107 protein-coding genes, 1 tRNA gene and 2 riboswitches (1 of these 110 only partly in view) are annotated in these 114,114 nt (G+C 70.1%); of the genes, 59 read left to right on the top strand and 49 right to left on the bottom strand.

Going from position 1 to position 114,114, the window contains the following annotated elements:
* Positions 1–184, top strand: the final stretch of a protein-coding gene (locus tag J2Y42_RS17900) for a hypothetical protein (RefSeq protein ID WP_309861331.1). 1,847 nt of this gene lie to the left of the window's left edge; only the last 184 of its 2,031 coding nucleotides appear in the window; its start codon lies beyond the left edge, outside the window; the stop codon is at positions 182–184.
* Positions 185–285: 101 nt separating this feature from the next.
* On the opposite strand, the gene J2Y42_RS17895 is transcribed toward J2Y42_RS17900, so the two are convergent.
* Positions 286–359, bottom strand: a tRNA-Leu gene (locus J2Y42_RS17895).
* Positions 360–724: 365 nt separating this feature from the next.
* Here J2Y42_RS17895 and J2Y42_RS17890 point away from each other — a divergent pair.
* Positions 725–1,102, top strand: coding sequence for a YchJ family protein (locus J2Y42_RS17890; RefSeq protein ID WP_309861328.1), 378 nt, complete (start codon positions 725–727; stop codon positions 1,100–1,102).
* A 6-nt stretch (positions 1,103–1,108) separates the two neighbouring features.
* Here the strand turns inward: J2Y42_RS17890 and J2Y42_RS17885 are convergent, their stop codons facing one another.
* A complete protein-coding gene (locus J2Y42_RS17885; protein WP_309861326.1) occupies positions 1,109–3,433 on the bottom strand; it encodes an Ig-like domain-containing protein in 2,325 nt (774 codons plus the stop codon).
* Between the two features lie 192 nt (positions 3,434–3,625).
* Between J2Y42_RS17885 and J2Y42_RS17880 the strand changes: the two genes are divergently transcribed.
* The 4 genes from J2Y42_RS17880 to J2Y42_RS17865 are packed head-to-tail and all read left to right on the top strand — an operon-like array spanning position 3,626 to position 8,149.
* Positions 3,626–4,294, top strand: a complete 669-nt coding sequence (locus tag J2Y42_RS17880; RefSeq protein WP_309861324.1) for a TetR family transcriptional regulator C-terminal domain-containing protein — start codon at positions 3,626–3,628, stop codon at positions 4,292–4,294.
* Complete coding sequence (locus J2Y42_RS17875) at positions 4,291–5,547, top strand: MFS transporter (RefSeq protein ID WP_309861321.1); 1,257 nt, start codon at positions 4,291–4,293, stop codon at positions 5,545–5,547. Before J2Y42_RS17880 ends, J2Y42_RS17875 begins: the two co-directional genes overlap by 4 nt.
* On the top strand, positions 5,547–6,839 hold the full coding sequence (locus tag J2Y42_RS17870) for an amino acid deaminase/aldolase (RefSeq protein WP_309861318.1): 1,293 nt from the start codon (positions 5,547–5,549) through the stop codon (positions 6,837–6,839). The genes J2Y42_RS17875 and J2Y42_RS17870 overlap by 1 nt, the downstream gene beginning before the upstream one ends.
* Positions 6,836–8,149 carry a D-arabinono-1,4-lactone oxidase gene (locus J2Y42_RS17865; protein ID WP_309861315.1) on the top strand — a complete coding sequence of 438 codons (1,314 nt, stop codon included), beginning with the start codon at positions 6,836–6,838 and terminating at the stop codon, positions 8,147–8,149. The genes J2Y42_RS17870 and J2Y42_RS17865 overlap by 4 nt, the downstream gene beginning before the upstream one ends.
* A 66-nt stretch (positions 8,150–8,215) precedes the next feature.
* Here the strand turns inward: J2Y42_RS17865 and J2Y42_RS17860 are convergent, their stop codons facing one another.
* Positions 8,216–9,100, bottom strand: a complete 885-nt coding sequence (locus J2Y42_RS17860; protein ID WP_020077218.1) for a M48 family metalloprotease — start codon at positions 9,098–9,100, stop codon at positions 8,216–8,218.
* 7 nt (positions 9,101–9,107) lie between these two features.
* Positions 9,108–9,674 (bottom strand): LemA family protein, encoded by a 567-nt coding sequence (locus tag J2Y42_RS17855; protein WP_018191575.1) that lies wholly within the window; start codon positions 9,672–9,674, stop codon positions 9,108–9,110.
* Positions 9,675–9,838: 164 nt separating this feature from the next.
* On the opposite strand from J2Y42_RS17855, the gene J2Y42_RS17850 reads away from it, so the two are divergent.
* The 3 genes from J2Y42_RS17850 to J2Y42_RS17840 are packed head-to-tail and all read left to right on the top strand — an operon-like array spanning position 9,839 to position 12,050.
* Entirely contained in the window at positions 9,839–10,486 is a 648-nt protein-coding gene (locus J2Y42_RS17850; protein WP_309861309.1) for a TetR family transcriptional regulator, read from the top strand.
* Positions 10,487–10,494: 8 nt separating this feature from the next.
* On the top strand, positions 10,495–11,319 hold the full coding sequence (locus tag J2Y42_RS17845) for an ABC transporter ATP-binding protein (protein ID WP_309861304.1): 825 nt from the start codon (positions 10,495–10,497) through the stop codon (positions 11,317–11,319).
* Entirely contained in the window at positions 11,316–12,050 is a 735-nt protein-coding gene (locus tag J2Y42_RS17840) for an ABC transporter permease (protein ID WP_018191572.1), read from the top strand. The genes J2Y42_RS17845 and J2Y42_RS17840 overlap by 4 nt, the downstream gene beginning before the upstream one ends.
* 144 nt (positions 12,051–12,194) lie before the next feature.
* Here the strand turns inward: J2Y42_RS17840 and J2Y42_RS17835 are convergent, their stop codons facing one another.
* Together J2Y42_RS17835 and J2Y42_RS17830 are read right to left on the bottom strand one after the other, a co-directional pair.
* The gene (locus tag J2Y42_RS17835; RefSeq protein ID WP_309861296.1) at positions 12,195–12,641 is read right to left on the bottom strand and encodes a hypothetical protein; all 447 of its coding nucleotides are present in this window, start codon (positions 12,639–12,641) and stop codon (positions 12,195–12,197) included.
* The gene (locus J2Y42_RS17830; protein ID WP_309861293.1) at positions 12,638–13,867 is read right to left on the bottom strand and encodes a DNA glycosylase AlkZ-like family protein; all 1,230 of its coding nucleotides are present in this window, start codon (positions 13,865–13,867) and stop codon (positions 12,638–12,640) included. Before J2Y42_RS17830 ends, J2Y42_RS17835 begins: the two co-directional genes overlap by 4 nt.
* Positions 13,868–14,007: 140 nt before the next feature.
* Between J2Y42_RS17830 and J2Y42_RS17825 the strand changes: the two genes are divergently transcribed.
* The 7 genes from J2Y42_RS17825 to ilvA all read left to right on the top strand — a co-directional run bounded on the left by J2Y42_RS17825 (position 14,008) and on the right by ilvA (position 21,382).
* Complete coding sequence (locus tag J2Y42_RS17825) at positions 14,008–15,144, top strand: ABC transporter substrate-binding protein (RefSeq protein ID WP_309861290.1); 1,137 nt, start codon at positions 14,008–14,010, stop codon at positions 15,142–15,144.
* Positions 15,123–16,121, top strand: coding sequence for an ABC transporter permease subunit (locus J2Y42_RS17820; protein ID WP_020077223.1), 999 nt, complete (start codon positions 15,123–15,125; stop codon positions 16,119–16,121). Before J2Y42_RS17825 ends, J2Y42_RS17820 begins: the two co-directional genes overlap by 22 nt.
* Entirely contained in the window at positions 16,109–16,981 is an 873-nt protein-coding gene (locus tag J2Y42_RS17815; RefSeq protein WP_309861287.1) for an ABC transporter permease subunit, read from the top strand. Before J2Y42_RS17820 ends, J2Y42_RS17815 begins: the two co-directional genes overlap by 13 nt.
* 1 nt (position 16,982) lies before the next feature.
* Positions 16,983–18,071: an ABC transporter ATP-binding protein gene (locus J2Y42_RS17810; protein WP_309861284.1), complete on the top strand. Its 1,089-nt coding sequence runs from the start codon at positions 16,983–16,985 to the stop codon at positions 18,069–18,071.
* Positions 18,072–18,091: 20 nt separating this feature from the next.
* Positions 18,092–18,691, top strand: a complete 600-nt coding sequence (locus tag J2Y42_RS17805) for a hypothetical protein (protein WP_309861281.1) — start codon at positions 18,092–18,094, stop codon at positions 18,689–18,691.
* Between the two features lie 115 nt (positions 18,692–18,806).
* Positions 18,807–20,069 (top strand): AI-2E family transporter, encoded by a 1,263-nt coding sequence (locus tag J2Y42_RS17800; protein ID WP_309861278.1) that lies wholly within the window; start codon positions 18,807–18,809, stop codon positions 20,067–20,069.
* Positions 20,070–20,119: 50 nt separating this feature from the next.
* Positions 20,120–21,382 carry a threonine ammonia-lyase gene (ilvA, locus tag J2Y42_RS17795; RefSeq protein ID WP_309861275.1) on the top strand — a complete coding sequence of 421 codons (1,263 nt, stop codon included), beginning with the start codon at positions 20,120–20,122 and terminating at the stop codon, positions 21,380–21,382.
* 97 nt (positions 21,383–21,479) lie between these two features.
* On the opposite strand, the gene greA is transcribed toward ilvA, so the two are convergent.
* Both greA and J2Y42_RS17785 read right to left on the bottom strand, forming a co-directional pair.
* Positions 21,480–21,971 (bottom strand): transcription elongation factor GreA, encoded by a 492-nt coding sequence (greA, locus tag J2Y42_RS17790; RefSeq protein WP_018191562.1) that lies wholly within the window; start codon positions 21,969–21,971, stop codon positions 21,480–21,482.
* A gap of 109 nt (positions 21,972–22,080) precedes the next feature.
* Positions 22,081–22,491 carry a DUF4307 domain-containing protein gene (locus J2Y42_RS17785; protein ID WP_309861270.1) on the bottom strand — a complete coding sequence of 137 codons (411 nt, stop codon included), beginning with the start codon at positions 22,489–22,491 and terminating at the stop codon, positions 22,081–22,083.
* Between the two features lie 192 nt (positions 22,492–22,683).
* On the opposite strand from J2Y42_RS17785, the gene J2Y42_RS17780 reads away from it, so the two are divergent.
* On the top strand, positions 22,684–22,953 hold the full coding sequence (locus J2Y42_RS17780) for a hypothetical protein (protein ID WP_309861267.1): 270 nt from the start codon (positions 22,684–22,686) through the stop codon (positions 22,951–22,953).
* 6 nt (positions 22,954–22,959) lie between these two features.
* Here J2Y42_RS17780 and J2Y42_RS17775 read toward each other — a convergent pair whose 3' ends face one another.
* Positions 22,960–23,592 carry a LysE family translocator gene (locus J2Y42_RS17775; RefSeq protein WP_309861265.1) on the bottom strand — a complete coding sequence of 211 codons (633 nt, stop codon included), beginning with the start codon at positions 23,590–23,592 and terminating at the stop codon, positions 22,960–22,962.
* Between the two features lie 114 nt (positions 23,593–23,706).
* Between J2Y42_RS17775 and J2Y42_RS17770 the strand changes: the two genes are divergently transcribed.
* Entirely contained in the window at positions 23,707–24,159 is a 453-nt protein-coding gene (locus J2Y42_RS17770; RefSeq protein ID WP_309861262.1) for an Lrp/AsnC family transcriptional regulator, read from the top strand.
* 27 nt (positions 24,160–24,186) lie between these two features.
* On the opposite strand, the gene J2Y42_RS17765 is transcribed toward J2Y42_RS17770, so the two are convergent.
* Entirely contained in the window at positions 24,187–25,032 is an 846-nt protein-coding gene (locus J2Y42_RS17765; RefSeq protein WP_309861259.1) for a hemolysin III family protein, read from the bottom strand.
* Positions 25,033–25,129: 97 nt separating this feature from the next.
* Here J2Y42_RS17765 and J2Y42_RS17760 point away from each other — a divergent pair, with 97 nt between their 5' ends.
* From J2Y42_RS17760 to J2Y42_RS17745, 4 genes are all read left to right on the top strand, one after another.
* A complete protein-coding gene (locus J2Y42_RS17760) occupies positions 25,130–25,906 on the top strand; it encodes an isoprenyl transferase (protein WP_309861457.1) in 777 nt (258 codons plus the stop codon).
* A 65-nt stretch (positions 25,907–25,971) separates the two neighbouring features.
* A complete protein-coding gene (locus J2Y42_RS17755; RefSeq protein WP_309861255.1) occupies positions 25,972–27,090 on the top strand; it encodes an aminotransferase class V-fold PLP-dependent enzyme in 1,119 nt (372 codons plus the stop codon).
* A gap of 228 nt (positions 27,091–27,318) precedes the next feature.
* Positions 27,319–28,683 (top strand): PhoH family protein, encoded by a 1,365-nt coding sequence (locus J2Y42_RS17750; RefSeq protein ID WP_396427174.1) that lies wholly within the window; start codon positions 27,319–27,321, stop codon positions 28,681–28,683.
* A gap of 59 nt (positions 28,684–28,742) precedes the next feature.
* Entirely contained in the window at positions 28,743–29,231 is a 489-nt protein-coding gene (locus J2Y42_RS17745; protein ID WP_309861251.1) for a MepB family protein, read from the top strand.
* Between the two features lie 62 nt (positions 29,232–29,293).
* Here J2Y42_RS17745 and J2Y42_RS17740 read toward each other — a convergent pair whose 3' ends face one another.
* From J2Y42_RS17740 to xseA, 6 genes are all read right to left on the bottom strand, one after another.
* The gene (locus J2Y42_RS17740; protein WP_309861249.1) at positions 29,294–29,872 is read right to left on the bottom strand and encodes an AAA family ATPase; all 579 of its coding nucleotides are present in this window, start codon (positions 29,870–29,872) and stop codon (positions 29,294–29,296) included.
* Positions 29,873–29,981: 109 nt separating this feature from the next.
* Positions 29,982–31,388: a class II fumarate hydratase gene (locus J2Y42_RS17735; RefSeq protein WP_309861247.1), complete on the bottom strand. Its 1,407-nt coding sequence runs from the start codon at positions 31,386–31,388 to the stop codon at positions 29,982–29,984.
* Positions 31,389–31,423: 35 nt separating this feature from the next.
* On the bottom strand, positions 31,424–32,020 hold the full coding sequence (locus J2Y42_RS17730; RefSeq protein ID WP_309861455.1) for a carbonic anhydrase: 597 nt from the start codon (positions 32,018–32,020) through the stop codon (positions 31,424–31,426).
* 38 nt (positions 32,021–32,058) lie between these two features.
* Complete coding sequence (locus tag J2Y42_RS17725; RefSeq protein ID WP_309861244.1) at positions 32,059–32,721, bottom strand: DUF4245 domain-containing protein; 663 nt, start codon at positions 32,719–32,721, stop codon at positions 32,059–32,061.
* Entirely contained in the window at positions 32,718–33,005 is a 288-nt protein-coding gene (locus tag J2Y42_RS17720; protein ID WP_396427173.1) for an exodeoxyribonuclease VII small subunit, read from the bottom strand. Before J2Y42_RS17720 ends, J2Y42_RS17725 begins: the two co-directional genes overlap by 4 nt.
* A gap of 1 nt (position 33,006) precedes the next feature.
* Complete coding sequence (gene xseA / locus J2Y42_RS17715) at positions 33,007–34,317, bottom strand: exodeoxyribonuclease VII large subunit (RefSeq protein WP_309861452.1); 1,311 nt, start codon at positions 34,315–34,317, stop codon at positions 33,007–33,009.
* A gap of 73 nt (positions 34,318–34,390) precedes the next feature.
* Between xseA and J2Y42_RS17710 the strand changes: the two genes are divergently transcribed.
* Complete coding sequence (locus J2Y42_RS17710; protein ID WP_309861449.1) at positions 34,391–35,422, top strand: 4-hydroxy-3-methylbut-2-enyl diphosphate reductase; 1,032 nt, start codon at positions 34,391–34,393, stop codon at positions 35,420–35,422.
* 9 nt (positions 35,423–35,431) lie between these two features.
* On the opposite strand, the gene J2Y42_RS17705 is transcribed toward J2Y42_RS17710, so the two are convergent.
* Positions 35,432–36,046: a DUF6264 family protein gene (locus J2Y42_RS17705; RefSeq protein ID WP_309861240.1), complete on the bottom strand. Its 615-nt coding sequence runs from the start codon at positions 36,044–36,046 to the stop codon at positions 35,432–35,434.
* Between the two features lie 79 nt (positions 36,047–36,125).
* A complete protein-coding gene (gene fbaA, locus J2Y42_RS17700; RefSeq protein WP_309861237.1) occupies positions 36,126–37,154 on the bottom strand; it encodes a class II fructose-bisphosphate aldolase in 1,029 nt (342 codons plus the stop codon).
* A gap of 190 nt (positions 37,155–37,344) precedes the next feature.
* On the opposite strand from fbaA, the gene glpX reads away from it, so the two are divergent.
* On the top strand, positions 37,345–38,346 hold the full coding sequence (gene glpX, locus J2Y42_RS17695; RefSeq protein WP_309861235.1) for a class II fructose-bisphosphatase: 1,002 nt from the start codon (positions 37,345–37,347) through the stop codon (positions 38,344–38,346).
* 15 nt (positions 38,347–38,361) lie between these two features.
* Here the strand turns inward: glpX and rmuC are convergent, their stop codons facing one another.
* Both rmuC and J2Y42_RS17685 read right to left on the bottom strand, forming a co-directional pair.
* Complete coding sequence (rmuC, locus tag J2Y42_RS17690; protein WP_309861232.1) at positions 38,362–39,762, bottom strand: DNA recombination protein RmuC; 1,401 nt, start codon at positions 39,760–39,762, stop codon at positions 38,362–38,364.
* Positions 39,763–39,887: 125 nt separating this feature from the next.
* Entirely contained in the window at positions 39,888–40,469 is a 582-nt protein-coding gene (locus J2Y42_RS17685) for an exonuclease domain-containing protein (protein WP_039731421.1), read from the bottom strand.
* A 103-nt stretch (positions 40,470–40,572) separates the two neighbouring features.
* Between J2Y42_RS17685 and J2Y42_RS17680 the strand changes: the two genes are divergently transcribed.
* From J2Y42_RS17680 to J2Y42_RS17670, 3 genes are all read left to right on the top strand, one after another.
* Positions 40,573–41,388: a methyltransferase domain-containing protein gene (locus tag J2Y42_RS17680; protein ID WP_309861229.1), complete on the top strand. Its 816-nt coding sequence runs from the start codon at positions 40,573–40,575 to the stop codon at positions 41,386–41,388.
* A gap of 53 nt (positions 41,389–41,441) precedes the next feature.
* Positions 41,442–42,515 carry a redox-regulated ATPase YchF gene (ychF, locus tag J2Y42_RS17675; RefSeq protein ID WP_309861227.1) on the top strand — a complete coding sequence of 358 codons (1,074 nt, stop codon included), beginning with the start codon at positions 41,442–41,444 and terminating at the stop codon, positions 42,513–42,515.
* Between the two features lie 84 nt (positions 42,516–42,599).
* Positions 42,600–43,010: a hypothetical protein gene (locus tag J2Y42_RS17670; RefSeq protein ID WP_309861223.1), complete on the top strand. Its 411-nt coding sequence runs from the start codon at positions 42,600–42,602 to the stop codon at positions 43,008–43,010.
* 34 nt (positions 43,011–43,044) lie between these two features.
* Here the strand turns inward: J2Y42_RS17670 and J2Y42_RS17665 are convergent, their stop codons facing one another.
* On the bottom strand, positions 43,045–43,542 hold the full coding sequence (locus J2Y42_RS17665; RefSeq protein ID WP_309861221.1) for a DUF427 domain-containing protein: 498 nt from the start codon (positions 43,540–43,542) through the stop codon (positions 43,045–43,047).
* Positions 43,543–43,592: 50 nt separating this feature from the next.
* On the opposite strand from J2Y42_RS17665, the gene J2Y42_RS17660 reads away from it, so the two are divergent.
* Positions 43,593–44,180: an LON peptidase substrate-binding domain-containing protein gene (locus tag J2Y42_RS17660; protein ID WP_309861446.1), complete on the top strand. Its 588-nt coding sequence runs from the start codon at positions 43,593–43,595 to the stop codon at positions 44,178–44,180.
* A gap of 148 nt (positions 44,181–44,328) precedes the next feature.
* Positions 44,329–46,563, top strand: coding sequence for a LuxR C-terminal-related transcriptional regulator (locus J2Y42_RS17655; protein ID WP_309861218.1), 2,235 nt, complete (start codon positions 44,329–44,331; stop codon positions 46,561–46,563).
* Positions 46,564–47,111: 548 nt separating this feature from the next.
* Here the strand turns inward: J2Y42_RS17655 and J2Y42_RS17650 are convergent.
* Positions 47,112–47,579 (bottom strand): hypothetical protein, encoded by a 468-nt coding sequence (locus J2Y42_RS17650; protein ID WP_309861215.1) that lies wholly within the window; start codon positions 47,577–47,579, stop codon positions 47,112–47,114.
* 182 nt (positions 47,580–47,761) lie between these two features.
* On the opposite strand from J2Y42_RS17650, the gene J2Y42_RS17645 reads away from it, so the two are divergent.
* On the top strand, positions 47,762–48,154 hold the full coding sequence (locus tag J2Y42_RS17645; RefSeq protein WP_309861212.1) for an ADP-ribosylation/crystallin J1: 393 nt from the start codon (positions 47,762–47,764) through the stop codon (positions 48,152–48,154).
* A 218-nt stretch (positions 48,155–48,372) separates the two neighbouring features.
* On the opposite strand, the gene J2Y42_RS17640 is transcribed toward J2Y42_RS17645, so the two are convergent.
* Positions 48,373–49,023 carry a hypothetical protein gene (locus tag J2Y42_RS17640; RefSeq protein ID WP_309861209.1) on the bottom strand — a complete coding sequence of 217 codons (651 nt, stop codon included), beginning with the start codon at positions 49,021–49,023 and terminating at the stop codon, positions 48,373–48,375.
* A 125-nt stretch (positions 49,024–49,148) separates the two neighbouring features.
* Here J2Y42_RS17640 and J2Y42_RS17635 point away from each other — a divergent pair, with 125 nt between their 5' ends.
* On the top strand, positions 49,149–49,649 hold the full coding sequence (locus J2Y42_RS17635) for a hypothetical protein (protein ID WP_309861205.1): 501 nt from the start codon (positions 49,149–49,151) through the stop codon (positions 49,647–49,649).
* Between the two features lie 129 nt (positions 49,650–49,778).
* On the opposite strand, the gene J2Y42_RS17630 is transcribed toward J2Y42_RS17635, so the two are convergent.
* On the bottom strand, positions 49,779–50,318 hold the full coding sequence (locus J2Y42_RS17630; RefSeq protein ID WP_309861202.1) for a sugar O-acetyltransferase: 540 nt from the start codon (positions 50,316–50,318) through the stop codon (positions 49,779–49,781).
* Between the two features lie 110 nt (positions 50,319–50,428).
* Between J2Y42_RS17630 and J2Y42_RS17625 the strand changes: the two genes are divergently transcribed.
* Complete coding sequence (locus J2Y42_RS17625) at positions 50,429–50,890, top strand: phage tail protein (protein WP_309861199.1); 462 nt, start codon at positions 50,429–50,431, stop codon at positions 50,888–50,890.
* Positions 50,891–50,899: 9 nt separating this feature from the next.
* Here J2Y42_RS17625 and J2Y42_RS17620 read toward each other — a convergent pair whose 3' ends face one another.
* The 3 genes from J2Y42_RS17620 to J2Y42_RS17610 form a co-directional block, all read right to left on the bottom strand.
* Complete coding sequence (locus tag J2Y42_RS17620; protein WP_309861197.1) at positions 50,900–51,577, bottom strand: alpha/beta family hydrolase; 678 nt, start codon at positions 51,575–51,577, stop codon at positions 50,900–50,902.
* Between the two features lie 495 nt (positions 51,578–52,072).
* Positions 52,073–53,482 carry an MFS transporter gene (locus J2Y42_RS17615; protein ID WP_309861194.1) on the bottom strand — a complete coding sequence of 470 codons (1,410 nt, stop codon included), beginning with the start codon at positions 53,480–53,482 and terminating at the stop codon, positions 52,073–52,075.
* Positions 53,483–53,509: 27 nt separating this feature from the next.
* Positions 53,510–53,755, bottom strand: coding sequence for a hypothetical protein (locus J2Y42_RS17610; RefSeq protein WP_309861190.1), 246 nt, complete (start codon positions 53,753–53,755; stop codon positions 53,510–53,512).
* Between the two features lie 85 nt (positions 53,756–53,840).
* Here J2Y42_RS17610 and J2Y42_RS17605 point away from each other — a divergent pair, with 85 nt between their 5' ends.
* From J2Y42_RS17605 to J2Y42_RS17595, 3 genes are read left to right on the top strand one after another with little or no spacing between them, the layout of a single operon-like run.
* Positions 53,841–54,218 (top strand): hypothetical protein, encoded by a 378-nt coding sequence (locus J2Y42_RS17605; protein WP_309861187.1) that lies wholly within the window; start codon positions 53,841–53,843, stop codon positions 54,216–54,218.
* A 1-nt stretch (position 54,219) separates the two neighbouring features.
* A complete protein-coding gene (locus J2Y42_RS17600; protein ID WP_309861184.1) occupies positions 54,220–54,555 on the top strand; it encodes a hypothetical protein in 336 nt (111 codons plus the stop codon).
* Positions 54,556–54,557: 2 nt separating this feature from the next.
* Positions 54,558–54,848, top strand: coding sequence for a DUF4287 domain-containing protein (locus J2Y42_RS17595; protein WP_309861181.1), 291 nt, complete (start codon positions 54,558–54,560; stop codon positions 54,846–54,848).
* 26 nt (positions 54,849–54,874) lie between these two features.
* Here the strand turns inward: J2Y42_RS17595 and J2Y42_RS17590 are convergent, their stop codons facing one another.
* The 4 genes from J2Y42_RS17590 to J2Y42_RS17575 all read right to left on the bottom strand — a co-directional run bounded on the left by J2Y42_RS17590 (position 54,875) and on the right by J2Y42_RS17575 (position 60,050).
* Positions 54,875–55,825, bottom strand: coding sequence for an NADP-dependent oxidoreductase (locus tag J2Y42_RS17590; RefSeq protein ID WP_309861178.1), 951 nt, complete (start codon positions 55,823–55,825; stop codon positions 54,875–54,877).
* A 56-nt stretch (positions 55,826–55,881) separates the two neighbouring features.
* A complete protein-coding gene (locus J2Y42_RS17585; RefSeq protein WP_309861175.1) occupies positions 55,882–56,982 on the bottom strand; it encodes an NYN domain-containing protein in 1,101 nt (366 codons plus the stop codon).
* Positions 56,983–57,120: 138 nt separating this feature from the next.
* Complete coding sequence (locus J2Y42_RS17580; RefSeq protein ID WP_309861172.1) at positions 57,121–58,539, bottom strand: aspartate aminotransferase family protein; 1,419 nt, start codon at positions 58,537–58,539, stop codon at positions 57,121–57,123.
* Positions 58,540–58,553: 14 nt separating this feature from the next.
* Complete coding sequence (locus tag J2Y42_RS17575; protein ID WP_309861169.1) at positions 58,554–60,050, bottom strand: CoA-acylating methylmalonate-semialdehyde dehydrogenase; 1,497 nt, start codon at positions 60,048–60,050, stop codon at positions 58,554–58,556.
* A gap of 92 nt (positions 60,051–60,142) precedes the next feature.
* Here J2Y42_RS17575 and J2Y42_RS17570 point away from each other — a divergent pair, with 92 nt between their 5' ends.
* Entirely contained in the window at positions 60,143–61,864 is a 1,722-nt protein-coding gene (locus J2Y42_RS17570) for a PucR family transcriptional regulator (RefSeq protein ID WP_309861166.1), read from the top strand.
* 94 nt (positions 61,865–61,958) lie between these two features.
* Here the strand turns inward: J2Y42_RS17570 and J2Y42_RS17565 are convergent, their stop codons facing one another.
* Positions 61,959–63,374, bottom strand: a complete 1,416-nt coding sequence (locus tag J2Y42_RS17565) for an FAD-dependent oxidoreductase (protein ID WP_309861163.1) — start codon at positions 63,372–63,374, stop codon at positions 61,959–61,961.
* A 181-nt stretch (positions 63,375–63,555) separates the two neighbouring features.
* Between J2Y42_RS17565 and J2Y42_RS17560 the strand changes: the two genes are divergently transcribed.
* From J2Y42_RS17560 to J2Y42_RS17540, 5 genes are all read left to right on the top strand, one after another.
* On the top strand, positions 63,556–64,587 hold the full coding sequence (locus tag J2Y42_RS17560) for a LacI family DNA-binding transcriptional regulator (protein ID WP_309861160.1): 1,032 nt from the start codon (positions 63,556–63,558) through the stop codon (positions 64,585–64,587).
* A gap of 279 nt (positions 64,588–64,866) precedes the next feature.
* Positions 64,867–66,171, top strand: a complete 1,305-nt coding sequence (locus J2Y42_RS17555) for a sugar ABC transporter substrate-binding protein (protein WP_020077268.1) — start codon at positions 64,867–64,869, stop codon at positions 66,169–66,171.
* 78 nt (positions 66,172–66,249) lie between these two features.
* Entirely contained in the window at positions 66,250–67,236 is a 987-nt protein-coding gene (locus tag J2Y42_RS17550) for a carbohydrate ABC transporter permease (RefSeq protein WP_018191517.1), read from the top strand.
* On the top strand, positions 67,229–68,068 hold the full coding sequence (locus J2Y42_RS17545; RefSeq protein WP_018191516.1) for a carbohydrate ABC transporter permease: 840 nt from the start codon (positions 67,229–67,231) through the stop codon (positions 68,066–68,068). The genes J2Y42_RS17550 and J2Y42_RS17545 overlap by 8 nt, the downstream gene beginning before the upstream one ends.
* A 37-nt stretch (positions 68,069–68,105) precedes the next feature.
* Positions 68,106–70,037, top strand: a complete 1,932-nt coding sequence (locus tag J2Y42_RS17540) for a cellulase family glycosylhydrolase (protein WP_309861155.1) — start codon at positions 68,106–68,108, stop codon at positions 70,035–70,037.
* 98 nt (positions 70,038–70,135) lie between these two features.
* Here the strand turns inward: J2Y42_RS17540 and J2Y42_RS17535 are convergent, their stop codons facing one another.
* Entirely contained in the window at positions 70,136–71,620 is a 1,485-nt protein-coding gene (locus J2Y42_RS17535; RefSeq protein ID WP_309861152.1) for a helix-turn-helix domain-containing protein, read from the bottom strand.
* A gap of 125 nt (positions 71,621–71,745) precedes the next feature.
* Between J2Y42_RS17535 and aceA the strand changes: the two genes are divergently transcribed.
* From aceA to J2Y42_RS17520, 3 genes are all read left to right on the top strand, one after another.
* Positions 71,746–73,062, top strand: coding sequence for an isocitrate lyase (gene aceA / locus J2Y42_RS17530; protein WP_309861149.1), 1,317 nt, complete (start codon positions 71,746–71,748; stop codon positions 73,060–73,062).
* A 116-nt stretch (positions 73,063–73,178) separates the two neighbouring features.
* Positions 73,179–74,816 (top strand): malate synthase A, encoded by a 1,638-nt coding sequence (gene aceB / locus J2Y42_RS17525; protein WP_309861146.1) that lies wholly within the window; start codon positions 73,179–73,181, stop codon positions 74,814–74,816.
* Between the two features lie 137 nt (positions 74,817–74,953).
* Positions 74,954–75,781, top strand: a complete 828-nt coding sequence (locus J2Y42_RS17520; protein WP_309861143.1) for a LysM domain-containing protein — start codon at positions 74,954–74,956, stop codon at positions 75,779–75,781.
* 117 nt (positions 75,782–75,898) lie between these two features.
* Here the strand turns inward: J2Y42_RS17520 and J2Y42_RS17515 are convergent, their stop codons facing one another.
* From J2Y42_RS17515 to J2Y42_RS17465, 11 genes are all read right to left on the bottom strand, one after another.
* The gene (locus J2Y42_RS17515) at positions 75,899–76,258 is read right to left on the bottom strand and encodes a DUF488 family protein (RefSeq protein ID WP_309861140.1); all 360 of its coding nucleotides are present in this window, start codon (positions 76,256–76,258) and stop codon (positions 75,899–75,901) included.
* Positions 76,259–76,318: 60 nt separating this feature from the next.
* Complete coding sequence (locus tag J2Y42_RS17510; protein WP_309861137.1) at positions 76,319–77,248, bottom strand: PfkB family carbohydrate kinase; 930 nt, start codon at positions 77,246–77,248, stop codon at positions 76,319–76,321.
* On the bottom strand, positions 77,241–78,275 hold the full coding sequence (locus J2Y42_RS17505; RefSeq protein ID WP_309861134.1) for an ADP-ribosylglycohydrolase family protein: 1,035 nt from the start codon (positions 78,273–78,275) through the stop codon (positions 77,241–77,243). The genes J2Y42_RS17510 and J2Y42_RS17505 overlap by 8 nt, the downstream gene beginning before the upstream one ends.
* Positions 78,272–78,841, bottom strand: a complete 570-nt coding sequence (locus J2Y42_RS17500) for a peroxidase-related enzyme (protein WP_309861131.1) — start codon at positions 78,839–78,841, stop codon at positions 78,272–78,274. Before J2Y42_RS17500 ends, J2Y42_RS17505 begins: the two co-directional genes overlap by 4 nt.
* A gap of 163 nt (positions 78,842–79,004) precedes the next feature.
* A complete protein-coding gene (locus J2Y42_RS17495; protein ID WP_309861128.1) occupies positions 79,005–80,504 on the bottom strand; it encodes an MDR family MFS transporter in 1,500 nt (499 codons plus the stop codon).
* A gap of 118 nt (positions 80,505–80,622) precedes the next feature.
* Positions 80,623–81,393 carry a hypothetical protein gene (locus J2Y42_RS17490; RefSeq protein ID WP_309861125.1) on the bottom strand — a complete coding sequence of 257 codons (771 nt, stop codon included), beginning with the start codon at positions 81,391–81,393 and terminating at the stop codon, positions 80,623–80,625.
* Between the two features lie 138 nt (positions 81,394–81,531).
* Positions 81,532–82,674: a cysteine desulfurase family protein gene (locus J2Y42_RS17485; RefSeq protein WP_309861122.1), complete on the bottom strand. Its 1,143-nt coding sequence runs from the start codon at positions 82,672–82,674 to the stop codon at positions 81,532–81,534.
* Positions 82,671–83,525, bottom strand: a complete 855-nt coding sequence (nadC, locus tag J2Y42_RS17480) for a carboxylating nicotinate-nucleotide diphosphorylase (protein WP_309861119.1) — start codon at positions 83,523–83,525, stop codon at positions 82,671–82,673. The genes J2Y42_RS17485 and nadC overlap by 4 nt, the downstream gene beginning before the upstream one ends.
* Positions 83,519–85,141: an L-aspartate oxidase gene (nadB, locus tag J2Y42_RS17475; protein WP_309861117.1), complete on the bottom strand. Its 1,623-nt coding sequence runs from the start codon at positions 85,139–85,141 to the stop codon at positions 83,519–83,521. The genes nadC and nadB overlap by 7 nt, the downstream gene beginning before the upstream one ends.
* A 1-nt stretch (position 85,142) precedes the next feature.
* Positions 85,143–86,438, bottom strand: coding sequence for a quinolinate synthase NadA (gene nadA / locus J2Y42_RS17470; RefSeq protein WP_309861115.1), 1,296 nt, complete (start codon positions 86,436–86,438; stop codon positions 85,143–85,145).
* Positions 86,435–87,163: an NrtR DNA-binding winged helix domain-containing protein gene (locus tag J2Y42_RS17465; RefSeq protein WP_309861112.1), complete on the bottom strand. Its 729-nt coding sequence runs from the start codon at positions 87,161–87,163 to the stop codon at positions 86,435–86,437. The genes nadA and J2Y42_RS17465 overlap by 4 nt, the downstream gene beginning before the upstream one ends.
* 248 nt (positions 87,164–87,411) lie before the next feature.
* A riboswitch (glycine riboswitch) is annotated at positions 87,412–87,502 on the top strand.
* Positions 87,503–87,611: riboswitch (glycine riboswitch) on the top strand.
* A 64-nt stretch (positions 87,612–87,675) separates the two neighbouring features.
* Between J2Y42_RS17465 and gcvT the strand changes: the two genes are divergently transcribed.
* The 3 genes from gcvT to gcvP are packed head-to-tail and all read left to right on the top strand — an operon-like array spanning position 87,676 to position 92,172.
* Positions 87,676–88,863 carry a glycine cleavage system aminomethyltransferase GcvT gene (gcvT, locus tag J2Y42_RS17460; protein ID WP_309861107.1) on the top strand — a complete coding sequence of 396 codons (1,188 nt, stop codon included), beginning with the start codon at positions 87,676–87,678 and terminating at the stop codon, positions 88,861–88,863.
* Positions 88,864–88,865: 2 nt separating this feature from the next.
* Complete coding sequence (gene gcvH / locus J2Y42_RS17455; protein WP_018191498.1) at positions 88,866–89,240, top strand: glycine cleavage system protein GcvH; 375 nt, start codon at positions 88,866–88,868, stop codon at positions 89,238–89,240.
* 16 nt (positions 89,241–89,256) lie between these two features.
* Complete coding sequence (gene gcvP, locus J2Y42_RS17450; RefSeq protein ID WP_309861104.1) at positions 89,257–92,172, top strand: aminomethyl-transferring glycine dehydrogenase; 2,916 nt, start codon at positions 89,257–89,259, stop codon at positions 92,170–92,172.
* Positions 92,173–92,247: 75 nt separating this feature from the next.
* Here the strand turns inward: gcvP and J2Y42_RS17445 are convergent, their stop codons facing one another.
* The gene (locus J2Y42_RS17445) at positions 92,248–93,042 is read right to left on the bottom strand and encodes a type II CAAX endopeptidase family protein (protein WP_309861102.1); all 795 of its coding nucleotides are present in this window, start codon (positions 93,040–93,042) and stop codon (positions 92,248–92,250) included.
* 230 nt (positions 93,043–93,272) lie between these two features.
* Between J2Y42_RS17445 and J2Y42_RS17440 the strand changes: the two genes are divergently transcribed.
* The 3 genes from J2Y42_RS17440 (at position 93,273) to J2Y42_RS17430 (ending at position 97,803) form a co-directional block, all read left to right on the top strand.
* The gene (locus J2Y42_RS17440; RefSeq protein WP_309861099.1) at positions 93,273–95,063 is read left to right on the top strand and encodes an ABC transporter family substrate-binding protein; all 1,791 of its coding nucleotides are present in this window, start codon (positions 93,273–93,275) and stop codon (positions 95,061–95,063) included.
* Positions 95,064–95,256: 193 nt separating this feature from the next.
* The gene (locus J2Y42_RS17435; protein WP_309861097.1) at positions 95,257–96,789 is read left to right on the top strand and encodes an ABC transporter permease; all 1,533 of its coding nucleotides are present in this window, start codon (positions 95,257–95,259) and stop codon (positions 96,787–96,789) included.
* Complete coding sequence (locus J2Y42_RS17430) at positions 96,790–97,803, top strand: ABC transporter permease (protein ID WP_309861093.1); 1,014 nt, start codon at positions 96,790–96,792, stop codon at positions 97,801–97,803. It begins immediately after the preceding gene.
* A gap of 32 nt (positions 97,804–97,835) precedes the next feature.
* On the opposite strand, the gene J2Y42_RS17425 is transcribed toward J2Y42_RS17430, so the two are convergent.
* Positions 97,836–98,462 carry a PH domain-containing protein gene (locus J2Y42_RS17425; RefSeq protein ID WP_309861091.1) on the bottom strand — a complete coding sequence of 209 codons (627 nt, stop codon included), beginning with the start codon at positions 98,460–98,462 and terminating at the stop codon, positions 97,836–97,838.
* A gap of 50 nt (positions 98,463–98,512) precedes the next feature.
* Between J2Y42_RS17425 and J2Y42_RS17420 the strand changes: the two genes are divergently transcribed.
* The 4 genes from J2Y42_RS17420 (at position 98,513) to J2Y42_RS17405 (ending at position 104,322) form a co-directional block, all read left to right on the top strand.
* Positions 98,513–100,375 carry an ABC transporter ATP-binding protein gene (locus tag J2Y42_RS17420; protein ID WP_309861087.1) on the top strand — a complete coding sequence of 621 codons (1,863 nt, stop codon included), beginning with the start codon at positions 98,513–98,515 and terminating at the stop codon, positions 100,373–100,375.
* 343 nt (positions 100,376–100,718) lie between these two features.
* Positions 100,719–102,644, top strand: a complete 1,926-nt coding sequence (typA, locus tag J2Y42_RS17415; protein ID WP_018191490.1) for a translational GTPase TypA — start codon at positions 100,719–100,721, stop codon at positions 102,642–102,644.
* Positions 102,645–102,828: 184 nt separating this feature from the next.
* On the top strand, positions 102,829–103,764 hold the full coding sequence (locus tag J2Y42_RS17410; protein WP_309861084.1) for a TIR domain-containing protein: 936 nt from the start codon (positions 102,829–102,831) through the stop codon (positions 103,762–103,764).
* Positions 103,765–103,857: 93 nt separating this feature from the next.
* Positions 103,858–104,322 carry a hypothetical protein gene (locus J2Y42_RS17405; protein WP_309861081.1) on the top strand — a complete coding sequence of 155 codons (465 nt, stop codon included), beginning with the start codon at positions 103,858–103,860 and terminating at the stop codon, positions 104,320–104,322.
* 21 nt (positions 104,323–104,343) lie between these two features.
* Here the strand turns inward: J2Y42_RS17405 and efeB are convergent, their stop codons facing one another.
* From efeB to efeU, 3 genes are read right to left on the bottom strand one after another with little or no spacing between them, the layout of a single operon-like run.
* Positions 104,344–105,660, bottom strand: coding sequence for an iron uptake transporter deferrochelatase/peroxidase subunit (efeB, locus tag J2Y42_RS17400; protein WP_309861078.1), 1,317 nt, complete (start codon positions 105,658–105,660; stop codon positions 104,344–104,346).
* 5 nt (positions 105,661–105,665) lie between these two features.
* Positions 105,666–106,889, bottom strand: coding sequence for an iron uptake system protein EfeO (efeO, locus tag J2Y42_RS17395; RefSeq protein WP_396427172.1), 1,224 nt, complete (start codon positions 106,887–106,889; stop codon positions 105,666–105,668).
* Between the two features lie 51 nt (positions 106,890–106,940).
* On the bottom strand, positions 106,941–107,804 hold the full coding sequence (efeU, locus tag J2Y42_RS17390) for an iron uptake transporter permease EfeU (protein WP_309861076.1): 864 nt from the start codon (positions 107,802–107,804) through the stop codon (positions 106,941–106,943).
* Positions 107,805–107,904: 100 nt separating this feature from the next.
* Between efeU and J2Y42_RS17385 the strand changes: the two genes are divergently transcribed.
* From J2Y42_RS17385 to J2Y42_RS17365, 5 genes are all read left to right on the top strand, one after another.
* Positions 107,905–108,285, top strand: a complete 381-nt coding sequence (locus J2Y42_RS17385; protein ID WP_309861073.1) for a hypothetical protein — start codon at positions 107,905–107,907, stop codon at positions 108,283–108,285.
* A gap of 34 nt (positions 108,286–108,319) precedes the next feature.
* The gene (fdxA, locus tag J2Y42_RS17380; RefSeq protein WP_018191484.1) at positions 108,320–108,640 is read left to right on the top strand and encodes a ferredoxin; all 321 of its coding nucleotides are present in this window, start codon (positions 108,320–108,322) and stop codon (positions 108,638–108,640) included.
* Positions 108,641–108,694: 54 nt separating this feature from the next.
* Positions 108,695–109,813, top strand: coding sequence for a succinyldiaminopimelate transaminase (dapC, locus tag J2Y42_RS17375; protein ID WP_309861069.1), 1,119 nt, complete (start codon positions 108,695–108,697; stop codon positions 109,811–109,813).
* Between the two features lie 157 nt (positions 109,814–109,970).
* On the top strand, positions 109,971–111,299 hold the full coding sequence (locus J2Y42_RS17370) for a citrate synthase (RefSeq protein WP_396427171.1): 1,329 nt from the start codon (positions 109,971–109,973) through the stop codon (positions 111,297–111,299).
* A 78-nt stretch (positions 111,300–111,377) separates the two neighbouring features.
* Positions 111,378–113,981, top strand: a complete 2,604-nt coding sequence (locus tag J2Y42_RS17365) for a penicillin acylase family protein (protein WP_309861067.1) — start codon at positions 111,378–111,380, stop codon at positions 113,979–113,981.
* Positions 113,982–114,114 lie beyond the last annotated feature (133 nt).

Below are 114,114 nucleotides of genomic sequence, written 5' to 3'. Positions count from 1 at the left end.
GGCGACGGGATCGGGCACCACGATCGCCGACAGCTACGCGAGCGACCTCCGTATCGTGCCTGCAACTCCGTGGCTTCTGCGGCCGCGCGTGCTCGCAGCGATCGGGGCCGCAGCGGTCATCGTGGCGCTGGCGCTCATCCCCTGGGCGATCGTGTCCGGCCGCCGCCGCCGACGCGCCCGCTGACGTCGGAGATCTGCTCCCGATCGCGCCGAAACTCCATCCGCACCGCGGTCCGTCGGAGATTCGGGACCGTTTTACCGACGCAAGCGCGCCCGGCGGCCGAGTACCCCCAGTGGGACTCGAACCCACACTCGGGCGAGTTTAAGTCGCCTGCCTCTACCGATTGGGCTATGGGGGCCGAAGGTGCAGCGGGCCGACGAGCGGCGCGGACGGCCGCCGGTCGAGGTCTAGCGGTCGCGGTAGGGCGACTTGACCATCTGGACGATCGCGGCTGCGGCGATCCCGCCGCCGACGATCACGACGAGCCAGATGAATCCGATGAGCAGACCTTCCATGCGATCAACGCTACACCGTCGCCGCCGCCCGCCGCGTCTGCGAACTCCTTCAGCGGTTCCGGAGTCGTTCTCCAAGGTTCTGCGGCACACTCGTCGCAGACACCCTTTCTGGTGAGGTGTCCTCGGTCCGGCCGGTGCCCGGGATCCCCCGACGCGGGCGCCGGCCGGGCCTCCAGTCGGGCCCGCCACGGCCGGTTAGGCTCGATGCGTGACCACCCGGTGCCCGTGCCTGAGCGGCGAGACGTACGACGCCTGCTGCGGTCCGCTGCACCGCGGCGAGCCGGCCCCGACCGCGGAGCGTCTGATGCGGTCCCGGTTCAGCGCCTTCGCCCTCGGCGATGCCGCGTACCTGCTCCGCAGCTGGCATCCGTCCACGCGACCCGACGAGCTGGAGCTCGACCCCGACCTCCGCTGGTACCGCCTCGACATCGAGCGCACCGAGGGCGGAGGCCCGTTCGACCGGGACGGCGTAGTGGAGTTCGTCGCGTACTACAAGGGCAGCGAGCGGGGCAGCCTGCACGAGGTCTCGCGGTTCGCGCGCGAGGGGCGGGACTGGTTCTACGTGGATGCGCTCAGCGCATCCTGACGCAGATCACGGCACCGTGCGGTCGAGCGCCGGCGCGACGTAGCGCTCCCACAGCCACACCGCGACGCTGGCCGCGGCGAAGCCTGCGGCGACACCGACGATGACGATCACGCCGACACCCCGCTCGACGAGGGATGCCACGGGCAGCAGCAGCGCGAACAGGACCGTGTACACGACGATGCTCAGCCCGCCCCAGAGCCAACGCGACCACTGGGCGACGGCACGGCCCGCGAGCCCGCCGAGGGGGAGCAGCATGACGGAGGCCGAGCCGATGCCGATCAGGGCGAGCGCGTTGACGAGTTCGACCACGAATGCGCTGAAGGCCCCGGTGGGCGTGGGGAGCAGCCCCACTGCGAGCCAGGCGAGCACACCCAGGGCCGCGACGGCCGAGATCTGCACGGCCGCGATCCGTCCGCGGCGCGCGCGGCCGGCGTGCGGCGCCATCGACAGTCCGAGCACGAGGGCGAACAGCAGCGCGGGGGAGAGCCCGAGCAGGCGGGAGCCGAACGCCGCGACCGCGACCACGACGAGCAGTTCCGGCCGCACGGTGATCCGCGGCACGGGGAGGCCGAAATGCGGAGCCAGGGCTCGACCGGCGAGCACCCACACGGCGTTCACGCCGGCGACGGCGATCCCGATCGCGAGCAGCACCCGCAGGTAGGCGCCCGGGTCGGAGAGCGGCGTGGAGAGGGTCACCAGCACGGCCGCGGCGATTCCGACCACGGGTACGAGCCAGCGCGGTTGAGCCGGCGTGGACGGCGACCCGCCCGCAGCCGGTCCGTTGGAAGGCGTCGGCGTCCGCTCCGACCGCGCGGCGGCGCCGAACAGCGCCGACGCCTCCGCGACGTCGGAGCGCGGCCGGTTTCGGCCGAACACAGACACCCGGCGGCGCTCCCGATCTGCGCGGGCGGCACGCCCGCGGGCGAGTGCGGCGGTCAGCAGCCGCGCCGGCAGGACCAGCAGCAGAAGTGCGGCGACGGCGAGACCGACCGAGCGCATCCACCCGGGCAGCGAGGCCGCCGTCACGACCGGTGCCGAGGCGTTGGAGAAGGGCGTCGCGATCCACCCGCGGGTGTCGGGATGCAGCGGTCCGGCACCCGTCCCGCCACCGGCGGCGGGCGGCGCCGGCTCCGCGGGGGTCGGCGTCGGGGTCGGCGTACGCGTCGGCGACCGCGTCGACGGCGTGGTGGCCGCCGTGACGCCGAGGGTGACGGCGTTGCTCCCGGCGCTCACGTTCCCCGCGGCATCCCGCTGGAGGGCCGAGAGCGTGTACGCGCCCTCGGGGAGGGCTCCCTGGCACGTCCACGCGCCGGCGGCGACGTCCGCCGTGCAGACCACGGTCGTGCCCTGGGCGGTGGTGGCGTAGAGGGTCACATGCGCGCCGGTCTCACCGGTTCCGCCGAACGCGACCGCCGCACCGGCGAGGACGGACGTCCCGCTCGACGGGGAGGTGATGCCCGGGGCGGCGGGAGCCGTGCGGTCCACGTCGAGGGTGACCCGGCCGCTGGATGCGGACGCCTGCGATGAGAACGGAGCCGTCTGCGTCGCCGTCACGGTGTGGCGTCCATCCGGCAGCGACCCGCTGAGCACGCACGCCCAGCCGCCGTTGGCGTCCGCCGGGAAGGTGCAGCTCGCACCGGAGTCGGCGGTGACCGTGACGCTCGCGCCGGGGTAGGCGGTGCCGCGCACGCTGCCGCCGGTCGACACGACGCCGGTTCCGGCGATCACGGGCGGGTGCAGCACATCCACTCGGGCGCTGTCGGACCCGCTCAGGGTGGATTCGGCGCGAACGGAGACGCCGGGGCCGTCGGGCAGCGAGGCGATGGTGCAGCGCCAGTCGCCGTCGTCATCCACCGTGGCGGTGCAGCTCTGCGCGCTTCCGGGGGAGGAGCCGGCCGAGACGGAGATCGTGTCGGTCGGCGTCGCGGTGCCCGAGACGGCCAGCGGGAAGCTGCGCACCAGATCCGGGAGGCGGTCGATGCTCACCGGGCTCGGCGTCGGGGTCGGGGTCGGTGTGTCGGACGGTGACGAGGTGTCGGTCGGCGAGACGGCCGACGGCGTCGGAACGGCCGCCGGGCGCGCGGAAGCGGACGCCGGCGATGAGCCGGAGCCGGAGGAGAAGGAGGCTGCAGCGGACGAGGCTGCGGGTGACTGTGCTGCGGAAGAGCGGACTGCGGTGGAGCCGGATGCTGCGGTGGAACCCGATACTGCGAGTGCGGACGTCGATGCGCCGGCCGGGGGCGGTGACGCGGTGGCGGGGGGAGCCGTTCCGATGAGTCCGGCCGCGCTGAGCAGGAGCACGGCGAGCGCTGCGACGGCAGCGACGGACACCAGTCGGCGCGACCCCCGTGGCCGGACTGGTGGTGACACGTCGCTCGTAAATCCCCGCATTCCACCCCATTCCAGGGGGTACTGATAGCCGGTGTCAAACGAATCGCCCGCATTTGCGGCATACTGTGATCTGGGTCAACTGTCCCACTTTCTCCCGCGCGACGGAGCGCGGGTGGAGCCCGAGGAGTCCGGATGACGCGCATCCCGGTCGCAGACCGTCGCACCGCCCTGGTCCAGGCCGCCCTGCGCGTGATCGCCCGCGACGGTGTCGCCGCGGCCACGACCCGCCGGATCGTCGCCGAGGCCCGCATGCCGCTCGCCAGCTTCCACTACGTCTTCGAATCGCGTGACGAACTCATGGCCGAGCTCATCGAGGCGGCCGTCGGCAGCGAGCAGACCGACTTCGCGCCCGCACTCACCGTTGAAGCCGGAGGGGCGGGGATGCGCGACGCGGTCCGCGCGGGCCTCCAGCACTACTTCGACGGCGTCCGCGCCGATCCGGGCCGCGAGAAGGCGATGTTCGAGCTGACTCACTGGGCTCTGCGCGAGCCGGGCTTCGAGCCGCTCGCGCGCCGGCAGTACGCGCGCTATCACGAGGTCGCGGCGCACGCTGCGGCAGAGACCGCGCGCCTGGCGGGATACGAGTGGACGCGCCCCCTCGACGAGATCGCCCGCATCCTGGTCTCCTTCACCGACGGCCTCACCGTCGGCTGGCTGGTCACCCGAGACGACGCGGCGGCCGCCGCCGTGATGGATGTGGCGGCCGACGCCCTCGCCGCCCTCGCCGTCCCGACCTCCGAACCGCACCACCGCACCACGCACCACACCCCCGCCCCCTCGACGAACGCAGGTGCACGATGACGAACACGACGACGCCGGCGGTCTTCGCCGAGCCGGTGCGCAAGGTCCCAGGACGGTGGATCGCCGCCTTCGCCGTCGCCTGGCTGGGCGTGTGGATGGCGCAGCTCGCGCCCATCCAGAAGCTCCTGCCCGACCAGGTGCAGGCGCAGCTGCATACCGACTCGTGGGTGGACAACGTGATCGCCTTCGGGGTCATCTCGGGCATCTCCGGCGTGTGCGCCATCGTCGCCTACCCGCTGACCGGCGCCCTCTCCGACCGCACCACCAGCCGCTTCGGCCGCCGCCGCCCGTGGATCGCCGCCGGAGCCGTCGTCTTCGCCGTCTCCCTGGTGCTGCTCGGGCTTCAGACCACCATGGTCGGGATGGGCGTGTTCTGGTCGCTCGCGCTGACCGGCTTCTGCATCCTCACCGCCGCGCTCACCGCCACGATCAGCGACCAGGTACCCGTCGATCAGCGCGGCTACGTCAGCGGGTGGATCAGCGCACCCCAGGCGATCGGCATCATCCTCGGCGTCGCCCTGGTCACCTACGTCTTCGTCGGCGCGTTCGTCGGCTACACGGCGATGGCGGTGCTGCTGGTGGTGCTCGTGCTGCCGTTCCTGTTCCTGCCGGACGCGGTGCTGCCGGTGGAACTGCGCGAGCGGATGTCGTTCCGCGGCGTCATCGAGGGCCTGTGGATCAGCCCGCGTGAGCATCCCGACTTCGGCTGGACGCTGCTCAGCCGCGTGCTGGTCAACTTCGGCAACGCGTTCGGCACGTCGCTGCTGCTCTACTTCCTCGAGTTCGGCCTGCGCGATCCGAACGCCGACGACGACCTGCTCATCCTCATCCTGGTCTACATGGTGTTCGTGATCGTGGCGTCGCTCGTGCTCGGCCGGCTGTCCGACCGTCTCGGCCGCCGCAAGGCGTTCGTGTTCGCGTCCTCCGCCGTGCAGGGCGTCGCGGCGCTGCTGCTCGCGTTCGTCCCGCAGCTGTCGGTCGCGATCGTCGCCGCCGCGCTCCTCGGCATCGGGTACGGCTGCTTCCTGTCGGTGGATCAGGCGCTCGCCACCCAGGTGCTGCCCGACCCGGAGAGCCGCGGGAAGGACCTCGGCATCATGAACATCGCCCTGGCCGTTCCGCAGGCGGTCGCGCCCTTGTTCGGCGCGATGATCGTGGCGGCGCTGGGCGGCTTCGCCGGTCTGTTCGTCCTGTCGGCCGTGTTCGCGTTCGCGGGAGCGCTCGCGGTCGCCCGAGTGAAAGCGGTGCGCTGATGAGCGACCTCGACCTGTCCACTCCACCGGCTCCGTCCGAGCGGACGTGGACGACGCCCGACGTCTTCTGGCCGTCGCTCTCCGCGGCGACCGCGCGGCTCGATCCTCCGCTCGCGGTTCTCCATCTGCCCGCCCTGCGGCACAACGCCCACGACCTGCTGCGCCGGGCGGCCGGGCCGTCGGACCGGCCGGCGAAGGCCATCCGGGTCGCCTCCAAGTCGGTGCGGGTGCGCTCGGTGATGGATGCGGTGCTCGCCCTCCCGGGGTACGCGGGCGTGCTCGCCTACACGCTCCCGGAGGCGCTGTGGCTCGCGGAGGGCGACGTGGAGCACCCGCCGATCGAGGATGTCGTCGTCGGCTACCCGACCGCCGATCGCGCCGCGATCGCCCGCCTCGCCGCTTCACCCGAGCTCGCTGCCCGCGTCACGCTCATGGTCGACTCGATCGCCCACCTCGACTTCATCGACGCGGTGGTTCCGCCGGCGCAGCGCCAGACCATCCGGCTGTGCCTCGAACTCGACTCCTCCTGGTTCGCGCCGGTGCTCGGCCATGTCGGGGTGTTCCGGTCGCCGCTGCACTCGGCGGCGTCGGTGCGCACCGTGGCCGAGGAGATCGTGCGGCGCCCGGGCTTCGCGCTCGTCGGGATGATGGGATACGAGGCGCAGATCGCCGGCCAGGGCGACAACCCGCCCGGCAAGCCGGCATGGGGTGCGACCCTGCGGTGGATGCAGAAGAACTCTCGCGACGAGCTCCTCGGCCGGCGCGCGGAGGCGGTCGCCGCGGTGCGTCGCATCGCCGATCTGGAGTTCGTGAACGGCGGAGGGACCGGCTCCATCGAGTTCACCGCCTCCGACGAGTCGGTCACCGAGATCGCCGCGGGAAGCGGACTGTTCGGCGGTCACCTGTTCGACACCTACCGGTCGTTCCATCCGGCGCCGGCCGCATCCTTCGCCCTCTCGGTCGTGCGCCGGCCGAACCCGGAGACGGCGACCCTGCTCGGCGGGGGCTGGATCGCCTCGGGGCCGCCCGGGCCCGACCGGATGCCGAAGGTCGAGTGGCCGACCGGCCTCAGCATGGTCGCTCGCGAGATGGCCGGCGAGGTGCAGACGCCGCTCACCGGCGCCGCGGCCGGCGTGCTGCGCATCGGCGACCGGGTCTGGCTGCGGCACACGAAGTCCGGCGAGCTCAGCGAGCACGTCGACGCCTTCCAGCTGGTGGACACCGTAGACGGGCGGGCGCGCGTGGTCGGCGAAGCCGGGACCTACCGCGGCGACGGGAAGGTATTCCTGTGACGGCGGTCGGCGGCCTGTGGCGCAACTGGGGCCGGACCGAGGCGGTGCGCCCGCAGCGCGTGGAGCGCCCGGCCACGGCCGAGGCCGTGCAGCGCGCGGTGCAGGCGGCGAACCGGACTGGGATGCGCGTCAAAGCGGTCGGCGCCGGGCACAGCTTCACGGGCATCGCGGTGGCACCGGGCGTGCAGCTCGACCTCGAAGACCTGAACGGCATCCGCGACGTCGACCTCGAACGCGGGCGTGTGACGCTGGCGGCCGGCACACACCTCCACCAGCTGCCGCGGCTGCTGCGGCCGCACGGGCTCGGGCTCGAGAACATGGGGGATATCGACCGGCAGACCATCGCCGGGGCGACCTCCACCGGCACGCACGGCACGGGCGGATCGTTCGGCGGGCTGGCGACGCAGATCGTCGGGCTCACCCTGGTCACCGGCACAGGAGAGCTGCTGCACATCGACGAGACGGAGAACGCCGACCTGCTTCCCGCCGCGCGCCTCGGGCTCGGGGCGCTCGGCGTCATCGTCGACATCACCCTGCAGTGCGTTCCCGCGTACCTGCTGCAGGCGGTCGAGCGACCCGAACCGCTGCAGGCGACCATGGAGTCGTACCTGGAGCGGTCGGCGGGGGAGGACCACTTCGAGTTCTACTGGTTCCCGCACACCGAGACGGCCCTCACCAAGACCAACACGCGCCTGCCTCTGACGGCCGAACGGAAACCGCTCCCGCGGGTCGGCCGGTGGGTGGACGACGAACTGCTCGCCAACGGCCTCTATCGGGGAGTGTGCGCGCTCGGCACGGCGGCGCCCGCCGTCATCCCGCCGTTCAGCCGGCTCGCGCAGCGCCTCACGGGAAACCGCGACTTCACCGACCACGCGCCGCGGGTGTACGTCACCAACCGCACGGTGCGGTTCCGGGAGATGGAGTACGCCCTGCCGCGGGAGGCCGTGCCCGAGGCGCTCGCCGAGGTGAAGGCGCTCATCGAGCGGAAGGGATGGCGGATCTCGTTCCCGATCGAGGTGCGGAGCGCCGCGGCCGACGACAACTGGCTCTCGACGGCGTACGGGCGCGAGACGGGCTACATCGCCGTGCACCGGTACTACCGGGAGGACCAGCGCGAGTACTTCGCCGCGGTCGAAGAGATCATGGTTACCCACGACGGGCGCCCGCACTGGGGCAAGCTGCACAGCCGGGATGCGGACGCGCTGCACGCCACGTACCCGCGCTTCGACGACTTCCTGGCCGTCCGCGACCGCCTCGACCCCGAGCGCCGCTTCGAGAACGCCTACCTCCGCCGCGTCCTCGGTCCGTAGCCCGCCGAGGTGCACGTCGTGGTCGTTAAACCGCCGGAATAGCAGCCACAAGGTGCACTTCGGCGGCTAGAAGCTGCCGCCCATTTGCTCGAGGCGCTCTACGCGCTGGGGGATCGGGGGGTGGGTGGAGAACAGACGCGCCATGAGGCCCGGCTTCAGCGGGTCGTTGATCCACAGGTGGGCCATGGACGAGTTCTGCTTCTGCATGGGACGGCCGTAGGCCTCCAGCTTCAGCAGCGCGCTGGCCAGGGCGTCCGGGTGGCGGGTCGTCATCGCGCCGGTGGCGTCGGCGAGGTATTCGCGCTGCCGCGACACGGCCAGCTGCACGAGGGTCGCCACCAGGGGAGCGACGATCGCGGCGATCAGCCCGAACACCAGCACGACCGGGTTTCCGCCCCCGTTGTTGTTGTTGCGGTTGCCGCCGAAGAACGCCATGCGGAGGAAGATGTCGGCGATGAAGCCGATGGCCACGGTCAGGCCGAAGACGATCATCCCGAGCCGGATGTCGTAGTTGCGCACATGCCCGAGCTCATGCGCCATGACGCCCTCGAGCTCGGCGTCGGTCATGATGTCGAGCAGCCCGGTCGTCGCGGCGACGGAGGCGTGCTCCGGGTCGCGGCCGGTCGCGAACGCGTTGGGCGCCGGATCGTTGACGATGTAGACGGCCGGCATCGGCGTGCCCGTCGCGATGGACAGGTTCTCGACGACGTTCCACAGTCGTGGGTTGTCCGCCTTCTGGATCGGGATTGCGCCCGACATGCTCAGCGCCTGACTGCTGGCCAGGTAGTACTGGAAGAGCGCGTAGAGCACCGCTCCGACGAGCACTACGACGAGGATCGTGTAGCTCTGGTAGATGTACGCCGCCAGCCATCCGAGCGCACCGATGAGTACCAGGAACAGCAGGATGATGAAGACGGTGTTGCGCTTGTTCCTGGCGATCGCCCTGTACATCTACGCCCTAGAACTGGACGCGCGGGGGCTCGGCGATCGCGGCGAGGTTGTCGACCTCGAAGAACTCGCGCTCGGTGAAGCCCAGGCGTCGGGCGAACAGGTTGTTGGGGAACACCTTGATCTTGGTGTTGAACTCGCGCACCCCGCCGTTGTAGAACCGGCGCGACGCCTGGATCTTGTCCTCGGTGTCGACCAGGTCGGCCTGCAGGCGCAGGAAGTTCTGGCTCGCCTGCAGCTGCGGGTAGGCCTCAGCCACGGCGAAGATGCTCTTCAGCGCGGTCTGCATGTGGTTCTCGGCGACGGACGCCTCACCCGGCGTCTGCGCGGACAGCGTCTCGGCGCGCGCCTGCGTCACCGATTCGAACACGCCTCGCTCGTGCGCGGCGTATCCCTTGACCGTCTCGATGAGGTTCGGGATGAGGTCGGCACGGCGCTTCAGCTGGACCGTGATGTCGCTCCACGCCTCGTCCACCCGGACCTTGAGGGTGACCAGCGAGTTGTAGGTGGCCCACAGGTAGATCCCGATGATCGCGACGATCACGACGACGATGATGACCGGAATGAGCCATTCCATGTTCGCAGAACTCCTTGTGTGCCAGGCGCCGGGTCGAGCAGATGCGCAGACCTCATCCTAGCTTCGGCGGAGCCGGCTCTCACCGCGTTCTCATCACACTCGAAGCAAGCGCATCGGCTGTGGACAGCACCCTCGATCTGCGCCGCGGCGTGCAGAATGGGGCCGTGAGCGAAGCAGTCGCGCGGCGACGTCCCGGACGGCCGCGGAAGGAACGCGGGGCCGGGTCCGCGCGGGCGTCGATCATGCGTGCGGCGGCCGAGGAGTTCGCCGAGCGCGGGTACGAGGCGGCGTCGCTGCGGGCGGTCGCCCGGCGTGCGGGCGTCGACCCGGCGCTCGTCCACCACTACTTCGACGACAAGGCCGACCTGTTCACCGCCACGCTCGAGGCGCCGCTCCGGCCGGACCGCGCGGTGGATCTGATCCTCGCCGGCACGCAGCACGACATCGGCGAGCGACTGGTCGCCTACCTGCTGGAGCGCCTGGATGACGAGAAGTCCGGCCGCCGCATGGTCGTCATCCTGCGCACCGCGCTCAGCTCCGGCCCGGGCACGCGCATGGTGCGCGAGTTCCTGCTACGGGAGGTCCTCTCCAAACTCGCGGGGCTGGTCGGGGGAGAGGATGCGGAACTGCGCGCCGAACTCGCCGCCAGCCAGCTGGTCGGCCTGATCATGACGCGGTACGCCCTCCGGGTCGAGCCCATCGCCGGCACGCCCCGGGAGGAACTCGCGCGTCGTGTCGGCGCCGTCGTGCAGTGGCACCTGTTCGAAGCGCCGGGCGCGCCTCTTGACGCGGAGCCTCCCGCAGGCGAATAATTCATCACATGATGAATTCGCGGAGGACGTCCGCGGAAGCGGGCGACGACGCCCTCGCCGATGCGATCGCCATCGAGGGGCTCCGGGTGCGGCGCGGCCGCACCGACGTCCTCCACGGGCTCGACCTCCGCATCCCGCGCGGCCAGGTCGTCGGCCTGCTGGGGCCGAGCGGCTGCGGCAAGACGACGCTGATGCGCGCGGTCGTCGGCGTGCAGCGGGTGAAGTCGGGCACCGTGACGGTGCTCGGCCAGCCCGCCGGAACAGCGGCCCTCCGCCACCGGGTCGGGTACGTCACCCAGGCGGCCAGCGTCTACGACGACCTCACCATCCGCCAGAACCTCGAGTACTTCCGCCGGGTGCTGGGAGCCGGGCGCGCCGACGTCGACCGCGCGATCACCGCGACCGATCTCGACGAGCACTCCGGTCGCCTGGTCTCGACCCTGTCGGGAGGTCAGCGCAGCCGGGTCTCCCTCGCCGCGGCCCTGCTAGGCTCGCCCGACCTCCTCGTGCTCGACGAGCCGACGGTCGGGCTCGACCCGCTGCTCCGCGTCGAGCTGTGGGGGCTGTTCTACCGTCTCGCCGAGGCCGGCACCAGCCTCCTGGTGTCGAGCCATGTCATGGATGAGGCCAGCCGCTGCGACCGCCTCATCCTGATGCGCGAGGGCGCCGTGCTCGCCGATGCGACCCCCGCGGAGCTACTCGCCGAGACCGGAGCCGACGACGCCGAAGGCGCCTTCCTCGCGCTGCTGCGCCGCCACCACGCCCGGCACGCCCTGCCGGACGCCGAGCCGGATGCCGAACCGGAGAGCGGAACGGAGGTGGGAACGCCATGAACCCGACCCGCACGCTCGCGACCACCGGCCGCGTGCTCACCCAGATCCGTCATGACCCGCGCACCGTCGTGCTCCTGCTGGTGGTGCCCGCGCTCCTCGTGGGGCTCGTCGCCTGGATCTTCACCGACACCCCGGTGTTCCAGACCATCGGCCCGGCCATCCTCGCCCTGTTCCCCTTCATCGTGATGTTCCTGGTGACGTCGATCACCACTCTGCGGGAGCGGAGGACCGGCACCCTGGAGCGCCTGCTGTCGATGCCTCTCGGCCGCAGCGACTTCATCCTCGGCTACACGCTCGCGTTCGGGCTGCTCGCGGTGGTGCAGGCGCTCATCGCGTCGGCGTACGCGCTGTGGGTGTGCGGGCTCGACGTGAAGGGCGACCCCTGGTTGCTGGTGGCCGTCGCGGTGACGGATGCCGTGCTCGGCAGCACCCTCGGACTGTTCGCGAGCGCGTTCGCCCGCACCGAGTTCCAGGTCGTGCAGTTCATGCCGCTGCTGGTGTTCCCGCAGATCCTGCTCGGCGGGATCTTCCTCCCGCGCGACCAACTCCCCGCCGGCCTGAAGGAGATCAGCGACTGGCTGCCGCTGTCGCACGCGGTGGATGCGCTGAACGCCGTCGCGACGAACTCGCACGACGCCGCCTACGTGGGCGGTCAGCTCCTCATCATCGGAGCGTTCGCGGTCGCCGCTGTCGTCTTCGGGGCGCTGACCCTGCAGCGCCGGACCGCGTGACGGCTGGCGGCCCGTTCCGCTTCCGTAGGTGAAACCGCCGCAGATCTCCGACGCACCGCGGTGCGGATGGAGATCCGGGGCGGATGCGGCGGGATCTCCGACGGGAGGTGGCGGAGCTCCGACGCAGGCGGCCCGGCGAGACCGCTACGCGCTCGCCTCTTCGTCGGAGACCGGCAGCTCGGCGGTGCCCGTGTAGCGGTAGCGGACGCGCGAGCCCGTGCGCGGTTCGTCGATCGGCCGCCACTCGGTGCCCACATTGTCGTCGCCCACGATCGAGACGTCGCGGATGACGTCCTTCGGCTGCCCGTCGACCAGCGACTGGATGACCTCGGCGTAGACCTCGGAGTCCGGATTGAGCAGCACGGCGACGTAGTGATCCGACTGCCGCACCTCGCGGGCCGGAACCCACAGCCGCTCGTCGAACTGCACCAGCGCACCGCCGTCGGCGGCCGCGTGCGGCCTGACCCCGGTGACGATCCCGTCGAGCCAGGTGTCGCCGTCGTGGTACGCGTACAGCTCGCGCATCGGCGTCTCGTAGTCGGCCTCGTCGGCCCCGTCCTGATCCAGATAGTCCAGTGGTGACGTCGTCATGCCCCGAACCCTACCCCCGCCCGCAGCGCGCCCGCGAGGAGCGGCGCGAGGTCGCCGCGCGCACCGTCGGCCACCTCGACGCGCTCCAGTCCCTGCCACGCGGCCGTCGAATCCAGCAGCGGGAGGAGCCGGTCGATCGTCGCCGGGGGAGCGCCCGGCTCCGTCCACGCCGACTGCACGCGCAGGACGCCCGCCTGCCGGTCGCTCTTCAGGTCGATGCGCCCGACCAGGGCGTCGTCGAGCAGGATCGGCAGCGAGTAGTACCCGTACACGCGCTTCGGCGCCGGCGTGTAGATCTCGATGCGGTAGTGGAAGCCGAACATCCGCAGCGCCCGGTCGCGGTACCAGACCACCGGGTCGAACGGCGACAGCAGTGCCGCGGCCTCGATCTGCCGCGGCTTGCGGGCGTCGCGGTGCATCCACGCGCGCAGCGGCCGGCCGGCGCTCTCCCAGCCGGGCACCTGGACGGGGACGAGCTCGCCCGCATCCTCCAGCTCCTGCAGGGCGACGGCGACGCGCGGGCCCTTGATGCGGTAGTAGTCGGCGAAGTCGCGCGCGGTGCCGATGCCGTGCGCGACGGCGGCCCGGCGCAGGAGCTCCCGGATCGCGTCCTCATCGCTCACGGTCTGCTCCAGCACGCTCGCCGGCAGCACGTCGGCGGCCAGCCCGTAGCGGCGCTGGAACCGGGTGCGCCCGGCGATCGCCACCTCGCCGAACAGGAACATCCGCTCCAGTGCGCGCTTGACCTCCGACCAGCCCCACCACGGTCCGGTGCGGTGATTGGCATCGTGCTCGATGTCGCCGGCGACCAGCGGGCCGCGCTCGGCGAGCTCGCCGCGCAGCCACTCGACCGTGCTCTCGTTGACGTCGAACCAGCTCCCCGGGCCGCCGTACCGGGCGCGGTAGTCGCGCATGCGCCAGGCGAACAGCGGCCAGTCCTCCGTGCGCATGAAGGCGGCCTCGTGCGGCCAGTACTCGGTGTACGGGCCGCGCGCGTCGAAGGTGAGCCGGTCGAGGAGGCCGCGGTCGTAGGCGCCCAGGCGTGCGAACGCGGGGAGGTAGTGGCTGCGCTCGAAGACGTTGACCGAGTCGATCTGCAGCAGCCGCAGGCGGTCCATCAGCCCGTTGAGCTGCCGGGTGCCGACCGCGTCGGGATGCGGCCGGCCGAAGCCCTGCGCGGCCAGCGCGATGCGACGTGCGAGTGCGGGGGAGACCTGTTCGACCACGCGACGACCCTATCGACAACCCCGGACACCGGACGTTCACCGCCGCGTCACCGGCACGCGACCGCCCGGACGCCTGGCCTTCCTACCGTGACCACGTCCGGGCGCTCCGCCCGGTCGACACCTTGCACTGGAGGAAACCCGTGATCAACAAGCGCGCACGTGTCGCCGGCTTCGCCGCCGCGGCCGCCGTCGTCGCACTCTCGCTCTCCGCCTGCTCCGGTGGCGCGAGCGCCAGCACCGCAGACACCGCGAAGATCAACTCCGCCACCGACGTCGCGTCGGCCGGCGGGATGGACGCGCTGGTCGCGGCCGCGAAGAAGGAGGGCAGCCTCAACATCATCGCGACGCCGGGCGACTGGGCGAACTACCAGGAGATCTTCGACGGCTTCACCAAGAAGTACGGCATCACGATCAACCCGAGCCAGGACAGCGCCTCCAGCCAGGAGGAGATCGACGCCGCCAAGAAGCTCAAGGGCCAGGACACCGCCCCGGACACCTTCGACGTCGGCTCCTCGGTCGCGCTCGCGAACACCGAGTACTTCGCGCCGTACAAGCCGACCGGCTGGGACGACATCCCCGACAACCAGAAGGAGAAGGACGGCCTCTGGAAGGTCGGCTACTACGGCGTCATGGCGGTCGGCTACGACGCCAACAAGATCAAGACCGCTCCGAAGTCGTTCGGCGACCTCCTGAAGCCGGAGTTCAAGGGCGCGGTCGCGCTCAACGGCAACCCGACCCAGGCGGCGGCAGCGGCCGGCGCCGTCGCATACGCCACCCTGCAGAACGGCGGGACGCTCGACGACCTGACTCCCGGCATCGACTGGTTCACCAAGCTGAAGAAGGCCGGCAACTGGAACGCCGCCGACGGCAAGCCGAACACCATCGCCTCGGGTGAGACCCCGGTGCTGCTCGACTGGTCGTTCAACCAGAAGGGCTACGCCACCTCCGACACCATCAAGGGCGGCGGCGTGAACTGGAAATACGTCGTGCTCCCGGGCACCGCGTACGTCGGCTACTACAACCAGGCCATCAACAAGGACGCCCCGCACCCCGCGGCCGCGCGCCTCTGGGAGGAGTACCTCTACAGCGACGCCGCCCAGAACGCATGGCTGAAGGGCGGCGCCTACCCGGCGCGCGTCGACGCGATGGAGAAGGCCGGGACGCTCGACAAGGACGAGTTCCCGGGCAAGCTGGATGAGGTGGCCGTCATGAGCGACAAGCAGGCCACCGACGCCGGCACCCTGCTGAACGCCAAGTGGGCGAACGCGGTCGGCTGATGACCGAGACCGTCACAGGCGCCGCGGCGCCTGCGGTCGGACGCACCGCCGCCGGAGTCTCCGAGACGGAGACCCGGCGGCGGCCGTCGTCGGCCCGGCCCGCTGTCGAGCGGCCGGCACGCCGCCGCCGGACGGGCGCGGCCGCCGTGCTGGGGCTGACCCCGTTCGCGTTCTACGTCATCGTGTTCCTCGCCATCCCGACCGTCGTCGCGGTGGGCAGCGGGTTCCTCGACGACGCCGGCCGCTTCACCTGGGCGAACCTCACCGGTCTCGCCGAGCCGGCCATCGCCGGTTCCTTCTTCGGCGCGTTCTGGCTCTCGGCCGTGACCGCCGTCGTCGGTGCGATCGCCGGAGCCGCGCTCTGCTTCGCCTTGCTCCGCTCGCGGTCCGGCGGCGTGACCCGCTCCCTGGTGGATTCGGCCAGCAGCGTCCTCGCCCAGTTCGGCGGCGTCATGCTCGCCTTCGCCTTCATCGCCACGATCGGCGCGCAGGGCCTGGTGACGGTGCTGCTGCGGAACGTCGCGCACATCAACATCTACGAGAACGGGGTCTGGCTTTACACGGTGCCCGGCCTCATCCTCCCGTATCTCTACTTCCAGATCCCGTTGATGGTCATCACCTTCATGCCTGCGCTGGAGGGACTCCGCCCGCAGTGGCTGGAGGCGACGGCGACGCTCGGCGGCAGCCGCTGGACGTACTGGACGCGCGTGGGCGGCCCCATCCTGCTCCCGTCGTTCCTCGGCAGCCTGCTGCTGCTGTTCGCCAACGCGTTCTCGTCGTACGCGACGGCCGCGGCCCTCGTCGGCCAGGCGAACAACATCGTCTCGCTGCAGATCCGGCAGGCGCTCATCAGCGAGACCGTGCTCGGCCGGGCGAACCTGGCCGGGGCGATGGCTCTCGGGATGCTGCTGGTGATGGTCGTCGTCATGCTCGGCTACTCGGCCCTGGTGCGACGGACGGCGCGGTGGCAGCGATGAGCCGCGCGATCGAGACGCGACCCCGCGCCGCCCGCCCGCGCCCGATCCGCCGTCGCGCGCCCGAGCTGCGGCTCGGACCCGGTCCCGTCGTCCGCGCCGTGATCTGGACGGTACTCGGGCTGTTCTTTCTCATCCCGCTGTTCTCGATGGTCGAGTTCACCCTGCGCACCGCAAAGCCCGGCGTGTACAACCTCGACCGTTGGGTGGCCGTGTTCTCGGGCGAGACGACCCGGTACGACCGCGTCTACCAGGGCCTCGGCAACTCGCTCGTGCTCGCCGTCGTCACGGTCGCGATCGTCCTCCTCGTGCTGCTGCCGACGATCGTGCTCGTCGAACTGCGGTTCCCGAAGCTGCGCAGGCTGCTGGAGGGGATCTGCCTGCTGCCGATCATGATCCCGGCGATCGTGATGGTCGTCGGGCTCGCTCCGACCTACGCGGTCGTGACCGAGGTCTTCGGCTCCGGCGCCTGGACACTCGCCTTCGCGTACGGCATCACCGTGCTGCCGTACGCCTACCGCGCGATCCAGAGCAACGTCGCCGCCGTCGACATGATCACGCTCAGCGAGGCCGCCCGGTCGCTCGGCGCCGGCTGGTGGACGGTGTTCTGGCGCGTCCTCGTGCCGAACCTGCGCCGCGGCATCCTCGCCGCCTCCGCGCTCTCCGTCGCCGTCGTGCTGGGCGAGTTCACCATCGCCTCGCTGCTCTCCCGCGTCAACCTGCAGACCTCCCTGCTGCTGGTGTCGCAGTCCGACCCCTTCGTCGCGGTCATCTTCGCGCTCCTCGCGCTGGTGTTCGCGTTCGTCCTCCTCGTCGTCGTCGACCGCCTCGTGAGCGTCCGGCGCCGCACCGCGAAAGGCTGACATGACCGCCCTCGAGACCCCGCTCCTCGCCTCCCGCACCGGCTCCACCGTCGAGCTGCGCGACCTCGTCCGCGACTTCGGCGGCGGCGTCGGCCTGTCGGGCTTCGACCTCGAGGCCGCGCCGGGGGAGCTGATCGCCCTCCTCGGCCCGAGCGGGTGCGGAAAGACCACCGCGCTCCGCTCGCTCGCCGGACTCGAGCGGGTGGACAGCGGCAGCATCCTCATCGACGGCCGCGACGTCACCGACGAGCCCACCAGCCGACGCGACCTGGGGATGGTGTTCCAGTCGTACTCGCTGTTCCCGCACCTCACCGCGGGCCAGAACGTCGAGTTCGGGCTGCGGATGCGCAAGGTCGCCCCCGCGGACCGCCGCCGCCGCGCCGCGGAGGCCCTCGAGCTGGTCGGGCTCGACCACCACGCGGGCCGGTACGCGCACCAGCTGTCCGGCGGCCAGCAGCAGCGCGTCGCCCTCGCCCGCGCACTCGTCACCGAGCCGCGCGTCCTGCTGCTCGACGAACCGCTGTCGGCGCTCGACGCGAAGGTCAGGGTCCAGCTCCGGGATGAGATCCGCCGCATCCAGACCGAGCTGGGCATCACCACGTTCTTCGTCACGCACGACCAGGAGGAGGCGCTCGCCGTCGCCGACCGGGTCGCCGTGATGCGCGCGGGTCGGATCGAGCAGATCGGCAGCCCGGAGGAGCTGTACCACCGCCCCGCGACCGCGTTCGTCGCGGAGTTCGTCGGCCTGACGAATCGGGTGGACGGCGTGGTCGCCGGCGGGCGGCTCACCGTCCTCGGGCACGAGGTGCCGCTCGCCTCCGACGCGGTCGACGGCCCGGTGACCGCCTACCTGCGGCCGGAGGATGTGGTGCTCGCCGGCGGCGGCATCCCCGCGGTCGTGCTCACGACGAGCTTCCTCGGCGCCCTGCGCCGCACGCGCGTCCGCCTGGAGGACGGCACCGAGCTCTCCCTGCAGCACGGCGCCCGCGAGCGGCCGGAACCGGGCGAGCGCGTTGCCGTGGGGCTCACGGGCTCTCCGGTCACCATCGCACCGCGCGACGCCGGAAATGGGGCAGTCCCGGCGCGCTGACCGCGGAGTAGAGTCCGCGCATGTCCAGCGAGACTCCGAATCGGGGTGGGCGTGCGGGGGAGGACGCAGAAGTCGCTGTGCAGATCGATCCCGCAACGTTCGAGAAGACCCAGTCCCTCACGGACATCGCGCACCGCATCTCGGTGCACGATGTCATCACTTTCCCCTGGTACCGCCCCATCGACACCATCAGCCCCACGCACACCGTGGGGAAGGGACGGACCAACCTGACGCTCATCGCGTCCGACATCATGCAGACGGACACGACCGGCACTCCGTACGCGTCGTTCACGTACCGCCCGACACCGTCCGGCGGGCCGGGCGTCTCGGTGCACTTCACGCCAGGCGACTACGGGGCGACGGCGGTCGGCGACTACGTCGTCACCTTCGTCATCGCGGCGAACGGCAGCGTGAACCTCACGGTCGGCGGGTTCGCCGGCGGCACGACGCCGACCGGCCTCGGTCCGCGGACGGTCAACGGGAACGTCGCCGTCGTGGTCGGGCTGAAACAGGTGCCGCCGACGCAGGTGACGTACGCCTCCATCCAGCAGACCGGCGGGGCCACGTGGCAGTGGTACCGGACGGCCATCGAGTATCCGCCGCTGATCCTGCAGCTCTGAGCTGGCGGGCCTCACCCGTGCCCGCAGCATCCCCTGATCCGTCCGGCTGTCAAGGGGCCGGGAGCCGCGGCGGCGTTTCGGCGAAGGAACGGAGCCGCGGCCTACACTGACGGTCATGTCCGACATCGACCGCCCCGTCCCGTCGCCCACGACTGCGCCCGGAGCCGGCCCCGAGGCCAACCGCGCACCGGCCCGCGCCTGGTTCCAGCGCCGCCGCCGAGAACTCGGTGAGCCGATCGAGTCCGCCGACGAGACGGTCCCGCGCGGGATGCGCATCGCCGGTGCGTGGTCGTGGCGGCTGCTGGTGATCGGCGCGGTCCTCGCCGTCGTCATCTTCCTGATCATCCAGCTGAAGCTCATCGTCATCCCCGTGCTCATCGCGGTGCTGCTGGCGGGGCTGCTGGTGCCGTTCAAGGACTTCCTGGTGCGGCATCGCTGGCCGAAGTGGCTGGCGATCGTGGTCGTGCTGATCACGCTGATCGTCGTCGTCGGCGGTCTGCTGTACCTGGCGATCTGGCAGGTGACGCGGCAGAGCGGGGAGCTGCAGAAGCAGTCCGTCGCCTCCTTCAACGACCTGCAGGCCTGGCTGACGAGCGGACCGCTCGGGCTCAGTCCCGACCAGATCAGCAACGCGTTCGCCTCGATCGGGAAGTCGATCCAGCAGGACGGCCAGGTGTTCCTCTCGGGCGCGCTATCGGTCGGCTCCACCCTCGGGCACGTCTTCGCCGGGGCGCTGCTCGTGCTGTTCAGCACCATCTTCATCCTCATCGACGGCCGGAGCATCTGGGGGTGGATCGTCCGCGTCTTCCCGAAGCGGTCGCGCGCTGCGATCGACGGGGCCGGCCAGGCCGGCTGGGTGACGCTGAAGAACTTCGCGAAGGTCCAGGTGCTGGTCGCGTCGATCGACGCGCTCGGTATCGGCCTCGGGGCGTTCTTCCTCGGGCTGCCGCTCGTCATCCCGATCTCGGTCCTCGTGTTCCTCGGCTCGTTCATCCCGGTCGTCGGCGCCGTCGTCACCGGAGCGCTCGCGATCTTCATCGCGCTCGTCTTCAAGGGCTGGGTGTTCGCGCTGATCATGCTCGGCGTCGTGCTGCTGGTGCAGCAGATCGAGGGACACATCCTGCAGCCGCTCATCATGGGCAGCGCCGTGAAGGTCCACCCGCTCGCCGTGGTGCTCGCCGTCGCGGCCGGATCGCTGCTGGCCGGCATCCCCGGCGCCCTGTTCGCCGTGCCCTTCGTCGCCGTGCTGAACGTGATGGTGCACTACATCGCGAGCGGCGTCTGGCGGAACGTGCCGCCGGAGAACTACACGCCGCCGGAGCGGGCGATCTGGGAGACGGTCCCTCGGCCGGTGCGCCGCCCGCCCGCGCGGTCGTAGCGCGAGCACGCATACAGTCGCCGGCATACGAGCGCCGCTAGGCTGAGCGCGTGGCAACCGCGACCGAACACACGCGCACCCCGTTCGCAGGCCCCAGCCTGGACGAGTTCGAGGCTGCGCGCGCCATCGTCGCCCACGTCGCCCAGCCGACGCCGATGGAGTCATCGCGGTTCCTGACCGAGATCCTCGGCGCCCCCGTGCTCCTCAAATGCGAGAACCTTCAGCGCACCGGCTCCTACAAGATCCGCGGCGCCTACAACCGGATGTCGAAGCTGAGCGCCGAGGAGCGCGCACGCGGCGTCGTCGCCGCCTCCGCGGGCAACCACGCGCAGGGCGTCGCCTTCGCGGCCCGGGAGCTCGGCATCCACGCGACGATCTTCATGCCGGTGGGCGTCGCCATCCCCAAGTTCCAGGCCACGCGCGCCTACGGTGCCGACGTGGTGCTCAGCGGCAGCATCGTCGACGAGACGCTGCAGGCCGCCGCCGATTTCGCCGCCGAGACGGGCGCCGTGCTCATCCCGCCGTTCGACCACCCCGACGTGGTCGCGGGGCAGGGGACGCTCGGGCTCGAGATCCTCGACGCCGTCCCCGACGTCTCGACCGTCGTCGTGCCGATCGGCGGAGGCGGACTCATCTCCGGCGTCGCCAGCGCGATCAAGCAGCGCGCGGCGGTCACCGGGCGGACCGTCCGCATCGTCGGCGTGCAGGCGGCGAACGCAGCCGCCTACCCGCCGTCACTCGCGGCGGGGGAGCCGACCGACATCTCCCTCACCGGCACGATCGCCGACGGCATCGCCGTGCGGCGCCCGGGCGCGCTCAACTTCGAGATCATCCGGGAGGCGGTGGATGAGATCGTCACGGTGTCGGAGGACGACATCGCCCGTGCCATGGTGGTGCTCCTGGAGCGCGCCAAGCTCGTGGTCGAGCCAGCAGGAGCGGCCGGCGTCGCCGCCATCCTCGCCGGGTCGGTCACCGCCGACGGCACGACCGTCGCCATCCTCTCCGGCGGCAACATCGACCCGCTGCTCATGCAGCGCGTGATCAGCCAGGGTCTCGCCGCCTCCGACCGCTACCTCAAGCTGACGATCATGCTCCCGGACCGCCCCGGCCAGTTGGCGCGCATCGCCGAGATCCTCGCGGGCGTCAACGCGAACGTGGTCGAGGTGCTGCACACCCGGCACGGGCGCGGGATGCAGATCACCCAGGTCGAGCTGAACGTGAGCGTCGAGACGCGCGGCACCGACCACCGCCGGCACGTCATCGACGCGCTCCGCGCCGCCGGCTACGACCCCGTCGTCGTCGACGACGAGTAGCCCCCACACACGCCGACAGCTCCTGAGTTTTTTGCCCGTTTCGCGGTGAAACGGCGGAAAAACTCAGGAGCTGTTCGCGTGGATGCGGGGGTGCGGCTTACTGGCCGGTGTAGGTCTCGACCTTGGTGACCTCGACGGCGATCTGACGGCCGTTCGGAGCCGTGTACTCCGTCTTGTCGCCGACCTTGAGGCCCAGGATGGCCGCGCCGAGCGGGCTCTGCTCGCTGTAGACGGGGAGGTCGGTGCCGGCCGCGATCTCGCGGTTTCCGATGAGGAACACGCTCTCGTCGCCCGCGATGGTCGCGGTGATGACGGTGCCCGGCTCGACCACGCCGTGGCTCTCCGGCGCCGCGCCGACGGTGGCGCTCCGCAGCAGGTTGGTCAGCTGGACGATGCGGGCCTCGATCTTGCCCTGCTCGTCCTTGGCCGCGTGGTAGCCGCCGTTCTCCTTGAGGTCGCCCTCCTCGCGGGCCGCCTCGATGCGCTTCGCGATCTCGTTACGGCCGTTGACGCTGAGCTCCTCGAGTTCGGCCGAGAGACGGTCGTACGCGTCCTGGGTCAGAAACGTGACCTGAGACTCCTGAGACATGATGAACTCCTTCGCGCCTGCGGCTATGAGCCGCCTCGGCTGATGGTCCGGTTCGGTACCGGTGCTAAAGTCGACGCCCCGGCCACGGCCGGGGCGTATCCGCACAATACTAGGACAGCCAGCAGGTGTTGATCAAACCCGTGTTGGGCTTCATGATCGTGCGGATCGACTCGGTGTGGGCGGTCAACCGGCTCGCGGAACCGGGGTATTCGACGATGCGCCAGCCGACGATCGCGAAGTCCTCGTTGAGGGCCTGGAGGGCGCACGTGACCGGGGTGCCGACGGGCGCGTTGATCGAGAACGAGATGTCGACGTGGCTGTCGTCGGGGATCGTGTAGGCGGTGTCGGTGGTCTCGAGGTTCGCCTGATCGTTGTCCCAGCCGGCCCAGAACGCCCAGACCGTGGCGATGGCGACCGCGGCGATCGCCCCGAAGATCAGCAGCCAGCGGTCGCGCCGCTTGCGCTGCGGCGTGCGGCCGTAGCGGGTGTCGAGCGTGGGGACGCGGTGGGTCGTCGTCATGCGTGCACCGCCATGCCGTCCAGCCCCGCCTTCCGCTCAGGAGCCCTCCGTCGGGCGACGGTAGGCTGAGTCCAGACTAGGAGAGAAAGCTGTGAATGCTGCCGCCCGCCGGCCGATGGAGGGGTTCCAGCTCATCGACTCGAAAGTGGAGACCGAGATGCCCGAGACCGACCTCTTCCCCGGGGTGCGTGCGTGATCGCCGACAGCCTGCTGCGCGCCTCCGTCTGGCTGGCCGCCACCCCGACGCCCACGCCGTCCGGCACCCCCGACGACGATTCGGTCACGCCCGGCGTGCTCGGGTTCGTCGTCACGTTCCTGCTGGCCGTGGTCGTCGTCCTTCTCGTGCTCGACATGGTGCGCCGCATCCGTCGCGTGCGCTATCGCGCCGAGATCGCCGAGAAGCTGGATGCGGAAGAGGCGGAGCGCCGCGGCGATGGGTTTGACGGGTCCGACCGCCCGTAGCGCCGCTCAGAACGCCTGCGCCACCCGCTCGGCGAGCAGGGCCACGCCGATCAGCGTCATGGCGATCGCGGAGACACGGGCCATGATCACGGTTCCGCGCGGACGCGCCGCCAGCAGCCGGCGGGCGAGCACCGCTACGGTCAGGTAGACGACCGCACACGTCGCGACGAACAGGCCGCCGAGCATCAGCATCTGCGCCGCCGGGGCCCAACCGCCGTGCGACGAGGTGAACTGCGGCACGAGCGCGACCAGCACGAGCAGCCCTTTCGGGTTGAAGCCGCTCACGCCGGCGCCCCGCAGGAACGACCCCACCGAGGACGCACCGCTTGTCTCCGTGCCGGTCTGCGCGGTCAACGGCGCCGCCGATCGCATTAGCCCGCTGATCCCGAGCCAGAGCAGGTACAGCGCGCCGCCTACGGTGAGCGCGTCGAGCAGCACCGGGTTGGCGGCGACGAGCGCGCCCAGCCCGACCGCGACCGCGACGACCACCACCAGGTACCCGAACAGGATGCCGCCGATCGAGGGCAGGAGCGTCCGGCCGCCGAGCCCGGCCGTCACCGCGTACGCCCAGTCGGCTCCCGGCGTGCAGACGAGGAGCGCGGCCACTCCCCAGAAGCCGAAGACCAGTGCCGGATCCATCGCCGTCCTCCCTCCGTCCGCGCTCTGCGGTCTACCGGAAAGCTATGGCGTGAGCGGCCGAAAGTGCTTGCGACTTTCGTGCGTTCCGCGTCCGTCCGTGGAAGAATCTGCTGCATGGATGCCATCGACCGGGAGATCCTCGCTGCGCTGCAGGAGGACGGTCGGCTCAGCCTCACCGACCTGGCCGCACGCGTCGGCCTGACGCTGTCACCGTGCCACCGCCGCGTGCGCGAACTGGAGCGCGCCGGCGTGATCGAGCAGTACCGCGCCGTGGTGTCGCCGGCCGCGGTCGGACTCGACTTCGAGGCGATCGTGTTCGTCACCATCGACCGCACCGACCCGGAGACCGTCGGGGCCTTCGAGGAGGGTGTGCTCGCCATCCCGAACATCGTGCAGGCCGAGCGCCTCTTCGGCGATCCGGACTACATGCTGCGGGTGCTGACCGCCGACCTCACCGGGTACCAGGAGCTGTTCGACGGGCCGCTCGGATCGCTCCCCGGCGTCCGCAAGCTGTCCTCGACGCTGGTCATGAAGCAGGTGACCGGACGGCGGGCGCTGCCCACCTGATCCCGCGCCGCCCGATCGCGGCGGGTCTCAGCCCGCGTTGTACGCGGGGTGCATCGCGATCAGCAGCGTCGCCGTCCAGTGGCAGAGGAACGCCAGCACGGTCAGCGTGTGGAAGATCTCGTGGAAGCCGAAGCGCCCGGGGAAGGGGTTCGGCCGCTTCATGCCGTAGATGACCGCGCCCGCGGTGTACATCAAGCCGCCCACGAGCACGAGCACCATCATCGCGACGTTGGCGTCGACGAGGTCGACGATGTACATCATCGCCGCCCAGCCGAGTGCCACGTAGATGGGCACGTACAGCCAGCGGGGCGCGCTGATCCAGAACACGCGGAAACCGATGCCGATGAGGGCGCCGGCCCACACCAGCGTGAGCAGGAGGATGCCCTTCTCCGGCGGCAGCGCGAGCACGGCGAGCGGCGTGTAGGTCCCAGCGATCAGCAGGAAGATGTTCGCGTGGTCGATGCGCTTGAGGATGATCTTGGTGCGCGGCCGCCAGTTGAAGCGGTGGTACAGGGCGGAGTTTCCGAACAGCAGCATCGAGGTCAGCATGAACACGGCGGACGCCCACTTGGCGGGCGCTCCGTGGGCGAGGCAGATCAGGACGATTCCGGCCGCGATCGCCACCGGGAACGTCGCGGCGTGGATCCAGCCGCGCCAGGTCGGCTTGACCTCGCCGGGGAAGGCGGGGGAGGCATCCAGCAGCGGGATGTTCGGCAGATCAGGGCCGCCGTCCCGCGCCTCGCGCTCGTCCGCCTGAACGGCCGCATCCGAGGTGCTCAGGTCGGCCGTCGGCTCCGCGAGGAGCTCGGCGACGTCTTCATCGGCTTCGCGGTCGTCGGTCGTACCGGGGTTGTGACTCTCTCGGGGCGACATAGACCAAGAGTAGGGGAGGACGGGTGGCCGGATGCTGTGAGCCGGGCACCGTCGGCCGCGCTAACGTAGCAGCGTGAGCAGACGCGGAAGGCCGGGGATGGGCCGGCTGGAGGGCAGCGGGCTGCTGTACGGGCTCTACCAGAAGCGTCTCCGCCGCGACCTCAATCGCGAGTCGCTGCCGCAGCACGTCGCCATGATCATCGACGGCAACCGGCGGTGGGCCCGGCAGGCCGGCTTGACCACCGTCGCGCACGGCCATCGCGCCGGCGCGGCGAAGATGCGCGAGTTCCTGGAGTGGTGCGACGAGCTCGGCATCCAGGTCGTCACGCTGTATCTGCTCTCGTCCGACAACCTCACCAACCGCGAGAGCGGCGAGCTCGGCGACCTGATCGACATCATCGCCCAACTGGCCGACGACCTCTCCCATTACCGCGATTGGCGGGTCAAGCACGTGGGGTCGGCGACGGGCCTCCCGCCCCGGCTGCTGCAGGCGCTGGCGGATGCGGAGAAGCGCACCGCAGCGAACACCGGCATGCACATCAACCTCGCCGTCGGCTACGGCGGCCGCAAGGAGATCACCGACGCCATGCGCAGTATCGTGGCCGCGCACCACGCCGACGGCGGGAGCCTGGAGACCCTTGCCGACCTCCTGACGCCCGACCTCATCGGCGAGCACCTCTACACCGGCGGCCAGCCCGATCCCGACCTCGTCATCCGCACGTCGGGGGAGCAGCGCCTCAGCGACTTCATGCTCTGGCAGAGCGCCCACAGCGAGTTCTACTTCGTGGAGGCGCTGGGACCGGATCTCCGCGAGGTCGACTTCCTGCGCGCTGTCCGCGACTATTCGCGCCGGCACCGCCGCTTCGGCGGCTGACCGGGGCTTCGGTTCGTTTCGTCACCGATTTCCGGCAGCCGGTCGGCTTCGGCCAGAATCGAAGGGTGACGACGGTCGAGGAGTACGCCCGCGGGTTCGGCGAAGAGCCCGGATATCTGGACTACGGACGGGTCGGACCGCTGTCCGCGACCGTGCGCGCGGAGGCGATCGGGCAGTACGAGATCCTCTCCAAGGCGCGCTACGGCACCATCGAGCGGATGCGCACCGAGGATGAGCGCGTGCGCGAGGCCGTCAGCGCCCTCACCGGGTTCCCGGCCGACCAGGTCAGCTTTCAGCCGAACGCGTCGAGCGGCCTGCTGCACGCGGCGTTCGGGCTGACCGGTGGCGACGTGCTGCTGTCGCTGTCCGAGTTCCCGTCCCTGACTTACGCCGCGGAGCGCGCCGCCCGGGCCCTTCGCGTGATCACGCCGACTTGGCTGGAGACCGACGGCGGCCGTGTGACGCCGTCGCGCATCCGCGAGCAGCTGACCGACAGCACCTCGGCGGTGATGGTGAGCCTCGTCGACTCGCGCACCGGCTACCTCGCCGACATCGACGGCATCCGGCAGGTCATCGGCGATCGCCTGCTCATCGTGGACGCGATCCAGGGCTTCGGCGTGGTCGATGCCCCGTGGGAGGTGGCCGACGTCGTCGTGTCGGGCGGTCAGAAGTGGATGCGCGCGGGCTGGGGCACGGGATTCCTCGCGCTCAGCGAGCGCGCGATCGACCACCTGACGCCCGTCTTCAGCGGCTGGACCGGCTCCGGGCCGCAGCAGCCGTGGGACGAGGTGCTCGAGCCGGTGCGCGGCGCCGGCGCCTTCTCGATCTCCAACCCGGACCTCGTGGCGGAGGCGCGCTTCGCCGCGGCGCTCGAAGAGGTGGATGCGGTCGGTGTGAGCGCGATCTCCTCCGCGATCTCCGACAACGTCGAGCGCGTCCTGCAGCTCGCCGACGAGTTCGCCGTGCCGGTGAGCTCCTCGCGGAGCCCCGCCGAGCGCGCCGGGATGATCGTGCTGGAGCCGCTGCCCGAGCAGCTGACCGTGCTCGGTGCCTCCCTCCACAACCACGGGGTCACGGCCTCGGTGCGTGCCACGAACGCGCGGATCAGCGTGCACGCGGGGACGACGGAGGAGACGCTCGACATGCTGCGGGCGGCGTTCACCTCGTACGCGTCGGCGGCCTGACGCGCGCTTCCGCAGTAGCCCCGCGCGCACGCCCGAAGTGGGGGCGATTGTTCACCGCGTCGTAACACGACACGCGGCTCCGGGGTCGAACCGATGTCGGTGGCCGGGCGTAGGTTCGACCCATCGGGCACCGCGCCCGATCGAGACGGCCACACAAGTTCGTCTCGAAACCAAGCGGCCGTCTCGTCAGTGAGATCCGCCGGCTCCCGAGGGAGCGGCGGGGTGGGAGTGGTCGTGGCGGAATCAGCAACCCGACAGGCAGCAACCCGGTCGAACGGTCAGGCAGCGGGAGCGGCGAAGACGAAAGAGCGCACGTATGTGCTCGACACGTCCGTCCTCCTCTCCGATCCGAAGGCCATCTTCCGTTTTGCGGAGCATGCTGTCGTCATCCCCGTCGTCGTCGTCAGCGAGCTCGAGGGCAAGCGCAACGACCCCGAGCTGGGGTACTTCGCGCGGCAGGCGCTGCGCAACCTCGATGACCTGCGGGTCGAGCACGAACGGCTCGACTTCCCGATCCCCGTCGGTGACGGCGGCTCGCTGCGCGTGGAGCTCAACCACTCGAACATGTCCGTGCTGCCGAGCGGCATGCAGCTCGGCGACAACGACTCGCGCATCCTCGCGGTCGCCCTCAACCTCTCCAACGACGGTCTCGACGTCACCGTCGTCTCGAAAGACCTGCCACTGCGCGTGAAGGCCGCCTCGATCGGCCTCGCCGCGGAGGAGTACCGGCACGAGCAGGTGGTCGACTCCGGCTGGACCGGGCTCGCCGACATCTCGCTCGGCAGCGACCAGATGGCCGCGCTGTACGAAGACGAGTGGATGCGCACCGAGCTGGCCGCGGACCTTCCGGTGAACACCGGCCTCGTCATCCACTCGGACCGCGGCTCGGCCCTGGGCCGCGTCGTCGCCGAGGGCGAGGTGAAGCTGGTCCGCGGCGACCGCGACGTCTTCGGTCTGCACGGGCGCTCGGCGGAGCAGCGGCTCGCGATCGACCTGCTGCTCGACCCGGAGATCGGCATCCTCTCGCTCGGCGGCCGTGCCGGCACCGGCAAGTCGGCGCTCGCGCTCTGCGCCGGCCTCGAAGCGGTGCTGGAGCGGCGGCAGCACAAGAAGATCATGGTGTTCCGCCCGCTGTACGCGGTCGGGGGCCAGGAGCTCGGCTACCTGCCCGGCGACGCGGGCGAGAAGATGAACCCGTGGGGCCAGGCGGTCTTCGACACGCTCGGCGCGCTGGTGTCGCAGAACGTGCTGGACGAGGTGCTCGACCGCGGCATCCTCGAAGTCCTGCCGCTCACGCACATCCGCGGCCGGTCGCTGCACGACGCATTCGTGATCGTCGACGAGGCGCAGTCGCTGGAGCGCAACGTGCTCCTCACGGTGCTCAGCCGGATCGGCCAGAACTCGCGCGTCATCCTCACCCACGACGTGGCCCAGCGCGACAACCTCCGTGTCGGCCGGCACGACGGCGTCGCGAGCGTGATCGAGACGCTGAAGGGCCACCCGCTGTTCGCGCACGTCACGCTGAGCCGCTCGGAGCGCTCCGCAATCGCGGCCCTCGTCACCGAGATGCTGGAGGCCAACGAGCTCGCGTAGCCCGTCGCGCGTCATACATCGCCGCCCTCCCTCGTCTCCATGGTGACGGGGGAGGGCGCATGACTGCTGCCGACATCCAGCGGGTGCTGGGAGTGATGGGTGCTCTGGGCATTCCGCACGGTGTGCTCCGACCGGAGGGCGAGAACGGCGGGTACGACGCGGCCGTGTGCGACACACCGGACGGTCTCGTTCGGTTCCGGGCGGCTCGGGTGACGCCCCGCAAGAGCGGGCTGTTCGTCGCCGTCTGGCGGCGTGCGGCCGACGGCGGTACCGAGCCGTTCGACACGGGCGATCAGCGGCAGCTCGTGATCGTCGCCCGAGAGGGGAGCGGCTTCGGGGCGTTCGTGTTCCCGCGCGAGGTGCTCGCTTCGCGCGGCGTCCTGGCCGTCGACCATGTGGGCGGCAAACGCGGATTCCGGGTCTATCCGCCCTGGTCCGAGGTGACCAGTCCGCAGGCCACGGCGACCCAGCGCTGGCAGTGCGCGTGGTTCCTCCCGCTCACCGACGACGCACCGGGAGCCCTCGACGCCGCGAGCCGCTTATTCTGACGCGACCCACGCAATCCGCTCCTGAGTTTTTCGCGCGAATGGCGGCGTGTTGCGCGAAAAACTCAGGAGCTGTTTGCTGCGGTGGCGGCTCGCAGGGGGCCGGCGAGCCAGCGCGCGACCTCGCGGGGCGAGCGCAGGCGCACGACGACGAGGTGCGGGTGCGCGCGCTCGGCGGCCGGCACCCGCTCCGCGTACACGTTGCGGGACGAGATCGACCAGCGGATGATGTGCTCCGGGTCGCGGACGATCGTGCGCAGGCGCGGCTCGCGATTGCCGTTCCAGAGCTCCGTGCGGTGGATGCGGCGGTGCAGCGTCCGGCGCACGACGCGCGGCAGGGTCACCCGGGCGAAGGGCAGGTCGAGCCAGACGAGGAGGTCGGCGCGTTCGGCCAGCAGGTCGCGGACCGCGGAGTACTGCCACTCGGTCGTCCAGGCGTCGACCGCGGTGAAGGCACGTACGTCATCCACAAACTCCGGCCGCGGCTCCCAGCCGGGACCGTGTCGCAGTCCGTCGATCTCGGTGTGCGGTCCGCCGGTCAGCTGCGCGATGCGCCCGGCGAGCGTCGTCTTACCGCTGCCCGACACCCCGGCGACGACCACCCGCCGCGGCCTCCCCGGCAGCGCATCCCCGTACGACAACACCCCTCGACCCTAGTTGCGGGCCGAAGCAAACAGCTCCTGAGTTTTTCGCACGCGGCACGGCGTGTCGCGGGAAAAACTCAGGAGCCGTTGGCTGGAGCGCTTCGACAGATCAGCCGGGGTGAGTCATCGACAGGACGTCGAGGGCCGCGTCCAGCTGGTCGAGGGTGACCTCGCCGCGCTCGACGAAGCCGAGGTCGATGACGGCCTCGCGCACGGTGATGCCCTTGGCGACGGCGTGCTTGGCGACCTTCGCCGCGGCCTCGTAGCCGATCACCCGGTTGAGCGGGGTCACGATCGAGGGGCTCGACTCGGCGAAGGCGCGGGCGCGGTCGAGGTTGGCCTCGAGGCCGTCGATCGTCTTGTCGGCGAGCACGCGGCTGGCCTGCGTGAGCAGCCGGATGGACTCCAGCAGCGCGGTGCCCATGACCGGGATGGCGACGTTGAGCTCGAACAGCCCCGACGCGCCGCTCCAGGCGATCGTCGCGTCGTTGCCGACGACTCGCGAGGCCACCATGAGCACGGCCTCCGGGATGACCGGGTTGACCTTGCCGGGCATGATCGAGGAGCCGGGCTGGAGGTCCGGGATGTGCAGCTCGCCGAGGCCCGTGTTCGGGCCGGAGCCCATCCAGCGGAGGTCGTTCGAGATCTTGGTCAGCGAGACGGCGATGGTGCGGAGAGCGCCGGACGCCTCCACCAGCGCGTCGCGGTTCGCCTGTGCCTCGAAGTGGTTGCGCGCCTCGGTGATCGGCAGCTCGGTCTCGTCCGTCAGCAGCTCGATGACGAGCTGCGGGAAGCCGAGCGGCGTGTTGATGCCGGTTCCGACCGCGGTGCCGCCGAGCGGGACCTCGGCGACGCGGGGGAGGGCAGCGCGGATGCGCTCGATGCCGTAGCGGATCTGTGCGGCGTAGCCGCCGAACTCCTGACCCAGGGTGACCGGGGTCGCATCCATGAGGTGCGTCCGGCCGCTCTTCACGGCCTCCGCCCACAGCTCCGCCTTGGCCTCCAGCGAGACCGCGAGGTGGTCGAGCGCCGGGATGAGCTCATCGATGAGCGCGCCCGTCACCGCGATGTGCACCGAGGTCGGGAAGACATCGTTCGACGACTGCGAGGCGTTCACGTGGTCGTTCGGGTGCACCGGACGACCCAGGCGGCGCGAGGCGAGCGTCGCCAGCACCTCGTTCATGTTCATGTTCGACGAGGTGCCCGAACCGGTCTGGTACACGTCGATCGGGAACTCGGCGTTGTGGGCGCCCGACGCCACCTCGTCCGCGGCCGCGGCGATCGCGTCGGCGATCTCGTGGTCGAGCACGCCGAGGCGGGCGTTCGCGAGTGCGGCCGACTTCTTGATGCGAGCCAGCGCGGCGATCTGGGCCGGCTCGAGCACGTCGCCCGAGATGGGGAAGTTCTCGACGGCGCGCTGCGTCTGCGCGCTGTACAGGGCGTCCTTCGGGACGCGCACCTCGCCCATCGTGTCGTGTTCGATGCGGTACTCGGCGTCCGCCTGGGTGTCCACCACGGTGTGTATTTCCTTTCTGTTGGCGGGAGCTGGTGTCAGTCGCGCATGCCGACGACGACGTCGGGGACGACCCGGCCCTCCGCGAGCCGGTAGTTGGCGCCGACGATCGCGAGGGTGTTCTCGGCGACCGCGGAAGAGATGATCTCTGACTGCGCCAGCAGGTCGGAGACGGTGTCGCGCAGGTGCTCGCGGCCCACCGCCGACGCGTCGACGGCGGACGGCTCGACCGCGCCCGGGCCGGCGACACGGTGCACGGCCGGGACGATCGGGGCGATCAGGTCGGCGATGTGCGGGGGCAGCGGCTCGGCGTCCGCGGCCTGGGAGGCGATGGCCGAGGCGACCGCGCCGCAGCTGTCGTGCCCGAGCACCAGGATGAGCGGGACGTTGAGGACGGCCACCGCGTACTCCAGCGACCCGACGACCGAGTCGGAGACGACCTGCCCGGCGTTGCGCACCACGAAGGCGTCGCCCAGCCCCAGGTCGAAGATGATCTCGGCGGCGAGGCGGGAGTCTGCGCATCCGAAGATGGCGGCAACCGGCTCCTGGCCGCCGGCGACCACCTCGCGGCGGGCCACATCCTGATGGGGATGCTGCGGCTCGCCCGCGACGAAGCGGGCGTTGCCCTCGAGCATGGCGTTCCAGATCTTTCCGGGGCGCGTGGTGGGCACGGTTATTGTCCTCCTCCGAGTGAGCGGATCTGATCGGCCAGCGACGACGCCACCGTGCGGAACTCGGCGTCGATCGCGGTGCCGAAGACGATGATGGAGCTGTCGCCGGCGTGGGTCACGAGGGCGTACTCGACGTTCCCGTCGTCGGACCCTCCCGCACGGTTGTCGTAGACGTCCCAGGTCACGCCGTCGATCTCGCGGGTGCCGGCGATGCGCGACTTTGCGACCTGGTCGGACACCCAGCTGTCATTCGCGCCGAAGCCCTGTGTGATGCCGATGAACTGTTCCTTGGGCGTGATCAACCCGACGTACCAGGAGTCGACGCGGTCCGCCGTCTTGGTGCGCAGCTCGGCGTTGTTCGACTTCCACGTCGAGGGGAGCTGCGGCACGAGCAGGCGGTCCGGCTCGCTGCCCTGCGCCTCCTGCGCGACGGCGGCGTAGTCGACGGGCGGCTTGGTCGCCGTCGGGTTGCCGCGCGGGACGACGAGCACGATCACGGCGACGAGCGCGAGGGTCGCGATCAGCGAGTAGATCAGGTTGTTGATCGTCTGACGGTTGCGGTGGTTCGCCGAGTTCTGCGCCTTGCGGGCGGCCGTCTCCTCGGGCGTCTCCGGGCGGCCGAGCTCGGCGACGACCGCGGGCGGCTTGCTGTTGCGGGGGCTCATCCGCCCGAGACTTCTGACGACTGTGCGGCTACTGACGACTGCGAGGCGGCTCCTGCGCCCGAGCGCGCCGCGTCGAGTCGCGCCTTCGCGCCGATCAGCCACTCCTCGCAGTGGCGGGCGAGAGCCTCGCCGCGCTCCCAGAGGGCGATCGACTCCTCGAGCGTCGCCGACCCCTGTTCGAGCTCTCCGACCACGCGGATCAGCTCGTCGCGCGCCTCTTCGTAGCTGAGCGCGCTGAGCGGGTCGCCCGCGGGGGCGGTCTCGGAACTGGGCATGACGTCCATTCTATTTGTCCCGCTGAGGGTCCGCTGGAGCCGACGATGCCTCAGCGGACGCCGACGCTCCGTGACCCGCGGGCGACGGGAGCTCGTCCCCGGCCGTCGCGGCGAAGGAGCCGCCCGACACGGTGACGCGCAGCTCCGTTCCGGCGGTCGCTTCGGAGGGCTCGGTCACGACGTGCCCCGCGGACGTCTGCACGATCGCGTAGCCGCGGTCGAGCGTCCCCTGCGGCGACAGGGCGCGGAGCTGGCCGCGCAGTTCGGCGACGCGCGTTGTCTCGCGCTCGACGCAGCGGCCGACCAGCTCGGTGCCGCGCGCGACGTAGCGGGTGAGTTCTTCGGCACGCGCGTCGACGATCCACGAGGGGGAGGCGAGCACCGGTCGCGTGCGCAGGTGCCCGATCCTGTCGAGCTCATGCGCGATGCGCTGCGTGACACGCACACCCATCCGAGCGCGCGCCTGCTGGACGCGCGCCAACTCCTCCGCGACGTCCGGCACCACGCGCTTCGCGGCATCCGTGGGGGTGGATGCGCGCAGATCGGCGACCTCGTCGAGCAGCGGCCGGTCGGCCTCGTGCCCGATGGCGCTGACGATGGGCGTGAGCGCGGCCGCGGCCGCCCGCACCAGCCGCTCGTCGCTGAAACCGAGCAGGTTCTGGAAGTCGCCGCCGCCGCGAGCGACGATGATGACCTCGACCTCGGGGTCGGCATCCAATGCGCGGATCGCCGAGACGACCTCCGTCACGGTGCGCTCGCCCTGGACGGACGCGTGCACCACCCGGAAGCGCACCTGCGGCCAGCGCAGCTGCGCGTTGCGGAGCACATCCTTCTCGGCGTCGGAGTCTTTGCCGGTCACCAGCCCGATGGTGTGGGGGAGGAACGGCAGCCGCTTCTTGCGCTCGACCGCGAACAGGCCCTCCGCGGCGAGCTGCTGCCGCAGCCGCTCCAGCCGCTCGAGCAGGTCGCCCAGGCCGACGTGCTTCATGTCGTAGACCTGCATGGTGAGCGTGCCGCCCTTGACCCAGAAGTTGGGCTTGATGGCGGCCACGACACGGTCACCCTGCTTCAGGTCGGCCGGGATGCGCGCCTTGACCGACGACCAGATCGTGAAGCTGATCGTGGCGTCCTCGTTGAGGTCCTTGAGCTTTCCGTAGACGTTTCCGCCGGAGATGCCCCACTGCGTGATCTCGCCCTCGACCCACGCCGTGCCCAGCCGGTCGATCCATCCCTTGATCTTGCTGTTCAGCAGCGCGACCGGCCACGGAGCATCGACGGTCGGCGGCGCCGCCTGCATCGCGACCGTGGTCGTCTGGCTCACCGCCGTCTCCCATTCCGTGCTCAGCGCGCTCACGTAGGATCGAAGGGTGAGCGACGCAACCATCAGCCTCCCGATGCCGCGCATTCCCGGCGCCAGGCGACGGCTTCAGGATAACCCGGTCGTCGGACATAAGCGGGTGCTGCTGGCAGCGCCCCGCGGCTACTGCGCCGGTGTCGACCGCGCCGTGGTCGCCGTCGAGAAGGCACTCGACCTGTACGGCGCGCCCGTCTACGTGCGCAAGCAGATCGTCCACAACGTCCACGTCGTGTCCGAGCTGGAGCAGCAGGGCGCCATCTTCGTGGATGAGGTCGACGAGGTGCCGTCGGGCGCGCACGTCGTGTTCTCGGCCCACGGGGTCTCGCCGGCCGTCGTCAACGCGGCCGCCGAGCGCGGGCTCCGCGCCATCGACGCGACCTGCCCGCTCGTGACCAAGGTGCACCGCGAGGCCGTGCGGTTCTCGCGCGACGACTTCCAGATCCTGCTCATCGGCCACGCCGGTCACGAGGAGGTCGAGGGCACCGCCGGAGAGGCTCCGGACCACGTGACCCTGGTCAACGGGCCGGACGACGTCGACTCGATCGTCGTGAACGACCCGGACAAGATCGTCTGGCTCTCCCAGACCACGCTCTCGGTCGACGAGACGATGGAGACGGTCCGCCGCCTCCGCGAGCGCTTCCCGAACCTGCAGGACCCGCCGAGCGACGACATCTGCTACGCGACGCAGAACCGCCAGGTTGCCATCAAGAAGGTCGCCGAGCAGGCCGAACTCGTCATCGTCGTCGGCTCCGCCAACTCGTCCAACTCGGTGCGCCTCGTGGAGGTCGCGCTCGAGTACGGCGCGAAGGCCGCGTACCGGGTCGACTACGCCAGCGAGATCAAGCAGGAGTGGCTGGACGGCGTCTCGTCCGTCGGTGTGACGAGCGGTGCATCCGTGCCCGAGGTCCTCGTGCAGGAGGTGCTCGACGACCTCGCCGGCGCCGGCTATCAGGACGTGCAGGAGGTCAAGACGGCGGAGGAGGACCTCATGTTCTCGCTGCCGAAGGAGCTCCGCAAGGACATCACGGGCAAGCAGGATGCGCGGGCCCTCGGCGGTCGCGGGCGCTGACCCGGCGCGCTACGGCGTCTCGACCGGCGTCGACGGCGGCGTGACACCCCCGTAGAACCCGAGGAGCACCGGGTCCGTTGCGAGGATGGCCCCCGCGAAGATGATCAGCGCGAGCATGGCGACGATCCCCGCGACGAGCGGCACCCAGAACGCCAGGCGCCGCTTCACCAGCAGCCAGGCGGCGAAGCCGGCCGACACCACCCAGATGACCGCGATCACGATCGATCCGATGAGCACGAGCGTGCCGACCAGCGGCACAGGCACGTACTCGCCGAGACCGTTCGTGCTGTGCAGCAGTTGCATGGATGCGGGGATCGCCTGCAGCGTGGCGATCGAGTACGTCATCCCGAAGAAGCCGAAGACACCGAGCAGGACCGTCAGCGTGAGGTTCCAGGTGGGTGCGGGGCGCCCGTCCGCGTCCACGGGCGGACCGCCGGGAGCCGGTGGACGCGGCCCGAGGACCGGGGTCGCCGGTGCGGCCGGCACGTCATCCTCCCGCTCCAGCGGGCGCGACGTGTCGAGACGGTCCGCATCCGCCGGCGGGTGCCACACCCAGCCGGGAGGCGCGAGCTCCCCGAACTGCGGGCGCGGCCGGTCGTCCGGCTGCGGTTCCTGCTCGGCCATCGTGGCCGCCTCCCTTGCTGGAGCGCGTGGCTCGTGTGGTGCGGGCGGCGGTGCGTGACGCGACCGCCGCCCGTGACTGCTACTTGCCGGAGTGGCCGGCCGAGCCGAGCTGCTGGGTCGCCTCCACGACGCGGGCGGCCATGGCGGACTCGGCGACCTTGCCCCAGGCGCGCGGGTCGTATGCCTTCTTGTTGCCGACCTCGCCGTCGATCTTGAGCACGCCGTCGTAGTTCTCGAACATGTAGCCGGCGATGGAGCGGGTGAACGCGTACTGCGTGTCGGTGTCGATGTTCATCTTGACGACGCCGTTGCGGACCGCCTCGGCGATCTCCTCGTCGGTCGAGCCCGACCCGCCGTGGAAGACGAGGTCGAGCGGCTTCGGACCGTGGCCGTACTTGGCGGCCAGGCCGTCCTGGATCTCCTTGAGCAGCTCCGGGCGCAGCTTGACGTTGCCGGGCTTGTAGACGCCGTGGACGTTGCCGAAGGTGAGTGCGGCCATGTAGCGGCCGTTCTCGCCGAGGCCGAGCGCGTCGACCGCCTTCTCCGCGTCGGCGAGGGTCGTGTAGAGGGCCTCGTTGGAGCCCTCGTGACGGACGCCGTCCTCCTCGCCGCCGACGACGCCGATCTCGACCTCGAGGATGGCGTTGATGGCCTTGGTGCGCTTGAGCATCTCCTGCGCGATCTCGAGGTTCTCGTCGAGCGGGACCGCCGAGCCGTCCCACATGTGCGACTGGAAGATCGGGTTGCGGCCCGCCTTCACCTCCTCCTCGGAGGCGGCGATGAGGGGCAGCACGAAGTCGTCGAGCGCGTTCTTCGGGCAGTGGTCGGTGTGCAGCGCGACCGTGATGGGGTAGTTCTTGGCGACCTCGGTGGCGAAACGCGCGAACGCGAGCGCGCCGGTCGCGCGGGCCTTGACGGTCTGGCCCGCGAAGTAGTCGGCACCACCGGTAGTGACCTGGATGATCCCGTCGCTTCCCGCCTCGGTGAGACCCTGCAGCACGGCGTTGATCGTCTGCGACGACGACACGTTGAACGCGGGGTAGGCGAAGCCGCCGGCCTTCGCTTTGTCGAGCATCTCTGCGTACTGGTCCGGCGTGGCGATGGGCATTGCGGCTCCTTGAGGATCGGGGTGTCGAACGCCCTCATCATACCGAGGGCATTCGTGCCGACCGCGGGTGCACATCCGTGCGGACCCCCTGACGCGGCAGGGGGTGGTCGATACACTGGCAGCGTCCGGCGGCGGGCATCCCGCTCCGGTATCGACGACGACGTTCCGAATCCGTCCGGGAGGACCCACCATGAGCATGACCGACACCGCCACGCACTTCCAGCACCCGGACAGGAACCTGGCGATGGAGCTGGTGCGGGCGACGGAGGCAGCGGCGATCCGGGCGACGCCGTGGATCGGACGCGGCGACAAGAACGCGGCCGACGGCGCCGCCGTGGACGCGATGCGCAAGTTCCTCGGGACGGTCAACTTCGACGGCGTCATCGTGATCGGCGAGGGTGAGAAGGACAATGCGCCCATGCTGTTCAACGGCGAGCACGTCGGAAACGGACGCGGGCCCGCGGTGGATATCGCTGTCGACCCGATCGACGGCACCTCGCTGACGGCGGCCGGGCGGCAGAACGCGCTGTCGGTCATCGCGGTGTCGGACCGGGGATCGATGCTGGACGCGTCGAGCGTGTTCCGGATGAACAAGATCGTGACCGGTCCGGCCGGCCACGGTGTCGTGGACCTCTCGCAGTCGATCGGTGACAACATCCGGGCGCTGGCGAAGGCGCTGGGCAAGCCGGTCGCGGAGGTCCGGGTGGCGGTGCTGGACCGGCCGCGGCATGAGGGCCTGATCGAGGAGATCCGGGCGGCCGGAGCCGGGACGCGGCTGCTGCTCGACGGCGATGTCGCGGGCGGCATCAACGCGGCCCGTTACGAGTCGCGGATCGACATGTGCGTCGGCATCGGCGGCAGCCCGGAGGGCGTGATCACGGCGGCGGCGATCAAGGCCCTCGGCGGGTTCATGCAGGGCATGCTGGCGCCGAGCGACGACGAGGAGCGGGCGAAGGGCATCGCCGCGGGGCTGAAGATGGACACCATTCTGAGCGCGGACGACCTGGTCAAGGGCGACAACACGTTCTTCGTCGCGACCGGTGTGACCGACGGCGGCCTGGTGGAGGGCGTGCGCCGCAAGGGACCGATCATCCGGACGGAGTCGATCGTGCTCCGCTCGAAGTCGGGCACCGCCCGCCGTGTGGTGGCGGACCACCTCGCGGAGAAGTGGCTGGAGCCCGACCAGCTCTGACGCCCGGCGCGCGGGTTACGCCGCGCCGGTGTCGCGCTCTGCCTCGAGGGCGTGGGCGCGCTCCTGCTCCTCGATGGCCAGCTTGTCGATCCCGTGCATGTCGCGGGGCTCCAGCTCGCTGACGAGTTCGAACGCCGTCAGCTCGCGCGGGGCCTCCTCGATGCCCTCGATCACGCCGATGACCTTGGACTCGTCCAGCGCGTTGAGCTTGCGGGCCGCGGGGAAGACCTGGCGCTCGAACGACCCGACGAAGCCGTTGTAGTCCTTGACCGTGCGCTCCAGCGACCGGCCCAGCTTCTCGATGTGGCCGGCCGTGGTGGAGAGCCGGCTGTACAGCGTCCGGCTCAGGTCGAAGAGCTGCTTGGCCTCCTGCGTCAGAACATCCTGCTGCCAGCTGAACGCAACGGTCTTGAGCACGGACCACAGGGTTACGGGCGACGCGAGCGCGACGCGCTTGCCGAAGGCGAACTCCATGATGGAGGGATCGGCCTCGAGAGCGGACGACACGAGCGACTCGCTCGGGATGAACGCGATGACGAGCTCGGGGGAGGACTCGAGACCGGTCCAGTACGCCTTGCTGCCCAGAGCCGTGATGTGGTCGCGCACGGCCTTGACGTGCTGCTTGAGCAGCGCCTCCCGCTGTGCAGCCTCCGAACCCGTCGCCGTCGCCGGGATCTGGCTGGCCTCGAGGTATGCGTTGAAGGGCACCTTGGCGTCGAGCGCGATGCTCTTGCCGCCGGGGAGGCGCACGATCATGTCGGGCCGGCCCGCGCCGGACTCCGAGTGGATGCTCGACTGCACGTCGAAGTCGACGCGCTCGATGAGACCCGCCGCCTCCACGACGCTCCGCAGCTGGGTCTCGCCCCAGACGCCGCGAGTGCTGTTCGAGCGGAGGGCCGAAGCGAGGGCCTCCGCGGTGCTGCGCAGCCGCTCCTCCGACTCCGCCGCCGACCGGAGCTGCTGCGCGAGCTGGCCGTGCTGCTGGTTGCGCTGAGTCTCGAGCTCGATGACCTTGCGCTGCATGTCCGTCAGGCTCTCCCGCACCGGCGCCAGCGCTTGCAGCACCTTGCTCTCGGCGCGCTCCCGCTCGGCTCGGGCCTCCGCCTCGGCGCGATGCCGCTCCACCGTCTCGCGGTACTGCTCCTGGGCGGCGCGCAGCTGATCCTGGAGCGCATCCACCCGGCTGTGCGCAGCGGCGAGGTCGGCCCGGATCTCCGACTGCACGGCCGTCTCGGCCGCCCGCAGCTCGGCGAGCTCGGCCTGATGCTGGGCGGCGAGCACGACCGGGTCGACGACCGGCGCGGCGGGCTCGGCCGACGGCCGCGAGCGCAGCAGGCGCAGGACGGCGACGCCCGCGCCGATGGCGCCGACGACGAGGCCGATCAGAAGGCCGAGGAGCAGGGCGAGGATGTCCATGCCCTCAGTGTGTCAGCAGCCGCCGACACTGCCGCTTGCGCGGCCCGCGAGTCCGATCCCGTCCCGCCGAGACATGCGGAATCGCGCCAATCCGCGGCGGATCGCCGCATCATGTCGCGACTCGATCAGGCGGCGATCGGAACGCCGATGCGCCCGAGCCGGGCGCCGGTCAGCTCGGCGAGGTCCGCGATCGTGGCCGCGTCGTGCCGCCGGGCCGCGTGGATCATGATGGCCGCGCACGCCTCGGCGTCCGCCAGCGCGTCGTGGTGCGCGAAGTCCTCGAACCCCGCCGCCATCGCCGCGACGGGCAGGCGGTACGACTCCAGGTGGTACGTCTTGCGTGCCACCTGCAGGCTGCAGAGGTAGCTGTACTCCGGGCAGGCGACGAAGGTCGCCGCGCACGCCGCCCGGATCACGCCCATGTCGAAGCCCGCGTTGTGGGCGACGAGGTGGTCGTCCTCCGCGAACTCGACCAGATCGGCCAGCTGGTCGACCCACCCGGCGGCGTCGGCCACATCCTCGGGCCGGATGCCGTGGATGCGCACGTTCCACTCCTGGAAGACGTCGTGCCCCAGCGGCGGCCGGATGAACCATCCCGCCCGGTCCACCACCTTGCCGTCTCTGACCTTGACGAGTCCGACCGAGCAGGCCGATGCGGCGGAGGAATTGGCGGTCTCGAAGTCGATGGCGGTGAAGTCCAGGGTCACGTCGTCATGCTGACACGGCCCACCGACGCGGCCCGGCATCCCGCCCGCGCGCCGCCGCATCCCGCATCGAGGTGCACGTCGTTGCGGTCGACACGCCGCGTGAATGCGCATCTACGTGCACCTCAACCGCGCGGCCGGGCGTGTGGCGGTCGCGACGCGTACCATCGGCGGCATGCGATCCCGTCAGCAGCGCGACCTCCATGCCGCCTCCTTCGACCGCGCCGCAGACCTCTACGACGCGGCCCGGCCGACGTACCCGGCCGAGGCGGTCAGCTGGCTCCTCGACGGGGTGGAGGGGCGGGTGCTCGACCTCGGCGCGGGGACGGGCAAACTCACCGCATCCCTCGTCGAGCGCGGACGCGAGGTCGCCGCCGTGGATCCGTCGTCCGAGATGCTGCGCGTGCTCCAGGAACGTCTCCCCGACGTGGATGCGCGGGAGGGCGCCGCCGAGCGCATCCCCTTGCCGGACGACGCCTTCGGCCTGGTGGTCGTCGCCCAGGCGTGGCACTGGGTGGATGTCGACCGCGCGGTGCCCGAGGTCGCCCGGGTGCTCCGCCCCGGCGGCCGGCTCGGGCTGATCTGGAACGAGCGCGACGAGTGCGTCGGCTGGGTGCGCGAGCTGGGGGAGCTGATGGATGCGGGCTCGGCCGTGTTCGACGACGAGGCCGACCCGGTGGTCCCGCCGCCGTTCGGTCCGCTGGAGCGCCACGAGACCCGCTGGGTGCAGGCGCTGACGCTCGACGGCCTGCTCGATCTGGCGCGCTCCCGCAGTTACTTCATCAGTAAGGATCCGGACGGCCAGGCCGCCGTGATCCAGTCGCTGCGCCGTCTCGCTCGCGAGCATCCCGACCTCGCGGGGCGCGACACCTTCGAGCTGCCGTACGTGACCCGCAGCTACCGGGCGACGCTGCAGGGCTGAGCCGCCCGACCGTCGGCCGGCCGCATCCCACCCTCCCCGTAGAATGGACGACCGTGGCTCTCACTATCGGAATCGTCGGGCTGCCCAATGTGGGCAAGTCCACCCTGTTCAACGCGCTGACCAAGAACGACGCGCTCGCCGCGAACTACCCGTTCGCGACCATCGAGCCGAACGTCGGCGTGGTGAACCTGCCCGACCCGCGGCTTGACCGTCTCGCCGAGCTGTTCCACAGCGAGAGGACCGTGCCGGCTCCCGTGTCGTTCGTCGACATCGCGGGCATCGTGAAGGGCGCGAGCGAGGGCGAGGGTCTGGGCAACAAGTTCCTGGCGAACATCCGCGAGGCGGACGCCATCGCCCAGGTCGTGCGCGGCTTCAGCGACGCCGATGTCGTGCACGTGGCCGGCAAGACCGACCCGGCGGGCGACATGGAGACCATCAACACCGAGCTCATCCTCGCCGACCTGCAGACCCTCGAGAAGGCGGAGCAGCGGTACGAGAAGGAGGTCAAGGGTCGCAGGCTGGAGCCCGTGGTCCTCGAGACCGCGCGGGCCGCGATCGAGTACCTCAACTCGGGCAAGCCGCTGTCGACCTCGTCGATCGACCTGGAGCCGGTCCGCGAGCTGGGCCTGCTCACCGCCAAGCCGTTCATCTACGTCTTCAACGTGGACGAGGATGTGCTCACCGACGAGTCCCGTCGCGCCGAGCTGGCCGCCCTGGTCGCTCCGGCGCAGGCCGTCTTCCTCGACGCCAAGCTGGAGTCCGAACTCATCGACCTCGATGCGGCCGACGCCGCCGAACTGCTCGCGTCGACCGGCCAAGAGGAGTCCGGCCTCGACCAGCTCGCCCGCATCGGCTTCGACACCCTCGGCCTGCAGACCTACCTGACGGCCGGCCCGAAGGAATCGCGCGCCTGGACCATCCCCAAGGGTGCGAAGGCCCCGCAGGCGGCCGGCGTCATCCACACCGACTTCGAGAAGGGCTTCATCAAGGCGGAGGTCATCTCCTTCGACGACCTGATGGAGGCCGGTAGCGTCGCCGAGGCCCGCTCGCGCGGCAAGGCGCGCATGGAGGGCAAGGACTACGTCATGCAGGACGGCGACGTGGTGGAGTTCCGCTTCAACGTGTAGCTGACCTGAGGTTCCTTTCGATTCATGCGCCGTGGCTAGTCTTGTCAGACCATGAGGCTGGGCTCACATGGGTCGACTGTCGAGTTGACCATCAACGGTTATCAGTTCCCCGATGCGTCGTCCCGCTCGCGGTCGTTCGACCACGATGCCAACTGGTTGGAGATTCATGGTGTCATCGACATTGATGGCGTCGGCTGGTCATTCGACGACCCTTGTCTGCTGACGGTCGAGGCGCAAGAACTCGGGCGTTGGCTGCGTGATGCGGCCAGAGGGGGCTCGCCGGAGGATCTCTGGTTCCTGGAGCCGAATCTGGTCTTCGGTCTGAGCGATAACACCGCAGAGTGCGTCACCGTGCGCGTCACGTTCTCGCACGAGTCAGCCCCACGAGACGATTCAGCGGCGCCCGATCAGGTCATCCTGAGATTGACGCCGCAAGAGCTCGCGACGGCCGCCACAGAGTGGGAGAAGGAGCTCGCCGCCTATCCGATGCGATGACCGTGATGTGCCCGCGCGGGCACGACCAGAGCCTTCACCACCGTTGTGACCCGGGCGACCCCTTGAAGGGCCCGACCACGGCTCTCGTGATCCAGCCGCCGTAGAAGCCCCCGGGCTGCGGCGTGACGACCTCGCCGTCGACCGTGCACTCGTCCATCTGCTGGGCGTAGACGGCGACGCGGTCTCGGAGCGGCTCGAAGCCCGGCGACGGATGCGGGTAGTTCCACGCGCACGCGGGCCGAACTTCGCCTCCGCCGCGCACGTCGAGATATCGGGCGGTGCCCTTGAACTCGCAGAACGACGAGCCGTCGGCGTCGACCAGCGCGCCGGTCGCGAAGTCCGCTATCGGAAGGTAATAGACCGGCGGATGGCTTGTCTCGAGCACCCGGACAACGTTCCGGGTTTCGACGATGAGCTGCCCGCCCAGACGGATCGTGACAGGCACGGCGACGCTCTCGATGCGCGGCGGCCTGGGGTAGTCCCAGACAGACTCCTGCCCCGGTCCGGGGATCTCGGGACGCGGTCGGGGCACCTGTTCACTCTACGTCGGCGGTGATTCACTGGAGCATGGCCGCCTCACCGATGTTCCCGCTCGGCTCCGTGCTGTTTCCCTCCGTGCCCATCCCGTTGCGGGTGTTCGAGCCGCGGTATCTCACGCTGGTCGGCCGTTTGCTCGACGAGGTCGAACCGGGGTTCGAGTTCGGCGTCGTGCTCATCGAGCGCGGATTCGAAGCCGGGGGCGGCGACCAGCGCGCCTCGGTCGGGACGATGGCGCGCCTTGTGAGCGCCGCCGTGGGCGCCGATGATCTGGTCATCGTCGGCGTAGGGACCCGGCGGTTCACGGTCGAGCGATGGCTCGACGACGACCCGTATCCCCGGGCCGAGCTCTCGATGCTGCCGGATCTGGAGTGGTCCGAGGCACTCGAACCTCTACGGGCCGAGGCAGAATCGGTTGTCCGCCGCGTGGTCGCCCGCGTTGCGGAGCCGCAGTCGGATACCGACATCGAGCTGTCGAACGACCCCGTCGAAGCCGCGTGGCAACTGGCGGCGATCGCCCCGCTGGGCGAGTACGACAGGTACACCCTGCTGAGATCGACATCGTTGGGAGGTCTCCTGCGACAGACGATCGATCTGGTCATCGAAGCCGAGGAGCTCTGGTCCGCCGAGTGAGGCGTCTGGCGCGCGGATTCCCGCTTCAGTGTGGGTGACGAATCGCGTTCTCCATGGCTGCGGGCCGCCCCGGTATAAATGCAGGTGATGCGGTTATGTCCTGGTGGCTCGGACGAGCCTTCCAGCCCGTGCGGCGATGGGATATCGGGTGGGTTCGGCGAACGACGATCTGGAAACTCTGCTCTTCGAGAGCAAGACCACCGCTCCGCTCTTCGACCCGGCCTATGTTCGCCGGCAGGACCTCATCCAATCGCTGCGCGCCAGTACCTCCCGCATCGTCACGGTCGAAGCGCCCGCCGGCTACGGGAAGACGTCGCTCCTCGCCGAATGGGAACACCTCGAAGATCGGGCGACCGGTTGGCTCACGCTCCGCGAAGACGATGACGATCCGGCGGCGCTGATCCGCCTCCTGGCCCGGGTGTGCACAGCGTTCGCGTCGGAGGCCGAGTCGGTCTTCGCGCAGATCGCGACCACCCAGACGGGAGTGCTGAGCAGGCTCGCCCCGGCGCTGGCCCTTGCGCTCTCACGGTGCGAACGTCCGTTCGTTCTGTTCATCGACGACGTCCACGTGTTGAGAACGGTCGGGTGCATCGACGCCCTGGAGGTGGCTCTGGCTCGGGTGCCCGCGGGATCGCAGGTGGTGCTGGCGAGCCGGCAGCATCTGGCGGCGTTGGCCCGAGGACGCGTCGAGCTGTCGGCGGCCAGAGTCGGAGCGTCCGAGTTGCGGATCGACCTCGACGGGGCCGCGCGGATCGCCGACGAGGCGGGCGCGCATGTGGACCGGAGCCTCCTTGCGGATTGGGTGGATCGCTGTGAGGGCTGGGCGGCCGGGCTGCACATGTACGCACTGCTCTCCAGAAGCCGGCCGTTCGCCGTCACAAGCGACAACACCGCACTCGCCGACTACCTCTATCGAGAATGCGTTCGCGACCTCCCGGAGGAGACCAGGCAGTTTCTTCTCCGCACGTCGATCCTCGGCACGCATATCCCGGACCTGTGCGATGCCGTGTTGGAACGGACCGATTCGATCCGGATCCTGCGGGACCTGGAATCGCGCCAGCTCTTCGTCACCGCGGACGCGGACGGTCGCGCGTTTCGCCTTCATCCTCTGTTCCGGGAGTACCTGTCGGATGAGCTGCAGCTCGAGTCCGCCTCGCTTGTGCCAGCCCTTCACGCGCGAGCATCGCAGTGGTTCGCCGAGCGCGGGCAACTCCCGGCGGCCATCGATCACGCAATCGCGGCGGGGGAGTTCCCCACCGCCACAGCACTGGTGACCGCCGCCGGTCTCCCGGCCTACGAGGCGGGTCAGAGCGCGACACTCGGCCGATGGCTGCGTGAGATCGGCGACGCCAACCTCCTGGCGAACCCGTCAGCCGTTGTCGTCTTCGCCTGGTTCGCGGTCCTCGCAGGATCGGATGACGACGCCCGCAAGTGGGGAACCCTGTTGGGGATGGTTCCCGATGACGCTGCTGCCGCCGGAATCAACATTCCTTCGGCGAAGGCGATGATCCGGGCAATCATGATGCCCGACGGCATCGAATCAGCCCTCGAGGACGCAGAATTCGCGGCCGAGGTCGAACCGCTCGAGAGTCCGTGGCGTGACCCCGCCGTCCAGATCCTGGGAAGCACCCTGCTCCACGCCGGCTATGAGGAGCGCGCCCGGGTCGTGCTCGGCGAGGCGATCCACATCGCCAGCGTTCACGGCAATCCCGCTTCGATTGTGATCTGCGAGTCCGAGTTCGCCTTCCTCGCGATCGAGGCCGGAGCGTGGGAGCGGGCAGCGACGCACATCGAGAGAGCCCTGGACACCATCCGGGAGGGAGGCATCGAAGGCTACGTCATGTCCGCGTACGCGCACGCGGCCGCCGCCTGCCTGGAACTCCATGCCGGCCGAACGCTGTCGGGCAGACGGTACCTGGCGCGGGCCATGTCAGAACGCCAGCGCTGCGGGAGCGCGGTGCCGCTGCTCAGCATCCCGACCCGGTTGCTGCTCGTCCGTGCGCAATTGGCCGTCGGGGACGCGGACGCCGCCCGGATCCTCCTCGACGAGATCGATGAAGTCCTTCCCCCGGGGGTTCCGGGCGACGCCTTGGATACACGGAGAGCGTTCGCCCGGAATCTGCTTGCCGAGCACACGCGCACCTTGGAGCGTCGAGTCGACTCCGTGGCGCTGACCGAAGCCGAGCAGCGTGTTCTTCCGTACCTGCAGACTCACCTGACCCGCCCGGAGATCGCGCAGCGCCTGTACGTCTCGCCCAACACCGTCAAAACCCACATCAGCGCTATCTTCCAGAAGTTCGGGGTGTCGTCGCGTTCGGAGGCGGTGCGGCGGGGGGTCGAGCTGGAGCTCCTCGGCAAGGCGACCGAGCTCGCGCCGGTCTGACGGGGCCCGCGTCAATCCTGTGTCAGCACGCTAGATTCGATTCGGTAACCGGGTGACGGATCACCCGGGTTCTGAGCGAAAGAGAGATCACTGTGATCCTCGCGAACCGGTCGACTCTCTCGGTCTACAGTAACGAACGAACCGTGTCGGAGATCAGTGCGGCACTCGGGCTTGAGCCGAGCAGTAGCGCGGATGTGGGCGATCCCACGAGAGCGGCAGTGGCTGGTCGAGCGCTCGCCGCTGAGTACATGGTCCATCAGCGCGCTCAGTGGTCCCTCGACGTGGATGCACCGATCGTGGATGTGAGAGACGACCAAGGGGTCGCCTCCCTGAGAGCGCTCGTCGACGTGTTTCGGCAGAGGGCCAATGCGCTCCAATCGCTGAGGCCGGAGTGTGAGACGGTCATCTGGTGGTCCGGTTCCTCCGACAGCACTCAAGGAACCTTCGTCATGCCACCGGACTTGCTCGCGGACCTCGCCATGCTCGGGTGCGAGTTCCGGGGGACCGCGTATCTGAACCCTGGCGAGTCCGATGCCGATTCTCCGAGTTCACCAAGCGCGGGAGCGTCTCGAAAACATCTCCCGCAGTGACCGTTTCCGTCCCGGCCGAGTCTCTCGGCTGGCTTCCTCCGCGACGGCCAATCCAGCCTCCGTCGCAACGACCCAGCAGGCGAATTCCCAATCGGTCGCGACCTGTGCGGCCGAGACTTCGTTCTGAACGCGTGCTCTGACGTCCTCGAGGGCCTCGGAAACGTGACGAACGGGGGCGTGGCGACCAGGCGGACCTCCGTCGATGTACTCCATGCGCCCGACGCTGATGAGGCCCAGGGCGCTGAGCTTTTCGAAGCTGCCGAAGGCCGCGGCAATATCGTCGTCGCTCGGTTGCCAGTCGGGAGTGGGCGGCGGATTGGTCCTGATTCCGAGGTGGATCAGGGCCCAGACAAGCGCGACATCGTCGTATCCAGTTCCCGCGAGCAGCTCCGTCTCCGCCGGGGTCAATTCCGTTCCCTCGATCACCCGGTCAGGATACTGGTAGGGCTGAAATATCCCGCGCCTCCTCGACGACGGGCTCGGTCGACGCTGCTCATCGAGCCCGGGGAAGAACTGACACGGGGCGCGAGGGATCTCGTCGACCTCTTTGCGGACCGCAGGTCGCGTTAGTCGAAGCGAGGCTCGGGCGGCCGTCTAGCATATGAGCCATGACCGACGTCGAAACCGTCACGCTTTGGCGTCCGACGGGGCCCGAAGAGCTGGTGCTGGTGGAGGAATCCGGCTGGACGCGATGGCCTCCGCGGTTGCCGGATCAGCCGATCTTCTATCCGGTGCTCAACGAGGACTACGCGGTCCGCATCGCGCGGGACTGGAACGTCAAAGCGTCCGGGGCCGGGCACGTCACCCGCTTCCGCGTGCGAAAGGACTTCCTGGACCGTTTCGAGGTGCAGCAGGTCGGCGGTGAGACCATCCTCGAGTATTGGATCCCCGCCGAGCAGCTCGAGGAGCTCAACGGCAACATCGTCGGGCGCATCGAGGTGACGCGCAGCTTCCGACGCGGGCCGGACGGCGATGTGGTGGAGGTCCACGACCGTGAGTGACCATGACAGTGGTGCGCGAGTCACCCTCCGGCTCGACCCTCCTCTGGACTGCGACTCCGAACGGTTTCGGCTCCGATGACGCATGGACAAGTGCCCGGCTGGTGGATGACGCCGTCATCGCTCATACGTGGTCGTGCTGGCGTGTGCGATTGAGCCTCGCCGACGGGCGTGTCCTCGACGCGGTCTTCACCAAGTAGCTTCGCGCGTTTCACCGCCACTCACGCGTGCGCGCCGCGACGGTCCCGTTCGGCGTCCCGCTCAGCCAGCCGCCGCCGGGAGTCGGCGGTGATCCGGAGCCATTCGGATCCACGGGCGAAGTCCCGGACGGCGGGAGCTGCCCCGGCCGTCGTGGCGCCGATGAACGCGTTGATGACGTCTGCCTGGGCGATAGCGCGGGAGCGGCGTACGGCCGTCGCCGGGAACGAGCGGGAGGTGCGTCTTCCTTCGCGCATCCAGGACAGAAACAGCACTTGCACCGACCGGTACGGGGTGCCGCGGGTGACGAACCAACTGCTCCACCTGTCGGTTCGGCACCGGGTCTCCGCGTCGATCGGGATCGTATAGGTGCGGAACCAGCTCCGCACCCGGATGCGGCGCTCGGAAAGATAGACACCCACGAACAGAGACCGCACCACAGCGACAGCGAGCAGGCAGACGGCGGCCCAGATGAGCGGGGCCAGACTCCGATCGAGCGCTGACTGATCCGGGGATGGATGGAACAGACCCGCCAGGCAGGCGAGCAGGAAGTCGATCAGCGTGGTGATGGCCGCCACGCATGCACCGCGACTGGATTGCCGCAGCCGGACCTCGGTCGTCCGTCCGGAGCCTGTTCCCTGCTCCAACGGCTCGGCGGTCGATTCGGCGGTCACGGGTCGATCCTGGCATCTCATGCCGCTCGACGTGACCTTCGCGCGCGGACGCGAGCGCTCATCGTCCGGCGAGAATCACTCTGACGGATGATCCCTCCGCGGTTGCGCCTCGCTAGCGTGGACGTGTGCGCAGCGGGCAGCAGAACGGCGTGACGGCCGGCATACTGCGCGGCCTCGTGGAGGCGGGTGGGCAGTCTGCATTGACCCTGGCCGTCATGGGCTCCACGGGGCTGGTCATCTGCATCGCCGCGGGTTCTTATGACGGCATCCCGTCGATGATCGGGTGGTTGATGCTGAGCGCCGCGGCGGCCTTCGTGACGACGGTCATCGTCATGGTGGGAGGCCTTCCGCTCCGCCTGATTCCCCGTGCCCGCAACTTCTGGTGGGCGCATGCCGGACTCGCCTTCGTCTGGATGTCCGCAGGCGCGGTGCTGATCGTCGGTTCCCTCGTTCTCGCGGCGCGGACCGCGATCAGTGACGACTTCGGAGGGCGTTTCGACGTGCTGGAGCCCAACCCATGGATACTGCTCGCTGGTTGGCTGCTCCTCGCGTTCTCGTGCGCTCACGTCCGCTGGCCCCGCCGATGGAGCCGTCGGCGCGCCGCGGGGTCGAGCGTGCGTCTCTGACAACCGCGGGATGTGATCCAAGCAGAAACGGAGGACATTACGCCACGTGGGCGGCGCCCGGTCCTCCGTTCCCGGCGGGCTCGCGGTGTGTCGGAGCGGGAGTCCTCCCTTTCCGCGGCCGCCGCCCCCTCACCAGCTCCGGAGCACCGCCGCCTTCGGACCGGCGACGAGCGTCCGCGCGGGCACGTCCTCCGCGACGGTCGCGCCCGCGGCGATCACGGAGTCGCGGCCGATGGTGACGCCGGGGAGGATGGTGGCTCCCGCGCCGATCCACACGTTCTCTTCGACCGTGATGGGGCCGCCGGTCAGCCAGATGCGGCGGTCGTCGGTGTCGACGGGGTGGCCGACGGTGATGAAGGTCGCCTTCGGGGCGACCATGACGCGCTCGCCGAGGGTGATGCCCGCGTAGTCGAGGAACGTGCAGTTCTGGTTGATGAACACCCGCTCCGCCAGCTCCAGGTTGCGGCCGTGGTCGGTGAAGAACGGCGGGTAGATGGTCACGCGTGGCGGGAGCGGGCGGCCGAGGATCTGCTCGAACAGGGCGGACTTGCCCTCCTCGTCGTCGAAGGGGAGCACGTTCAGCCGCGAGGTCAACGCGGTCACCTCCAGCACCCGCTCCGACATCGCCTGGAACTCGGGACTGTGGATGCGCATCAGCAGCTCGGACACCCCATGATCCTGACGTGGCGTCGCGCGCGCGGGCAGCGGACACGCCAGGGCGCGCCCAAAGCGCGGCGCACGCTACGGTAAGGCTCGTCACCGCACATCCAGGAGGACCCATGCCGTACGTCGTCGACTTCGAGAAAGTCTCCACCGTCGGGCTGGAGTCGTCGCCCGTGGCGGACGCGCTCGCCGGCCTCCGCGCGAACGAAGCGCGGTACTACCGCAACAAGTACGACCACGTCTTCACCGTCGGCACCGCCGAGGAAGAGCAGGATGCGGTGGACCGGGTCGCACGGGTCCTGAAAGAGGAGCGCGGCATCGTCATTGCGTCTCCGGCGCTCGAGGCCACGGACTTCGAGGTCGACGGGATTCGGATGACGTACGTCTTCTACGAGTCCGGGCTGTCGATCAACGTGATGTACGCGCTCGCCGAGGGCGGCAAGCGGGCGGTCGGCTTCAAGCTCTCCGACGGGATGGACGTGCCGGAGGAGTTGTCCTCGTTCAAGTTCGCGCGCCAGAAGTCCCGGCTCGCGGGAACCATCCGCGGCTCCTACTTCGTGATCAAGGGCGAGTACTGACCTCCTCCGTCACACGACCGCACGGACGAATTCGGCGACCGTCGAGGCGATGAGGTCGCGCACACCGGCCGCGCCCAGTGGGGACGCCTTCGGTACCCGCATGCCGTGATCGGCGCCCGGGACCTCCACCACCCGGATACGATGGGCGGCCGCGGCAGCGGATGCCCCGACCTCCGCAGCACCCACTTCGGACGCGACGAGAGCCGCTGACCCGAACGGGTCGCCTCCGCCCTGGACGACGAGCACAGGGACGGCCGGCTCGAGCAGTTCGTCCAGCCGCGACCTGTCGGCTTTTCCCGGCGGATGCAGCGGGAACGCAAGACACACAACGCCGCGCGCGCCGAGCGCTGTCGCGGTCCGGCAGGCGACTCGTGCGCCCGCGCTGCGGCCACCCGTCACCAGCGGGAGGTCGCCGGCGAGCGCCCGCACTCGTGGGGCTGTCTCCTGCCAGGCGACGTCGAGCGTGGCCGGGCGGGCGGCCACGCGCTTGTCGGCGACACGCCACGGTTGCTCGTAGCGGACGACCGTGATGCCTTCGCCGGGCAGCCGGGAGGCGAGGACAGCGAGGTCGGCCGCCTCGATGCCGCCGCCGGCGCCGTGACCCATCCAAAGGACCGCGGCGGGATGCTCGGCCGCGGAGACGGTCAGCCGGCCGGGGCCGACCGAAGTGGGGACGTCGATCTGCATGGAGTCGACGCTACCCGTGCGGGCCCGGTGAAGGGCGGTGCGCGCCCCGACTGTGGATGAGTCGGTGCGGGGAGCGGCTGTGGACGGAAATGCGCACATCCCGACCGCCCGACATCCACCGCGACTCTTGCTTCCGCACGCCGCCGGGCGGACCATGGAAGTGGCGATGCGGGCGCCAACGGGTCGGATGGGGATGATCACGATGGTCGCGGACTCACGGGTGTGCAGAGTGTGCGGAGGGCCGATCTCCGAGGAACGGCGGCTGGTGCCGACGTCGCGCGGGGCTTGGACGGTGGTGACGGTGGCGGTGGGATGCCGAAATCCGCTCTGCCGTGCGTCGTCGCTCGCCCAGCAGCGCATGGTGCCGCCCGGCACCACGCTGGTCGCCTGAGCGCGGGCGGCCGGTCCGCCGTCTGTGGGTCGCGACACGCCGTTCTGGCGCGCCCATAACGGCGTGTTGCGACCCACCGGCGCGGCAGCGCGGCGGAGCGGCGCTCAGGAAGCAGAGGACGCCGCGCGACCCGACCGCCCCGCGCGTCCGGGTCGCACGAACACCAGCAGCGCCAGGTGCACCACCGCCAGCACGGTCGCGACGCCGACGGCCGCCAGCCAGCTGCCCGCGGTCGTCCCACCGCTGAACAGAAGCCCGAGCACCGTCGTCGCGACGATCGCCCCGACATAGCGCGACGTCTGGAAGATGCCTGCGGCGACACCGCTGTCCTCCGGTCGGGCCGCCGAGTAGAGCGCCTGATTCATCCCGATGCTGACGACGCAGTAGGGGATGCCGAGCGCCGCCGTGAGCACCAGCACGACCCAGGGCGCCGTCGTCGCGGCGGCGACGGCGAGGAGGGCAGCCCCGACCACGAGCGCGATCGCACCGGTGATCAGGGTCGGCCGCAGCCCGACGGACTCGATCGCGCGCGCGGCGAACGGCGTGACGACGATGGTCACGGCCGCGAGTGGGAACATCAGCAGCCCGGCGACGCCCGCGCTGTAGCCGCCGTGCGTCTGCAGGTACTGCGGCAGGCCGAAGAAGGCGGAGTAGTAGACGACGTTGAAGATCGCGAAGCTGAGGTACACCAGCAGGAGGCGCCGGTTCGCCGCCAGCAGCCGCAGGTCGAGGAACGGGTGGGCCGTGCGCAACTCCCGCCAGACGAAGAGCGCGGCAGCCACGGCGCACACCGGCAGCAGCCACCAGAGCGGCTGGGGTTCCAGGTCGAGGAGGAAGACGAGCAGCGACGTCAGGGTCGCGATGAACAGCAGGATGCCGGGGATGTCGGACTCGGCGAGCGTGCGACCCAGCGGCACCCGCTCCCGTTCGGCGTCGCGCGGAGCGAAGAACCACACGCCGACGAAGGCGATCAGGGCCAGCGGCACGTTCACCCAGAAGATCGACTGCCAGCCGAGGAACGTGATCAGCGCGCCGCCGAGCACCGGCCCGATAGCGGCGCCGGAGGTGTTGGCGATCTGGATGCGGCCGAGCAGTCGTGGCGTCCCGACCCCGGAGGTCGCGGCGAGCGGCCGCAGCAGGGCGATCGCCGACGGGAACGCGGTCGCCGTCCCCACCGCCAGCGCCACCCGGCCGACGCAGACGGCGGCGAGGGACCCGGCGAACGGCGTGAGCGCGCACGCGAGTACGACGACGAGCATCCCGAACAGGAACAGGCGGCGCGGCCCGAAGCGGTCGCCGAGCCGGCCCATCAGCGGCTGGCCCGCGGCCGACGCCAGGTAGAACGAGGTGATGACCCAGGTCACCGCCGTCACATCCACACCGAAGTCGTGCTGCAGCGGCACGAGGGCCACCGCGATCATCGACGAGTTGAGCGGGTTCAGCAGCGTGCCGAGGCTGAGCGCGGCGACGGCCGCCCCGGTGCGCGGGCGCGCAGGGTCGTCGGAGCGGCTCACTCCGTCCACGCTACTCGGGCCGTGCGATCACTCGTCGAGGTCGGCGGTCGTGACCGGGATGGTGGAGCGGTACGGGTAGGCGGGCATCGACGAGTACTCCTCCTCGTCGGCCAGTTCGTACACGTCGTACGCGAGGGCCCCGGCGAACAGGGTGGCGACGCGGATCTCGCCGGGCGGGCATCCGCCGATCAGCGGCACGACCACGACGCTGTCGAGGGTCCGGCCGTCCTCGTAGAGGAGGGCCGCTTTGATGGTTCGCGTAAGTGCGTCCATGACCGGACTTTACGGCGGTTCGCGCAACCGTGACTTGACGGCGCGCGGTGGTTTGGAGAAAGTGATCCCAAGAGGAAGGACTCGCGTGGGAACGTTGATCTACGACGGGGCCGACGGCTTCACGTTCGACGACCGGGTGCTCGCGCACCTGCAGGCGGTCGTCCAGACGAAGCTGCGGCGCCGGGAGGGTTTCCTCCTGATCTGGACGGATCGCACAGCCGGTCCGGACGGCGTGCTGCGGTCGATCTGGCTCGACCCGTCCATCTCGCTCCAGTTCGTGTTCGCGAGGCCGGAGTTGCCCGAGCTGAACCGCGACTGGCTGACCATCCTCGGCGAACGCGCCAACAGCAACTCCGGGCTGATGCTCGAGGACGACCTGCGCGCGGAGATCCGCGAAGAGATCCCGGAGGGGACCTACCGGGCGAGCAGGACGAGGAACGGCAAGCGCCGCGAGGGGGCGTGACGTGGGCAGGCTGGTCTACGGGACCGCGCCGCAGGAGTACGAGTTCGACGACCGCACCCTGGCGCACGTCAAGATCGCCGTCGTCACGAAGCTGCGCCGCCACGAGAGCTTCCTGCTGAACTGGCAGATCCCGGCCGACCTGGGCGGGGGTCGGGTGAGCCTCTGGATCAGTCGCGACATCCCGCTGGCGTTCGTGTTCAGCGGCAGCAGGCCGCCGCGGCTGAACGAGCGCTGGATGGATGTGCTGCTGCGGACGAGTCAGCGCACCGGGGGAATGGTGGTCGTGTCCGAAGCGGAGGCGGAAGCCATCGTCGACCGCGACGAGAGAGGGAACTGAGGATGTCGTTTCAGGCGTACCTCGACGCCGTCGAGGAGAAGACCGGCAAGACGCCGCGCGAACTCGTCGCGGAGGCGGGGGAGCGCGGGTTCGGTCCGGGCAGCAAGGCGGGCGACATCCTCGCCTGGCTGAAGGACGACTACGGGCTGGGCCGCGGACACGGGATGGCGATGGTGCACGTGATCACCAAGGGCCCGGAGATCGACACGAAGTTCGTCGGCACCGACGGCGTGCACCGGGATGAGTCGGCGACGCTGTGGCTGGACGGCAAGGCGACCAAGCCGGCCGGCTGATCTCTCGCGGGGCACCGCCGCGCCCGTCAGGGCAGCAGCGCGAGCTTGCCGCCCGGGTGGCCCTCCTTCAGGAACGCGAGCGCCTCCGGAGCGTCGGCGAGAGGATACGTGCGCGCCACGGGGACCTGGAGCCGGCCGCTGCCCGCCAGCTCGAGGAGTGAGCCGCGGACGGAGTCGCGGAACGCCTGGCTCTCCGGCTGGGCGCCGAAGACGGCGTGGAAGCCCTCCTGCTGTGCACGTTGAGAGGCGACGATGGTGACGATGCGCCGCCGGTCGGGGACGAGGTCGAGGGAGACGTCGACGGCCTCCTCCGTGCCGACCGTGTCGAGAGCCGCGGCGATCGGCCCCTGGGCGGCTTCCGTGGCGCGCTCTGCGAGCCCGGGGCCGTAGGCGATCGGCAGGCCGCCGAAGCGACGCACCCGGGCGAAGCTCGCCTCGCTCGCCGTCCCGATGACGCGCGCGCCGATCTCGGCCGCCTGCTGGAGGATGCTCACGCCGACGGCACCCGACGCTCCGTGCACGAGGATGGTCTCGCCCGCGCGCACATCGGTCACGTCGAGCATCTGGGCGGCCGTCGTGCCGACGAGCAGGAGGTTGGCGGCCTCCTCATCGGCCAGCCGGGCGGGTTTGGCGAAGACGTCCTTCGCCGGCACGGTGACGGCGGTGGCATAGCCGCCCTGGATGCGGAACGCGACGACCGCGTCGCCGACGGCCCCGCCGCCGGACGCGATCTCGGTGTCCGGACCGATGGCCGCGACGACGCCGGCCACCTCGTAGCCGATCGGGACCGGGAGCTCCAGGCCCTCCCGGGTTGCCGACACGTGCTTGTAGTCGGCCGGGTTGACGCCCGCGGCGCGGACCTCGATCGTGACCTCGCCCTGTCGAGGGTCGGGGACCTCGACCTCCGCGAACTCCCACGTCTCCGGCCCGCCCCAGCGGGTCGCTCGCCACTGTCGTGCTGTCTTCTGGCTCGCCATGATCGCAGTCAACTCCCGTCGGCTGTGCGCCGGCTCAAGACCTCTGCCATGCCGTCTCAGGTGGCGGAGACGCGATCCGCAGCGCGGCCGCTGTGCCGCGCACGGCGGGGACGGGTCGGCGCGAGCCGGAGCATCTGGGCCGTCGAGCTGTCGTCGAGCTCGACCAGGTCGCCGCGCGACTTGATGAAGTCGCTGAACGATCGGTAACCGAGGGCCTTCTCGCTGAAGGACGGGTCCATCCGCTTCATCTGGCCCTTGACCGTCGAGCTGTGCAGCCACGGCGAGTCGTCCTTCTCGTGGCCGAGCTGCATGGCGCGGGCGAGGAGTCGCGTGGCGACGTGCTGCGGGTCCTCGCTCTGCTCTTCGTCCGCATCCCCCGTGCTGGTCGTCGCAGCGGCACGCTTGCGGCTTCCGCGCTTCGCCCGCTGCGGCGGCTCGGAGGCGGCGTCCGCGGCCGGAGCCGACGCATCCACCGTCTCGGGTTCCGCGGCGGCGCCATCGGCCTGGTCACCCGCGGGCTCCGCGGCCACCGCCGTCACCGGCTCGGTGCCCGCCTCGACCTCGACGTCGTCCGCGTCCTCCGCCTCGTCACGGGCGATGCCCGGGAGGTCGTCGTAGCTGACGAATTCGTCGCAGGCCGCGGCGAGCGATTTGGCGGTCGAGCCGGCGACGCCGATCCCGATCACGTAGCGCCCGAGGCGCTTCACCCGCTGGGCCAGCGGGATGTAGTCCGAGTCGCCCGCGACGATCACCACGTGCGTGAGCTCGGGAAGCCGGAACAGGTCTTCGACCGCGTCGACCGCGAGCCGGATGTCGGCGCCGTTCTTGGCGTAGGCGGCGGCCGGGAAGAGCTGCACGAGGTCGACCGCGCGGCCGACCAGCTGGCCGCGGTACTCGGCGTTGACGGCGGACGACCAGTCGGCGTACGCCCGCGTCAGCACCAACGTGCCGAACGACGAGGAGAAGTCGATTACCGCACCCAGGTCGACGCGCGCTTCCGCCAGTTTCTCGGCGAAGCCCGCCTTCGGCGCGGTCGAGCTCGACTTGGGCCGATCGCGCATGTAGGAGCCACGACCATGCACCTGGTCGTAACGGGATATGACGATGTTGTCGAAGTCTATGTAGACAGCGACACGGCCGTCTCCGGGTTCACTCATGCTGCCACGATAGCTTGCGGCCGCCGTGAGCCGACCGGCGGGAAGCAGGATGTGGACAAGCTGCGGCTGTGGATGGACGACACCAGGTGCCGCCCATCCACACTCCGCCCATCCACACTCCGCCCATCCGCTCGCCGGTCAGGACCGCGCGTAGCGGTCCGCAACATCGAGTGCCGCGTCGATCGCGGCGAGACCGCGACGCAGCTCGTCCTCGCCGATGATCAGTGGCGGCGCGACGTGCACGCGGTTGAAGTGGGTGAACGGCCAGACGCCCGCAGCCTTGCAGGCCGCCGCGACTTCGGCCATCGGCGCCGCATCCGGTCCCGCCGCGTTGAACGGCACCAGCGGCTCCCGTGTGTCGCGGTCGCGCACCAGCTCCAGTGCCCAGAACAGGCCGCGGCCGCGCACCTCGCCGAGCGACGGGTGCCGCTCCTGCCACGACCGGAGCTCCGGCTCGACCACGCGCGAGCCGAGGTCGCGCACCCGCTCGAGGATGCCGTCCCGCTCGAACACGTCGAACGTCGCGACCCCGGCGGCGCAGGCCAGCGGGTGGCCCGAATAGGTGAGGCCGCCCTGGAACGGCACATCGTCGAACTGTGCGGCGATGGCGTCCGAGATGACGACGCCGCCGAGCGGCACGTATCCCGAGTTCACGCCCTTCGCGAAGGTGACCAGGTGGGGCACCACGTCGAAGGCGTCCACAGCGAACCACTCGCCGACGCGCCCGAAACCGACCATGACCTCGTCGGCGATGTACACGATCCCGTACCGGTCGCACAGCTCCCGCACGCCCGCGAGGTACCCGGGCGGCGGCACCAGCACGCCGTTGGTGCCGACGACGGTCTCGGCGATGAGCGCCGCGATCGTGCCGGCGCCCTCCAGCACGATCACGTTCTCGAGGTGCTCCAGCGCGCGCTGCGTCTCCTCCTCGGGCGAGGTCGAGTGGAACGCGCTCCGGTACGGGTACGGGCCGAAGAAGTGCGCGACCGACGGGTCGCTCGGCTCGTTCGCCCAGCGCCGCGGGTCGCCGGTGAGGGCGATCGCGGTCGCGGTGCCGCCGTGATACGAGCGGTACATCGACAGCACCTTGCGGCGGCCGGTCACGGCGCGCGCCAGGCGCACCGCGTACTCGTTCGCGTCCGCCCCGCCGTTGGTGAAGAAGACCTTGTTGAGCGTCCCTGGAGCCACCTCGGCGATGCGTCGAGCGAGCTCGCCGCGCACGTCGTTCGCCATCGACGGCTGCACGGTGGCGAGCCGGCCCGCCTGCTGCTGGATGGCGGCGACCAGGTCCGGATGCTGGTGCCCCAGGTTCAGGTTCACCAGCTGCGAGCTGAAGTCGAGGTACGCATTTCCGTCGTAGTCCCAGAACGTGGAGCCCTCGCCCGCGGCGATCGGCAGCGGGTCGATCTTCGCCTGCGCGCTCCACGAGTGGAAGACGTGGCCGCGGTCGTCGCTGCGCACCTGGCGCTCGGCCTCCGCATCCCCGAACGGATGCTCGACGCCGTGCCGGTCGAGATAGCCGGTCCGCGTGCCGGTGGCCGGGATGGTGTCCGTCATCGTCGTCTCCTCGCTCACGCGTTGCCGGGGAACGCGAGCTCGATCCGCGAGTGCAGCGGGTCCGGCCAGCGCGTGGTGACCACCTTGCTCCGCGTGTAGAAGTGGAACGACTCGGGACCGTAGATGTGCGAGTCGCCGAACAGCGAGTTCTTCCAGCCGCCGAACGAGTAGGCGCCGACGGGGACGGGGATGGGCACGTTGATGCCGACCATCCCGACCTCCACCTCGAACTCGAAGCGGCGGGCTGCCCCGCCGTCACGGGTGAACAGCGCGACGCCGTTGCCGTACGGGTTGGCGTTGATGAGGTCGATCGCCTCGTCGAAGGTGTCGACCCGGACCACCGACAGCACCGGGCCGAAGATCTCGTCGTCGTACGCCTTCATGCCCGGCTTCACGTTGTCGAGCAGGCTGACGCCCACGAAGAAGCCGTCGCCGTCGAACGAGCGCGCGGTGCCGTCCTCCACGACCGTCGCGCCCTCCGCCGCGGCGCCTGTGACGTACGACGCCACCTTGTCGCGGTGCTCGCGCGTGATGAGCGGGCCCATCTCGCTGGCCGCATCCGTGCCCGGCCCGATGCGCAGGGCGCCGAGGCGCGACTGGATGGCCGGCACCAGCCGGTCGCCGACGTCGCCGACGGCGACCACCACGCTGACCGCCATGCAGCGCTCGCCGGCGGAGCCGTAGGCGGCCGAGACCGCTGCATCGGCGGCGGCGTCGATGTCGGCGTCCGCCAGCACCACCATGTGGTTCTTGGCTCCGCCGAGCGCCTGGACGCGCTTGCCGTTGGCCGACGCGCGCTGGTAGATCGAGCGGGCGATCGGAGTGGAGCCGACGAAGCTGACCGCGGCGACGTCGGGGGAGTCGAGGAGCGTGTCCACCGCCTCCTTGTCACCGTGCACGACGTTCAGCACGCCGTCCGGCAGTCCGGCCTCGCGGAACAGCTTCGCCAGGAACACGGAGGCGCTCGGGTCCTTCTCGCTCGGCTTCAGCACGACGGTGTTGCCGCAGGCGATGGCGCTGGCGACCATCCACAGCGGCACCATCACGGGGAAGTTGAACGGGGTGATGCAGGCGACGACGCCGACCGGCTGCTTGACGCTGTGCACGTCGATGCCGGTGGACACCTGCTCGCTGTACTCGCCCTTGAGCTTGTCGATCAGGCCGCTCGCGAACTCCACGTTCTCGAGCCCGCGGCCGATCTCGCCCGCAGCGTCGGAGAGCACCTTGCCGTGCTCGCTCGTCACGATGGCGGCGAGTTCGTCGCGACGCTCGGTCAGGAGGTGACGGAGGCGGAACATCACGTCGGCGCGCTTGGTCAGGCTGGTGGCGCGCCACGCAGGAAAGGCAGCGCGCGCGGCGGCGATCGCGCGCTCGGTCTCGGCGGCATCGGCGAGGGCGACCTCGTGCTGGCGCTCGCCGGTCGCCGGATTGAACACCGGGCCGGTGCGCAGGGCGCCGGTCGATTCTGCGGCGATCTCTTCGCCGGCGATGAAGTGGCGGATCAGGGCCACGGGGATCCTCCTCGCGGTTTCGCCGGACGTTCTGCCCGGCGGTGACAGTAAGCTTGCCTCCCAATGATCACAGAGCGGGGGCGGTAGAAGCGATGCCAGATCGTCGGGACCCGCACGCGGGTCGAACAGTTCGTCCGGAAGCCTCGGGGAATGCGCCGCAGCTGCACGCGCCGTCGTCGTCCGTGCTGCCGACGGTGCGCGAGGTGCTGCGCATGGAACCGGTGGCCGTCGCCCTGCCCGAGGTGCTGACCGGCCGGGAGCGGTTGGATGCGCCGGTGCGCTGGGTGCACGTCGCCGAGACGGCGGAGGCGGCCCGGCTGGGCTCCGGCGGCGAACTGCTGCTCGCCACCGGCGTCGGGTGGCCGGCCGACGACGCCGCCCTGCGCCGGCTCGGCCGGGTGCTCGTGGAGGCCGGCGTCGCGGGGCTCGTGCTGGAGTTGGGAGCGCCGATGCCGGCCGCGCCCGCCGCGCTCGTCCAGGAGTTCCAGGCGGCCGGGCTCCCGTTCGTCGTCCTGCACCGGGAGGCGCGGTTCGTCGCGATCACGGAGGCCGTGCACTCGCGCATCATCGCGGAGCAGATGGTCGCGTTGCGGGCGCGGGACGACATCCATGCGCTCTTCACCGGTCTCAGCCTGCGCGGCAGCCCGGCCGACTTCATCGTGGAGCAGGCGGCGCGCGTGCTCGGGTCGCCGGTGGTGCTGGAGGACACCAGCCACCGGGTGATCGCGGCCAGTGGCCTCACCGCCAGTGGGACGGCCGCCAGTGGGACGGCGGCTGCCGGAGCGAACGCATCGGCAGAGGACGAGCTCGCCGACTGGGAGCAGCGCTCGCGGGCGGCCCACCGGTCGGGCGCGGCCGGGTGGACGATCGTCCCGGTCGAGGCACGGGGGATGCGCTGGGGTCACCTCGTCGGGCTGCCCGGAGAACCGCATCCCGCCGGCCGTTCCAACGTGCTCGAGCAGGCCGCGGTCGCGCTCGCGCTCAGCCGGCTCTCCGACCGCGACGACGACGAGTGGACGCGGCGCAGCCACGACGCACTGCTCGCGGCGCTGCTCGGCCGGCGGTTCGCGGGGGAGGGCGGCGTCACAGCCCGCTTCGAGGCGGCGGGCTTCCCGCTCTCCGGCCGGCCGGTCGCGGGGGTGGCCGTGCGGCTGCGCTCCGGGACGCTGCCCGTTCCGGCGGCGGCGCGCGCCGTGGAGGCCGCTCGGGCGGCGGGCGTCGACGCGGTCGCTGGACGGCATCCCGAGCAGCCGGGCACCCTCGTCGTCGCGGTGTCCGCTCGGCCGGGTCGGCAGCTCGGGGACGCCCTGTTCGCCGCGATCGCGGACGCCGTCGGGTCGGTGCGCCTCGACGACCCGGTGGCGGTCGTCGCCGTCGGCTCGGATGCGCGCGGGGTCACCGGGCTGCTGTCGTCGCTGGAGGAGGCGGTCGAACTGGCGGCCGGATCAGCCGCGCGCACCGATGCTCGCCTCGGGCGGAGGCCGCTCATCCAGCGCGTTCAGCATCGGCCGCTGCTGAGGCTGGTCAACGCGCTCGGAAGCGACCCGCGGCTGCTGGAGCACACCGAGCAGCTGCTGCGTCCGCTGATCGAGTACGACCTGGCGACAGGCGGAGACCTCGTGGAGGTGCTGCGCGCGTACCTCAGCCACCCCGGCAACCGGACGCGCGCGGCCGCGGCGAGCCACCTCTCGCGGTCGGTCTTCTACCAGCGCATCGCCCTGATCGAGGAGCTGCTCGGGATGGACCTGGACGACGGCGAGACCGTCGCGGCCCTCCACGCCGCGGTGCTGGCGAGGGGTCGCGCCGCGACCTGACCTGACGGCGTCAACCTGGTTGACGCGACATGCCGTCGTGGAAGGCGCCCGCACGGCGTGTCGCGTCACCTCGACGCCCGACGGCCGGATGCGGTCAGGAGTCGAAGCCGAGGCCGACCGCGTCCAGCGCACGGAGGAAGGCGTTGCGGTGTCCGGCCCGGTGATCGGCCTGGTCGAGGGACCAGCGGGTGAGGTTGATCCCGATCGCCGCGGCGGGTTCCGGCGGGAAGGGGATGGGTCGCGTGCGCACCATCTCCAGCTCCGTCCGCTCGGTGGTGCGGCCGGCGAGCAGGTCGAGCATCACCTTCGCACCGAAGTGCGTCGCCGCCACGCCGAGGCCGGTGTAGCCGGCGGCGTAGGCGACGCGTCCCTCCCGCGCCGACCCGAAGAAGGCGCAGAACCGGCTGCAGGTGTCGATGGCGCCCGCCCAGCGATGTGTGAACGTCAGCCCCTCCAGCTGCGGGAACGTGGTGAAGAAATGCCCGGCCAGGCGGCGGAACGACGCCGGGCGATCTTCATACGCCGACCGCACGCGACCGCCGTAGTGGTAGACCGCGTCATAGCCGCCGAACAGGATGCGATCGTCGGAGGTCAGGCGGTAGTAGTGGAACTGGTTGGCCGAATCGCCGATGCCCTGCCGGCCCTCCCATCCGATCGACTGCCGCTGGGATGCGGTCAGCGGCTCCGACATCAGCACGTAGTCGTACACGGGTACCGTCGCGAGACGGTTCCGCCGCAGCAGGCTGGGAAAGACATTGGTCGCGAGAGCGGTGCGGCGGGAGCGGACGGTTCCCGTCGGCGTCTCGAGCACCGTCCCGTCGCCGATGCTCTCGACCGGACTGCGCTCGAAGATCTCGACCCCCGCGTCGCTGCAGGCCTTCGCCAGCGCCCGGACCAGTTTCGCCGGGTGGATGAGCGCCGAGTCGCGGGTGCGCAGCAGGGCTCCTTCGTACGTCGGGGAGCGGACGAGGGACTGGATCGCGTCCCGGTCCAGGAAGGTGGCCTCCGGCCCCTCGGCCTCCCGCAGCCAGGGGAGCTGGTGCGGTTCGGTCGCCACATCCAGGGCGCCGTTGCGCTCGAACTCCGCGTCGAGCCGCAGCTCGGAGACGGTCTGCTCGATCTCGTCGAGGTTCTGCATCCCGAGCCGCTGCAGCTCGTCGAACTCGCCGGGCCAGCGGGTGCGGCCGTTCTCGTCGCCGTGCGTCAAGCTCGCCTCGCAGAAGCCGCCGTTGCGGCCGGACGCCGCCCAGCCGACGCGGCGGCCCTCGAGCAGGACGACGCGTGCGGACGGATCCTCCCGCTTCGCGAGCAGCGCCGTCCACAGGCCCGTGTAGCCGCCGCCGACGACGGCCAGGTCGCAGCTGAGGTCGCCGTGGAGGCGCGGATGACGCTCGGCGGGCGCGTCCTCCGTCCAGAACACGGCCTGCCGGCTGGGCGCGAGCGCGTGCCGCACGACGGAGGCGTCGGGGCGCTGCCGCTCGAAGACGGTGCTGGTCCGGGATGGGCTCACGCCGACATTCTGCCCGACCGGGCTGCGGCCGTTCGTCGGGAAACCCGGGGTGCGTCGTCCAATCCGTCCGGCGACGGGTCGGGCGCAGGGCGCGGCCCCCTGAGCGTTCTCGCACGACCTGGCGGGTGCGCGAAACGCGCGAACAAGTATTGTTGGCCGCGCACCATGAAGGGAGGCGGCCGTGAGCAACGGAGCGGGGCGCGTGACCATCGCGGGGCTGGCCGACCAGCTGGGTCTCTCGAAGGCGTCCGTCTCGTACGCGCTCAATGGGCTCCCGGGAGTGAGCGACGAGACGCGCGAGCGGGTGCTGGCCCTGGCGGAGCAGCTGGGATGGCATCCCAGCTCGTCCGCGCGTGCGCTGTCGCGCGCGCGGTCCGACACGATCGGCATCGTCCTCCGCCGTGACCCGAGCCTGCTCGGAGCCGAGCCGTACTACATGAGCCTGCTCGCCGGGGTGGAGTCCGAACTGTCCGAGACCGGGCAGTCGCTGCTGCTGCGCATGGTCGGCACGGACGCAGGTCAAGAGGTCGCCGCGTATCGACGCTGGAGCGCCGAGGCGCGGGTGGACGGCGTCATGCTCTTCGACATCACCTTCGACGACCCGCGACCGCAGCTGCTGGAGGAGCTCGGCCTCGCGTTCGTGCTGCACGGCAACCGCGAGGCGGTCGCGCCCGGCAAAGTGCTGCTGTACGACGCGCGTGCCGACGCCGGACTCCTCGTCGAGCATCTGGCATCCCTCGGCCACCGTCGCGCGCTGCACATCGCCGGACCCGCCGAGTTCGAGCACGAGCAGGACCGCCGCGACGCCGTCGCCGCGCACGGGCAGGAGCTCGGCGTCGAGTTCTCGTTCGCGGTCTCCGACTACTCGATGGAGTCGGGGGAGCGGCTCGCCGCGGAGCTGCTGTCGACCGACACATCCCTCACCGCGGTGCTGACCTCGAACGACCTGCTCGCCCTGGGCGCACAGACCGCGCTCAACCACGCCGGCCGCGAGGATGTCGCCATCGTCAGCTGGGACGACTCCCTGCTCTGCCGTCTCGGCACCCGCCCGATCACCGCGCTCGACCGATACCCGGAGGAGCAGGGGCGGCGGTCGACACGGCTGCTGCTCGACCAGCTCGCCGGGCGCCCGGCGTTCGACCGCCGCGCGCGGCCGAGCCGGCTCGTGCCCCGCGCCACCAGCATCCGCGCCGGCGAGCACGCCGCCCGCTGAGCGCCCGCATCCCGCGCTCGCCCCGCGCCCCCTCGCCCCTCGCTCCGCGCCTATCGAAGTGCACGTAGTTGCGGGCGACACGCCGTAGCGGACCGCCACTACGTGCACCTCACGGCCGCATCGCGGCGCGGCAGGGGCGACCGGCCGGTATACCCTCGGACGAGGTGAAGTCAAGGATTGACACCTGAACCGGTTAAGTTAGGCTCAGCGTGGCGCTCCCGCGTCCGGCTCTCGCACCAGGGCCGGGATCGCCCCCCATCAAGAGACGAAGGAGTCACAATGAGGAAACGCGCCATCGCCGTCGCGGCACTGGCCGCAGCGGTCTCGCTCGTGGTCGCGGGCTGCAGCAGCTCGGGATCCGGAGGGTCGTCCAGCGGGGCGACACTCACGTACTGGGCGAGCAACCAGGGGACCAGCCTCGACAACGACAAGCAGGTCCTCACCCCCGTCCTGGACGACTTCACGAAGCAGACCGGAATCAAGGTCAAGCTGGAGGTCATCGGCTGGAACGACCTGCAGACCCGCATCCAGACGGCGGTCACCTCGGGCCAGGGCCCGGACGTACTGAACATCGGCAACACCTGGGCCGCCTCCCTGCAGGCGACCGGAGCGTTCCTGCCGTTCGACGACGCCAACATGAAGGCGATCGGCGGCAGCGACAAGTTCGTGAAGGCCGCGCTCGACACCGGCGGCGCCGAGGGCAAGCCGGTCACCAGCGTCCCGCTGTACGGCCTCGCCTACGGCTTGTACTACAACAAGAAGATGTTCACGGACGCCGGCGTGCAGCCGCCGACGACGTGGGAGGAGCTCGTCGCCGCGGCGAAGAAGCTCACCAACGGCAGCCAGTACGGTTTCGCCCTCGCAGCGGGCAGCTACACCGAGAACGTCCACTTCGCGTTCATCAACTCGGCCCAGAACGGCGGCGAGTGGTTCGACAAGAAGGGCAACCCGACGTTCGACAGCCAGGCGAACATCGACGGCATCAAGCGCTACCTCGACCTGATGCAGAGCGACAAGGTCGTCAACCCGTCCAACGCCCAGTACGACAACGGCGTGCAGGCGGTCAACGACTTCGCCACCGGCAAGGTCGCGATGATCCTCAGCCAGAACAACGCGGACGCCTCGATCGTCGCCAACGGCATGAAGAACGACCAGTACGGCGTCGTCCCGTTCCCGGCTCCTGAGGGCGGCAAGGACATCGCCACCTTCATCGCCGGCATCAACCTGTCGATCTTCAAGAACACCAAGCAGAAGGACGCGGCGCTCAAGTTCGTCAAGTACATGACGAGCGAGGACGTCCAGACCACGCTGGGCAAGCCGTACGCCAGCCTGCCGGTGCTGAATGACGCCAAGCCGGTCTTCACCGACAACGCCGAAGAGGCGGCGACGTTCCAGAAGATCTACAACGACATGTCCAAGCCGCTCCCGCTGGTGCCGGCCGAGGACCAGTTCGAGAACACCGTCGGCAAGGCGATGAACGACATGTTCGCCAAGATCGCCACCGGCAGCACGGTCTCCGACGCCGACATCAAGGCGGCTCTGAAGAACGCGCAGGACCAGGTCAAGCAGTCGCTCGGCGGCTGACACCCGGAAACCAGCTCGTCGGGCGGGGCGCGGCCACCGCGTCCCGCCCGGCGGACAGCCACACCCTCAAGGAGACTCATGTCGACGACGACAGACGTCCGCGGCCCAGCGCGCACCGTGCCGGCCGCCGCAGCTGCACCGCCCCAGCCCAAGCGCCGCCGCCCTAAGGGATGGTGGCTCCCGTTCATCCTGCTCGCACCGGCGATCGTGTTCGAGCTCCTCATCCACGTCGTCCCGATGCTCACCGGCATCTGGATCAGCTTCACGCAGCTGACGAAGTTCTACATCGCCAACTGGGGCGAGGCGCCGTTCGTCGGCCTGAAGAACTACGCCGTCGCGCTCGACTTCAACGGCTCGGTCGGCGCCGGGCTGCTCCGGTCGTTCCTCGTCACCGTCGGCTTCACCATCCTGGTCGTCGGCCTCTCCTGGGTGCTCGGGATGGCGGCAGCCGTCTCCCTGCAGGGCCGGTTCCGGGGGCGCGCGTTCTTCCGCACGCTGTTCCTCGTGCCGTACGCGCTGCCGCTCTACGCCGGCATCATCACCTGGAAGTTCATGTTCCAGAAGGACACCGGCGCGATCAACCACTTCCTCTTCGACAACCTCGGGCTTCCGGGCGACAAGCCGTTCTGGCTGATCGGCGGCAACGCCTTCTGGTCGATCGTCATCGTCGCGATCTGGCGGCTCTGGCCGTTCGCGTTCCTGATGCTGATGGCGGGCCTCCAGTCCATCCCGTCGGAGGTGTATGAGGCCTCCGCGGTCGATGGCGCCAAGCCCTTCCGCCAGTGGCGCGCGATCACGCTGCCGATGCTGCGGCCGGTCAACTCCGTCCTGCTGCTCGTCATGTTCCTGTGGACCTTCAACGACTTCAACACACCGTTCGTGCTGTTCGGGAGCACAGCCCAACCCGCGGCCGGCGACCTGATCTCCTTCCACATCTACAACGCCTCCTTCCTGACCTGGAACTTCGGCTCCGGAGCCGCGATGAGCGTCCTCCTGCTGCTGTTCCTGCTGGTCGTGACCGGCGTCTACCTGCTCGTCGTCAACCGGAGGAACCGCAATGCGTGAGACCCGCTCTTCCCACGTCTTCCGCTGGGTCACCATCGCCGTGCTCACCGTGTTCACGGTGGTGCCGCTCTACGTCATGATCACGTCGTCGGTGAAGCCGCTCTCCGAGGTGCAGTCCGCGTTCACCTGGTGGCCGCAGACGATCACGTTCCAGCCGTTCATCGACATGTGGTCGACCGTCCCGCTGGCGTCCTACTTCGTGAACTCGCTCATCGTGTCGAGCGCGGCGACCCTGATCTCGCTGGTCATCGCCGTGTTCGCCGCGTACGCCGTGTCGCGCTACCGGTTCAAGGGCCGGAACGTGTTCACCACGACCGTGCTGTCGACGCAGATGTTCCCCGGTGTGCTGTTCCTGCTCCCGCTGTTCCTGATCTTCGTGAACATCAACCAGGCGACCGGCATCCAGCTGGTCGGCACCCGGTGGGGCCTCATCATCACGTACTTCACGTTCGTGCTGCCGTTCTCGATCTGGATGCTCGCGGGATACTTCGACGGCATCCCGCGCGACCTCGACGAGGCCGCGAAGGTCGACGGCTCCGGGCCCATGGGCGCACTGTGGCACGTGGTGCTGCCGGCTGCCCGCCCCGGTCTCATCGCGGTCGCGATCTACTCGTTCATGACCAGTTGGGGCGAGGTGCTGTTCGCATCCGTGATGACGACGGACGAGAACAGGACGCTCGCGGTCGGCTTGCAGCTCTACTCGACCCAGACGAACGTGTACTGGAACCAGATCATGGCGGCGTCGCTGGTCGTGTCCATACCGATCGTCGTCGCGTTCCTCCTGCTGCAGCGCAACTTCGTCGCCGGTCTGACCGCCGGCGCGGTGAAGTGACGCTCGACCGCATCCCCTCTTCTTTCTGAAAGGCACCATGGATCGCCCATCCCCGGTCTTGCAGGTCGACGACGCCCCCGTGGTGTGGCTCGGCGCCAACTTCTGGTCGCGCACCGGCGGCCCGCTGATGTGGACGCGCTACGACACGACCATCGTGCGGGAGGAGCTGCGTGTGCTCGCCGAGCACGGCCTGAACATGACCCGCTCCTTCTTCTACTGGCCCGACTTCCATCCGACCCCGGACTCCCTCGACGAGCAGTGCGTGGCGAACTTCGCCGACTTCCTCGACGCGCACACGGAGGTCGGGATGACGACGGTCCCGACCTTCCTCGTCGGGCACATGTCTGGCGAGAACTGGGACCCGGCGTGGCGCGACGGCCGCGACCTGTACAGCGACGTGTGGTTCGTCGGACGGCAGGCCTGGTACGTGCGGGAGCTGACGTCGCGGTTCGCCGCGCATCCCGCCGTCGCCGGGTGGCTGCTCACCAACGAGGTGCCGATCTACGGAGGGGAGGCACCGCGTCCCATCGTCGACGCGTGGGCCTCGCTACTGGTGGATGCGGTGCGCGCGGGCGGCGGGACGCAGCCGGTCGCCGTCGGCGACGGCGCCTGGGGCATCGAGACGACGGGTCACGACAACGGGTTCTCGGTGCGCGACCTGGCGAAGTTCACCGACTTCATCGGGCCCCACGTGTACCGGATGGAGACCGACCAGGTGCGGCAGCACCTCAAGGCGGCGTTCATCGCCGAACTCGCGGCGACCGACGGACTGCCCGTCATCATGGAGGAGTTCGGCCTGACGAGCGACTTCGTGTCGGACGCGGGCGCCGCCTCCTATTACCGGCAGCTGCTGTACTCGACGCTCCTGGCCGGTGCCACGGGATGGATCGCGTGGAACAACACCGATTGCGACGACCTCGCCGATCAGCGGCCGTACTCGCACCATCCCTTCGAGATGCACTTCGGCATCACCGACCGTCACGGCAACCCCAAGCCGCCGCTGCGCGAACTGGCGCGGTTCGCCGCCGACCTCGCCGCGATCGAGCTGCCGTCGGTGCGGCGGGCGCCGGTGGATGCGGCGCTCGTCGTCCCCTCGCACCTCGCCGAGGACTACCCGTTCACGCAGGAGGAGGAGCGCGCGCACATCGTGGCGACGGGGGAGCAGTCCTACGTCGCGGCGCATGAGGCGCACATCCCCGTCGCGGTGGTGCGCGAGAAGGAGGACGGCGGGCTGCCGACCGGGTACGGCCTGTACCTGCTGCCGTCGGTCAAGCAGCTGTGCGCGACCTCGTGGGAGCAGCTGGTGGAGCTGGCGGGCGAGGGGGCGACCGTCTACGCGTCGTACTCGCACGGGTCGAGCGGCGTGCAGCGAGGACCCTGGTGGGCGCACACAGAGGAGCTCTTCGGGGTGCGGATGGACAGCGCGTACGGGCTCGCCGAGCCGGTGACGGACCCGACCGTGACGCTGCGGTTCACCGAGGACTTCGGGTCGATCGCGGCCGGGACCGAGCTGTCGTTCGCTGCCGCGGGCAACGACAACGGGCGGACGTACCTCCCGGTGCGGGCGACCTCGGGTCGCGTCGTCGCGGTGGATGCGCACGGCCGGCCCGCTGTCGTGGTGCGCGATCACGGTGCGGGGCGCGCGGTGCTGTGCACCTATCCCCTCGAGTTCTTCGCGTCGGCGCAGGGCCGCGTGAACCCGGAGGAGACGTGGCGGCTGTACGACGCGCTCGCCGTCGTCGCTGATGTGGAGCGGGATGTGCGGCTCGACGACCCGCGCGTGTTCACCGACACGCTGGTGCACGAGGACGGCCGCCGCTTCGTGTTCTTCGTGTCGCAGCACGACACCGCGGTCACGGTCGAGCCGACCGTCGCCGGCGGCGAGCTGCGGACGCTCGACGGCGACGTATCCCCGTCCGTCGCGCTCGAGCCCTACGGCGTCGCGATCCGCCTCCTCGCCCTCGACTGACGCGCCCGACTCCTTCTCCCAAGCCAACAGCTCCTGAGTTTTTCCGCCTTTCGAGGCACTTTCGCGCGAAAAACTCAGGAGCTGTTGGCTGGGATGTCTCAGGCGGGGGCGTGGCGGTCGAGGAAGGCGTAGACCTCGGTGGCGTCCACTCCGGGGAAGGTCCCGGTCGGGAGCGCGGCGAGCAGCGACGTGGGCGTGCGCGCGGCCGGCCACGCCATCCCCTCCCAGCGCTCGGCCAGAGCACCGGGCGGCCGGCGGCAGCAGGATTCGTCGGGGCAGCGGGAGACCGCGCGATGCGTCGTCTCGCGCCCGCGGAACCACTTGACGTGCGCGAACGGCACCCCGACGCTGACGGAGTAGTCGCCCTCCTTCGCCTTCTCGACGCGTGACGTGCACCAGAACGTCCCGCTCGGGGTGTCCGTGTACTGGTAGTACGGGCTGAACCGGTCGGCGACATCGAACACCGTGCGCGCGGTCCAGCTGCGGCACACCGGCGTCCCCTCGACAGCGCCGAGCGCATCCGACGGGAAGGCCACGGCGTCGTTCTCGTACGCCTTGATGATGGTGCCCGACTCGTGCACCTTCATGAAGTGCACCGGGATGCCGAGGCGCGCGGTGGCGAGGTTGGTGAACCGGTGCGCCGCCGTCTCATACGACACGGCGAAGGCGTCACGGAGGTCCTCCATCGAGATGCGCCGGAAGTTCTTCGCCTCGGTGAGGAAGCCCACAGCATCCTTCTCGGGCAGCAGCAGCGCGGCCGTCAGATAGTTGGTCTCGATCCGCTGCCGCAGAAAATCGGCGTAGTTTCGCGGCTCATCGTGGTCGAGCACATGCGACGCGAAGGCCTGCAGGATGGGGGAGCGCGAGTCGCGGGACGCCGACTGCTCGGTGGGCAGGTAGATGCGCCCGTTCCGCCGGTCGGTGACCGAACGGGTGGAGTGCGGCAGGTCGCCCACGTAGTGCAGCGAGTACCCGAGGTGATCGGCCATGTCGGTCACGGTCTGGTGCGAGACGGGGCCGCCGGTGTGGCCGACGGCGGCCAGCAGGTCGGCCGCGATGGCCTCGAGCTCGGGGAAGTGGTTGTCGCGCGCCCGCATCGTCGCCCGCAGTTCCGCGTTCGCGCGGCGGGCCTCCTCCGGCGTCGCCGCCCGCTCGCGGTGCAGCCGCTCCACCTCCTGGTGGAGCGCCAGAATCGCCTGCAATGTCGCGTCAGGGACGGTCCGGCTGACCCGCACGGGATCGATGCCGAGGGAGGCGAACACCGGTCCGCGCTGCGCCCGCTCGACCGCGATCTCCAGAGCCGAGCGCTCGTCCGGCGGGTCCGGCGCGAGGAGGTCGTCGACGGTCACGCCGAGGGCGTCCGCGATCGCCCGGAGCAGTGCCAGCCGTGGCTCGCGGTTGCCGTTCTCGATGGTCGACACCTGCGACGGTGCCCGGTCGACGGCCGTGGCGAGGGCCTCCAGCGTCATCGCGCGCGCCTGCCGGAACGCGCGGATGCGCCGGCCCAAGGTGAGCGCGTCGGCTGCGGTCTGGTCGGCGTGCGCGTCGGCGTGCACGTCCTCTGTGACGGTCATGGTGGCCATGCTGACACTCCCGCGAAGTTCTGGCAAACAGAAGAATCGGCGGATTTCTGTCGGTCGATGCGGGTCGAGCGGCGCCCGGCGGGCGAAGGATCGAGTCATCCGATCCGACCGATGGAGGTCCCGACATGGAAAACCGGACGACAGAGCCCCGCCCCGGAGACACGACCCAGACCGCCGCCGAGCTGCAGTTGGAGTGGGATGCGGATCCGCGCTGGTCGGGCATCCGCCGCGACTACACGGCCGACGACGTCGTCAGCCTGCGCGGCCCGGTCCGCGAGGAGCAGACCCTCGCCCGCCGCGGCGCCGAGCGACTCTGGGAGCTGATCCAGCGCGACAGCACCGCCGACGACCCGCGCTGGGTCGCCGCCCTCGGAGCCCTCACCGGCAACCAGGCCGTTCAGCAGGTTCGCGCCGGGCTCGAAGCGATCTACCTCTCGGGCTGGCAGGTCGCCGCCGACGCGAACCTCGCCGGCCAGACGTATCCTGACCAGAGTCTCTACCCGGCGAACTCGGTGCCGGCCGTCGTCCGCCGCATCAACAACGCCCTGCTGCGTGCCGGTCAGGTCGAGGGTGTCGACGGGCCGGTGAGCGACTGGATGGCGCCCATCGTCGCCGACGCCGAGGCCGGCTTCGGCGGCCCGCTCAACGCGTACGAGCTCATGCACGCGATGATCCAGGCGGGCGCCGCCGGCGTGCACTGGGAGGACCAGCTGGCCAGCGAGAAGAAGTGCGGCCACATGGGCGGCAAGGTGCTCGTCCCGACCGGCCAGCACATCCGCACCCTCAATGCCGCGCGGCTGGCGGCCGACGTCGCCGGGGTGCCCACCATCGTCATCGCCCGCACCGACGCCCTCGCCGCGACGCTGCTCACCAGCGACCACGACGAGCGCGACGCCCGCTTCGTGACCGGGACGCGCACCGCCGAGGGGTTCTACGAGGTCGAGAACGGCATCGAGCCGGTCATCGCCCGGGGTCTGGCGTACGCGCCGTACGCCGACCTGCTCTGGGTGGAGTCGGCGGAGCCCGACCTGGAGCTCGCGCGCCGCTTCGCCGAGGCGGTCCACGCCGAGCACCCGGAGAAGCGGCTCGCGTACAACTGCTCGCCGTCGTTCAACTGGCGTCGGCACCTCGACGACGAGACGATCGCGCGGTTCCAGCGGGAGCTCGCCGCGATGGGATACGCCTTCCAGTTCATCACGCTGGCCGGCTTCCACGCCCTCAACCACTCCATGTTCACGCTCGCCCGGGACTACGGACGGCGCCACATGAGCGCCTACGTCGACCTGCAGGAGGCGGAATTCGCCTCGGAGAGCGACGGCTACACCGCCACCCGCCACCAGCGGGAGGTCGGCACCGGCTACTTCGACCGCGTCGCGACCGCGCTCAACCCCGACAGCGCGACGCTCGCCCTCACCGGCTCCACCGAGGAGCACCAGTTCTGACCCCCGCGCCCAGCCATCCGTTCCTGAGTTTTTCGCCCGACACGCCGTGGCAGAGCGGAAAAACTCCGGAGCTGGTGGCGGCGCGAGGAACCACGACGACAGAAGGAAGTGAAGACATGATCGAGATCTGCGGGACGCGCGACGACGCGACCGACACCATCCTGACACCGGAGGCCATCGCCTTCGTCGACCACCTGCACCAGGCGTTCGCCGCCCGGCGGCAGGAGCTGCTGGCCGAGCGCCAGCGGCACCGCGCGGAGGCGGGCAACGGGCGCGACCCGCGCTTCCTGAGCGCCACCGCCGCCATCCGCGACGACCGCTCGTGGCGCGCTGCCGGAGCCGGGCCCGGGCTCGAGGACCGCCGCGTCGAGATCACCGGCCCGACCGACCCGAAGATGGCGATCAACGCCCTCAATTCGGGCGCCCGCGTCTGGCTCGCCGACCTAGAGGACGCCACCAGCCCCACCTGGGCGAACATCGTGGGCGGCCAGCGGACGCTGCACGACGCGGTCCGCGGACGCCTCGCCTTCACCAGTCCAGAGGGTAAGGAGTACCGGGTCACCACGCCGTTCGAGCACACGCCGACGATCGTGATGCGCCCGCGCGGCTGGCACCTGGTCGAGAAGCACCTCGCCTTCACCGACCGTGCGGGACGCACGGCGCCGGCCAGCGCGTCCCTCACCGACTTCGGCCTGTACTTCTGGCACAACGCCGAGCAGCTGGTCGCGAACGGCTGCGGACCGTACTTCTACCTGCCGAAGCTGGAGTCGCACCTCGAGGCACGGCTCTGGAACGACATCTTCGTGTTCGCCCAGCAGCGCATCGGGATGCCGGTCGGCACCATCCGCGCCACCGTGCTGATCGAGACGATCCCGGCCGCGTTCGAGATGGAGGAGATCCTCTACGAGCTGCGCGACCACTGCGCCGGCCTCAACGCCGGCCGCTGGGACTACATCTTCTCGATGATCAAGACGTTCCAGGGCCGCGGACGCCGGTTCGCGTTCGGCGACCGCGACCGCATCACGATGACGGTGCCGTTCATGCGCGCGTACACCGAGCTGCTGGTCGCCACGTGCCACCGGCGCGGCGCGCACGCGATCGGCGGGATGAGCGCCTTCATCCCGAACCGGCGGGATGCGGAGGCGACCGAGCGGGCGCTGGCCCGGGTCGCGGACGACAAGCGGCGCGAGGCCGGCGACGGCTTCGACGGCACCTGGGTCGCGCATCCCGACCTCATCCCGACCGCGCTCGCCGAGTTCGACGCGGTGCTGGGGGAGCGGCCGAACCAGGTCGAACGGCAGCGGGACGACGTGGACGTCAGCGCGGACGACCTGCTCGACGTGCGCGGCGCGGACGCCACGGTGACGGATGCGGGGGTCCGGTCGAACGTCTCCGTGGCGCTCCGCTACATCGAGGCGTGGCTGCGAGGCACGGGTGCCGTCGCCATCGACGGACTGATGGAGGATGCGGCGACGGCCGAGATCTCGCGGTCGCTGCTGCGGCAGTGGATCGACAACCGGATCGTCACGGCGGAGGGCGCGGCCGTCGACCGGGAGGCCGTGTCGCGCATCCTGGACGCGGAGCTCGAGCGCCTGAGCGCCGAGGCCGGCGCGGGCGCACGGTTCGCGGATGCGGCGGAGCTGCTGCGCGAGGTGGCGCTGGGGGAGGAGTTCCCGACGTTCCTGACCATCCCCGCCTACGCGCGATACCTGGTCGACACGGCCGAGCCGCAGGAGCTCCCGCTCGCGGGCTAGCCCTCCTCGATCCGTCGCCGCCCGCCGTCGAGTCCGCAAACTTTGCACGCTTGCGCCGCGTGTCGTGTGCAAAGTTTGCGGACTCGACGGTGGGCGGTCGTGCGCGGGGAGGCGGATCTCGTTGGTAGGGTCGCACCATGATGGATCGGGGGATGGGTCGCGTCGCCGCGGCCGTGGTCGCAGCATGCGTCGTCGGGCTGATGTCGGGATGCGCGCTGGTCGCTCCTCCGGCGCAGCCGAGCGCGACGCCGCGGGCCACGGCGGAGGCCTCCGAGCCCATCGCGCAGCAGGTTCCGAACCTGCTCGTCCCGGGCGAGACGATCGGCTTAGGCCGGCTGAGCGTCATCGACCATGAACCGATCGCCGATCCGGTGGCAGAGCATCCCGTGACCGGGGCCGTTCGCATCGTCGTCCGTCCCGATCGGGGGATCGAGGTCCGCATCCGTCCCGACGACCCGGCCAGCGCGAGCCTCGCCGGGATCGACCTGATGCTGACCGGGAAGCGGCACGACGGCCTGCCGGAGAACATCCAGGACGAGGACTACTTCCCCGTGACCTCCGGCGCTCAGAGCGTCGATCCGGATGGCGAACTCGTTCTCCCCGTGCTGCTCGACCAGGCGTCCCTCGGCGACCCGTCGTTCCTGCACTCGATCGAGGAGTCGCCTGACGGGGACGGGCGGGTGATGGCCGCCGCGTCGATCACCTGGACGCTCCCCTCCGCCTACCCCGGCCTGAAGCCTGTGGATCACGGCGTGGTCAGCTACGCGCACGGGCGGACGGTCGTCGAGAGCGGGACGCTGGCTTACTACATCCCCAACCCGTACGACACGCTCTACCAGGTGTCGCGCCGCTTCGGCCTGACCGAGGCCCAGCTGGTGTGGCTCAATCCCGAGCTCCTCATGGACTCGCCGGATCCTGAACTGAAGAGCGGGATCGGCGTCAATCTGGACCCCGCCCGCCGCTGACCGGCGCCCGCGCTGACCGGCGCCCTGCGCTGGACCACCGTCCGCCGTCGAGTCCGCAAACTTTGCACACTTCAGCCGTGTGTCGCGTGCAAAGTCTGCGGACTCGACGGTGGGCGATCAGGGGTGGTGTTCTAGGTACTGCCGGAGCACGTTGGCGTGGTTGAGTTCGGGGTCGCGAGCGCCGACGAGCAGGGTCACGGTGGGGTGGGTCCGGCCCAGGCCGCGGAGCACATCCACGGCAGGGTTCGTGTCCAGTTCGCTCTCGTACCGGCGACGGAACTCGTCGAACACCTCGGCTTCGCCCGACGGGTCCTGATGGAACCAGCGTCGCAGCTCGGTCGACGGCGCGACATCCTTGAGCCATTCGTCGATGTCGGCACGGTCCTTGCTGATGCCGCGCGGCCACAGCCGGTCGACGAGCACGCGGTAGCCGTCGGTGGGTGCGGGCGCGTCGTAGATGCGTTTCACCGTGAACACGGGAGGCCTCCTTCGGTCGGCGGTCGGTCCGTTCGTCCCTTCCGAGTGTGCCTCGTGCGGTCAGCCCGAGGCCAGCAGGGCGTCGGTCTCTGCGGCGGTCGGCGCGGTCGCCGGTCCGCGCCGCGTCACGGCGATCGCCGCGGCCGCGTTCGCCCGCCGCGCGGCGTCGATCGGTGCGGCGCCGCGGGCCAGGGCCGCGGCGAGCACCCCGCCGAACGCGTCGCCCGCTCCCGTCGTGTCCACCGCGTCGACCGGGAAGGCCGGCAGGTGCGCAGGAGCCGGCCCGTCAGTGGCGACCCAGCAGCCGGAGGAGCCGTCGCGCACGACCGCGACCCCACCCTCGCGCAGGCTGCCGCGCAGCGACCCGGCAGCGGGCGCGGGATGGGCGTGGGCGCGAAGGATGCGCGCCTCGCGTGCGTTCGCGCTGAGTACGTCGGTGCGGCGCAGCACCGTCTCCAGGAGCTCCGGGTCGAGCGAGCCGACGAGCGGAGACGGGTCGAAGACGACACGCGTCTCCGGGCCGATGGCACCCAGCCAGCCGGCGACGGCCGGGCCGGATCCGGGATGCGCGAGGCTGTAGCCGGAGACGTACACGACGTCCGCCGCGCGGGGCTGGACCGCATCGAGGTCGGCTCGGCTCAGCATCCCTTCGGCGCCGGGCGCGGTGACGAACGTGCGTTCCGCGTCGCTGTCGAGGAGGACGACGCTGTAGCCGTTGTCGACGCCGTCGAGCGGCGGGTTGGCGACCGAGATGCCCTCGCGCCAGAGCGCCTCGGCGACGACCTCGCCGAACGGGCCGGTGCCGGAGCGACCGGCGAACACGACCTCCGCGCCGTCTCGGGCCGCCGCGGCCATGACGTTGAAGCCGCCACCGGCGGACATGCCCGCCGAGGAGGCGAGGACGTCGCCCCCGCGCTCGGGCAGCGCATCCACGGTCAGGAGAAGGTCGACGACGACCGTCCCGGTGAAGATGAGGCGTCCGTCAGCCATGTCGTCTCCTCAGCTCCAGCAGTCCGTCGACCAGGGGTTCCAGATCGAGGGCGTTGACGCGGCGGACCGTGTCGACCGCGGTGCGCGGCCAGGCGGCGGCCCCGGTCGCGCCGAGGACGGCTCCGGCCATTGCGGCGATCGTGTCGGTATCGCCGCCGAGCGCGGCGGCGCGGCAGAGCGTGTCCCAGGCCGCGTCGGGATCGGGATGCGCGGGCTCGGACCCGGCGACGGTCACTGCGACGAGCGCGAGCGCGGCGACCACGGACTCCTGAGCGGCGACCGACGTGCCGATGACGTCCGAGAGGGCGTCGTCCTGCTCACGCGGCGCGAGACCGAGAAGGGAGGGGATGGCCCACTCGAGCCGGGCGGCGATATCGCCGCCCGCGACCCAGTGACCGCGCCGTGCTCCTTCGCGGGCGGCCGCGACCGCCACATCCAGCGCTTCCGGGGTGTCGGCGCCGTCGACGCCGGCACTCACCGCTGCGCCGACCGCGGCCGCGCTCGCGATGCCGATACCGGTGTTGTGAGTGAGTGCGCTCACCGAGACGACCGCGTCGACGAATGCGCCGAGCGGTTCGACGGGCACGGCGATGCCGACCGGGGTGATCCGCATCGCCGCTCCGTTGGTGGCCCCGAACCGGCCGGCCTCTTCTGGTGGCATGCCGTCTTGCAGGCGCTGAAGGGCGGCGCGGGTGCTGGGACCGAGCAGGTCGAGGGAGCCGCGCGACTCCATGGTCCGCTCCCAGGCGAGCAGCTCGGCGGCGAAGACGCTCGGGCGGACGGTTCCACGCCCGTCGATGAGGAGGCGCGCGAGCAGGACAGCCTGTTCGGTGTCGTCCGTGATCGATCCGGCAGGCATCCCGGCGGCGATCTGCTGGTGTGGACCGGCCGCGACCAGACCGCGGAGGGTGCCGTGATCGGCGAAGATGCGTTCGCGCGACATCGACTGGGTGGGCATGCCGAGGGCGTCGCCGAGCGCCAGGCCCTGGAGCGCGCTCAAGGCCCGGGCGCGGGTGGTGTCCCTCACAGCGGCGCCAGGAGCGCCCCGCGCAGTCGCTCGCTCAGGTCCGGTGGGACCTCGACGGCGACACCGAGCGCCTGGATGGCGCGGCTGAAGTAGTTGCGCGCTGCGGCGGCCAGCGTGATGTCGACGATCTCGCGGTCCGTGAAGCCGAGGTCGCGCAGCCGGCCGGCGTCGTCGGGGGTCATGGCGGAGGAGTCCGTGCTGAGGCGTTCGGCGTACTCCATCATGGCGACGTCCGCCTCGCTCAGCCCGGCGTCGTGGTAGTCGCGGGCGATGCGCTCGAGTTCGGATTCGTCCATGATCGAGAGGGACTTGCGGCCGTGAGCGAGACGGCAGTGCTGCGAGCGGAGCGCCTGGGCCGCCGCGAGCGTGACCAGCTCGTACCGGCGCTTGCCGAGGGTCGGAACGATCGTGTGGACGAGATCCTCGAACGCGTGGAACGCCTCGGGGTTAGTACTCAGTACCCGCGTGTACTCGGGGACGTATCCGAGGTCGTCGAGGTCTTCGGCGTACAGCTCGGCGACGGCACCGGTCGCGTCGGACGGTTGCGGGCTCTCGATGATGGACACGGCGGTCTCCTCCCGTGCGGTCCGTCTCATTCTGACTCGCGCGCCCCTCCGAGCACCACCGCTCCGCGCCTCCGCCGCCGTCGAGTCCGCAGACTTTGCACACGCCGCGCGGGGCGGGCGTGCAAAGATCGCGGACTCGACGGTGGGGATACGGGGGAGCAGGTCAGTGGGCGAAGGCGACGTCCTCCGAGGGGGAGTCGGCGGGCTTCCGGAGGAAGAAGGAGCCGACGACCGCGAACAGCGAGATGATCGCGCCCGCGACGAACGCCGCCCGGATGCCTCCGGCTTGCGCGGCGTCCACGCCCGCACCGCCCGCGGCGAGGGCCGTGCCCTGCAGCGTCAGCACCGCGATCAGCAGAGCCGTGCCCGCCGCTCCGCCGACCTGCTGGATGGTGCCCAGGATGGCGCTGCCGTGCGAGTACAGGTGCGGCGGCACCGCACCGAGACCCGCCGTGAACAGCGGCGTGAACATCATCGCGAGGCCGAGGCTCATGGTGACGTGCGCGGCGATGACGAGACCGACCGGCGTGTGCTCGGTGACCATCGTGAGCGACCACAGCACGAGGCTGACCAGGATCGAGCCGGGGACGACGAGCACGCGCGGGTCGAACCGGTCGTACAGGCGGCCGACGAACGGCGCCGCGAGCCCCATGATCAGCCCGCCCGGAAGCAGGATGAGTCCGGTCGCCAGCGTGTCGAGGTGCAGCACGTGCTGGAGATACAGCGGCAGCACGATGATCACGCCGAACATCGAGGCGGTGGTGATGGCCATCAGCACGATCGAGATCGTGAAGATCGGGAACTTGAAGGTCCGGAGATCGAGCAGGGCCCGGTCCTTCCGCTGCAGGAGCAGCTGACGCGTGATGAACGCGGCCAGACCCAGCACGCCGACGATCAGCGAGCCCCACAACATGACCGGGCTGGCGGACGCACCGCCCGACTCACCGGAGAGCGTCAGGCCGTAGACCAGACCGCCGAACCCGAGCGCCGACAGGATGACCGACAGCACGTCGATCTTCACCTTCTCGGTCTCCGTCACGTTCTCGACGAACTTCATGCCGATGAGCAGCATGACCAGGGCGATCGGAAGCACGATGAGGAAGATCCAGCGCCAGGGCAGGAAGTTCAGGATGAGGCCCGAGATCGTCGGCCCGATCGCCGGCGCGACCGAGATGACGATCGACACGTTGCCCATGGTGCGCCCGCGCATCGCCGGCGGTACCAGGGTCATCAGCGTCGTCATCAGCAGCGGGATCATGATCGCCGTGCCCGACGCCTGGATTACGCGCGCCGCGACCAGCACCAGGAACCCGGGAGCCAGGGCTGCGGACAAGGTCCCGAGCGAGAACAGGGACATCGCCGCGATGAACATCTGCCGCGTGGTGTACCGCTGCAGCAGGATGCCCGTGATCGGGATCACCACCGCCATCGTCAGCATGAATGCCGTCGAGAGCCACTGCGCCGCGAGTGCGTCGACGTGCAGGTCGTCCATCAGCTTCGGGATGGCGACCGTCATGATCGTCTCGTTGAGGATCACGACGAACGTGGCCGCGAGCAGCAGCCAGATCACGCGCTGGTCGCGCGGCGACATCCGCGGCGTGGCCGACGGCCCTGCGGCGGGCGCGGCCGGCTGTCCGATCGCGCCGGCATCGATCGAAGGCACAGGTGAGGTCTTCTCAGTCACCGGTACAACTTATCGGGGACCACCGACGCGCGGGGTGTCCGTGACCTGAACTGTGGATGAGTTCGCTGACCGCAGAACTGTGGAATAAAACGCCCGCTCAGCGCCCGAGGCCGACCCGATCCACACGTCGGTGGTAGCGCATCCCTGCGACGCCGCCGAGGATGGCCCCGGCGAGACTCACCAACGCGACGACGATCGCCGTGATGATGCCCGTGAGCGTGACGGATCCTTCGCCGAGCGGGATGCGCGGGAAGCTGTTCAGGTTGCCCAGGATGTTGTACTGGCTGCCGAAGATGAGGCTCAGCACGGCGACGACCACGGCGATGATGACCGCCCAGAGCCACACCGCGATGCCCTGCTTGACGCCGTCGAAGCGCGCCATCCGCCCGGCGACGTATCCGCCGCAGAAATAGGCGACGAACAGGATGACGACGAGCGCGATTGCACCGACGAGCCCGACCGTCGACGCATTGGCGTTGGCCTGGTCGATCGCGCGGTCGGCGCTCCCCGCGGTGCCGAGGCCGACGGCCGCGCCGGCCGCTGCGACCAGCGCGGTGAGCAGCACGGCGGTTCCCGTCGCGGTCAGCCAGCCGAAGAAGGCGGAGCCGAACTTCATCCCGCCGAACTCGCTGCGCTCGCGGGCGACGACGTCCTCGCGGAGGGTGTGCGTCCCGTCCCCGTACGTCCCGTCCGGGTGGATGCCGTCGACGGGAGCCGTCGCAGGCGCAGCGGGGGCAGTGGCCGGGGCACCGACGCCGTCCCGCACGGCCTCGCGGTCGCGAACGGCCTCACGGTCACGCACGGCGTCACGGTCACGCGCAGCTTCAGCGGTCGCCCGGTCTTCGGGCGGCAACGGTCGATCGGTCATGTCGTGCCTCTTCCGGTTCGCCCGCGCGCGGCGGGTGGTCATCGGTCGATGGACACGGTAGGCCGGCACAGAAGCACCACACAGACGCTTGATTTCCACCCCGACCGGGAGGATTATCGCCCGCCCCCGCGTACAGCCCTAGGCGCCGAGCCCCGCGACGGCCCGCACGGCCTCGCCGACGGCCGGAGCCACCGCGGCGAGATCACCCGCCGTCACCTCCGGCCCCCACGAGAACCGCACCGCCGTGCGGGCGACGTCCTCCGGATACCCGAGCGCCAGCAGCACGTGCGACGCGTCTTCGCTGCCGGCCGCGCACGCGGAGCCGCTGGACGACACGACACCGTGCCGCTCCAGCTCCAGCAGCACCGCCTCCCCGTTGATGGCGGGGAACACGAACGACGCCGTCCCGGGAAGCCGCGACGTGGGATGCCCGGTCAGGGATGCGCCCGGCGCCTCAGCGAGCACCGCGGCGACGAACGCGTCCCGCGCCGCAGCGACCGTCGTCGCCCGCTCCTCGAGCCCTGCGGCGCTGAGCCGCGCAGCCGTGGCCAGCGCCACCGCGCCGGCGACGTTCTCGGTCCCCGAGCGGCGGCCGCGCTCTTGACCTCCGCCGTGGATGATCGGCTCCAGCGGGATGCGCCCCCGCACGTACAGCGCGCCGACGCCCTTCGGCGCTCCGAGCTTGTGGCCGGAGACGCTGAGCGCATCCACCCCCAGCGTCCGCACGTCGAGCGGCAGCCAACCGGCCGCCTGTACCGCATCCGTATGAAAGGGGATGCCGTTCTCATGCGCGATCGCGGCAAGCTCGGCGACGGGCTGCACCGTGCCGACCTCGTTGTTGGCGAGCATCACGCTCGCCAGGGTCGTGTCCGGTCGCACCGCGGCGGCGAACGCCTCCACCGTGACCAGGCCGTCCGGCCCGACCGGCACGAACGTCACCTCGAACCCGTGCAGCCGCACCAGATAGTCGACCGACTCCAGCACGGCCTCGTGCTCGATCGGCGTCGTCACGATGTGGTGTCCGCGCGGGTTCGCCAGCGCGATGCCCTTCACGGCCAGGTTGTCGGCTTCCGTCCCGCCCGAGGTGAACGTCACCTCCGACGCGCGGCAGCCCAGCCAGTCGGCGACGGTGGAGCGCGCGTCGGCGAGCCCGCGGGCGGCCGATTCGCCGACGGCGTGGTGGCTCGACGGGTTGCCGAAGTCGCCCGTCAGGTACGGCCACATCGCCTCCAGCACCTCCCGGCGGACCGGGGAGGTGGCGGCCGCGTCGAGGTAGATCACTCCACCACCACGTCCAGTCCGAGGTCGAGCGACCGGACGCTGTGGGTGAGCGCGCCCGACGAGATCACGTCGACGCCGGTCTCCGCGATCGCGCGGACGGTCGCGAGGCTGACGTTGCCGCTGGCCTCGACGATGGCCCGGCCGCCGACCAGGGCGACGCCTTCGCGCAGCTCGTCGAGGGTGAAGTTGTCGAGCATGATCGTGTCCACCCCGGCCGCGAGCACCGGCTCGATCTGGTCGATGCGGTCGACCTCGACCTCCAGGTGCGTGGTGTGCGACAGCTGCTCGCGCACCCGCAGCAGCGCATCCGTCACCGACAGTCCGGTCTGCGCGGTGAGGACGGCGAGGTGGTTGTCCTTCGCCATCACCGCGTCCGAGAGGGAGTAGCGGTGATTGTGGCCGCCGCCCGCGCGGACGGCGTGCCGCTCGAACGCGCGCAGGCCCGGAGTGGTCTTGCGGGTGTCGACGATCCGGGCGGGGGTGCCGGCGACCTCGGCGACGAAGGCGGCCGTGAGCGTGGCGATGCCGCTCATCCGCTGGACGAAGTTGAGGGCGACGCGCTCGGCCTGGAGCACCGAACGGGCCGGTCCCTCGACCGTCGCGAGCGCATCCCCGGCCGCGAACGTGGCGCCGTCGGCGACGTGCACGGTCACGGCGATCGCCGGATCGGTGAGCGTCATCGCGGCCGCGAACACCTCGCCGCCCGCGAAGGTGCCCGGCTCGCGGGCCACCAGGCGCGCGGTCGCGCGAGCCGTCTCGGGGATGAGCAGCTGGCTGGTGACGTCGCCCCACGGGGCGTCCTCGACGAGGGCGGCCAGGACGGCGGTGTGGATGAGCTGGCGGGTCAGCATGCTGCGGGAACCTCGAGACGGGTCGGCTGGGGGAGCAGGACGGTGTGGGTGGACTCGCCGGAGCCGGTGAGCGGGAAGTCGGAGCGGAAGTGCGCCCCGCGCGACTCTTCGCGGGAGAGCGCTGCGGCGACGACGAGACGGGCGAGGGTGAGGAGGTTCGCATCCTCTCCGGACGTCGCTCCGGCCTCGGCGTCGGGCATCGCCGTGGCGGCGAGCTCGGCGGCGGCCGCGGCGAGGCGTGCGCCGTCGCGGTGCACGCCGGCGGCCTCCCACATGAGCGCGCGCAGGCGGTCGCGGTCGAAGGTGCGGAGAACGGGATGCGGTGCACCGGCCGCGACAGATCGAGGGGCGTCCGCCTCCACCCGCACCGCGCGTTGCGTCCACGCGGGAGGCTCGGCCCACGGAGCGTCGATCGCCCCGGCCGCCCGGTGGGCGAAGACGAGACCTTCGAGCAGGGAGTTGGAGGCGAGCCGGTTGCCGCCGTGCGCCCCGGTGCAGGCGACCTCGCCGACGGCGAACAGGCCGGGGACGCTGGTGCGACCCTCCGTGTCGGTGGCGACGCCTCCCATCGCGTAGTGCGCCGCCGGGGTGACCGGGATCGGATGGCGGGCCCAGTCGTGACCGGCGGCGCGCGAGGCGGCGTCGATCGTCGGGAACCGCCGGGCGAGGAACTCCGCGCCGAGCGCTGTCGCGTCCAGCATCACCGGGCGACCGCCCTGCGCGGCCATCTCGACCGCGATGCCGCGGGCGACGACGTCGCGGGGGGCGAGCTCGGCGTCGGGATGGGCGTCGAGCATGAAGCGCTCGCCGCGGGCATTGCGCAGCACGGCGCCCTCGCCGCGCACGGCCTCGGAGACGAGGAACGCGCCCGCTCCCGCGTCGTCCGTCGCGTCGTGCGTCGCGCCGTCCTCCGCGCCATCGCCCGCGTACAGCGCGGTCGGATGGAACTGCGTGAACTCCAGATCGGCGAGCATCGCCCCGGCCCGCCACGCCGCCGCCACGCCGTCGCCGGTGGCGACCGACGGGTTGGTGGTGTGCGCGTACAGCTGGCCCCAGCCTCCGGTGGCCAGCACCACCGCGTCGGCGTCGATGGTGAGAGCCTCGCCGTCGACCCACAGCGACACCCCGGCCGCCCGGCCGCCCTCGACGACGACGTCGCGGAGGAACGCGCCCCCGACCACCGGGATGCGCGCCGCCGTCACCGCGGCGACGAGCGCCCGCTCCAACTCGGCTCCGGTCGCATCCCCACCGGCGTGCAGCACGCGGGCGGAGGAGTGGGCGGCCTCGAGGCCGCGGGCGAGCGTGTCGCCGTCGCGGTCGAACGCCGCACCGCGGGCGATCAGCTCGCGGACGCGGTCGGGGCCGTCGGAGCAGAGCGCCTCCACCGCTTCGCGGACGTTGAGCCCGGCTCCCGCGCGGAGGGTGTCGGCGACGTGCGCCTCCACCGAGTCGTCGGGGAAGAGCGCCGCCGCGATGCCGCCCTGGGCGTACGGAGTGCTTCCGGACGCGACGGACGACGACTTGGTCACGACCGTGACGTCGTGGCCGAGCGTGTGCGCTCGCAGCGCCGCGGTCAGCCCCGCGATCCCGCTCCCGACCACGACCACGCGGCTCATGTCAGGCCGCCATCGTGGTGTCGGGCCGCGCCGCCAGCATCCGCTCGAGCGCCACCCGCGCGGGCTCCGCGACGGACGCGGGAACCGTGACCTGGTTGAGCACCTCGCCGCGGACGAGCCCCTCCAGCACCCAGGCGAGATACCCGGGGTGGATGCGGTACATCGTCGAGCACGGGCACACCACTGCGTCCAGGCAGAAGATCGTGTGCTGCGGGAACTGCGCCGCCAGCCGCTGCACCAGGTTGATCTCGGTGCCGATCGCGAAGGTGGAGCCCGCGGGTGCCGCCTGGATCGCCTTGACGATGTAGTCGGTGGAGCCGTACTCGTCGGCCGCATCCACCACATCCATCGGGCACTCGGGGTGCACGATCACGCGGACGCCGGGGAACTCGGCGCGCGCGTGCTCGATCTGGCCGACCGTGAAGCGCTTGTGCACCGAGCAGAAGCCGTGCCACAGGATGACCTGGGCGTCCTGCAGCGTCTCGGCGTCCGTCCCGCCCCACGCCTTGCGCGGGTTCCACAGCGGCATCCGCTCGACCGGGATGCCCATCGCCTTCGCCGTGTTGCGGCCCAGGTGCTGGTCGGGGAAGAACAGAACGCGCTGACCGCGCTCGAACGCCCACTCCAGCACGGTCGCCGCGTTCGACGAGGTGCAGACGATGCCGCCGTGCTCGCCGCAGAAGGCCTTCAGCGCGGCGGACGAGTTCATGTAGGTGACCGGGATGACCGGCACGCGGCCGTCGGCGTCCGGCTCGGTGCCGTACAGCTCCTCCAGCTGCTCCCAGCACTCCTCGACCGAGTCGAGGTCGGCCATGTCGGCCATCGAGCAGCCGGCGGCGAGGTTGGGGAGGATGACCTTCTGCTCGGGACGCGACACGATGTCGGCCGTCTCGGCCATGAAGTGGACGCCGCAGAACACGATCGCCTCCGCCTCCGGCCGGGCCTTGGCCGCGTTGGCGAGCTGGAAGGAGTCGCCCACGAAGTCGGCGTACTGGACGACCTCGTCGCGCTGGTAGAAGTGGCCCATGACCGCGACGCGGTCGCCGAGGGTCTCCTTGGCGGCGCGGATGCGGTCGCCGAGCTCCTGGGCCGTGGCGGTGCGGTACTCCTCGGGCAGCTCGCCCTGCCGAGGCGCGTTCGCCGGGATGGGGTCGCCGAGCGAAGCGCCGGGCCCGTAGGAGGGGGTGGCGTTGTCGAACGTCCAGGGCGCCTCCACCAGGTCGGGGGTGCAGGTGTCGCCGTCGAGCTGCCCCGACGCGATGAGCCGGATGGTGGTGTCGACCGAAGCGATGGTCATGCGTTTCTTCCTTCGAACGGGTGCTGCTGGCGGGGGAGCGGCCCCGCGTCGGCGAGGTCGATCTGGTCGTTGTAGCGGTACAGCCGCGGCGGACGGTGCGGCGTGCCGGTGAGGTACTCGTCGGTGGCGACGACGGCCCCGGAGGACTCGATCGTGCGGCGGAAGTTCGCCGGGTCGAGCGCTCGGCCGAGGACGGCCTCGTGCACGCCGCGCAGCTGGGCCAGCGTGAAGCGCTCGCCGAGGAACGCGTGGGCGATGCGGGAGTACTCCATCTTCGTGCGGAGGCGCCAGAGGGCGTACTCGACGATCACGTTGTGGTCGAAGGCGAGCTCGGGGAGGTCGTCGGCGGGGAACCAGCGCACGTTCTCGCCGACACTGGCGCGCTCGGCCTCCTCGCTCCGGACCAGCGCCCAGTAGACGACGGAGACGACGCGCTCGGCGCCGGGGGAGCGGTCGGCGTCGCCGAAGGCGTACAGCTGCTCCAGGTAGCTGGGCGTCAGGCCGGTGGTGTCGTTGAGCGTGCGGGCGGCCGCGTAGGCGAGGTCCTCGCCGACCCGCAGCGGCCCGCCCGGCAGGGCCCAGCGTCCCTCGAACGGTTCGCGGATGCGGCGCACGAGCGGCAGCCACACCTGCGGCACGCCGCCGGTCTCGTCGTCGGTGCGCAGGGCGAAGATGACCGTCGACACGGCGAGGATCGCACTCGCGCGTTCGTGCCGTGCCGTCATGGCCCGCTCCCGTCACCTAAAGGTCAACATGACTCTAACGTGCTGATCATCTTAGTGTCATCCCGACCAGAACACCAAACGCCGCCCTCGCGCCTCCGTTCTCTGCCCCCTCCGCCGCCTCCCGCGCTGAGATTTGCGCCAAATCTCGGTTATGACGGGCCCATAACCGAGATTTGGCGCAAATCTTCGCGTGCGCGCGCGGCGGCGGGAGCGGATATGCTGGCCGGACAACCGAATACCGGGCCAACGAGGTCGATGCGGGAGAGTCGCGCGCGAGCGCGGCACCGAAGGAGCAATCCTCCCCGACAATCTCTCAGGTACGCGTACCGCATCGGACTGGCCACTCTGAAAAGCAGGATGGCGCCCGCCGTCCTCGCCCACGGTGAAAGCCGCGCATCCCATCGGGAGGCGAGGTGAAACTCTCAGGCCGGATGACAGAGGGGGAGTTCTTCCCGGGAGCGGCGATGCCGGCCCCCGCAGCCCCCGGCCGACGGCCGGCGATCGGAGAACTCATGACCTCGCAGAGCACGCCCAACGGTACAGACGAAGAGCGCACCTCCCCGCTCCACGACGCCCACACCGCGGCCGGCGCCTCCTTCACCGACTTCGCCGGCTGGCAGATGCCGGTCCGCTACTCCTCCGACCTCGCCGAGCACCACGCCGTGCGCACCGCCGCCGGCCTCTTCGACCTGTCGCACATGGGCGAGATCGTGCTCCTCGGCCCGGAGGCCGGTCAGGCGCTCGACTACGCGCTCGCCGGCAAGCTGTCCGCCCTCAACGTGGACCAGGCGAAGTACAGCCTCCTGCTGTCGCGCTCCGGCGGGATCGTCGACGACCTCGTCGTGTACCGCACCGGCGACGACCGCTACATGGTCGTCGCGAACGCGTCGAACCGGGATGCGGTGGCCGCCGAACTGCGCGACCGCACCGCGCCCTTCGACGTCGAGGTCTTCGACGAGTCCGACGACATTGCCCTGATCGCCGTGCAGGGGCCGGCCGCCCTCTCCATCCTGCTCGCGACGCCGGGCCTGTCGGCCGACGCCGGGGCGCTCGGCGGCTCCGACTTCGGCGAGCGCCTCTCGGCCCTCAAGTACTACTGGTCGCTCCCGGCGGAGTTCGAGACGCATCCCGTGCTCATCGCTCGCACCGGCTACACCGGCGAGGACGGCTTCGAGCTCTACCTCGCGCCCGACAACGCGCGCGCCCTGTGGGATGCCCTGCTCGAGGCCGGAGCCGAGGAAGGCCTCGTCCCCGCCGGCCTCGCCAGCCGCGACACCCTGCGCCTCGAGGCAGGGATGCCGCTGTACGGTCACGAGCTCGGCCTCGACACCATGCCGGCGCAGGCGGGACTCGGCCGGGTCGTCAACCTCGCGAAGGACACCGACTTCGTCGGGCGCGCCGCCAGCGAGGAGGGGCCCGACCCGGAGGCCCGCGTGCTCGTCGGCCTCACCGGGGAGGGCAAGCGCGCCGCCCGCGCCGGCTACCCGGTCTTCGCGCACGACGACACGACCGGTGACGACGCCGAGGTCGGCATCGTCACCTCCGGCGCGCTCTCCCCGACGCTCGGCATGCCCGTCGCGATGGCCTATGTCGCGCCGCGTTTCGCTCGCGAGAACACCGTGCTCCACGTGGATGTGCGAGGCACCCGCCTGCCGTTCACCGTCACCGCCCTCCCCTTCTACAGCAGAAAGAAGCGCTAGCCATGGCCGCAGAACGAGACCTGAAGTACACGCCCGAGCACGAGTGGCTCCTGGTCGACGGCGACGTCGCGACGGTCGGCATCACCGCCTACGCCGCTGAGAAGCTCGGCGACGTCGTGTTCGTTGAGCTGCCCGAGGAGGGCAGCGACGTCACCGCCGGCCGCGTGGTCGGCGAGATCGAGTCGACCAAGTCGGTCGGCGAGCTGTTCGCCCCGGTGAACGGCACCGTCGCCGAGGCCAACAGCGCCGTGGTCGACGCCCCCGAACTCGTCAACTCCGACCCGTTCGGCGAGGGCTGGCTGGTGAAGGTCCGCTTCACCGAGCTGCCCGACAACCTCCTGAGCTACGACGAGTACGCCGCCCTCACCGGCGAGTAAGGTTCCCCCACCTCACATGACCGACCTCTTCCCGACGCGTCACATCGGCACCGACGGCGACGCGCAGAGCGCCATGCTGTCCGCGATCGGCGCGGCCGCATCCCGCGAGTGGGCCTCCGTGGAGGACCTCGTCCTCGCGGCCGTCCCCGACTCCATCCGCGTGGACGCCGGGCGCGAGTCCGTGCTCCCGGCTCCGCTGAGCGAGCGCGCCGCCCTCCGCGAGCTGCGCGCGCTCGCCGCCCGCAACACCGTCAACCGCAGCATGATCGGCCTCGGCTACTACGGCACCATCACGCCCGCGGTGATCAAGCGGAACGTGCTCGAGAACCCGGGCTGGTACACCGCGTACACGCCGTACCAGCCGGAGATCTCACAGGGCCGGCTGGAGGCGCTGATCAACTTCCAGACCATGGTCTCCGACCTCACCGGGCTCGACACGGCGAACGCCTCGATGCTCGACGAGGGGACCGCGGTGGTCGAGGGGATGCTGCTGGCGCGCCGCGCATCCAAGGCGAAGTCGCCGCGTTTCGTCGTCGACGTCGACACCTTCCCGCAGACGCTGGCGCTGCTGCGCAACCGGGCGGAGGCGGTCGGCATCGAGCTGGTCGTGCTCGACCTGGCGAGCCTCCCGGCGGATGCCCCGGAGCTGAGCGACGCCTTCGGCCTGTTCGTGCAGTACCCGGGCGCCTCCGGGCGCGTGTGGGACCCGAGCGCCGTCATCCGTACGGCGAAGGAGGCGGGGGCTGTCATCGTCGCCGCCGCCGACCTGCTCGCCCTCACCCAGCTGCGCGCCCCCGGCGAGCTCGGAGCGGATGTCGCGGTCGGCACCAGCCAGCGCTTCGGCGTCCCGATGGGCTTCGGCGGCCCGCACGCCGGCTACATGGCGGTCCGCAAGGGCCTCGAGCGGCAGCTCCCCGGCCGTTTGGTCGGAGTGTCGCAGGATGCGGTCGGGAAGCCGGCGTACCGGCTCACGCTGCAGACCCGCGAGCAGCACATCCGCCGAGAGAAGGCGACCTCCAACATCTGCACCGCGCAGGTGCTCCTCGCCGTCATGGCGGCGATGTACGCCGTCTACCACGGCCCCGCCGGACTGCGTGCGATCGGTCGCCAGGTGCACCTGACGACGGCCGCCGTCGCCCAGGCGCTCCGCGCATCCGGTGTCGAGGTCGTGTCGCGCTCGTTCTTCGACACGCTGCAGGTGGAGGTGGATGACGCGGCCACCGTCGTCGCCCGCGCGCACGACCGCGGCATCCTGCTTCACGCGACCGACGCCGGGCTCGTCTCGCTGAGCATCGACGAGGAGTCGGCGGAAGACCTCCGCGACGGCGCCTTCCCGCTCGGCGACCTCATCGAGGTGCTCGGCGGCACCATCGACGGCACTCCGACGCTCACCCTCTCCGGCGAGGCGTCGTACGACCCGGTGCTCGCGCGGGAGTCCGAGTACCTCAGCCACCCGGTGTTCAACACGCACCACTCCGAGACCGCGATGATGCGCTACCTGCGCCTGCTGCAGGACCGCGACTACGCCCTCGACCGCGGCATGATCCCGCTCGGCTCGTGCACCATGAAGCTCAACGCGGCGACCGAGATGGAGGCCGTGACCTGGCCCGAGTTCGCCGCGCTGCATCCCTTCGCCCCGGCCGCCGACGTGGCCGGTTCGCTGGAGCTCATCGACCAGTTGGAGGAGTGGCTTGCCGACGTGACGGGGTACGACACCGTCTCGCTGCAGCCGAACGCCGGCAGCCAGGGCGAGCTCGCCGGTCTGCTCGCGATCCGCGGCTACCACCGGTCGCGCGGCGACCTGCAGCGCACCGTGTGCATCATCCCGCAGTCCGCCCACGGCACGAACGCGGCCTCCGCGGTGCTCGCCGGCATGAGCGTCGTCGTCGTGGCGACGGACGAGTTGGGCAACGTCGACCTCGACGACCTGCGCGCCAAGATCGCGGAGCACGCCGACACCCTCGCCGCGCTGATGATCACCTACCCGTCGACGCACGGCGTGTACGAGCACGAGGTCGTCGCGATCACCCAGGCCGTGCATGACGCCGGCGGCCAGGTGTACGTGGACGGCGCGAACCTCAACGCGCTGCTCGGCTACGCCCGGTTCGGCGATTTCGGGGGCGATGTCAGCCACCTCAACCTGCACAAGACGTTCTGCATCCCGCACGGCGGCGGCGGACCGGGTGTCGGCCCGGTCGCGGCGAAGGCGCACCTCGCGCCGTTCCTGCCCGGCCACCCGCTCGCGCAGGACGCGACGCACCCGATCGCGGGGGGCGGCCGCGTCGAGCACGGCGGAGCGCCGGTCTCGGCGGCCCCGTACGGCAGCCCGAGCATCCTGCCGATCAGCTGGGCGTACGTCCGGATGATGGGTGCGGAGGGGCTCAAGGACGCGACGGGAGCGGCCGTGCTGTCGGCCAACTACGTCGCTGCGCGGCTGCGGGAGCACTTCCCGGTGCTCTACGCGGGGGAGGACGGTCTCGTCGCGCACGAGTGCATCCTCGACCTGCGTCCGCTGACCGAGCGCACCGGGGTCACCGTCGACGACGTCGCCAAGCGGCTCATCGACTACGGCTTCCACGCGCCGACGATGTCGTTCCCGGTCGCCGGCACCCTCATGGTGGAGCCGACCGAGAGCGAGGACCTCGCCGAGCTCGACCGCTTCGTGGCCGCGATGATCGCGATCCGCGCGGAGGCCGACGCCGTTGCGGCGGGGGACTGGCCGTCGGACGACAACCCGCTGCGGAACGCTCCGCACACCGCGGAGTCGGCGGTCTCGTCCGAGTGGACGCACCCCTACTCCCGCGAGCAGGCCGTCTACCCCGTCCCCGCCCTCGTCCGCGCGAAGTACTGGCCCCCGGTGCGCCGCATCGACCAGGCCTACGGCGACCGCAACCTCTTCTGCGCCTGCCCGCCTCCCGAGGCCTTCGCCTGACCCACGCCAACAGCTCCTGAGTTTTTCCGCGATTCCTGCTCGTTTCGCGCGAAAAACTCAGGAGCTGTTGGCTTGTCAGGCGAAGATGTGGGGGAAGAGGGCGACGGCGAGGGGATAGCCGACGAACGAGACGATGTCGATGATCGTATGGGCGACGACGAGCGGCATCACGCGGCCCCAGCGCGTGTAGCACCAGCCGAAGACGATCCCCATGATCGCGTTGCCGACGAACGGGCCGAAGCCCTGATACAGGTGGTAGCTGCCGCGCAGCACCGCGGCGCCGAGGATGATCGCCCAGGTGCCCCAGCCCAGCTGGCGGAGGCGCGTGAAGAGGTAGCCGACGATGATGACCTCCTCCTGCAGCGCGGCACGGAGCGCCGCGAGGATGAGCACCGGCACCGTCCACCAGTGCGCGTCGAGTGTCGATGCCTCCACCGTCACGGTGATCCCGAGCAGCCGGCTGAGGGCGTAGAAGAGGATGCCGGGGATGCCGATCACGAGGAACAGCAGCGCCCCGCCGCCGAGGTCGCGGGCGGGACGCGTGAGGTCGAAGCCGATCCGCCGGAAGCCGCTGCGCTGCGGCTGCCAGAGCAGGTATACGACCAGGGCGACGGCGAACAGCGGGAACAGGTTGCCCAGCACCTGGTACAGGAAGTCGAAGACCTCCCGGCTCGACTGGGCGGGGTTCACCTCCGCCTTCTGATCCGCAAGCGGCGTACTCTGGGTGGCCCGGTCGATGATCGTGACGATGGAGTAGATCGCCGATTGGCCGAGCGACAGCCCGAGGACGATCGCGACCTCCCACCACAGGCGCGGGCGCGCGGAGCGCTCCACGGGGGTCTCTCCGGCCCAGGTCAGCGCGTCAGCCATACCGGCATCCTGCCAGCCCCGACGCCAAACCATTCAATCGTTGCATTGCACGATCAAATCCACCGTTTTTGTGCGCATCGTGCACGAATCCACCGACTGAGTTACCACTCTGTAACGTTTTCCCGCGCTGTTTTGCAATAGCTGGCAGCGATACCTAGGGTCATTCTTATCCCGCGCGGACCAGGCTTCTCGCATGCCCGTTCCGACGCACACTTCGCACAGGAGGAACATTGCACATCAACGGAAGAAAGGGCAGGTTCGCGGTCAGCGCGGTCGCCGTCGCAGGCGTCGCAGCACTCGCGCTGTCAGCCTGCACCACGTCCGGGAGCACCAGCACCTCGTCCGCTGCCAAGGGCGGCACCGTGACGGTGGCGGTCGTGAACGACTTCACCTCGTTCAACTCGCAGACGCCGCAGGGCAACCTGGACACCAACGGCCAGGTCGGTTACCTCAACGGCTCCTACGGAACCGGTTTCCAGTACATCGACAACAACTACAAGATCGTCCACGACGACAAGTTCGGCACGTTCGAGAAGACCTCGGACGACCCGCTGACGGTCAAGTACACGCTGAACAAGGACGACAAGTGGTCTGACGGCGAGCCCGTCACCGCCGATGACATGATCCTCGCGTGGGCCATCGCCTCCGGCCACTACGACTCGGCGAAGTTCGACGACGAGGGCAACGTCACGAGCGGCACCCAGTACTTCCAGATCGCGGGCTCGACCGCCGGCATCGACGCGACCGACTTCCCGACGGTCAGCAACGACAACCGCACGATCACCCTCAAGTACGCCACGCCGTACGTGGACTGGGAGCTCGTCAACCCGATCGCGCAGCCCGCGCACATCGTCGCCAAGAAGGCGGGCCTCTCCTCGGCCGCCGACCTGACGAAGCTGCTGAAGGGCCTGCCGAAGGGCGACCCGGCGAACCCGGCTCCGGCCGACCCGACGCTGAAGAAGGCGGCGGACTTCGTCAACACCGGCTACGACGTGACCGCGTTCCCGACCGACAAGGACCTGCTGGTCTCCTCCGGCCCGTTCGTCGTCTCGTCGTGGACCCCCGGCCAGTCGCTCACGATGACCCCGAACAAGTACTACGCCGGCGGTCTGAAGCCGAACGTGGACAAGATCGTGTTCCGCATCATCCCCGACGCGAACGCCCAGGTCACCGCTCTCCAGAACGGTGAGGTCGACATCATCAACCCGCAGGCGTCCGCCGACACGATCACCGCGCTCAAGCAGACCAGCGCGAAGATCCTCACCGGTGCGCAGGCGTCGTACGACCACCTCGACCTGAACTTCGGCTCGCCCGTGTTCAAGGACGAGAAGGTCCGCGAGGCGTTCCTCAAGACGATCCCGCGTCAGCAGATCCTCGACTCGATCGTCACCCCGGTCGACTCGAAGGCCAAGGTCCTGAACTCGCAGATCTTCCTGCCGAACCAGGAGCAGTACGAGGGCAGCGTCAAGCAGAACGGCTCTGACAAGTACGACAAGGTCGACATCGAGGGCGCCAAGCAGCTGCTCGCCGGTGCCACCCCGACCGTGCGCATCCTCTACAACACGAACAACCCGAACCGTGTCGACGAGTTCCAGTCGATCTCGGCCTCGGCCGCCAAGGCCGGCATCAAGGTCGTCGACGCCGGCTCGCCCGACTGGAGCAAGCTGCTCCCGGGTGGCGACTACGACGCCTCGCTCTTCGGCTGGATCAGCCCGGGTGCAGGCACCACGCAGCTGCCGCAGGTGTTCGCCTCGCAGGGTGGCGGAAACTACAACCGCTACACCGGCACCAACGACCTGGCCCTCAAGTCGCAGACCACCCTGGACAAGGATGAGCTGACGAAGATCGAGTACCAGATCGACAAGCAGACCTTCACCGACGGCTACGGTCTGCCGCTGTTCCAGCTCCCGGGTGTCTTCGCGACCACCGCGCGGGTTGACGGCGTCAAGTACAACGGCGGGCAGTCCGGCCCGTTCTGGAACTTCTGGGAGTGGTCGGTCAAGTCGTCCTCCAAGAAGTAACAGCTCCGTAAGTGAGAGTGCCCGGGTGAACCCCGGGCACTCTTACTGCGGCGGGGCGTCGGTTCCGGCCGGCGCCCCGTATCATGTAGTCGGTGGACGTGATCCGTCCACCCCGTGAGATACGCGCCTGGCGGCAAACCCCCCTCCGCCGCACCCCCGATCGGCGCGTCCTGTCAGTGAAGGTTTTGAACCTATGGCGAGTTTCATCCTGAGACGCCTTCTGGTCTCAGTGCTCATCATCATCGCCGCCTCGTTCCTGATGTACATGCTGGTCGCCTACAGCGCCGACCCGCTCCAGGATCTCCGAGGCAGCAATTCCCCCAATAAGACGCAGCTCATCAACGCGCGCATCCAGCTCCTGCAGCTCGACGTCGCGCCACCGCTGCGCTGGCTGCTCTGGCTGGGCGGTGCGGCCAAGTGCCTCATCCCGTTCGCCAACGCCTGCGACCTGGGGTCCACCGTCTCCAACGCGAAGGTGACCGACATCCTCCCGCAGGCCCTCGGGTCGACGGTGCAGCTGGTCACGTTCGCCCTCATCCTCGCGATCCTCCTCGGTGTCACCATCGGCATCGTCACCGCCCTGCGGCAGTACAGCGGACTCGACAACGTCGTCACGTTCCTCAGCTTCTTCCTGTACTCGCTCCCGGCGTTCCTCGTGGCGGTCCTGCTGAAGGAGTTCGTCGCGATCGGCTTCAACAACTTCCTCGCGCACCCGACCATCCCCTGGTGGGTGGCCGTGCTGATCGGGTTGGTGGCCGGACTCATCTGGCAGTCGCTGATCGGCGGTGACCGGAGGCGGCGCCTGCTGACCTTCGTCATCTCCGCCGTCGCGACGGCCGGCGTCCTGCTGCTGATGTCGGCGATGAACTGGTTCCTCATGCCGGGTCTCGGCCCGGTGGTGATGATCCTGCTGATCGCCGCGACCGTGATCGGCGCCACGGCGCTCATCTCGGGACTGCAGAACCGGCGGGCGCTCATCTCGGCGGCCATCGCGGGTGCGATCAGCCTGGTCTGCTACTTCGCGCTCCAGCCGCTCTTCGACGTCTCGACCATCGGCACGATCATCATCCTCGCGATCGTGGCCATCATCGTGAGCCTCGCGATCGGCTGGTTCGTCGGCGGCTACGACCGCGGTCAGAACATGCGGATCGCGGTCATCGTCACGATCGTCTCGGGCTTCCTGATCATCGTCGACCGCTTCATGCAGGCGTGGCCCCAGTACTTCCAGGACACCAACGGCCGCCCCATCGCGACGGTCGGCTCGTCGACGCCGGGACTCGAGGGCGACATGTGGGTCACGGGCCTCGACACCTTCACGCACCTGGTGCTGCCGACCATCGCCCTGCTGCTCATCTCGTTCGCCTCCTACACCCGCTACTCGCGGGCCGGGATGCTCGAGGTGCTCAACCAGGACTTCATCCGCACCGCGCGCGCCAAGGGCTTGCCGGAGCGGACGGTCGTCGTGCGCCACGCCTTCCGCAACATGCTCATCCCGATCACGACCCTCGTCGCCTTCGACGTGGGAGCGCTGCTCGGTGGTGCGGTCATCACAGAGCGCGTGTTCGCCATCCCGGGCATGGGCTCGCTGTTCAACCTCGGCCTCAGCCGCGGTGACCTCAACCCCGTCATGGCGTACTTCCTCGTGATCGCGGCCATGGCCATCCTGTTCAACTTCCTGGCAGACCTCGCGTACGCCGCACTCGACCCGAGAGTGAGGGTCCGATAAATGTCCGTCAACGACACACGAATCGCCGATGAGCTGGAGGCGCCCAGCGCCCCGCCCGTCAGCCAGGGAAAGCTCGTCTGGAAGCGGTTCCTCTCCAACAAGGTCGCCGTCGCCAGCGCCATCCTGTTCATCCTGATCCTGGTGTTCTCCATCTCGGCGATCGGGCTGGGCCCGATCCCCGGGTGGTGGAAGTACAACTACACCGAGCTGAACGACCAGGTTCAGCAGGGCGCCCCGACCTGGGAGCACCCGTTCGGCCAGGACCGCATCGGCAAGGACTACTTCGCGCTGACGATGCGCGGCATCCAGAACTCGATCCTCGTCATGGTGGTCCTCGGACTCATCGCGAGCGTCGTCGGTGTCGTCGTCGGTGCCGTCGCCGGGTACTTCCGCGGCGTCGTCGACGCGATCCTGATGCGCATCACCGACGTGTTCATCGTCATCCCGGCGCTGGTCATCGGCTCGGTCGTCGGGCACGCGTTCGGCGGGCTCGGCGCGTTCTTCCTGGCACTGATGCTCGGGTTCTTCTCGTGGATGGGCATCGCCCGTCTGGTGCGCGGCGAGTTCCTGTCCCTCCGCGAGCGGGAGTTCGTGGAGGCGGCCCGCGTGGCCGGCGCCTCCGACTCGCGCATCATCTTCAAGCACATCCTGCCGAACGCCATCGGCGTCGTCATCGTGGCCTCGACCCTGATCATGGCCTCGGCCATCCTGCTCGAGACCGCGTTGTCGTACCTCGGCTACGGCATCCGTCCGCCGGACGTCTCGCTCGGCCTCCTGATCAGCTCGAACCAGTCCGCGTTCCAGACGCGTCCGTGGCTGTTCTGGTGGCCCGGTGCGTTCATCGTGACGCTGGCGCTGCTGGTCAACTTCGTCGGCGACGGCCTGCGCGACGCGTTCGACCCGCGCCACCGCCGGTTCAACCTCCGCAAGATGCGCGAGCAGGAGCCGGAGGAGGGCGAGGGCGACGGCCGGAGCCCGAAGACCGGAGCGGCCCTCGCGGAGGACGTGCTGTGACGCCCGCCCGCGTCGCGCTGCTCCCGGCCGGCTCAGGCCAGGAGCAGCGCGGCGACGGTGCCCGCAAGCAGCAGCACCAGCACCGCGAGTTCCACCAGGTGCCAGCGCACCGTGACCGGCGTCTCGTCGGCGCGGCCCGCGTCGATGGCCCCCGCGTCCTGGAGCATGCCCCAGCGGCGGCGCACGACCTCGGCCGCAGCGCCGGACTCGGTTCCCAGCAGGTCGCCGGGGCGGCGCACGCTGTCCTCGACGCGCGGGCGGCCGATGCGGCCCTTCGTCTCGTTGCGTGTGGCGCGGAGCGTGCTGCCGGTGCCGGGCGCGGGAGCGGCCCACACCGGGATCTTGCGCCCCGGGGTGTACAGCGTCAGCGCGTACTTGGTGTCGACCGCGATCAGCGCCTCCCACGGGATGCGGACGGTGCGCGTGACATTGACGACCGTGATGCCCTCGTCGGCGACCGTGAGCTGCGGACGCCACAGCATCGCCCAGGCGACGAACGCGAACAGCACGCCCGGCACGATGTACAGCAGCCGGGCGTCGTGGACGCTGACCAGCAGGCCGATGGTCAGGGCGGCAGCGGCCGCCCAGATCAGAACGGCAAGGACCCGGTTGAACCGGGACACGAAAACCTCGCGTTCGGCGGGGGAGACGTAGGGCATGGGTCCATGCTCTCATCCCGCCGGAACGCCCCCGAAAGGAACCACGAATCATGACCGAGACCAACCCGGTCCGGGCGACGGCGCAGGCCGGCGGCCCCGTCCTCGAGGTGAACGACCTCTCCGTCGACTTCGGCGTGGACGGCGTCTGGGTGCCCGCGGCGAAGAACCTGAACTACCAGATCAAGGCGGGCGAAGTGCTCGCGATCGTGGGTGAGTCCGGTTCGGGCAAGAGTGCGAGCTCGATGGCGATCCTCGACCTCCTGCCGAAGAACTCCCGCGTCCGCGGCTCCATCAAGCTGGACGGCCGTGAGCTGACCGGCCTCAGCCAGCCGCAGATGCGGCGCGTGCGCGGTCGTCAGGTCGCCGTGATCTTCCAGGAGCCGATGACGGCGCTGAACCCCGTCTACACCGTGGGCTTCCAGATCGTCGAGACGCTGCGCATCCACTTCGGGATGTCGCCGCACGAGGCCAAGGAGCGTGCGCTCGAGCTGCTCGCCATGGTCGAGCTGCCCGACCCCAAGAAGGCGTTCAACTCGTACCCGCACCAGCTCTCCGGCGGCCAGCGCCAGCGCGCGATGATCGCCCAGTCGATCTCGTGCGACCCGAAGCTGCTGATCGCCGACGAGCCGACCACCGCGCTCGACGTGACGGTGCAGGCGGAGATCCTGGAGCTGCTGCGCAGCCTCCGTGACCGGCTCGACAGCGCCATTCTGCTGATCACGCACGACATGGGCGTCGTCGCCGACCTCGCCGACAACATCGTCGTGATGCGCAAGGGCGACATCGTCGAGTCCGGGACGGTGGCGGAGGTCTTCTCCGAGCCGAAGCACCCGTACACGATCGCCCTGCTCGACGCCGTCCCGCACCTCGGGCAGCGTGAGGACGAGGAGATCGACACGACGGCTGCCCTCGCCGCGGGCACGGAGAACCCGGATGCGTCGTTCGCCGAGCGCATCCGCGCCAACGAGCGCGCGGCGCAGGCCGAGCACGAGAAGGCCGAGATGGACAAGCGCGAGGTCGTCGTCGACTTCCGCAACGTCGCGATCGAGTACCCGAAGCACGGCCGCGTGCCCGCGTTCCGCGCGGCGAGCGACATCGACCTGAAGATCCACGAGGGCGAGGTCGTCGGTCTCGTGGGCGAGTCGGGTTCCGGCAAGACGACCCTCGGTCGCGCCGCGATCGGCCTGCTGCCCATCCACTCGGGTCAGCTCGTCGTCGCCGGGCAGGACATCAGCAGCCCGAGCCGGGACGAGATCCGCAAGCTGCACCGCAACGTCGGCATCGTGTTCCAGGACCCGTCGTCGTCGCTGAACCCGCGCCTCCAGATCTCCGACTCCATCGCCGAGCCGCTGCGCCTCGCGAAGAACCTCAAGGGCGCGGAGCTCTCGAAGGAGGTCGACCGCCTCCTCGACAGCGTCGAGCTTCCGCGCGCCTACCGCAGCCGGTTCCCCCACGAGCTGTCGGGAGGTCAGAAGCAGCGCGTCGGCATCGCCCGAGCCCTGTCGCTGAAGCCGCAGGTGCTCATCGCCGACGAGCCGACGAGCGCGCTGGACGTGTCGGTGCAGGCGCGCGTGCTGCAGCTGATGCAGACCCTCCAGAAGGAGATGAACTTTGCCTGCCTGTTCATCACCCACGACCTCGCCGTCATCGACGTGCTGGCCGACCGGATCGCGGTGATGCACCACGGCCGCTTGGTCGAGGTGGGCACGCGCGACGAGATCCTCCGCTACCCGAAGGAGGCTTACACGCAGCGACTGCTCGCCGCCGTGCCGCTTCCGGACCCGGAGCAGCAGCGCGCCCGTCGCGCCCTGCGCCTGGAGCTGCTCGCCGCCGGCTCCGACGACACCGCGGCTACGCCGACGGTCGTGCCGGAGCCGCAGCAGCCGGAGCCGCCGGTCGCCCAGGGGCTCTGAGCCGCTTCGACACGGGGGAGGGTCGGTCCACCAGGACCGGCCCTCTCTGCGTTTACGGAGGAAGCCCTGCAGGGGCCGCACGAGAACTCCTCCCTTCACGACATCGTCCGGAGCGTCGCGTCGGATCTCCTCCGTTTCTCGGGCGGGGCGAAACGGAGGAGATCCGGAAGGACACACCGCTGCTGCGCACGAAGGGAGGTGCAGGCGGCGCTGACCGCGCGGATGTCCTCCGTTTCGATGCGCCGGACGGCTCGCTGACAGCGGACACAGGAGAAGGGGAGCGGATCCACGATAGAATGGACCGTTCCCCTTCTTCCTTCTGACGAGAGTCGAGTCTGTACGCATGTCCGAGAACGCCGTCGCCCGCCGCGATGATCTGCGAAATGTCGCGATCGTCGCCCACGTCGACCACGGCAAGACCACGCTGGTCGACGCCATGCTCAAGCAGACGAACTCCTTCGACGCGCACGCGCACGTCGAGGAGCGCGCGATGGACTCGAACGAGCTCGAGCGCGAAAAGGGCATCACCATCCTCGCCAAGAACACGGCGATCTCGTACAAGGGCAAGCACGCCCCGAACGGCCCGATCACCATCAACGTGATCGACACCCCGGGCCACGCCGACTTCGGCGGCGAGGTCGAGCGCGGCCTCTCCATGGTCGACGGCGTCGTCCTGCTGGTGGATGCGTCCGAGGGCCCGCTGCCCCAGACCCGCTTCGTGCTGCGCAAGGCGCTCGAGGCGAAGCTCCCCGTCATCCTCGCGGTCAACAAGACCGACCGCGGCGACGCCCGCATCGACGAGGTCGTCGGCGAGAGCCAGGACCTCCTGCTCGGCCTCGCGAGCGACCTCTCCGACGACGTCCCGGACCTCGACCTGGATGCGATCCTCGACGTCCCCGTCGTCTACGCGTCCGGCCGCGCCGGCGCTGCGAGCCGCAACAAGCCGGCGAACGGCGAACTGCCCGACAACGACGACCTCGAGCCGCTGTTCGAGGCGATCCTGGAGCACATCCCGGCGCCGAGCTACGACCCCGAGGCCCCGCTGCAGGCGCACGTGACCAACCTCGACGCGTCGCCGTTCCTCGGCCGTCTCGCGCTGCTCCGCATCTTCAACGGCACCCTGAAGAAGGGTCAGACCGTCGCCTGGGTCCGTCACGACGGCGACGTGCACAACGTCCGCGTGACCGAGCTGCTGATCACGAAGGCGCTCGACCGCTACCCGGCCGAGTCCGCCGGCCCGGGCGACATCGTCGCCGTCGCCGGTTTCGCCGACATCATGATCGGCGACACCCTGGCCGACCCGGACGACGTGCGTCCGCTTCCCGCCATCCACGTCGACGAGCCCGCGATCTCGATGACCATCGGCACCAACACCTCGCCGCTCGTCGGCAAGGTGAAGGGTCACAAGCTGACCGCGCGCATGGTGAAGGACCGCCTCGACCGCGAGCTGGTCGGTAACGTCTCGCTCCGCGTCCTCGACATCGGCCGTCCCGACGCGTGGGAGGTGCAGGGCCGCGGTGAGCTGGCGCTGGCCATCCTCGTCGAGCAGATGCGCCGCGAAGGCTACGAGCTCACCGTCGGCAAGCCGCAGGTGGTCACGAAGAAGATCGACGGCAAGACGTACGAGCCGTTCGAGCACCTGACCATCGACGCCCCCGAGGAGTACCTGGGTGCGATCACGCAGCTGCTCGCCGCCCGCAAGGGCCGCATGGAGAACATGGCGAACCACGGCACCGGCTGGGTCCGCATGGAGTTCATCGTCCCGTCGCGCGGCCTGATCGGCTTCCGCACCGAGTTCCTCACCACCACCCGCGGCACCGGCATCGCGAACGCGATCTCGCACGGCTACGACGAGTGGGCCGGTCACATCGTGACCCGCAGCAACGGCTCGATCGTGGCCGACCGCGCGGGCGTCGTGACGCCATTCGCCATCATCGCACTCCAGGAGCGCATGACGTTCTTCGTGAACCCCACGGAGGAGGTCTACGAGGGCATGGTGATCGGCGAGAACTCACGCGCCGACGACATGGACGTGAACATCACCAAGGAGAAGAAGCTCACCAACATGCGCTCCTCCACGGCCGACACGTTCGAGTCGATGACGCCGAGCCGTCAGCTGACCCTCGAGGAGTCGCTCGAGTTCGCCCGCGACGACGAATGCGTCGAGGTGACCCCGGAGGCCGTACGCATCCGCAAGGTCGAGCTGGATGCGACCGCACGCGGTCGCGCCGCCGCCCGCCTCAAGCGCCAGGACGCCGCAGCCGTCTGACCTGCTACCCAGTTGACGCGACACGCCGTTCCGGCTGAGGCCGGAGCGGCGTGTCGCGTCAAGCCGGCGACCGATGAGCGGCACTGTGTAGCCGCTGACGCGAAAGTGCCTGGGTATCGGCTAGGTTGCTCTCGTTTCGATCAGGCGCAGAGCCTCAGAGCACCGGGCCGATACAATCCCAAGCGTGTCGATCACCATTCGTCTAAGCGGTGTTGCAATGGACAAGTCCGCATGGTGGGAGGTTGTCTCGCTCGCGAGCCATAGGGCTGCCGAGTCAGTTCAGAGGCAGATAGATGATCCGTCATTCCCTGAGGTGCCGGCTGCCCTCCGGGCGGAGCAGGCTCGCGCCAAGAACGAAGGTGTGGAGCCCGGGATGGCGATCGAGGTTGAGAGTGCGGAAAAGGGCGCTCGCATCGTAAGCGAGAACTCCGGTCGTCAGCCGCTCGCGCGAACGAGCTTGGATTGGCTTGATGCCGACTACGACACGTTCAACTTCACCATCGTTACGCCGGACCTAATCAGTGTTCGTTGTGAACAATGGCGAAGATCGCTTGTAACGGTTTCTATCGATGCCTCATCGGGTCACGGCTTCTTCAACAGTGAAGCCGCGGACGCTGCGGCAGCAAGCGAAAAACGACTCGCTGATGACATCGAACCCGTGTTGCGCGAGCATCTTGAGCCGCCCCCACCTCCTCCAGCTTTCCGCGTCATCATGGGCCACGGTAACGATCAGCAGTGGAGAGTCCTCAGGGACGAGCTTCGCGATCACCACGGGTTCGACGTCTCTGCATTTGAGGGTCAGCCGCGAGCTGGCCAAACGATCAATACCGTCCTTGAAGACATGGCGACTCAAGCTACCGTCGCTCTTATCGTTCTCACCAAAGCAGACGAGATGGCAGACGGGCGCTGGCGGGCTAGACAGAACGTCGTACACGAGGTGGGCTTCTTTCAGGGGCGGTTGGGGTGGACCAACGCCATTGCCATCGTCGAGGAGGGCGTAGACCTCTTTAGTAATCTCGACGGGACCCAGCAGATCCGTTTCCCAGCAGGGAACATATCTGCGGCGACTGGAAATGTTGCAGCCACACTGAATGCCAAGAATCGATCTCGGGAGGCATGAGGTCTTGCGCTGCCACGGCCGTTGTCCATGCGTGGATGGCCGCCGACGGCACTGCCTAGCCAGGGCCGGGCGGTCATCCGGAAGAATGGCAGCATGAAACGCCGCCTCGTCGCCCTGCCCCTCGCTGCCGTCCTGCTCCTGGGCGCCGCTCCCGCGCTCACCGCGTGCAGCTTCCAGGGCGTCGTGAAGGATGTGTCGGGCGGCAACGTCGACCTGGGCGGCAAATCCGTCCCCGCGGACTTCCCGAAGGAGGTCCCGCTCGCCGATGGTGAGGTCGTGTTCGGCGCAGGCCTCGGTTCCGGCGCCGACAAGGTGTGGAACGTGACCGTCAAGGTCGAGAACGGCGACGCCTATACCGCGATCGAGAAGCAGCTCACCGACGCCGGCTTCTCCGGCCAGTTCGGCACCCGCGGCCCGAACGGCGGCGGCACCGGCACGTTCAGCAACGGCACGTACGGCGTGCTCGTCGTCGTGACGGATGCGGGCAACAACGGGTGGGTCGCCAACTACTCGGTGTCGAAGGGCGGAACGCCGAGCCCGACGCCGTCGGCCGGCTGAGCGAAGAGGCTGGGGAAGGGGCTAGGCGAAGAGCCCGGCTCCCACGTACGAGCCCTCTTTCGCACCGGGCGGCACCGCGAACACGCCGGAGCCGACATGGCGGACGTACTCGTTCATCAGGTCGTTCTGCGCCAGGCGCTGCTGGATGGGGATGAACTGCTTCCGCGGATCGCGCTGGAACGCGATGAAGAACAGCCCGGCGTTGAGGCGGCCCAGCTCGTCGTTGCCGTCGACGAAGTTGTAGCCGCGACGGAGCAGCTGTGCGCCGCTGTTCATCGTGGGATGCGCGAGCCGCACGTGCGAATCGGGGTCGATCTTCGTGCCGCCGTCTTTCGCCAGCGCCAGGAAGTTGGGGTCGCTGAACTCGGTGCCGCCGGAGAGCGGCGCCCCCTCGCCCTTGTCGCGGCCGATGATGCGCTCCTGCTCGCCGAGCTGCTGGCGGTCCCAGGTCTCGATGACCATGCGGATCTTGCGGGCGACGAGGTAGGAGCCCCCGGCCATCCACCCGGCGCCGTCGCTGCCGGAGGCCCACACCTGGTCCTCGACCACGGTCTGGTCCTCCGACTTGATGTTGGCGGTGCCGTCCTTGAATCCGAACAGGTTGCGCGGGGTCACCTGGGCGCGGGAGGTCGACGACGTGCGGCCGAAGCCGAGCTGCGACCAGCGGATCGCCGCGCGCCCGAAGGCGATGCGCGAGAGGTTGCGGATGGCGTGAACAGCCACCTGCGGGTCGTCGCTGCACGCCTGCACGCACAGGTCGCCGCCGGTGATCGACTCCTGCAGCGCGTCGCCCGGGAAGCGGGGCAGGTCCACAAGGGCTTCGGGGCGGCGGGAGGCGATTCCGAACCGGTCCTCGCCGCTCGCCGTGCGGAAGAGGGTCGGCCCGAAGCCGAAGGTGAGCGTCAGACCGCCGGGCGGCAGGTCGAGCGCCTCACCGGTGTCGTCCGGCGGAGCATCCATCGGTCCGGACGCCGGGCCGTACTTGCCGGCGGGCCGCCCCTGCGTCATCCGCGCGGCGGCGGTCGTCCAGTCGTGCAGCAGCTCGATCAGACCGTCGCGGTCGAGGCCGGGAGCGGTGTCGAAGGCGGCGAAGTGGAGGCGGTCCTGCGCGGGCGTGGTGATGCCGGCCTGGTGGGGGCCGTAGAACGGGTACGTCGTGCCGGAGGCGGCGGTCGCGCCGACGACGACACGATCGGCCGCGACACCCGCGCCGATACCGACGAGCCCGGCGCCGACCGTCGCGCCGGCGAGGCCGAGCATGCCTCGACGGGACAGGCCGGAGCGCCCGGTGACCTCGTCGGTCTCCGGGCGCTCGGCGTCGTGGTGGTCCTGCGTCACGCGCCCTACTTGACGATGATCGAGGTCAGGTGGCTGAGCGGTTCGCTGAGCGCGTTGACCTGGTCGGAGAGCTCCTTGACCTGCTCGGTGCTGAGCTCCGTGTAGCTGACGAAGCCGTCGCCCGAGCGGTACTGGGCCAGCGTCTTCTCGATCGTCTTGAACTCGCCGTCGAGCTTCGCCACGACATCCTTGCCGTTGCTGCCCTTCTGCTCGGCGATGTCGCGGACGACGCCGTACGCCACCTGGGCGCCCTCGAGGTTGGCCTGGAAGTCCTGCAGGTCCGTGTGCGAGAAGGCCTCCTCCTCGCCCGTGATCTTCGACCCGGCGACCTCCTCCATCAGGCCGATGGCGCCGTTGGAGATCTGGTCGATGGTGAGCGTGAAGTCCTTCGCGTGGACGAGGTCGTACAGCCGCTGGGTGTCGGTCACGAGCTTGTCGGCGAGCTGCGTGCGCGTCGCGGCGTCGGACGGCGTGTACCCGGCGGGAGCCCACAGGTCCTTCTCGATGCGGTGCCAGCCGGTCCACTCCTGGCCCTCAGCCAGGTCTGCCTCACGCAGGTCGAGGGCGGGGTCGAGGTCGCCGAACTGCTCGGCGGTCGGCTCGATGCGCTCGTAGAAGGAGCGTGCCGATGCGTACTGTGCGCGGGCGGCAGCGTCGTCGCCGCCGGCGTAGGCGGTGGCGAAGGTCTTCGTGGCGGTCAGGAGCGCGCCGGCCTGGTCCTTCACGTAGCCGGTGTAGTTGGCGACGGCCTGGGCCACCTGCTTGCTCTCACTCTGCGAGACCGTCTTGCCGGTGCCGGGTGCGACGGTGAACTTCGCGACGTGCGCCGGCTCGCCCACCATCCCCTTGCGGCAGGCCGAGTAGTAGTCGCCCTCGGCGAGCTGGACCACGTAGTTGACGGTCGTGCCCGGGCCGATGTTCTCCTTCTCGCCGACGATGCGCAGCTTGTCGGTGGCCAGCAGCTCGAACTCGTTCACGTCGGTGCCCGTGTTGGTCACCTGGAAGGTGATCGGTCCGGCCTTCGCGGTGTTGGTGGACACCGTGCACTTGTCGTCGCTCAGGGTGACCGCGATGGCCTCGTCGGAGGCGGTGGCCTGGTTCGGGACGCAGCCGGTGAGCGCGGCGGCCAGGGCGGCGGTCCCCGCGAGGGATCCGGCGACGGCCGTGAGGCGGCGTCGGGTCGAGCGGGAGGCGAGCGTGCGGGTGGTCACCGGGCGCTGTCGGGGCATGGGTGTGCTGTTCTTTCTCTTGTGGTGCAGTGAGGGATCAAGAAGAGGGGATCACGACGCGATCGGGGCGTGCGGGGCCGACGCGGCGGCGGGTGCCGTGGGCGCGGGTCGTGCGGCGGAACGGTGCTGCCGGATGTAGAAGTAGCCGACCACGGCGAGATAGGTGAACCAGGCGGCGACCTGCAGCGCGGTCGGCGACGGGTTGAAGTTGAGGATGCCGGCGGCCAGCGTGCCGTACCAGCTGGAGGCGGGGATCGCGCGGCTGATGTCGTACGCGTGGACGCCTCCGCCGGGGAGGAGGCCGGCCTCCTGCAGGTCTCCGAGCCCGTAGGCGAGCACGCCGGCGGCGACGAGGACGAGGAAGGCGCCGGTCCAGGTGAAGAACCTGCCGAGGTTGATCTTCACCATGCCGCGGTACAGCAGGAAGCCGATCACCGCGGCGGTGGCGATGCCGAGGAGGGCGCCGACGGCCGGCTCCCAGCTGCCGCCGGTGCTCGCGACCGTCGCCCAGACGAAGAGCGAGGTCTCGATCCCTTCGCGTCCGACGCTCAGCATCGCGAGGAGCACGACGCCCCAGCCGGCGCCGACGAGCGCGGAGTCGAGCCGGTTGTGGAGGGTGGACTTCATGCTGCGGGCGGTCTTGCCCATCCAGAACACCATCCAGGTGACGAACCCGACCGCGACGAGCGACAGGGAGCCGCCGAGGATCTCCTGCGCCTGGAAGCTCATGCCGTAGGGGCCCCAGGTGAGCACGGCGCCGATCCCGAGCGGGACGATGAGCGCGATCCCCACGCCGATCCAGAGCTTCGACAGCACCTCGGTGCGGCCGAGCTTGACCACGTAGGCCACCAGGATGGTGACGATGAGCGCCATCTCGAGGCCTTCGCGGAGGCCGATCAGGTAGTTCGCGAGCACAGGTGACCTTCGTCGGGGGAGGGGTTCGTGATTGGTAAGGCTAACCTTACTCAATCGAGCGTAGAGCACCGCCCTGGAAGTGTCCAGATAGTATGCGAGGATGCTCAGCCGGATCGTCAGCGCCATCCTCCTCGTGCTGGCGGGAGCGGTCTTCGGGGCGATCGGGACGGTCGCGCACCAGTACTCGGTGACCTGGGGGATCCCCATCCCGCTCGGGCTCATCGGCTCGCTGCTGGCCTTCACGGCGCTGCTCGTCGGCCTGCGCCTCCTCGGTCACAGCCGGTTGCCCGCGCTGCTCGCGGCGCTGGGCTGCATCGCCGTCATCCTCCTGTTCGCGCAGCAGAGCGCGGGCGGCTCCGTGCTCATCCAGAACGACCTCGCCGGCCAGATCTGGCTCGCGGGGCCCATCCTGATCGCGGCGATCGTGATCGCCTGGCCCGATGTGAAGACCCGGCAGTCGGTCCGCGACGGCCTAAGCTAGAGGGACAGCTCCACCTGAAGGGATCCGATCCACTGTGACCTATGTCATCGCTCTCCCGTGCGTCGATGTGAAGGACAGGGCCTGTATCGACGAGTGTCCGGTCGACTGCATCTACGAGGGCGAACGGTCGCTGTACATCCACCCCGACGAGTGCGTCGACTGCGGCGCCTGCGAGCCGGTCTGCCCGGTCGAGGCGATCTACTACGAGGACGACCTGCCCGAGGAGTGGAAGGACTACTACCGCGCGAACGTGGAGTTCTTCGACGACATCGGCTCGCCCGGCGGAGCGTCGAAGGTGGGTGTGATCTCCAAGGACCACCCGCTGATCGCCGCACTGCCGCCGCAGGCGCACTGATCCGCGGCGCACCGATGACGGCATCGATGGCCACGCCGCCGAAGGAGCGCTGACGTGGCGCTGCAGGAGCTCCCGGACTACCCCTGGGATCTGATGGCGCCCTACGCCGAGCGGGCGCGGGCGCATGCGGACGGTCTCGTCGACCTGTCGATCGGCTCGCCGGTCGACCCGACGCCGGACCTCATCCGCGAGGCCCTCGCCAGCGCCACGGATGCGCACGCGTACCCGCAGACCGTCGGGACGCCCGCCCTGCGCGAGGCGATCGTCGACTGGTTCCACCGCAGACGCGGCGTCCGCGGGCTGACCGTCGAGAACGTGCTGCCGACGATCGGCTCGAAGGAGCTCGTCGCCCTGCTGCCGTTCATGCTCGGCCTCGGCGAGGGCGACATCGTGGTGCATCCGCGCGCCGCGTACCCGACGTACGCGATCGGCGCGGCGATGGCCGGCGCGACCGCCGTCGCGAGCGACGATCCGGCCGAGTGGCCGGAGGGCACGCGCCTCATCTGGCTGAATTCTCCCGGCAACCCGGACGGCCGCATCCTCTCGGTCGCGGAGCTGCGCGCGGCCGTTGCGCGCGCCCGTGAGCTGGGCGCCTACATCGCGAGCGACGAGTGCTACGCCGAGCTGGGCTGGGAGGCGCCGTGGGATGCGGAGCGCGTTCCGAGCATCCTCGACCCGCGGGTCATCGGGCAGGACCGCCGCAACGTCCTCGCGGTCTACTCGCTCAGCAAGCAGTCCAACCTCGCCGGCTACCGCGCGGCGTTCGTCGCGGGGTGCAGCGCCATCATCGGGCGCCTGGTCAACGTGCGCAAGCACGCGGGCCTGATGCTGCCGGCGCCGCTGCAGGCCGCGATGGTCACCGCGCTCGGCGACGAGCGGCACGTGGAGGAGCAGAAGGCGCGGTACCGCGCGCGCCGCGACCTGCTCAAGCCGGCGCTCGAGGCCGCGGGCTTCCGCATCGACCGCAGCGAGGGCGGCCTCTACCTGTGGGCGACGGAGGGACGCGACGCCTGGGAGAGCATCGGACGGCTCGCCGACCTCGGCATCCTGGCCGGCCCCGGCCACTTCTACGGCGACGTCTACCCGGAGCACGTGCGCCTGTCGCTCACGGCGACGGACGAGCGGGTGGCCGCGGCGGCGGAGCGGCTGCAGGGGTTTGGAGACAATCTCTAACGGGTCGCCGGTGCCTTTGCCCGATGCCGCAGTTGTCGCCGGCGTTCGTTAGGCTGTACCGGCACGGCCCGTCGAGCGGACGGCGCCGGGCAGCGCTGCCACGATCGGCGCGCACCTTTGACCACCCATATGGGCGACTAACCCACCAGGAGGCGTTGTGAGCGGACTCGGCACCGAGAGCACTGGCACCGAGAAGGCCGAAGCGGAGGCCGACCTCGCGACGGCCTCTCTGACCTATCCCGGCGGTGTCGCCGAGTTCCCGATCCGGCCGAGCGTCGACGGGGCCTCGAGCATCGACTTCTCGACGCTCACGAAGCAGACCGGGCTGACCAGCCTGGACTACGGCTTCGTGAACACGGCCGCCACGCGCTCGTCGATCACCTACATCGACGGCGAGCAGGGCATCCTGCGCTACCGCGGGTACCCGATCGAGCAGCTGGCCGAGAACTCCACGTTCCTCGAGGTGGCCTGGCTGCTCATCCACGGCGAGCTGCCGTCGGCGTCGGAGCTCGCGGAGTTCGACGAGCGCATCCGCCGGCACACGCTGCTGCACGAGGACCTGCGCCGCTTCTTCGACGCCCTCCCGCACGACGCGCACCCGATGTCGGTGCTGTCGAGCGCGGTGTCTGCGCTGTCGACCTTCTACCAGGACTCGCTCAGCGTTCACGACCCGGAGCAGATCGAGCTCTCCACCATCCGGCTTCTCGCGAAGCTCCCGGTCATCGCCGCGTACGCGCACAAGAAGAGCCTGGGCCAGGCGTTTCTGTACCCGGACAACTCGCTGAGCTTCGTGGACAACTTCCTGCGTCTGAACTTCGGCACCCTGGCGGAGCCGTACGAGGTGAACCCAGTGCTGTCGCGGGCTCTCGAGCGCCTGCTCATCCTGCACGAGGATCACGAGCAGAACGCGTCCACCTCGACCGTCCGCCTGGTCGGGTCGACGCAGGCCAACCTGTTCGCGTCCGTCTCCGCCGGCATCAACGCCCTCTACGGCCCGCTGCACGGCGGAGCGAACGAGGCCGTTCTGCAGATGCTCGCCGGCATCCGCGACTCGGGCGAGAGCGTCCAGAAGTTCGTCGAGCGGGTCAAGAACAAGGAGTCCGGCGTCAAGCTGATGGGCTTCGGCCACCGCGTCTACAAGAACTTCGACCCGCGCGCCAAGCTCGTGAAGCAGTCGGCCGACGAGGTGCTCGAGGCGCTCGGCGTACACGACCCGCTGCTCGACATCGCGAAGGAGCTGGAAGAGGTCGCCCTCGCCGACCAGTACTTCGTCGACCGCAAGCTGTACCCGAACGTCGACTTCTACACGGGCGTCATCTACAAGGCCATGGGCTTCCCGACGCGGATGTTCACGGTGCTCTTCGCGATCGGCCGCCTGCCGGGCTGGATCGCGCACTGGCGCGAGATGAACCTCGACCCGCAGACGAAGATCGGCCGTCCGCAGCAGCTGTACGTCGGCTCGCCGGAGCGCGATCTCGGCCGCTGAGCCGCATCCACGACTCGACGTCATCTCGGAGGGATACCCTCCTTCAGAGACGGCGGTACCGGCCGACGAAGGAGCGACGTGGGCGACGACACCCCCCGACTGAGGCGGCACCATCGGGTCCTGAGGGTGATCGGCGGCGTGCTCGCGGCGCTTCTGGTGCTGGTCGTCGTCGGGGGTGGGGTCGGCGTGTGGACGATCACGCGCTCGTTCCCGCAGACCGCCGGGTCGGTGGATGTGCCGGGCATCACGAAGCCGGTCACGGTGTACCGCGACGACGCCGGCGTGCCGCAGCTGTCCGCATCCACCGCCGATGACCTGTTCCGCGCGCAGGGGTACGTGCACGCGCAGGACCGTTTCTGGGAGATGGACTTCCGCCGTCACGTCACCGCGGGCCGGCTCTCGGAGATGTTCGGCGCGAGCCAGGTGCCGACCGACACGTTCATCCGTACGCTCGGCTGGCGCCGCGTCGCCGAGCAGGAGGTGAAGCTGCTCGACCCGACCTCGCTGCGGTACTACCAGGACTACGCGGACGGCGTGAACGCCTACCTCAAGCAGCGGTCGGGGGCCGGGCTGTCGCTGGAGTACGCCATCCTCGGCCTGCAGAATCCGTCGTACAAGCCGGAGCCTTGGACACCGGCGGACTCGATCGCGTGGCTCAAGGCGATGGCGTGGGACCTCCGGTCGAACCTCGAGGACGAGATCGACCGCGCGCTGCTGGCGACCAAGCTGAAGCCGGAGCAGGTCGCGGAACTGCATCCCGGCTATCCGTACACGGGCCACCCGACGATCACCGACCTCGGCGGCGGGAACCCGCGGACCGTCACGCCGGATGCCGCAGCGGGGGCCGCCGGCGAGCCGGAGAAATCCTCGGGTGACGCCTCGGCGCTTGCGCCGACCGCCTACGCGTCGCAGCTGGAGCAGGTGGCCGCGAGCGTCGACTCCTTCCCGCAGCTGATGGGTCCGGCCGGCGACGGCATCGGATCCAACTCGTGGGTGATCGGCGGCACGCACACCGCCAGCGGCAAGCCCCTCCTCGCCAACGACCCGCACCTCGGCGCCGCCCTGCCGTCGGTCTGGTACCAGATGGGCTTGCACTGCACGACGGTGGGGCCGGAGTGTCCGTTCGACGTGTCCGGCTTCAGCTTCTCCGGCTTCCCGGGCATCATCATCGGCCACAACGACCGCATCTCCTGGGGGTTCACCAACCTGGGCCCGGACGTCGCCGACCTGTTCGTCGAGAAGGTCACCGGCGACACGTTCGAGTACGACGGCCAGCAGCTGCCGCTCGAGAAGCGCACGGAGCGCATCCGCGTCGCCGGCGGTAAGGGTGTGACGATCACCGTCCGGTCGACCCGGCACGGGCCGATCGTCACCGACATCGGCGATGCGTACGCCGTGATCGCCAAGGACCAGGCGGGCAAGCTCGGTGTGCCGGCGCAGCAGTTCCAGCTGTCGCTGGCGTGGACGGCACTGACCCCCGGTACGACGGCGAACGCGATCTTCGCCTTCGACACCGCGCGCGACTGGCCGAGCTTCCGGGCGGCGGCCCAGCAGTTCCAGGTGCCGTCGCAGAACCTGGTCTACGCCGACGTGGACGGCAACATCGGCTACCAGGCGCCCGGCCTCATCCCGGTCCGCTCGGGTGGCGACGGGACGATGCCGATGCCCGGCTGGAGCAGCGGGTACGGCTGGACGGGCACCATCCCGTTCGAGGAGCTGCCGTCGGTGTTCGACCCGCCGGCCGGGTACATCGTCACGGCGAACAACGCCGCCGTCGGGCCGGGTTTTCCGAGGCTGATCACGGCGGACTGGGACCAGGGGTACCGCGCCAACCAGATCGAGGTGCGCCTGAGCGCCCTGATGGCGCAGGGGAAGAAGCTGACGTCGAAGGACATGTCGGAGATCCAGGCGGACACCTACGACGCGAACGCGGCGAATCTTGTCCCGGTGATCCGCGCGGTGGCCGAGAATCCGGATGCGTCAGCCGACGTGCAGCAGGCCGCCCGGCTGCTCGCCGACTGGGACTACCGCGACGATGCGGACAGCGCACCCGCCGCGTACTTCGCGGTGTTCTGGCGGGAGCTGCTCCACGACATGTTCGCCCGCAAGATCCCGGCGGCCACGGCGCCGACCGGGGGCGACCGCTGGTTCACCGTCGTCGCCTCGCTGCTCGGCCAGCCCGAGTCGTCGTGGTGGGCGGACTCGGACCTCGGCACGTCCGACCGCGACTCGATGATCGCCTACGCGGCCGGTCAGGCGTGGAAGGAGACCGCACACCAGCTGGGCGGCGACGTGTCGTCGTGGCGCTGGGACCGTCTCCACACGCTCACGCTGAAGAACGCCAGCCTGGGGGAGTCGGGCATCGCCCCGATCGAGGCGCTGCTGAACCGCGGGCCCTGGCATGTGGGCGGCGGCAGCAGCGTCGTGGATGCGACGGGCTGGGATGCGACGCTCGGGTTCGCTGTGCAGCGCGTGCCGTCGATGCGGATGGTCGTCGACCTCTCCGACTTCGACAAGAGCACGTGGATCAACCTCACGGGAGCGTCCGGTCACGCATTCGACGCGCACTACACGGATCAGACCGATCTGTGGGCGCAGGGGAAGACGCGCCCGTGGCCGTTCACCCTCGCCGCGGTGAAAAAGGCCGCGGACCAGACCCTGACGCTGCGTCCCGAGCGCTGACTCCAGCTCCTCCTCCGAAGATTCGTGGGGGGTGTGGGGGAGGCGGGGGGGGGTGCGGCCATAAGGGCCGCAAAGGGGTCGGGGGGGGGGGGGGGGGGGGCCCGCCCCCCGCGCCCGCGCGGGGGGCGCCCCC

The organism is Leifsonia sp. 1010 (assembly GCF_031455295.1).
Lineage (GTDB): Bacteria > Actinomycetota > Actinomycetes > Actinomycetales > Microbacteriaceae > Leifsonia.
Note: the sequence above shows the minus strand (reverse complement) of the source record. Positions and strands in the feature narration are given on the sequence as shown.

What these genes read in the sequence shown, in the direction of transcription:
- J2Y42_RS17770 (WP_309861262.1), top strand. Translation starts at nt 23,707, where the DNA reads ATGGATGCCATCGACCGGGAGATCCTCGCTGCGCTGCAGGAGGACGGT.
- gcvH (WP_018191498.1), top strand. Translation starts at nt 88,866, where the DNA reads ATGGCCGCAGAACGAGACCTGAAGTACACGCCCGAGCACGAGTGGCTC.
- J2Y42_RS17405 (WP_309861081.1), top strand. Translation starts at nt 103,858, where the DNA reads ATGAAACGCCGCCTCGTCGCCCTGCCCCTCGCTGCCGTCCTGCTCCTG.
- efeO (WP_396427172.1), bottom strand. Translation starts at nt 106,889, where the DNA reads ATGCCCCGACAGCGCCCGGTGACCACCCGCACGCTCGCCTCCCGCTCG.
- J2Y42_RS17720 (WP_396427173.1), bottom strand. Translation starts at nt 33,005, where the DNA reads ATGGACGTCATGCCCAGTTCCGAGACCGCCCCCGCGGGCGACCCGCTC.
- J2Y42_RS17520 (WP_309861143.1), top strand. Translation starts at nt 74,954, where the DNA reads ATGATGGATCGGGGGATGGGTCGCGTCGCCGCGGCCGTGGTCGCAGCA.
- J2Y42_RS17840 (WP_018191572.1), top strand. Translation starts at nt 11,316, where the DNA reads ATGAACCCGACCCGCACGCTCGCGACCACCGGCCGCGTGCTCACCCAG.
- J2Y42_RS17775 (WP_309861265.1), bottom strand. Translation starts at nt 23,592, where the DNA reads ATGGATCCGGCACTGGTCTTCGGCTTCTGGGGAGTGGCCGCGCTCCTC.
- fbaA (WP_309861237.1), bottom strand. Translation starts at nt 37,154, where the DNA reads ATGCCCATCGCCACGCCGGACCAGTACGCAGAGATGCTCGACAAAGCG.
- greA (WP_018191562.1), bottom strand. Translation starts at nt 21,971, where the DNA reads ATGTCTCAGGAGTCTCAGGTCACGTTTCTGACCCAGGACGCGTACGAC.
- aceA (WP_309861149.1), top strand. Translation starts at nt 71,746, where the DNA reads ATGGAAAACCGGACGACAGAGCCCCGCCCCGGAGACACGACCCAGACC.
- J2Y42_RS17880 (WP_309861324.1), top strand. Translation starts at nt 3,626, where the DNA reads ATGACGCGCATCCCGGTCGCAGACCGTCGCACCGCCCTGGTCCAGGCC.
- J2Y42_RS17805 (WP_309861281.1), top strand. Translation starts at nt 18,092, where the DNA reads ATGTCCAGCGAGACTCCGAATCGGGGTGGGCGTGCGGGGGAGGACGCA.
- J2Y42_RS17860 (WP_020077218.1), bottom strand. Translation starts at nt 9,100, where the DNA reads ATGTACAGGGCGATCGCCAGGAACAAGCGCAACACCGTCTTCATCATC.
- J2Y42_RS17765 (WP_309861259.1), bottom strand. Translation starts at nt 25,032, where the DNA reads ATGTCGCCCCGAGAGAGTCACAACCCCGGTACGACCGACGACCGCGAA.
- J2Y42_RS17545 (WP_018191516.1), top strand. Translation starts at nt 67,229, where the DNA reads ATGCGTGAGACCCGCTCTTCCCACGTCTTCCGCTGGGTCACCATCGCC.
- J2Y42_RS17760 (WP_309861457.1), top strand. Translation starts at nt 25,130, where the DNA reads ATGGGCCGGCTGGAGGGCAGCGGGCTGCTGTACGGGCTCTACCAGAAG.
- J2Y42_RS17595 (WP_309861181.1), top strand. Translation starts at nt 54,558, where the DNA reads ATGTCGTTTCAGGCGTACCTCGACGCCGTCGAGGAGAAGACCGGCAAG.
- J2Y42_RS17620 (WP_309861197.1), bottom strand. Translation starts at nt 51,577, where the DNA reads ATGCAGATCGACGTCCCCACTTCGGTCGGCCCCGGCCGGCTGACCGTC.
- J2Y42_RS17540 (WP_309861155.1), top strand. Translation starts at nt 68,106, where the DNA reads ATGGATCGCCCATCCCCGGTCTTGCAGGTCGACGACGCCCCCGTGGTG.
- J2Y42_RS17730 (WP_309861455.1), bottom strand. Translation starts at nt 32,020, where the DNA reads ATGCTCGAGGGCAACGCCCGCTTCGTCGCGGGCGAGCCGCAGCATCCC.
- nadB (WP_309861117.1), bottom strand. Translation starts at nt 85,141, where the DNA reads ATGAGCCGCGTGGTCGTGGTCGGGAGCGGGATCGCGGGGCTGACCGCG.
- J2Y42_RS17660 (WP_309861446.1), top strand. Translation starts at nt 43,593, where the DNA reads ATGTTCCCGCTCGGCTCCGTGCTGTTTCCCTCCGTGCCCATCCCGTTG.
- J2Y42_RS17420 (WP_309861087.1), top strand. Translation starts at nt 98,513, where the DNA reads ATGACCGAGACCAACCCGGTCCGGGCGACGGCGCAGGCCGGCGGCCCC.
- J2Y42_RS17710 (WP_309861449.1), top strand. Translation starts at nt 34,391, where the DNA reads ATGCCGCGCATTCCCGGCGCCAGGCGACGGCTTCAGGATAACCCGGTC.
- J2Y42_RS17705 (WP_309861240.1), bottom strand. Translation starts at nt 36,046, where the DNA reads ATGGCCGAGCAGGAACCGCAGCCGGACGACCGGCCGCGCCCGCAGTTC.
- J2Y42_RS17725 (WP_309861244.1), bottom strand. Translation starts at nt 32,721, where the DNA reads ATGAGCCCCCGCAACAGCAAGCCGCCCGCGGTCGTCGCCGAGCTCGGC.
- J2Y42_RS17875 (WP_309861321.1), top strand. Translation starts at nt 4,291, where the DNA reads ATGACGAACACGACGACGCCGGCGGTCTTCGCCGAGCCGGTGCGCAAG.
- J2Y42_RS17510 (WP_309861137.1), bottom strand. Translation starts at nt 77,248, where the DNA reads ATGGCTGACGGACGCCTCATCTTCACCGGGACGGTCGTCGTCGACCTT.
- J2Y42_RS17465 (WP_309861112.1), bottom strand. Translation starts at nt 87,163, where the DNA reads ATGACGGCACGGCACGAACGCGCGAGTGCGATCCTCGCCGTGTCGACG.
- J2Y42_RS17855 (WP_018191575.1), bottom strand. Translation starts at nt 9,674, where the DNA reads ATGGAATGGCTCATTCCGGTCATCATCGTCGTCGTGATCGTCGCGATC.
- J2Y42_RS17550 (WP_018191517.1), top strand. Translation starts at nt 66,250, where the DNA reads ATGTCGACGACGACAGACGTCCGCGGCCCAGCGCGCACCGTGCCGGCC.
- gcvT (WP_309861107.1), top strand. Translation starts at nt 87,676, where the DNA reads ATGACCTCGCAGAGCACGCCCAACGGTACAGACGAAGAGCGCACCTCC.
- J2Y42_RS17810 (WP_309861284.1), top strand. Translation starts at nt 16,983, where the DNA reads ATGACCGCCCTCGAGACCCCGCTCCTCGCCTCCCGCACCGGCTCCACC.
- rmuC (WP_309861232.1), bottom strand. Translation starts at nt 39,762, where the DNA reads ATGGACATCCTCGCCCTGCTCCTCGGCCTTCTGATCGGCCTCGTCGTC.
- J2Y42_RS17385 (WP_309861073.1), top strand. Translation starts at nt 107,905, where the DNA reads ATGCTCAGCCGGATCGTCAGCGCCATCCTCCTCGTGCTGGCGGGAGCG.
- J2Y42_RS17610 (WP_309861190.1), bottom strand. Translation starts at nt 53,755, where the DNA reads ATGGACGCACTTACGCGAACCATCAAAGCGGCCCTCCTCTACGAGGAC.
- typA (WP_018191490.1), top strand. Translation starts at nt 100,719, where the DNA reads ATGTCCGAGAACGCCGTCGCCCGCCGCGATGATCTGCGAAATGTCGCG.
- gcvP (WP_309861104.1), top strand. Translation starts at nt 89,257, where the DNA reads ATGACCGACCTCTTCCCGACGCGTCACATCGGCACCGACGGCGACGCG.
- J2Y42_RS17490 (WP_309861125.1), bottom strand. Translation starts at nt 81,393, where the DNA reads ATGACCGATCGACCGTTGCCGCCCGAAGACCGGGCGACCGCTGAAGCT.
- nadA (WP_309861115.1), bottom strand. Translation starts at nt 86,438, where the DNA reads ATGACCATCGCTTCGGTCGACACCACCATCCGGCTCATCGCGTCGGGG.
- J2Y42_RS17555 (WP_020077268.1), top strand. Translation starts at nt 64,867, where the DNA reads ATGAGGAAACGCGCCATCGCCGTCGCGGCACTGGCCGCAGCGGTCTCG.
- J2Y42_RS17625 (WP_309861199.1), top strand. Translation starts at nt 50,429, where the DNA reads ATGCCGTACGTCGTCGACTTCGAGAAAGTCTCCACCGTCGGGCTGGAG.
- J2Y42_RS17535 (WP_309861152.1), bottom strand. Translation starts at nt 71,620, where the DNA reads ATGGCCACCATGACCGTCACAGAGGACGTGCACGCCGACGCGCACGCC.
- J2Y42_RS17845 (WP_309861304.1), top strand. Translation starts at nt 10,495, where the DNA reads ATGATGAATTCGCGGAGGACGTCCGCGGAAGCGGGCGACGACGCCCTC.
- J2Y42_RS17425 (WP_309861091.1), bottom strand. Translation starts at nt 98,462, where the DNA reads ATGCCCTACGTCTCCCCCGCCGAACGCGAGGTTTTCGTGTCCCGGTTC.
- nadC (WP_309861119.1), bottom strand. Translation starts at nt 83,525, where the DNA reads ATGCTGACCCGCCAGCTCATCCACACCGCCGTCCTGGCCGCCCTCGTC.
- J2Y42_RS17590 (WP_309861178.1), bottom strand. Translation starts at nt 55,825, where the DNA reads ATGGCGAGCCAGAAGACAGCACGACAGTGGCGAGCGACCCGCTGGGGC.
- J2Y42_RS17800 (WP_309861278.1), top strand. Translation starts at nt 18,807, where the DNA reads ATGTCCGACATCGACCGCCCCGTCCCGTCGCCCACGACTGCGCCCGGA.
- aceB (WP_309861146.1), top strand. Translation starts at nt 73,179, where the DNA reads ATGATCGAGATCTGCGGGACGCGCGACGACGCGACCGACACCATCCTG.
- J2Y42_RS17645 (WP_309861212.1), top strand. Translation starts at nt 47,762, where the DNA reads ATGACCGACGTCGAAACCGTCACGCTTTGGCGTCCGACGGGGCCCGAA.
- J2Y42_RS17745 (WP_309861251.1), top strand. Translation starts at nt 28,743, where the DNA reads ATGACTGCTGCCGACATCCAGCGGGTGCTGGGAGTGATGGGTGCTCTG.
- J2Y42_RS17435 (WP_309861097.1), top strand. Translation starts at nt 95,257, where the DNA reads ATGGCGAGTTTCATCCTGAGACGCCTTCTGGTCTCAGTGCTCATCATC.
- J2Y42_RS17870 (WP_309861318.1), top strand. Translation starts at nt 5,547, where the DNA reads ATGAGCGACCTCGACCTGTCCACTCCACCGGCTCCGTCCGAGCGGACG.
- J2Y42_RS17570 (WP_309861166.1), top strand. Translation starts at nt 60,143, where the DNA reads ATGCCAGATCGTCGGGACCCGCACGCGGGTCGAACAGTTCGTCCGGAA.
- J2Y42_RS17445 (WP_309861102.1), bottom strand. Translation starts at nt 93,042, where the DNA reads ATGGCTGACGCGCTGACCTGGGCCGGAGAGACCCCCGTGGAGCGCTCC.
- glpX (WP_309861235.1), top strand. Translation starts at nt 37,345, where the DNA reads ATGAGCATGACCGACACCGCCACGCACTTCCAGCACCCGGACAGGAAC.
- J2Y42_RS17580 (WP_309861172.1), bottom strand. Translation starts at nt 58,539, where the DNA reads ATGACGGACACCATCCCGGCCACCGGCACGCGGACCGGCTATCTCGAC.
- J2Y42_RS17835 (WP_309861296.1), bottom strand. Translation starts at nt 12,641, where the DNA reads ATGACGACGTCACCACTGGACTATCTGGATCAGGACGGGGCCGACGAG.
- J2Y42_RS17585 (WP_309861175.1), bottom strand. Translation starts at nt 56,982, where the DNA reads ATGAGTGAACCCGGAGACGGCCGTGTCGCTGTCTACATAGACTTCGAC.
- J2Y42_RS17680 (WP_309861229.1), top strand. Translation starts at nt 40,573, where the DNA reads ATGCGCATCTACGTGCACCTCAACCGCGCGGCCGGGCGTGTGGCGGTC.
- J2Y42_RS17430 (WP_309861093.1), top strand. Translation starts at nt 96,790, where the DNA reads ATGTCCGTCAACGACACACGAATCGCCGATGAGCTGGAGGCGCCCAGC.
- J2Y42_RS17785 (WP_309861270.1), bottom strand. Translation starts at nt 22,491, where the DNA reads ATGACGACGACCCACCGCGTCCCCACGCTCGACACCCGCTACGGCCGC.